The organism is Kitasatospora sp. NPDC053308 (assembly GCF_055585785.1).
Map to the genome: position 1 here is coordinate 890776 of NZ_JBVJJY010000001.1, position 110195 is coordinate 1000970.

General features: G+C 71.3%; 115 protein-coding genes, 3 tRNA genes and 1 pseudogene (1 of these 119 running past the window's edge). 101 read left to right on the plus strand and 18 right to left on the minus strand.

The window, feature by feature from the left end; translation table 11 throughout:
- Window positions 1-143: 143 nt before the first annotated feature.
- Window positions 144-2684 carry an ATP-binding protein gene (locus tag ACZ6Y7_RS04110; protein ID WP_465756277.1) on the plus strand — a complete coding sequence of 847 codons (2541 nt, stop codon included), beginning with the start codon at window positions 144-146 and terminating at the stop codon, window positions 2682-2684.
- Window positions 2677-3351, plus strand: a complete 675-nt coding sequence (locus tag ACZ6Y7_RS04115; RefSeq protein ID WP_465756278.1) for a response regulator — start codon at window positions 2677-2679, stop codon at window positions 3349-3351. The genes ACZ6Y7_RS04110 and ACZ6Y7_RS04115 overlap by 8 nt, the downstream gene beginning before the upstream one ends.
- A gap of 335 nt (window positions 3352-3686) precedes the next feature.
- Here ACZ6Y7_RS04115 and ACZ6Y7_RS04120 read toward each other — a convergent pair whose 3' ends face one another.
- A complete protein-coding gene (locus tag ACZ6Y7_RS04120) occupies window positions 3687-4955 on the minus strand; it encodes an amidohydrolase family protein (protein ID WP_465756279.1) in 1269 nt (422 codons plus the stop codon).
- Window positions 4956-5215: 260 nt separating this feature from the next.
- Here ACZ6Y7_RS04120 and ACZ6Y7_RS04125 point away from each other — a divergent pair.
- The 8 genes from ACZ6Y7_RS04125 to ACZ6Y7_RS04160 all read left to right on the plus strand — a co-directional run bounded on the left by ACZ6Y7_RS04125 (window position 5216) and on the right by ACZ6Y7_RS04160 (window position 10023).
- A tRNA-Thr gene (locus tag ACZ6Y7_RS04125) sits at window positions 5216-5288 on the plus strand.
- 43 nt (window positions 5289-5331) lie between these two features.
- Window positions 5332-5404: transfer RNA gene (locus tag ACZ6Y7_RS04130), tRNA-Met, on the plus strand.
- 83 nt (window positions 5405-5487) lie between these two features.
- Window positions 5488-5652, plus strand: coding sequence for a 50S ribosomal protein L33 (gene rpmG, locus ACZ6Y7_RS04135; RefSeq protein WP_006604855.1), 165 nt, complete (start codon window positions 5488-5490; stop codon window positions 5650-5652).
- Between the two features lie 132 nt (window positions 5653-5784).
- Window positions 5785-6243: an FAS1-like dehydratase domain-containing protein gene (locus ACZ6Y7_RS04140; RefSeq protein WP_465756280.1), complete on the plus strand. Its 459-nt coding sequence runs from the start codon at window positions 5785-5787 to the stop codon at window positions 6241-6243.
- Between the two features lie 5 nt (window positions 6244-6248).
- Entirely contained in the window at window positions 6249-6671 is a 423-nt protein-coding gene (locus ACZ6Y7_RS04145) for a MaoC family dehydratase (protein WP_465756281.1), read from the plus strand.
- Between the two features lie 112 nt (window positions 6672-6783).
- Complete coding sequence (locus tag ACZ6Y7_RS04150) at window positions 6784-7350, plus strand: TetR/AcrR family transcriptional regulator (protein WP_465756282.1); 567 nt, start codon at window positions 6784-6786, stop codon at window positions 7348-7350.
- 118 nt (window positions 7351-7468) lie between these two features.
- Window positions 7469-8911, plus strand: a complete 1443-nt coding sequence (locus ACZ6Y7_RS04155) for an MFS transporter (RefSeq protein WP_465756283.1) — start codon at window positions 7469-7471, stop codon at window positions 8909-8911.
- A gap of 68 nt (window positions 8912-8979) precedes the next feature.
- Window positions 8980-10023, plus strand: coding sequence for a UDP-N-acetylmuramate dehydrogenase (locus ACZ6Y7_RS04160; protein WP_465756284.1), 1044 nt, complete (start codon window positions 8980-8982; stop codon window positions 10021-10023).
- Between the two features lie 72 nt (window positions 10024-10095).
- On the opposite strand, the gene ACZ6Y7_RS04165 is transcribed toward ACZ6Y7_RS04160, so the two are convergent.
- Both ACZ6Y7_RS04165 and ACZ6Y7_RS04170 read right to left on the minus strand, forming a co-directional pair.
- On the minus strand, window positions 10096-11175 hold the full coding sequence (locus ACZ6Y7_RS04165) for an adenosine deaminase (RefSeq protein ID WP_465756285.1): 1080 nt from the start codon (window positions 11173-11175) through the stop codon (window positions 10096-10098).
- A gap of 119 nt (window positions 11176-11294) precedes the next feature.
- A complete protein-coding gene (locus ACZ6Y7_RS04170) occupies window positions 11295-12542 on the minus strand; it encodes a pyridoxal phosphate-dependent aminotransferase (RefSeq protein ID WP_465756286.1) in 1248 nt (415 codons plus the stop codon).
- 284 nt (window positions 12543-12826) lie between these two features.
- Here ACZ6Y7_RS04170 and ACZ6Y7_RS04175 point away from each other — a divergent pair.
- The 16 genes from ACZ6Y7_RS04175 (at window position 12827) to ACZ6Y7_RS04250 (ending at window position 32119) form a co-directional block, all read left to right on the plus strand.
- A tRNA-Trp gene (locus ACZ6Y7_RS04175) sits at window positions 12827-12899 on the plus strand.
- A gap of 248 nt (window positions 12900-13147) precedes the next feature.
- Window positions 13148-13405: a preprotein translocase subunit SecE gene (secE, locus tag ACZ6Y7_RS04180; protein ID WP_402221267.1), complete on the plus strand. Its 258-nt coding sequence runs from the start codon at window positions 13148-13150 to the stop codon at window positions 13403-13405.
- 209 nt (window positions 13406-13614) lie between these two features.
- Complete coding sequence (gene nusG, locus ACZ6Y7_RS04185) at window positions 13615-14493, plus strand: transcription termination/antitermination protein NusG (protein WP_465756287.1); 879 nt, start codon at window positions 13615-13617, stop codon at window positions 14491-14493.
- A gap of 161 nt (window positions 14494-14654) precedes the next feature.
- Window positions 14655-15089, plus strand: a complete 435-nt coding sequence (gene rplK / locus ACZ6Y7_RS04190) for a 50S ribosomal protein L11 (RefSeq protein WP_224278191.1) — start codon at window positions 14655-14657, stop codon at window positions 15087-15089.
- 104 nt (window positions 15090-15193) lie between these two features.
- Window positions 15194-15916: a 50S ribosomal protein L1 gene (rplA, locus tag ACZ6Y7_RS04195; RefSeq protein ID WP_030290441.1), complete on the plus strand. Its 723-nt coding sequence runs from the start codon at window positions 15194-15196 to the stop codon at window positions 15914-15916.
- A gap of 183 nt (window positions 15917-16099) precedes the next feature.
- Window positions 16100-16882, plus strand: a complete 783-nt coding sequence (locus tag ACZ6Y7_RS04200; RefSeq protein WP_465756288.1) for a hypothetical protein — start codon at window positions 16100-16102, stop codon at window positions 16880-16882.
- A gap of 125 nt (window positions 16883-17007) precedes the next feature.
- Window positions 17008-17847 (plus strand): SCO4651 family lipoprotein, encoded by an 840-nt coding sequence (locus tag ACZ6Y7_RS04205; protein ID WP_465756289.1) that lies wholly within the window; start codon window positions 17008-17010, stop codon window positions 17845-17847.
- Between the two features lie 109 nt (window positions 17848-17956).
- The gene (locus ACZ6Y7_RS04210; protein WP_465756290.1) at window positions 17957-18835 is read left to right on the plus strand and encodes an SCO4651 family lipoprotein; all 879 of its coding nucleotides are present in this window, start codon (window positions 17957-17959) and stop codon (window positions 18833-18835) included.
- A gap of 395 nt (window positions 18836-19230) precedes the next feature.
- Window positions 19231-19794 (plus strand): 50S ribosomal protein L10, encoded by a 564-nt coding sequence (gene rplJ, locus ACZ6Y7_RS04215; protein WP_465756291.1) that lies wholly within the window; start codon window positions 19231-19233, stop codon window positions 19792-19794.
- A 112-nt stretch (window positions 19795-19906) separates the two neighbouring features.
- Window positions 19907-20293: a 50S ribosomal protein L7/L12 gene (gene rplL, locus ACZ6Y7_RS04220; protein ID WP_402221096.1), complete on the plus strand. Its 387-nt coding sequence runs from the start codon at window positions 19907-19909 to the stop codon at window positions 20291-20293.
- 696 nt (window positions 20294-20989) lie between these two features.
- Entirely contained in the window at window positions 20990-24466 is a 3477-nt protein-coding gene (gene rpoB, locus ACZ6Y7_RS04225) for a DNA-directed RNA polymerase subunit beta (protein ID WP_465756292.1), read from the plus strand.
- Between the two features lie 100 nt (window positions 24467-24566).
- Window positions 24567-28460, plus strand: a complete 3894-nt coding sequence (locus tag ACZ6Y7_RS04230; RefSeq protein WP_465756293.1) for a DNA-directed RNA polymerase subunit beta' — start codon at window positions 24567-24569, stop codon at window positions 28458-28460.
- A 219-nt stretch (window positions 28461-28679) separates the two neighbouring features.
- The gene (locus ACZ6Y7_RS04235) at window positions 28680-29354 is read left to right on the plus strand and encodes a DUF4097 family beta strand repeat-containing protein (RefSeq protein WP_465756294.1); all 675 of its coding nucleotides are present in this window, start codon (window positions 28680-28682) and stop codon (window positions 29352-29354) included.
- Between the two features lie 82 nt (window positions 29355-29436).
- Complete coding sequence (locus tag ACZ6Y7_RS04240) at window positions 29437-30621, plus strand: sensor histidine kinase (protein WP_465756295.1); 1185 nt, start codon at window positions 29437-29439, stop codon at window positions 30619-30621.
- Window positions 30618-31298: a response regulator gene (locus ACZ6Y7_RS04245; protein WP_465756296.1), complete on the plus strand. Its 681-nt coding sequence runs from the start codon at window positions 30618-30620 to the stop codon at window positions 31296-31298. The genes ACZ6Y7_RS04240 and ACZ6Y7_RS04245 overlap by 4 nt, the downstream gene beginning before the upstream one ends.
- Before the next feature lie 212 nt (window positions 31299-31510).
- Window positions 31511-32119 (plus strand): hypothetical protein, encoded by a 609-nt coding sequence (locus ACZ6Y7_RS04250; protein ID WP_465756297.1) that lies wholly within the window; start codon window positions 31511-31513, stop codon window positions 32117-32119.
- A gap of 17 nt (window positions 32120-32136) precedes the next feature.
- Here the strand turns inward: ACZ6Y7_RS04250 and ACZ6Y7_RS04255 are convergent.
- Window positions 32137-32412 (minus strand): annotated as a pseudogene (locus ACZ6Y7_RS04255) (DUF2201 family putative metallopeptidase); the annotation flags it as partial.
- 133 nt (window positions 32413-32545) lie between these two features.
- Here ACZ6Y7_RS04255 and ACZ6Y7_RS04260 point away from each other — a divergent pair.
- From ACZ6Y7_RS04260 to ACZ6Y7_RS04275, 4 genes are all read left to right on the plus strand, one after another.
- Window positions 32546-33286: an SIR2 family NAD-dependent protein deacylase gene (locus ACZ6Y7_RS04260; RefSeq protein ID WP_465756298.1), complete on the plus strand. Its 741-nt coding sequence runs from the start codon at window positions 32546-32548 to the stop codon at window positions 33284-33286.
- A gap of 134 nt (window positions 33287-33420) precedes the next feature.
- Window positions 33421-34632, plus strand: a complete 1212-nt coding sequence (locus ACZ6Y7_RS04265) for a cytochrome P450 (RefSeq protein ID WP_465756299.1) — start codon at window positions 33421-33423, stop codon at window positions 34630-34632.
- Between the two features lie 21 nt (window positions 34633-34653).
- The gene (locus tag ACZ6Y7_RS04270) at window positions 34654-35652 is read left to right on the plus strand and encodes an ADP-ribosylglycohydrolase family protein (RefSeq protein ID WP_465756300.1); all 999 of its coding nucleotides are present in this window, start codon (window positions 34654-34656) and stop codon (window positions 35650-35652) included.
- A gap of 37 nt (window positions 35653-35689) precedes the next feature.
- Window positions 35690-37012, plus strand: a complete 1323-nt coding sequence (locus tag ACZ6Y7_RS04275; protein WP_465756301.1) for a serpin family protein — start codon at window positions 35690-35692, stop codon at window positions 37010-37012.
- 6 nt (window positions 37013-37018) lie between these two features.
- On the opposite strand, the gene ACZ6Y7_RS04280 is transcribed toward ACZ6Y7_RS04275, so the two are convergent.
- Together ACZ6Y7_RS04280 and ACZ6Y7_RS04285 are read right to left on the minus strand one after the other, a co-directional pair.
- The gene (locus tag ACZ6Y7_RS04280) at window positions 37019-38131 is read right to left on the minus strand and encodes an ADP-ribosylglycohydrolase family protein (RefSeq protein ID WP_465756302.1); all 1113 of its coding nucleotides are present in this window, start codon (window positions 38129-38131) and stop codon (window positions 37019-37021) included.
- A 49-nt stretch (window positions 38132-38180) separates the two neighbouring features.
- Complete coding sequence (locus ACZ6Y7_RS04285) at window positions 38181-39452, minus strand: DUF2786 domain-containing protein (RefSeq protein ID WP_465756303.1); 1272 nt, start codon at window positions 39450-39452, stop codon at window positions 38181-38183.
- Window positions 39453-39928: 476 nt separating this feature from the next.
- Between ACZ6Y7_RS04285 and ACZ6Y7_RS04290 the strand changes: the two genes are divergently transcribed.
- The 7 genes from ACZ6Y7_RS04290 to ACZ6Y7_RS04320 all read left to right on the plus strand — a co-directional run bounded on the left by ACZ6Y7_RS04290 (window position 39929) and on the right by ACZ6Y7_RS04320 (window position 47041).
- Window positions 39929-40567 carry a DUF1707 and DUF4190 domain-containing protein gene (locus ACZ6Y7_RS04290; protein ID WP_465756304.1) on the plus strand — a complete coding sequence of 213 codons (639 nt, stop codon included), beginning with the start codon at window positions 39929-39931 and terminating at the stop codon, window positions 40565-40567.
- A gap of 419 nt (window positions 40568-40986) precedes the next feature.
- Window positions 40987-41358 carry a 30S ribosomal protein S12 gene (gene rpsL, locus ACZ6Y7_RS04295; RefSeq protein WP_014144289.1) on the plus strand — a complete coding sequence of 124 codons (372 nt, stop codon included), beginning with the start codon at window positions 40987-40989 and terminating at the stop codon, window positions 41356-41358.
- A gap of 2 nt (window positions 41359-41360) precedes the next feature.
- A complete protein-coding gene (rpsG, locus tag ACZ6Y7_RS04300; protein ID WP_030055803.1) occupies window positions 41361-41831 on the plus strand; it encodes a 30S ribosomal protein S7 in 471 nt (156 codons plus the stop codon).
- Window positions 41832-41870: 39 nt separating this feature from the next.
- Complete coding sequence (gene fusA, locus ACZ6Y7_RS04305; protein ID WP_465756305.1) at window positions 41871-43976, plus strand: elongation factor G; 2106 nt, start codon at window positions 41871-41873, stop codon at window positions 43974-43976.
- A gap of 218 nt (window positions 43977-44194) precedes the next feature.
- Window positions 44195-45388, plus strand: coding sequence for an elongation factor Tu (tuf, locus tag ACZ6Y7_RS04310; RefSeq protein ID WP_402221143.1), 1194 nt, complete (start codon window positions 44195-44197; stop codon window positions 45386-45388).
- Window positions 45389-45596: 208 nt separating this feature from the next.
- Complete coding sequence (locus tag ACZ6Y7_RS04315; RefSeq protein ID WP_465756306.1) at window positions 45597-46559, plus strand: glycosyltransferase family 2 protein; 963 nt, start codon at window positions 45597-45599, stop codon at window positions 46557-46559.
- Complete coding sequence (locus ACZ6Y7_RS04320) at window positions 46556-47041, plus strand: GtrA family protein (protein WP_465756307.1); 486 nt, start codon at window positions 46556-46558, stop codon at window positions 47039-47041. Before ACZ6Y7_RS04315 ends, ACZ6Y7_RS04320 begins: the two co-directional genes overlap by 4 nt.
- On the opposite strand, the gene ACZ6Y7_RS04325 is transcribed toward ACZ6Y7_RS04320, so the two are convergent.
- Window positions 47028-48599, minus strand: coding sequence for a DUF2142 domain-containing protein (locus ACZ6Y7_RS04325; protein ID WP_465756308.1), 1572 nt, complete (start codon window positions 48597-48599; stop codon window positions 47028-47030). The two genes, ACZ6Y7_RS04320 and ACZ6Y7_RS04325, sit on opposite strands and share 14 nt — an antisense overlap.
- A gap of 182 nt (window positions 48600-48781) precedes the next feature.
- Between ACZ6Y7_RS04325 and ACZ6Y7_RS04330 the strand changes: the two genes are divergently transcribed.
- Window positions 48782-49138, plus strand: coding sequence for a GtrA family protein (locus ACZ6Y7_RS04330; protein ID WP_465756309.1), 357 nt, complete (start codon window positions 48782-48784; stop codon window positions 49136-49138).
- Window positions 49139-49235: 97 nt separating this feature from the next.
- Here ACZ6Y7_RS04330 and rfbC read toward each other — a convergent pair whose 3' ends face one another.
- Complete coding sequence (gene rfbC, locus ACZ6Y7_RS04335) at window positions 49236-49835, minus strand: dTDP-4-dehydrorhamnose 3,5-epimerase (protein WP_465756310.1); 600 nt, start codon at window positions 49833-49835, stop codon at window positions 49236-49238.
- A complete protein-coding gene (rfbA, locus tag ACZ6Y7_RS04340; RefSeq protein WP_465756311.1) occupies window positions 49832-50707 on the minus strand; it encodes a glucose-1-phosphate thymidylyltransferase RfbA in 876 nt (291 codons plus the stop codon). The genes rfbC and rfbA overlap by 4 nt, the downstream gene beginning before the upstream one ends.
- A gap of 83 nt (window positions 50708-50790) precedes the next feature.
- On the opposite strand from rfbA, the gene rfbB reads away from it, so the two are divergent.
- The 6 genes from rfbB to ACZ6Y7_RS04370 all read left to right on the plus strand — a co-directional run bounded on the left by rfbB (window position 50791) and on the right by ACZ6Y7_RS04370 (window position 56139).
- Window positions 50791-51768 (plus strand): dTDP-glucose 4,6-dehydratase, encoded by a 978-nt coding sequence (rfbB, locus tag ACZ6Y7_RS04345; RefSeq protein ID WP_465756312.1) that lies wholly within the window; start codon window positions 50791-50793, stop codon window positions 51766-51768.
- Window positions 51765-52679 (plus strand): dTDP-4-dehydrorhamnose reductase, encoded by a 915-nt coding sequence (rfbD, locus tag ACZ6Y7_RS04350; protein WP_465756313.1) that lies wholly within the window; start codon window positions 51765-51767, stop codon window positions 52677-52679. The genes rfbB and rfbD overlap by 4 nt, the downstream gene beginning before the upstream one ends.
- Window positions 52676-53980 carry a hypothetical protein gene (locus ACZ6Y7_RS04355; protein WP_465756314.1) on the plus strand — a complete coding sequence of 435 codons (1305 nt, stop codon included), beginning with the start codon at window positions 52676-52678 and terminating at the stop codon, window positions 53978-53980. Before rfbD ends, ACZ6Y7_RS04355 begins: the two co-directional genes overlap by 4 nt.
- Before the next feature lie 91 nt (window positions 53981-54071).
- A complete protein-coding gene (locus ACZ6Y7_RS04360; protein ID WP_465756315.1) occupies window positions 54072-54464 on the plus strand; it encodes a DUF2304 family protein in 393 nt (130 codons plus the stop codon).
- On the plus strand, window positions 54461-55237 hold the full coding sequence (locus ACZ6Y7_RS04365) for a glycosyltransferase family 2 protein (protein WP_465756316.1): 777 nt from the start codon (window positions 54461-54463) through the stop codon (window positions 55235-55237). Before ACZ6Y7_RS04360 ends, ACZ6Y7_RS04365 begins: the two co-directional genes overlap by 4 nt.
- 8 nt (window positions 55238-55245) lie before the next feature.
- Window positions 55246-56139, plus strand: coding sequence for a glycosyltransferase family 2 protein (locus tag ACZ6Y7_RS04370; protein WP_465756317.1), 894 nt, complete (start codon window positions 55246-55248; stop codon window positions 56137-56139).
- Window positions 56140-56222: 83 nt separating this feature from the next.
- On the opposite strand, the gene ACZ6Y7_RS04375 is transcribed toward ACZ6Y7_RS04370, so the two are convergent.
- Complete coding sequence (locus ACZ6Y7_RS04375; RefSeq protein ID WP_465756318.1) at window positions 56223-57437, minus strand: acyltransferase family protein; 1215 nt, start codon at window positions 57435-57437, stop codon at window positions 56223-56225.
- Window positions 57438-57973: 536 nt separating this feature from the next.
- Between ACZ6Y7_RS04375 and ACZ6Y7_RS04380 the strand changes: the two genes are divergently transcribed.
- From ACZ6Y7_RS04380 to glmM, 37 genes are all read left to right on the plus strand, one after another.
- Window positions 57974-59587 (plus strand): phospholipid carrier-dependent glycosyltransferase, encoded by a 1614-nt coding sequence (locus ACZ6Y7_RS04380; RefSeq protein ID WP_465756319.1) that lies wholly within the window; start codon window positions 57974-57976, stop codon window positions 59585-59587.
- Between the two features lie 395 nt (window positions 59588-59982).
- Entirely contained in the window at window positions 59983-60291 is a 309-nt protein-coding gene (rpsJ, locus tag ACZ6Y7_RS04385; RefSeq protein ID WP_012785157.1) for a 30S ribosomal protein S10, read from the plus strand.
- A gap of 14 nt (window positions 60292-60305) precedes the next feature.
- The gene (gene rplC, locus ACZ6Y7_RS04390) at window positions 60306-60953 is read left to right on the plus strand and encodes a 50S ribosomal protein L3 (protein WP_153460994.1); all 648 of its coding nucleotides are present in this window, start codon (window positions 60306-60308) and stop codon (window positions 60951-60953) included.
- Between the two features lie 4 nt (window positions 60954-60957).
- Window positions 60958-61635, plus strand: a complete 678-nt coding sequence (gene rplD / locus ACZ6Y7_RS04395) for a 50S ribosomal protein L4 (RefSeq protein WP_402221186.1) — start codon at window positions 60958-60960, stop codon at window positions 61633-61635.
- On the plus strand, window positions 61635-61952 hold the full coding sequence (gene rplW, locus ACZ6Y7_RS04400) for a 50S ribosomal protein L23 (RefSeq protein ID WP_030280768.1): 318 nt from the start codon (window positions 61635-61637) through the stop codon (window positions 61950-61952). The genes rplD and rplW overlap by 1 nt, the downstream gene beginning before the upstream one ends.
- A gap of 46 nt (window positions 61953-61998) precedes the next feature.
- On the plus strand, window positions 61999-62835 hold the full coding sequence (rplB, locus tag ACZ6Y7_RS04405; protein ID WP_030232466.1) for a 50S ribosomal protein L2: 837 nt from the start codon (window positions 61999-62001) through the stop codon (window positions 62833-62835).
- A gap of 11 nt (window positions 62836-62846) precedes the next feature.
- A complete protein-coding gene (gene rpsS, locus ACZ6Y7_RS04410) occupies window positions 62847-63128 on the plus strand; it encodes a 30S ribosomal protein S19 (RefSeq protein ID WP_030280772.1) in 282 nt (93 codons plus the stop codon).
- Window positions 63129-63186: 58 nt separating this feature from the next.
- Window positions 63187-63534 (plus strand): 50S ribosomal protein L22, encoded by a 348-nt coding sequence (gene rplV, locus ACZ6Y7_RS04415; RefSeq protein ID WP_030280773.1) that lies wholly within the window; start codon window positions 63187-63189, stop codon window positions 63532-63534.
- On the plus strand, window positions 63534-64358 hold the full coding sequence (rpsC, locus tag ACZ6Y7_RS04420; RefSeq protein ID WP_030263494.1) for a 30S ribosomal protein S3: 825 nt from the start codon (window positions 63534-63536) through the stop codon (window positions 64356-64358). The genes rplV and rpsC overlap by 1 nt, the downstream gene beginning before the upstream one ends.
- Before the next feature lie 5 nt (window positions 64359-64363).
- Window positions 64364-64783 carry a 50S ribosomal protein L16 gene (rplP, locus tag ACZ6Y7_RS04425; RefSeq protein WP_030300385.1) on the plus strand — a complete coding sequence of 140 codons (420 nt, stop codon included), beginning with the start codon at window positions 64364-64366 and terminating at the stop codon, window positions 64781-64783.
- A complete protein-coding gene (rpmC, locus tag ACZ6Y7_RS04430; protein ID WP_030232478.1) occupies window positions 64783-65007 on the plus strand; it encodes a 50S ribosomal protein L29 in 225 nt (74 codons plus the stop codon). The genes rplP and rpmC overlap by 1 nt, the downstream gene beginning before the upstream one ends.
- On the plus strand, window positions 65007-65279 hold the full coding sequence (rpsQ, locus tag ACZ6Y7_RS04435) for a 30S ribosomal protein S17 (RefSeq protein ID WP_030280777.1): 273 nt from the start codon (window positions 65007-65009) through the stop codon (window positions 65277-65279). The genes rpmC and rpsQ overlap by 1 nt, the downstream gene beginning before the upstream one ends.
- Before the next feature lie 102 nt (window positions 65280-65381).
- Entirely contained in the window at window positions 65382-65753 is a 372-nt protein-coding gene (rplN, locus tag ACZ6Y7_RS04440) for a 50S ribosomal protein L14 (protein WP_030232481.1), read from the plus strand.
- Window positions 65754-65768: 15 nt separating this feature from the next.
- Window positions 65769-66080 carry a 50S ribosomal protein L24 gene (gene rplX / locus ACZ6Y7_RS04445; RefSeq protein WP_100892787.1) on the plus strand — a complete coding sequence of 104 codons (312 nt, stop codon included), beginning with the start codon at window positions 65769-65771 and terminating at the stop codon, window positions 66078-66080.
- Entirely contained in the window at window positions 66080-66649 is a 570-nt protein-coding gene (gene rplE, locus ACZ6Y7_RS04450; RefSeq protein ID WP_465756320.1) for a 50S ribosomal protein L5, read from the plus strand. Before rplX ends, rplE begins: the two co-directional genes overlap by 1 nt.
- Window positions 66650-66653: 4 nt before the next feature.
- Complete coding sequence (locus ACZ6Y7_RS04455) at window positions 66654-66839, plus strand: type Z 30S ribosomal protein S14 (RefSeq protein WP_030055830.1); 186 nt, start codon at window positions 66654-66656, stop codon at window positions 66837-66839.
- A 266-nt stretch (window positions 66840-67105) separates the two neighbouring features.
- Window positions 67106-67513, plus strand: coding sequence for a 30S ribosomal protein S8 (rpsH, locus tag ACZ6Y7_RS04460; protein WP_207810340.1), 408 nt, complete (start codon window positions 67106-67108; stop codon window positions 67511-67513).
- Window positions 67514-67535: 22 nt separating this feature from the next.
- Window positions 67536-68075, plus strand: coding sequence for a 50S ribosomal protein L6 (gene rplF / locus ACZ6Y7_RS04465; protein ID WP_465520929.1), 540 nt, complete (start codon window positions 67536-67538; stop codon window positions 68073-68075).
- Window positions 68076-68078: 3 nt separating this feature from the next.
- The gene (gene rplR, locus ACZ6Y7_RS04470) at window positions 68079-68462 is read left to right on the plus strand and encodes a 50S ribosomal protein L18 (protein ID WP_030280785.1); all 384 of its coding nucleotides are present in this window, start codon (window positions 68079-68081) and stop codon (window positions 68460-68462) included.
- A gap of 48 nt (window positions 68463-68510) precedes the next feature.
- Entirely contained in the window at window positions 68511-69131 is a 621-nt protein-coding gene (rpsE, locus tag ACZ6Y7_RS04475; RefSeq protein WP_402221202.1) for a 30S ribosomal protein S5, read from the plus strand.
- Window positions 69131-69313, plus strand: a complete 183-nt coding sequence (gene rpmD, locus ACZ6Y7_RS04480) for a 50S ribosomal protein L30 (RefSeq protein WP_030055835.1) — start codon at window positions 69131-69133, stop codon at window positions 69311-69313. The genes rpsE and rpmD overlap by 1 nt, the downstream gene beginning before the upstream one ends.
- A gap of 2 nt (window positions 69314-69315) precedes the next feature.
- Window positions 69316-69768: a 50S ribosomal protein L15 gene (gene rplO / locus ACZ6Y7_RS04485; RefSeq protein WP_392899695.1), complete on the plus strand. Its 453-nt coding sequence runs from the start codon at window positions 69316-69318 to the stop codon at window positions 69766-69768.
- A 323-nt stretch (window positions 69769-70091) separates the two neighbouring features.
- Entirely contained in the window at window positions 70092-71402 is a 1311-nt protein-coding gene (secY, locus tag ACZ6Y7_RS04490) for a preprotein translocase subunit SecY (RefSeq protein WP_350519915.1), read from the plus strand.
- Entirely contained in the window at window positions 71402-72055 is a 654-nt protein-coding gene (locus ACZ6Y7_RS04495) for an adenylate kinase (RefSeq protein ID WP_465756321.1), read from the plus strand. The genes secY and ACZ6Y7_RS04495 overlap by 1 nt, the downstream gene beginning before the upstream one ends.
- Before the next feature lie 116 nt (window positions 72056-72171).
- Window positions 72172-73011 (plus strand): type I methionyl aminopeptidase, encoded by an 840-nt coding sequence (gene map / locus ACZ6Y7_RS04500; protein ID WP_465756322.1) that lies wholly within the window; start codon window positions 72172-72174, stop codon window positions 73009-73011.
- Window positions 73012-73152: 141 nt separating this feature from the next.
- The gene (gene mscL, locus ACZ6Y7_RS04505; RefSeq protein ID WP_465756323.1) at window positions 73153-73578 is read left to right on the plus strand and encodes a large conductance mechanosensitive channel protein MscL; all 426 of its coding nucleotides are present in this window, start codon (window positions 73153-73155) and stop codon (window positions 73576-73578) included.
- A 169-nt stretch (window positions 73579-73747) separates the two neighbouring features.
- The gene (infA, locus tag ACZ6Y7_RS04510) at window positions 73748-73969 is read left to right on the plus strand and encodes a translation initiation factor IF-1 (RefSeq protein ID WP_003956442.1); all 222 of its coding nucleotides are present in this window, start codon (window positions 73748-73750) and stop codon (window positions 73967-73969) included.
- A 57-nt stretch (window positions 73970-74026) separates the two neighbouring features.
- Complete coding sequence (gene rpmJ / locus ACZ6Y7_RS04515) at window positions 74027-74140, plus strand: 50S ribosomal protein L36 (RefSeq protein WP_003956441.1); 114 nt, start codon at window positions 74027-74029, stop codon at window positions 74138-74140.
- A 171-nt stretch (window positions 74141-74311) separates the two neighbouring features.
- Window positions 74312-74692: a 30S ribosomal protein S13 gene (gene rpsM, locus ACZ6Y7_RS04520; protein ID WP_097237495.1), complete on the plus strand. Its 381-nt coding sequence runs from the start codon at window positions 74312-74314 to the stop codon at window positions 74690-74692.
- Between the two features lie 72 nt (window positions 74693-74764).
- Window positions 74765-75172 carry a 30S ribosomal protein S11 gene (gene rpsK / locus ACZ6Y7_RS04525; RefSeq protein ID WP_014136257.1) on the plus strand — a complete coding sequence of 136 codons (408 nt, stop codon included), beginning with the start codon at window positions 74765-74767 and terminating at the stop codon, window positions 75170-75172.
- Between the two features lie 145 nt (window positions 75173-75317).
- Window positions 75318-76340, plus strand: coding sequence for a DNA-directed RNA polymerase subunit alpha (locus ACZ6Y7_RS04530; RefSeq protein WP_030055844.1), 1023 nt, complete (start codon window positions 75318-75320; stop codon window positions 76338-76340).
- Window positions 76341-76467: 127 nt separating this feature from the next.
- The gene (gene rplQ / locus ACZ6Y7_RS04535) at window positions 76468-76947 is read left to right on the plus strand and encodes a 50S ribosomal protein L17 (protein ID WP_465756324.1); all 480 of its coding nucleotides are present in this window, start codon (window positions 76468-76470) and stop codon (window positions 76945-76947) included.
- An 87-nt stretch (window positions 76948-77034) separates the two neighbouring features.
- On the plus strand, window positions 77035-77949 hold the full coding sequence (gene truA / locus ACZ6Y7_RS04540; protein ID WP_465756325.1) for a tRNA pseudouridine(38-40) synthase TruA: 915 nt from the start codon (window positions 77035-77037) through the stop codon (window positions 77947-77949).
- Window positions 77950-77990: 41 nt separating this feature from the next.
- On the plus strand, window positions 77991-79649 hold the full coding sequence (locus tag ACZ6Y7_RS04545) for an ABC-F family ATP-binding cassette domain-containing protein (RefSeq protein WP_465756326.1): 1659 nt from the start codon (window positions 77991-77993) through the stop codon (window positions 79647-79649).
- A gap of 232 nt (window positions 79650-79881) precedes the next feature.
- Entirely contained in the window at window positions 79882-80325 is a 444-nt protein-coding gene (rplM, locus tag ACZ6Y7_RS04550) for a 50S ribosomal protein L13 (protein ID WP_035848207.1), read from the plus strand.
- A gap of 45 nt (window positions 80326-80370) precedes the next feature.
- The gene (gene rpsI, locus ACZ6Y7_RS04555) at window positions 80371-80874 is read left to right on the plus strand and encodes a 30S ribosomal protein S9 (RefSeq protein ID WP_465756327.1); all 504 of its coding nucleotides are present in this window, start codon (window positions 80371-80373) and stop codon (window positions 80872-80874) included.
- A 166-nt stretch (window positions 80875-81040) separates the two neighbouring features.
- Window positions 81041-82405: a phosphoglucosamine mutase gene (gene glmM, locus ACZ6Y7_RS04560; RefSeq protein ID WP_465756328.1), complete on the plus strand. Its 1365-nt coding sequence runs from the start codon at window positions 81041-81043 to the stop codon at window positions 82403-82405.
- Between the two features lie 103 nt (window positions 82406-82508).
- On the opposite strand, the gene coaA is transcribed toward glmM, so the two are convergent.
- Window positions 82509-83504 (minus strand): type I pantothenate kinase, encoded by a 996-nt coding sequence (coaA, locus tag ACZ6Y7_RS04565; RefSeq protein ID WP_465756329.1) that lies wholly within the window; start codon window positions 83502-83504, stop codon window positions 82509-82511.
- Between the two features lie 99 nt (window positions 83505-83603).
- On the opposite strand from coaA, the gene glmS reads away from it, so the two are divergent.
- Window positions 83604-85460, plus strand: coding sequence for a glutamine--fructose-6-phosphate transaminase (isomerizing) (gene glmS / locus ACZ6Y7_RS04570; protein WP_402221226.1), 1857 nt, complete (start codon window positions 83604-83606; stop codon window positions 85458-85460).
- 33 nt (window positions 85461-85493) lie between these two features.
- On the opposite strand, the gene ACZ6Y7_RS04575 is transcribed toward glmS, so the two are convergent.
- The gene (locus tag ACZ6Y7_RS04575; RefSeq protein ID WP_465756330.1) at window positions 85494-86051 is read right to left on the minus strand and encodes a Uma2 family endonuclease; all 558 of its coding nucleotides are present in this window, start codon (window positions 86049-86051) and stop codon (window positions 85494-85496) included.
- Between the two features lie 170 nt (window positions 86052-86221).
- Here ACZ6Y7_RS04575 and ACZ6Y7_RS04580 point away from each other — a divergent pair, with 170 nt between their 5' ends.
- From ACZ6Y7_RS04580 to ACZ6Y7_RS04600, 5 genes are all read left to right on the plus strand, one after another.
- Window positions 86222-87697 carry an NAD(P)H-hydrate dehydratase gene (locus ACZ6Y7_RS04580; protein WP_465756331.1) on the plus strand — a complete coding sequence of 492 codons (1476 nt, stop codon included), beginning with the start codon at window positions 86222-86224 and terminating at the stop codon, window positions 87695-87697.
- A gap of 140 nt (window positions 87698-87837) precedes the next feature.
- Complete coding sequence (gene alr / locus ACZ6Y7_RS04585) at window positions 87838-89037, plus strand: alanine racemase (RefSeq protein WP_465756332.1); 1200 nt, start codon at window positions 87838-87840, stop codon at window positions 89035-89037.
- Window positions 89034-90320, plus strand: coding sequence for an alpha/beta fold hydrolase (locus tag ACZ6Y7_RS04590; protein WP_465756333.1), 1287 nt, complete (start codon window positions 89034-89036; stop codon window positions 90318-90320). Before alr ends, ACZ6Y7_RS04590 begins: the two co-directional genes overlap by 4 nt.
- A gap of 109 nt (window positions 90321-90429) precedes the next feature.
- Window positions 90430-90924 carry a tRNA (adenosine(37)-N6)-threonylcarbamoyltransferase complex ATPase subunit type 1 TsaE gene (gene tsaE / locus ACZ6Y7_RS04595; RefSeq protein ID WP_465756334.1) on the plus strand — a complete coding sequence of 165 codons (495 nt, stop codon included), beginning with the start codon at window positions 90430-90432 and terminating at the stop codon, window positions 90922-90924.
- A gap of 171 nt (window positions 90925-91095) precedes the next feature.
- Window positions 91096-91290 (plus strand): hypothetical protein, encoded by a 195-nt coding sequence (locus ACZ6Y7_RS04600; protein ID WP_465756335.1) that lies wholly within the window; start codon window positions 91096-91098, stop codon window positions 91288-91290.
- 31 nt (window positions 91291-91321) lie between these two features.
- Here ACZ6Y7_RS04600 and ACZ6Y7_RS04605 read toward each other — a convergent pair whose 3' ends face one another.
- Entirely contained in the window at window positions 91322-91897 is a 576-nt protein-coding gene (locus ACZ6Y7_RS04605) for a hypothetical protein (protein ID WP_465756336.1), read from the minus strand.
- A gap of 144 nt (window positions 91898-92041) precedes the next feature.
- Between ACZ6Y7_RS04605 and tsaB the strand changes: the two genes are divergently transcribed.
- Genes tsaB through ACZ6Y7_RS04630 form a run of 5 tightly spaced genes read left to right on the plus strand, consistent with a single transcriptional unit; the run spans window position 92042 to window position 95573 of the window.
- Complete coding sequence (gene tsaB, locus ACZ6Y7_RS04610) at window positions 92042-92698, plus strand: tRNA (adenosine(37)-N6)-threonylcarbamoyltransferase complex dimerization subunit type 1 TsaB (protein ID WP_465756337.1); 657 nt, start codon at window positions 92042-92044, stop codon at window positions 92696-92698.
- A gap of 23 nt (window positions 92699-92721) precedes the next feature.
- A complete protein-coding gene (gene rimI, locus ACZ6Y7_RS04615; protein WP_465756475.1) occupies window positions 92722-93210 on the plus strand; it encodes a ribosomal protein S18-alanine N-acetyltransferase in 489 nt (162 codons plus the stop codon).
- Window positions 93203-94309 carry a tRNA (adenosine(37)-N6)-threonylcarbamoyltransferase complex transferase subunit TsaD gene (tsaD, locus tag ACZ6Y7_RS04620; protein ID WP_465756338.1) on the plus strand — a complete coding sequence of 369 codons (1107 nt, stop codon included), beginning with the start codon at window positions 93203-93205 and terminating at the stop codon, window positions 94307-94309. The genes rimI and tsaD overlap by 8 nt, the downstream gene beginning before the upstream one ends.
- Window positions 94306-94626 carry a hypothetical protein gene (locus tag ACZ6Y7_RS04625; RefSeq protein WP_465756339.1) on the plus strand — a complete coding sequence of 107 codons (321 nt, stop codon included), beginning with the start codon at window positions 94306-94308 and terminating at the stop codon, window positions 94624-94626. The genes tsaD and ACZ6Y7_RS04625 overlap by 4 nt, the downstream gene beginning before the upstream one ends.
- A gap of 38 nt (window positions 94627-94664) precedes the next feature.
- On the plus strand, window positions 94665-95573 hold the full coding sequence (locus ACZ6Y7_RS04630; protein ID WP_465756340.1) for a polysaccharide deacetylase family protein: 909 nt from the start codon (window positions 94665-94667) through the stop codon (window positions 95571-95573).
- 20 nt (window positions 95574-95593) lie between these two features.
- On the opposite strand, the gene ACZ6Y7_RS04635 is transcribed toward ACZ6Y7_RS04630, so the two are convergent.
- A complete protein-coding gene (locus ACZ6Y7_RS04635; protein ID WP_465756341.1) occupies window positions 95594-96769 on the minus strand; it encodes a THUMP-like domain-containing protein in 1176 nt (391 codons plus the stop codon).
- A 34-nt stretch (window positions 96770-96803) separates the two neighbouring features.
- Complete coding sequence (locus ACZ6Y7_RS04640; RefSeq protein WP_465756342.1) at window positions 96804-97115, minus strand: hypothetical protein; 312 nt, start codon at window positions 97113-97115, stop codon at window positions 96804-96806.
- Between the two features lie 249 nt (window positions 97116-97364).
- Here ACZ6Y7_RS04640 and groES point away from each other — a divergent pair, with 249 nt between their 5' ends.
- The 3 genes from groES (at window position 97365) to ACZ6Y7_RS04655 (ending at window position 100593) form a co-directional block, all read left to right on the plus strand.
- The gene (groES, locus tag ACZ6Y7_RS04645) at window positions 97365-97670 is read left to right on the plus strand and encodes a co-chaperone GroES (protein WP_014136232.1); all 306 of its coding nucleotides are present in this window, start codon (window positions 97365-97367) and stop codon (window positions 97668-97670) included.
- Window positions 97671-97786: 116 nt separating this feature from the next.
- Entirely contained in the window at window positions 97787-99418 is a 1632-nt protein-coding gene (gene groL / locus ACZ6Y7_RS04650) for a chaperonin GroEL (protein ID WP_465756343.1), read from the plus strand.
- Between the two features lie 176 nt (window positions 99419-99594).
- A complete protein-coding gene (locus ACZ6Y7_RS04655) occupies window positions 99595-100593 on the plus strand; it encodes a LysR family transcriptional regulator (protein WP_465756344.1) in 999 nt (332 codons plus the stop codon).
- Window positions 100594-100692: 99 nt separating this feature from the next.
- Here ACZ6Y7_RS04655 and ACZ6Y7_RS04660 read toward each other — a convergent pair whose 3' ends face one another.
- On the minus strand, window positions 100693-101019 hold the full coding sequence (locus tag ACZ6Y7_RS04660; RefSeq protein ID WP_030055868.1) for a WhiB family transcriptional regulator: 327 nt from the start codon (window positions 101017-101019) through the stop codon (window positions 100693-100695).
- Window positions 101020-101582: 563 nt separating this feature from the next.
- Here ACZ6Y7_RS04660 and ACZ6Y7_RS04665 point away from each other — a divergent pair.
- The 4 genes from ACZ6Y7_RS04665 (at window position 101583) to ACZ6Y7_RS04680 (ending at window position 106364) form a co-directional block, all read left to right on the plus strand.
- The gene (locus ACZ6Y7_RS04665; RefSeq protein ID WP_014136228.1) at window positions 101583-102194 is read left to right on the plus strand and encodes a response regulator transcription factor; all 612 of its coding nucleotides are present in this window, start codon (window positions 101583-101585) and stop codon (window positions 102192-102194) included.
- 332 nt (window positions 102195-102526) lie between these two features.
- Complete coding sequence (shbA, locus tag ACZ6Y7_RS04670; RefSeq protein WP_465756345.1) at window positions 102527-103270, plus strand: RNA polymerase sigma factor ShbA; 744 nt, start codon at window positions 102527-102529, stop codon at window positions 103268-103270.
- 290 nt (window positions 103271-103560) lie between these two features.
- The gene (gene guaB, locus ACZ6Y7_RS04675; protein WP_465756346.1) at window positions 103561-105063 is read left to right on the plus strand and encodes an IMP dehydrogenase; all 1503 of its coding nucleotides are present in this window, start codon (window positions 103561-103563) and stop codon (window positions 105061-105063) included.
- Window positions 105064-105236: 173 nt separating this feature from the next.
- Entirely contained in the window at window positions 105237-106364 is a 1128-nt protein-coding gene (locus ACZ6Y7_RS04680; RefSeq protein WP_465756347.1) for a GuaB3 family IMP dehydrogenase-related protein, read from the plus strand.
- Between the two features lie 355 nt (window positions 106365-106719).
- On the opposite strand, the gene ACZ6Y7_RS04685 is transcribed toward ACZ6Y7_RS04680, so the two are convergent.
- Complete coding sequence (locus ACZ6Y7_RS04685) at window positions 106720-107280, minus strand: hypothetical protein (protein ID WP_465756348.1); 561 nt, start codon at window positions 107278-107280, stop codon at window positions 106720-106722.
- 251 nt (window positions 107281-107531) lie between these two features.
- On the opposite strand from ACZ6Y7_RS04685, the gene ACZ6Y7_RS04690 reads away from it, so the two are divergent.
- A complete protein-coding gene (locus ACZ6Y7_RS04690) occupies window positions 107532-109379 on the plus strand; it encodes a serine/threonine-protein kinase (protein WP_465756349.1) in 1848 nt (615 codons plus the stop codon).
- A gap of 1 nt (window position 109380) precedes the next feature.
- Here ACZ6Y7_RS04690 and ACZ6Y7_RS04695 read toward each other — a convergent pair whose 3' ends face one another.
- Window positions 109381-109890: an SHOCT domain-containing protein gene (locus tag ACZ6Y7_RS04695; protein WP_465756350.1), complete on the minus strand. Its 510-nt coding sequence runs from the start codon at window positions 109888-109890 to the stop codon at window positions 109381-109383.
- Window positions 109891-109946: 56 nt separating this feature from the next.
- Between ACZ6Y7_RS04695 and ACZ6Y7_RS04700 the strand changes: the two genes are divergently transcribed.
- Window positions 109947-110195, plus strand: partial view of a serine/threonine-protein kinase gene (locus tag ACZ6Y7_RS04700; RefSeq protein WP_465756351.1) — the 5' end (the start) only. Its footprint extends 828 nt past the window's final position; 249 of the gene's 1077 nt are visible here — the first part of the coding sequence; its start codon is at window positions 109947-109949; the stop codon falls past the right edge of the window.

Below are 110195 nucleotides of genomic sequence, written 5' to 3' on the forward strand. Positions count from 1 at the left end.
TCTAGGGCAGGGGGAAGAGAAAGAAACCAAGCCACACCCCCCCCCCCCCCCCCCCCCCCCCCCCCCCCGGGCCCGGCCCCGACCCGTGTCCGCGCGCGCCGCCTCCCGGGGGCGCACCACTCCCGATGGAAAGAACAGTGCCCATGGCCCGCGACCTCACCCCCGGCACCGTGCACCGCCGCGGCCGGCTGAGGGTGTACCTCGGCTCCGCGCCGGGCGTCGGCAAGACCTACCGGATGCTGGACGAGGCCCGGCGCAGACGGGAACGCGGCGCCGACGTCGTGGTCGGGTACATCGAGTGCCACGGCCGGCGCCACACCGAGGACATGCTGGCCGGCCTGGAGGTCCTGCCGCGGGCCCGCCGCTCCTACCGGGACGTTGAGTTCGAGGAGATGGACCTCGACGCGGTGCTCGCCCGCCGCCCGTCCGTCGTCCTGGTCGACGAACTGGCGCACACCAACATCCCCGGCGGCCGGAACGCCAAGCGCTGGCAGGACGTCGAGGAACTGCTCGCCGCCGGGATCGACGTCATCACCACCGTCAACGTCCAGCACCTGGAATCGCTGAACGACGTCGTCCGGAAGATCACCGGCATCCCCCAGCGCGAGACCGTCCCGGACGAGGTGGTCCGCCGGGCCGACCAGATCGAACTCGTCGACATGGCCCCGCAGGCACTGCGCCGGCGGATGGCCCACGGAAACGTCTACAAGGCGGAGAAGGTGGACGCCGCGCTCTCCAACTACTTCCGGGTGGGCAACCTCACCGCCCTGCGCGAGCTCGCCCTGCTGTGGGTCGCCGGGCGGGTCGACGAGGGGCTGCGCGACTACCGGGCCAGCCACAAGATCGACCGGGTCTGGGAGACCCGGGAACGCGTCGTGGTCGCCCTCACCGGCGGCCCCGAGGGCGAGACCCTGATCCGCCGCGCCGCCCGGATCGCCGACCGCACGGCCGGCGGCGAGCTGCTGGCCGTGCACGTCTCCCGCAGCGACGGCCTGGCCGGCGCCTCCTCCGGCGCGCTCGCCCAGCAACGGCAGCTGGTCGAGACCCTCGGCGGCAGCTACCACGTGGTCGTCGGCGACGACGTCCCCACCGCGCTGCTCGCCTTCGCCCGCGCCCACGACGCCACCCAGCTGGTGCTCGGCACCAGCCGCCGCGGCCGGATCAACCGCTTCCTGACCGGCCCCGGCACCGGGCAGACCACCGTGGACGCCTCCGAGGACATCGACGTCCACATGGTCACCCACGAGTTCACCGGCCGCGGCCGGCTGCCCGCGCTCGGCCGCCGCCACTCCCGGCGCCGCACCGTCCTCGGCTACGCGGCCGGCCTCGCCCTGCCCTGGCTGCTCACCGCCGCGCTCTCCCAGGCGCACCACCGGATCAACCTCACCACCGACGCGCTGATCTTCCAGCTCGGCGTGGTCATCGTCGCCCTGCTCGGCGGCGCGATGTCCGCCCTGGTGGCCGCGCTGGTCGCCTCGGTGCTGCTGAACTACTACTTCATCCCGCCGATCCACAGCCTGACCATCGGCGAGACCAACAACATCGTCGCCCTGGTGGTCTTCGCCGCCATCGCGTTGGCCGTCTCCACCGTGGTCGACCACGCCGGCCGGCTCACCACCCGGGCCGCCCGCGCCACCGCCGAGGCGGAGACCCTCTCCACCCTGGCCGGCAGCGTGCTGCGCGGCGCCGACGCGCTGCCCGCCCTGCTGGAGAAATCCCGGACGGCCTTCGGCATGGGGGCCGTCGCGCTGCTCTCCCGCACCGACGGCGAGGTGCTCGCGCACAGCGAGGGCGAGCACCAGGACGACGGCCCGCAGGAGACCACCGAGGTGCCGGTCGGCCCGGACGCCGTCCTGGTGCTCACCGGCCGCCGGCTGCCCGCCGCCGACCAGCGCGTGCTCACCGCCTTCGCCGCCCACGTCGCCGCCGCCCTGGAACGCGACCGGCTGGCCGTGGTCGCCGCCGAGGTCGAGCCGATCAAGGCCGCCGACCGGATGCGCACCGCCCTGCTCGCCGCCGTCAGCCACGACCTGCGCACCCCGCTCGCCGCCGCCCGCGCCTCGGTCGGCTCGCTGCGCAGCCCCGACGTCGAGTTCTCGCCCGAGGACCAGGCCGAACTCCTCGCCACCGCCGACGAATCCCTGGTCAAGCTCACCCGACTGGTCGACAACCTGCTCGACATGAGCCGCCTCCAGGCCGGCGTCCTCACCCTGCACCTCACCGAGACCCACCTGGACGAGATCCTGCCCCGGGCGCTCGACAGCCTCCCCGACCCGTACGCACCGGTCCAGCCGCTCGACCTGGACACCGCCCCGGCGGTGCTCGCCGACCCCCCGCTGCTGGAACGCGTGCTCGCCAACGTCATCACCAACGCGCTGCGCCACAACGCCCCCGGCGCACCCGTCCTGGTCACCGCCAGCCACCACGCCGAGCAGGTCGAGATCCGGGTGGTCGACCGCGGACCGGGCATCGCCCCCGAGGACCGCGACCGGGTCTTCCTGCCCTTCCAGCGCCTCGGCGACACCGACAACACCACCGGCGTCGGCCTCGGCCTCGCGCTCTCCCGCGGCCTCGCCGAGGCCATGGGCGGCAGCCTGGAGGTCGAGGACACCCCCGGCGGCGGCACCACGATGCTGCTCACCCTGCCCGCCGCGACCCGGGAGGAGCCTCCGGCGCATGAGTGAAATCCTGATCGTCGACGACGAACCGGCCCTACTGCGCACCCTGCGGATCAACCTCAGCGCCCGGCACTACGCCGTCCGCACCGCCGCCAGCGGCGGAGAGGCGCTCGACCGCGCCGCGCACGCGCTGCCGGACGCCGTCCTGCTCGACCTCGGCCTGCCGGACCTCGACGGCATGGACGTGCTGCGCGGTCTGCGCACCCACAGCGCGATGCCGATCATCGTGCTCTCCGGCCGGAGCGACGCCGCCGACAAGGTCGGCGCCCTGGACGCGGGCGCCGACGACTACCTCACCAAACCGTTCCTGATGGACGAACTGCTGGCCCGGCTGCGCGCGGTGCTGCGCCGACCGCTGGGCGGTGTCCCGCCGGCCCGGCCGGTGATCGGCGACCACACCGTGGACCTCGCCGCCACCGTGGTGAGCGGGCCCGCCGGCGCCGTACGGCTCACCCCGACCGAGTGGCGGATCCTCACCCTGCTGCTCGCCAACCCCGGCCGGCTGGTGCCCGGACGGCAGATCCTGCGCGAGGTGTGGGGACCGGCCCAGGAGGGCCGCGGCAACTACCTGCGGGTCTACCTCGCCGGGCTGCGCCGCAAGCTGGAGCGCGACCCGGCCCGGCCGCGGCACCTGATCACCGAGCCGGGGATCGGGTACCGCTACGTGCCGTAGCCCCGGGCGGCGGTGCGTCAACGGGCCGTCAAGAGCCGGGCCGGAGGCGACAGGAGGGCGTCAAGGTCGGCGGGGCGCGGTGTTCCGTGGGCGTAGCGTCGGTAGCGAACCGAGCGGGCCCTGCTCCGTGTGGGGGAGGTCAGGGGCCGCTCACGCCGCCGTCGAACGGCGGCCGGCAGGTGGGGGAGGGGCGCGCGGCCCTGTGCCGCGCGCCCCCTTTGTCCGTCTCGTTCCGCCTGCGCGCCTTCGCCGGTGCGCCCCGTCGTCCCCGCGCCCGTCGTCCCCGCGCCCCGTCGTCCCCGCGCCCCGTCGTCCGTGCGGCCGGGCGGTATGGCTCAGTCCTCCGCGCTCCCGGACTGCCGGGGCAGCGCCAGCGCCACGGTGTCCGCGAACTCCCGTACCGCGCTGGTCCGGCTGACCACCCGGCCGCTGTGCACCACCAGCCGGCTGTGCCCGCCCGCGAGCGCGCCGGCCAGGCTGTCGCCGCGCACCGCCAGCAGCTCCGCCGGGAACCCGGCGTCCACCCGGACCGGCGGCAGCCCGAGCGCGGCCCGGGCCTGGTTGGCGACCGCGTCGTACGCCGCCTCCGGGTCCAACTCGCCGCCCGCCGCCAGCAGGTACGCGGACTCCAGCGGATCGGCCCGGCCGACCGGATTGGACGGGTCGCGCAGCGCCCCGCTGCCCGCCGCCAGCGGCACCCGGGCCGCCGCCAACTCCCTGAGCAGGCCCGGTCGCAGGCCCTCCGCCCGGCCCTCCAGGCCGGCGCAGCCGCCGTTCTGCGGCAGGCAGACCACCCGCACCCCGCTGGTCGCCAGCACCGTCGACGCGCCCCGGGCCAGCGCGCCGCACGGCCCGAGCGTCACACGCGGCCGCAGTGGCGCCAAGGCGCCTGCCAGCCGGGCGAGTTGGGGTGCGTCGGCGGCGGTGGTGTGCAGGTCCACCGGGCAGTCCGCCTCCCGGGCGGCCTCCAGCAGCAGCTGGACGTACCCCGCCGGGTCCGGGTCCAGCTCCGGGCAGCCGCCCGCCGCCGTGGCGCCCAGCTTGAGCGCCTCGCGCAGTTGCGCCCGGCCGTCCGCGCCGGCCCGGCCGGTGAGCAGCCGGGGCATCGCCACCGCCTGCAGCTCGGCCAGCCCGCGCAGCGCCTGCCGGGCGGTGAGCACCGCCTCCAGCCGGCGCAGCCCGTGCACGTCGCCGATCCGGACGTGGGTGCGCTGGGCGGTGGCGCCGTAGCCGAGCGAGGTGAGCGCGGCTTCGGTGACCCGGCGGGTGAGGTCGCTCTGGGTGTCCGGCGGCGGGGCGGGCAGGGCGGCGGAGAAGGCGGTGTCGTAGTGGGCGTGGGCCTCGGCGGGGGCCGGGAGCAGCAGGTAGCCCTTGAGGTCGATCCTGGCGCCGGTGGTGACGGTCGGTGCGCCGGGCAGGGCGGGCAGCGGGCCGAGGCTGCCGACGGTGCCGACGGCCTGGATCCGGTCGCCGCTGATCCGGACGTCCACCACCCGCCCGTCGGCCAGTCGGGCACCGGTGAGCAGCAGAACCGGGCCGTGCCCGAGCGGGTTGGCCGCCGGGCCGGGGCCGTGGTGCGGCCCGTCGGCGGCTGGGCTGTCCATCGCCGGCCCCCTCTCGCGCCGCCCGTGCGGTCGGCCAGTCGATCCCGATCAACCCGGTCAATGAGCGTCGAGCCTATGGCGCGCGGGGGCGGGGTGCCGGGAGGCGGGCAATAGTCGTATCGGGTCGGGCCGCACGGCTCGCGGGCCGATCGAACGCCCTGCCTTGGATCGCTCGTCCGTGCACCTCGCCCACCTGCGGTCTTCGCCGCGGGATACGGATTTCACCTCCGGGCGCGAAACGTGTAATCTCTTCCTCGTTCGCCCCTATAGCTCAGTCGGTAGAGCGTCTCCATGGTAAGGAGAAGGTCTGCGGTTCGATTCCGCATGGGGGCTCTGGTGAGAAACGGTCAGCTCCGGCTGTGCCGCGGATCACTGTGGCGGTGTAGCTCAGTTGGTAGAGCAAGCGGCTCATAATCGCTGTGTCACCGGTTCAAGTCCGGTCACCGCTACCCCGCGTAGTCGGTCGGGAGATCGCACTCCCGGTCGGCTACTCTTGTTGTGTTCTTATTCGTTGTCCAAGGAAGGCACTCCCGTGGCTGCCACCGACGTCCGCCCGAAGATCACGCTGGCCTGCGTGGAGTGCAAGGAGCGGAACTACATCACCAAGAAGAACCGGCGTAACGACCCGGACCGTCTTGAGATGAAGAAGCACTGCCCCCGCTGCAACTCGCACACCGCGCACCGCGAGACCCGCTGACCCCCTCGCAGGGCATCGGGCCTGTGTGAAATCAGGTCTTCGACTCCGGGCCGCATCCCTCACGAGGGGTGTGGCCCGGAGTCTTTTTCATATCCGTCCGCTTCGTATCCATCCGTGTTCCGAGGAGCTGCCATGGCACTCGACCCCTCCTTCATCGGGCGCAGTTACCCGCCCACCGAGCCGTACGAGGTCGGCCGGGAGAAGATCCGCGAGTTCGCGATCGCGATCGGCGACGCCAACCCGGCGTACACCGACGCGGAGGCGGCGAAGGCGCTGGGCCACCCGGACGTGATCGCCCCGCCGACCTTCCCGTTCGTGATCACCTACCGCGCGGCCGGCCAGGTCGTCGAGGACCCGGAGCTGGGGCTGGACTTCAGCCGGGTCGTGCACGGTGACCAGAAGTTCGCCTACACCCGCCCGGTGCGGGCCGGCGACCGGCTCTCGGTCGAGGTGACCATCGACAACATCAAGTCGCTGGCGGGTAACGACGTGCTCACCGTGCGCGGCGAGGTGACGGACGCGACCGGCGAGCACGTGGTGACGTCGGTCATGACCCTGGTGGCCCGGGCCGCCGACGAGGCGGGGGAGTGAGCGCGATGGCGATCAGCTACGACGAGGTCGAGGTCGGCACCGAGCTGCCGGCGCAGTCCTTCCCGGTGACCCGCGACACACTGGTGCGCTACGCGGGCGCCTCGGGCGACTTCAACCCGATCCACTGGAACGAGAAGTTCGCCCTGGAGGTCGGCCTGCCGGACGTCATCGCGCACGGCATGTTCACCATGGCCGAGGCCGTCCGGGTGGTCACCGACTGGGTCGGCGACCCGGCCGCGGTGGTCGAGTACGGGGTGCGGTTCACCCGCCCGGTGCCGGTGCCGAACGACGGGGTCGGCGCGGTGATCGAGGTCTCCGCCAAGGTCGCCAAGAAGCTGGACGACCACAAGGTGCAGGTCGACCTGCTGGCGACCACGGGCGGCCAGAAGGTCCTCGGGATGTCCCGGGCGGTCGTCCGGCTCGGCTGAGCCGCCGCTGCCCGGCCGGTTCGCCGGCCCGCCGCGACCGGGGCCGCCCAGGCGGAACCCGGCCGCGGTCGCGGGCCTTGCCTGGATAGTGATTGACCACTAACTTGGAAGCATGGCGAGGTCGAGCATGCGGATGAGTGCGGAGGAGCGGCGCGAGAGCGTCGTCCGCGCGGCGATGATCGAGTTCGCCCGGGGTGGCTACCGGGGCACCTCGACCGAGGCGATCGCCCGCCGGGTGGGCGTCTCGCAGCCGTACCTGTTCCGGCTGTTCCCCGGCAAGCAGGCGATCTTCGAGGCCGCCGCCGAGCGCTGCGTCGAGGAGACCTGGCGGGTCTTCGACGAGGCCTCGGCCGGGCTGACCGGCGAGGCGGCCGCCCGGGCGATGTCCGAGGCGTACCTGGGGCTGGTCGAGGACCGCGACCAGCTGATGATGCAGATGCAGCTGTACGTCTCGGTGTTCGCGGCCAGGGCGGCCGGCGAGGAGGGGATCGGGGAGGGTGCCCGGCGGCTGTGGGAGGGCCTGTTCGACCGGGTCAGGATGAGGATCGGCGGCGACATGAAGGACGCCACGCAGTTCTTCGCGCACGGGATGCTGATCAACACCCTGGTGGCCCTGGGCTATCCGCCGGACCACCGGATCTGGAGCGGCTTCGAGAACACGTGCGACAAGGCCGAGTAGTCGGGCCGCGCGGTGGCGCCGCGCGGCCCCTTTTCGGCCCCAGAAAGTTATTGAGCAATAACTACCTCAGCCGTCCGATGCACCGGACGAGCAGGACCGAGAGGAACTGGGGAATGCCATGACGGAGAAACCGGCCTTCGGCAGGACCGCGATCTGGACCCTGGTGATCGTCAGCGCGGCCAGTTTCATGGCCGCCCTGGACAACCTGGTGGTCACCACCGCACTGCCGTCGATCCGCGAGGAACTCGGCGGAGGGCTGTCCGACCTCGAATGGACGGTCAGCGCCTACACCCTGAGCTTCGCCGTACTGCTGATGTTCGGCGCGGCCCTCGGCGACCGCTTCGGCCGCCGCAGGATCTTCCTGATCGGCCTGGCGGTCTTCACCGCCGGCTCCGCGGCGGCCGCCCTCTCCCCGGAGATCGGCGAGCTGATCGCCGCCCGCGCCGTCCAGGGCGTCGGTGCCGCGGTGATGATGCCGCTCACCCTCACCCTGCTGACCGCCGCCGTGCCCGAGGCCAGGCGCGGGCTCGCCTTCGGCATCTGGTCGGGCGTCAGCGGCCTGGCCGTCGCCGCCGGGCCGCTGATCGGCGGCTCGCTGACCGAGCACTTCTCCTGGCAGTGGATCTTCTGGGTGAACGTCCCGGTCGGCCTCGCCCTGCTGCCGGCGGCGTTCCTGCGCCTGCGCGAGAGCCGGGGCGCCGACCGGGCCCTGGACGTCCCCGGGACGGTCCTGGTCAGCCTGGGGATGTTCGGGGTGGTGCTCGGCCTGATCCGCGGCAACCCGGACGGCTGGACCAGCCCGCTGGTGCTCGGCGCCCTGATCGCCGGAGTCGGCCTGCTGGCCGCCTTCGTCCGGTACGAGCAGCGGGTGGCCGCCCACCCGGTGCTGCCGATGCGGCTGTTCCGCAGCCGCGCCTTCTCCGCCGTGAACGCCGCCAGTCTGCTGATGTACCTCGGGATGTTCGGCTCGATCTTCCTGATCAGCCAGTACCTCCAGGGCGTCGGCGGCTACAGCCCGCAGGAGGCCGGCGTCCGGATGCTGCCGTGGACCGCGATGCCCCTGCTGGTCTCGCCGATCGCGGGCATCGTCTCCGACCGGATCGGCGGCCGGCCGATCGTGGCCGCGGGGCTGGCGCTGCAGGCCCTCGGCCTGGGGCTGTTCGCCCTGGTCGTGGACGGCGGCTCGGGGTTCGACTACCCGGCCCAGATCCCCGCGATCGTGATCTGCGGGATCGGCATGTCGCTCTACTTCGGCCCCACCGCCCAGCTGGTGATGGCGAGCGTCCGGCCGCAGGAGCAGGGCATCGCGTCCGGCGCCAACAACGCGCTGCGCGAGGTCGGCGGGGCGCTCGGGGTCGCCACGCTCTCGGCGGTCTTCTCGGCCCAGGGCGGCTACCAGTCGGCGGGGGCCTTCACGGACGGGTTGGTGCCCGCGCTGTACGTCGGCGCGCTGGCCGTCGCGGCCGGGGCGGTCGCCGCGGTGCTCATCCCGCGGCGGCGCAAGGCCGCGGCCGCGGCGGAGCGGCCGGCGGCGGACCGGGCCGAAGCCGCCCAGGTGTGAGCCGGTGCGCGGCGGGTGCGGGGGAAGGGCGGCCGGGGGGCCGTCCTTCCCCCCGTACGCTGGGGGGCGTGCTGGTAGAAAACGACGCCCCCCTCGCCCCGCTGACCACGCTCCGGCTCGGCGGCCCGGCCCGCCGCCTGGTGACCGCCCACACCGACGACGAGGTGATCGCCGCCGTCCGTGAGGCCGACGCGGCCGGCGAGCCGCTGCTGGTCCTCGGCGGCGGCTCCAACCTGGTGATCGGCGACGCAGGCTTCCCCGGCACCGTGCTGCGGATCGCCACCGCCGGCTTCGCCCTGGACGGCACCGTGCTGGAGCTGGCCGCCGGCGAGGTGTGGTCGGAGGCGGTCACCCGGGTGGTGCGCGAGCACGGCCTGGCCGGCATCGAGTTCCTGGCCGGCATCCCCGGTTCGGCCGGTGCCACCCCGGTGCAGAACGTCGGCGCGTACGGCCAGGAGGTCGCCCAGACGATCACCGAGGTGGTCGCCTACGACCGCGCGGCCGGCGAGGTGGTCACCCTCGCGAACGCCGAGTGCGCGTTCTCCTACCGGCACAGCCGCTTCAAGGCCGAGCCGGACCGCTACGTGGTGCTGCGGGTCCGGTTCGCGCTGGCGGACCACGGCGGGCTCTCCAGCCCGGTCAAGTACGCCGAGGTGGCCAAGCACTTCGGCGTCGGGCAGGACGAGCGGGTGCCGCTGGCCGAGGCCTACGAGGCGGTGCTGGGCCTGCGGGCCGGCAAGGGGATGGTGCTCGACCCGGCCGACCACGACACCTGGTCGGCGGGCTCCTTCTTCACCAACCCGGTGCTCACCGCCGCGCAGTACGAGTCCTTCCGCACCCGCCCGGGCACCGAGAACGCCCCCGCCTACCCGGCCCCGGACGGCGGCACCAAGACCTCGGCGGCCTGGCTGATCGACAAGGCCGGCTTCGGCAAGGGCTACGGCAGCGGCCCGGCGACCCTCTCCACCAAGCACACCCTGGCGCTCACCAACCGCGGCTCGGCCACCGCCGAGGACCTGCTGGCCCTGGCCCGGGAGATCCGGGACGGGGTCCGCGAGGCCTTCGGGGTGGAGCTGGTGAACGAGCCGGTGATGGTGGGCGTCGCGCTCTAGCCGCGTCCCGGCCGCGGTTCGGTCGCGGTTCTCGTCGCGGCTCGGAGCTCGGGAGCGCAGGGGTCCAGCAGCTCAGGGGCTCGTGCCCGCCGCGGCGTCGACGGGCGCCTCCGCGGGGGCGTGCCCGTCCGCCAGCCAGGCGTCGATGTCCGCCATCAGCTCCTTGCGGACCGCCTCCGGCGCGACCGAGCCGCGCACCGACTGCCGTGCCAGCTCGGCGAGTTCGGCGTCGCTGAAGCCCAGGACGTCCCGGGCCAGGTCGTACTGGGCGGCCAGTCGGCTGCCGAACAGCAGCGGGTCGTCCGCGCCGAGCGCCAGCGGCACTCCGGCGTCGAAGAGCTTGCGCAGCGGGACCTCCTCGGGGTTCTCGTAGACGCCGAGCGAGACGTTGGAGGACGGGCACACCTCGCAGGTGATCTGTCGCGCCGCCAGCCGTTCCATCAGCCGCGGGTCCTCGGCGGCCCGCACGCCGTGGCCGATCCGCCCGGCGTCCAGGTCGTCCAGGCAGTCCCGGACGGACTCCGGGCCGGCCAGCTCGCCGCCGTGCGGGGCGGCCAGCAGCCCGCCCCTGCGGGCGATCGCGAAGGCCCGGTCGAAGTCGCGGGCGAGGCCGCGGCGTTCGTCGTTGGACAGGCCGAAGCCGACCACCCCGTGGTCGGCGTAGCGGACGGCCAGCCGGGCCAGCGTCCGGGCGTCCATCGGGGACTTCATCCGGTTGGCGGCGACCAGCACCCGGATGCCCACCCCGGTCGCCCCGGCGGCCTGCTCCACGGCGTCCAGGATCAGCTCCAGTGCGGGGATCAGCCCGCCGAGCCGGGGCGCGTACGAGGTCGGGTCGACCTGGATCTCCAGCCAGCGGGAGCCGTCGAGGCGCTCGTCCTGCGCGGTCTCCAGGACCAGCCGGCGGATGTCCTCCTCGTCCCGCAGCACCGAGCGGGCGGTGTCGTACAGGCGCTGGAAGCGGAACCAGCCCCGCTCGTCGGTGGCCCGCAGCTTCGGGGGCTCGCCGGAGCTGAGCGCCTCCGGCAGCCGGACGCCGTGCTTGTCGGCCAGCTCCAGCAGCGTGGCGGGCCGCATCGAGCCGGTGAAGTGGAGGTGCAGGTGGGCCTTCGGGAGGCCCCGGACGTCTCGCGGGATCAACAGGCGTTCCATTCACCGATACTGCCGTATGAGGCCCCCAAACGGGAACCGCCCTCTTTTCGTCCCCCGAAGGGGTGAAAGAGGGCGGCGTGCCGGGTGAATCCCGTATGTCGACTTGACGTCGCGTGACGTCAGTCGCGGGCCTCGCCGAGCAGCTTCTGGATCCGGCTGACGCCCTCGACCAGGTCGGCGTCGCCGAGCGCGTAGGAGAGCCGCAGGTAGCCGGGGGTGCCGAAGGCCTCGCCCGGGACGACCGCGACCTCGGCCTCGTCCAGGATCAGGGCGGCGAGCTCGCCGGAGGTCTGCGGGCGCTTGCCGCGGATCTCCTTGCCCAGCAGGCCCTTCACCGACGGGTAGGCGTAGAAGGCGCCCTCGGGCTCGGGGCAGATGACGCCCTCGATCTCGTTGAGCATCCGCACGATGGTCTTGCGGCGGCGGTCGAAGGCCTCGCGCATCTCGGCGACGGCGTCCAGGTCGCCGGCGACGGCGGCCAGGGCGGCGCGCTGGGCGACGTTGGAGACGTTCGAGGTGGCGTGCGACTGCAGGTTGGTCGCGGCCTTGATGACGTCCTTGGGGCCGATCACCCAGCCCACCCGCCAGCCGGTCATCGCGTAGGTCTTGGCGACGCCGTTGACCACGATGCACTTGTCGGCCAGCTCGGGCAGCAGGGCCGGCAGCGAGGTGAAGGAGGCGTCGCCGTACACCAGGTGCTCGTAGATCTCGTCGGTGAGCACCCACAGGCCGTGCTCCAGCGCCCAGCGGCCGATCGCCTCGGCCTCCGCCTCGGTGTACACCGCGCCGGTCGGGTTGGACGGCGAGACGAACAGCACCACCTTGGTGTTCTCGGTGCGGGCCGCCTCCAGCTGCTCGACCGAGACCTTGTAGCCGGTGGTCTCGTCGGACACGACCTCCACCGGGACGCCGCCGGCCAGCTGGACCGACTCCGGGTAGGTGGTCCAGTACGGGGCCGGGATGATGACCTCGTCGCCCGGGTCCAGGATCGCCGCGAAGGCCTCGTAGATCGCCTGCTTGCCGCCGTTGGTGACCAGCACCTGGGAGGCGTCCACCTCGTAGCCGGAGTCGCGCAGCGTCTTGGCGGCGATCGCGGCCTTCAGCTCGGGCAGGCCACCCGCCGGGGTGTAACGGTGGTTCTTCGGGTCGCGGCAGGCCTCGACGGCCGCCTCGACGATGTAGTCCGGCGTCGGGAAGTCGGGCTCGCCGGCGCCGAAGCCGATGACCGGGCGGCCGGCGGCCTTGAGGGCCTTGGCCTTGGCGTCCACGGCGAGGGTCGCGGACTCGGCGATCGCGCCGATCCGGGCGGACACCCGGCGGTCGGCGGGGCGGATGGACTGGTCGGGCTGCGGGGTGGAAGCGCTCATGCCTGCATCGTCGCAGAACCGGGACGGACCGGGCATCGGGGTTCCAGTATCCGTACGGGCCCGTCCGCATCCCGGCGCCCGGCGATCCGCCGGTGGGCGCGCCCGCGGACCGCACATCCGCCGGGCGGCCGGTCGTCCCGGAAGAAGAGGTTCGACCAAACACCCCTCGAGCACGTACACTCGCTGCTCGACGGCCCGCCGAAAAGACCGGAGCTTTCACCGCCTGTGCAGACAGCGGGGGGAGATGCGGTAGGTTGGTCGACACCGGAGCCGCGAGGCACCGTAGGGCAATAGCTCAATTGGTAGAGCACCGGTCTCCAAAACCGGCGGTTGGGGGTTCGAGTCCCTCTTGCCCTGCTGCTAGATCCGTTCCAGCCCGTTCGCTCCACAGAGCGAGCGGGCTTGATGCGGAGATGGCACCGATCAGCACCGCTACGCCGGCTGGTCGTGCCCCACCGGGTGCGCGGCGAAGTTCGGCAGGACCCGGATTCAGGTGAGGACGAGTGACGGAGACCACGGGCTCCACCGCAACGCCTGAGAGCGGCAACCCCGAGGGTGCCGACGGCGCTGCCGAGACCACGCCTGTCGAGGGCGAGGAGAAGGCGCTGTCGCGCCGCGACCGCAAGCGGGCCAACCGCTCCGGTGACAAGAAGTCGGGCAAGCGGGCCAAGAAGGGCCTGTTCGCCCGCATGGGGCTGTTCTACCGCCAGATCATCGCCGAACTGCGCAAGGTCGTCTGGCCCACCCGGAGCGAGCTCACCAACTACACCACCGTCGTGGTCGTGTTCGTCGTGGTCGTGATGGCCTTCGTGGCCGGTCTGGACTACGGCTTCTCCAAGCTGAGCCTCTGGATCTTCGGCTGACGCAGCCGACCACCTTCGAAACAGCCTCCCGACCCGGGCCGACCTTCGGCCCGGGTCGAGCTGTCGGTGGCGGACGTACGCGCCGTTACCGTGGACTCGGTACTGTTGAAGTCTCCGAGACCTCACCAGGCGCCCGCGTCAGCGGCAGCGTGCCCGGTCCGGTTTCGGAGCGCGCCACCTTCACCATCTCCAGGAAAGAAGCAGCCACCGTGTCTGAGTCCCCCCTGTACGACGCCGACGAGACCGTCCGCGAGGCGGATGTCGCCGCCGAGCTGGACGCGGCCGAGCTGGCTGACGACACCGAGTCCGCCGAGCAGATCGTCGACGCCGCGGACAGCGACGAGGACGAGGTCGAGGCGTACGACGAGGCCGAGGCCGGCGAGCCCGCCGAGGAGTCCGCGCTGCACGTGGAGGGCGACGAGGTCGAGGCCGCCGCCGAGGAGACCGAGGCCGAGGAGGCCGCCGCCGAGGAGGCCGAAGAGGTCGACCCGGTCGCCAAGTTCCGCGAGGACCTGCGCTTCATGCCGGGCGAGTGGTACGTCATCCACACCTACGCCGGCTACGAGAACCGGGTGAAGCAGAACCTGGAGCAGCGCGCCGTCTCGCTGAACGTCGAGGAGTACATCTTCCAGGCCGAGGTGCCGCAGGAGGAGGTCGTCCAGATCAAGAACGGCGACCGCAAGACCATCCGCCAGAACAAGCTCCCCGGCTACGTCCTGGTCCGCATGGACCTCACCCCGGAGTCCTGGGGCGTCGTGCGCAACACCCCGGGTGTCACCGGCTTCGTCGGCAACGCCTACGACCCGTACCCGCTGACCCTGGACGAGGTCGTCAAGATGCTCGCCCCCGACGTCGAGCGCCAGGCCGCCAAGGAGGCCGGCAAGGCCTCGCCGGTCCGCCCGGTCGAGGTCCAGGTGCTGGACTTCGAGGTCGGCGACTCGGTCACCGTCACCGACGGCCCGTTCGCGACCCTGCAGGCGACCATCAACGAGATCAACCCCGACTCGAAGAAGGTCAAGGGCCTGGTCGAGATCTTCGGCCGGGAGACCCCGGTCGAGCTCTCCTTCGACCAGATCCAGAAGAACTGACACCGTCTTCGGATCCGGGGCGGGGCTGAGGCCCCGCCCCGGATCCGTTTTGGTCCAGCGGCGCGAACGCGTTAGCCTGGTCCGATGTGTGTGCTGGCGGCCGGGTGTCGCCCCGGTTCCGCACGCACCAGCAATCACCTCTCGGAAGGACCCGGAGAGACATGCCTCCCAAGAAGAAGAAGGTCACGGGGCTTATCAAGCTCCAGATCAACGCCGGTGCGGCCAACCCGGCGCCGCCGGTCGGCCCCGCGCTGGGTCAGCACGGCGTCAACATCATGGAGTTCTGCAAGGCCTACAACGCTGCGACCGAGTCGCAGCGCGGCATGATCGTGCCGGTGGAGATCACGGTCTACGAGGACCGTTCCTTCACCTTCATCACGAAGACGCCGCCGGCCGCGCGCCTCATCCTGAAGGCCGCCGGTATCGAGAAGGGCTCCAGCGAGCCGCACAAGACCAAGGTCGCGAAGCTCACCAGCGCCCAGGTCCGCGAGATCGCCACCACCAAGATGCCCGACCTGAACGCCAACGACCTGGACGCGGCGGAGAAGATCATCGCCGGCACCGCCCGGTCGATGGGCATCACGGTCGAGGGCTGATCAGCCCCCGTCCCACCTGGGACATACCGGCTCAGCCGTTCCCGTGGTAGGGCCTGCGCAGGCCCGTTGACTACCACAACTCCAATCACCATTCAGGAGCAGCAGTGAAGCGCAGCAAGGCTCTGAAGGCCGCGGACGCCAAGGTCGACCGCGAGCGCCTCTACGCCCCCCTCGAGGCCGTCCGCCTCGCCAAGGCGACCAGCACCACCAAGTTCGACGGCACCGTCGAGGTCGCCATGCGTCTGGGTGTCGACCCGCGCAAGGCCGACCAGATGGTCCGCAGCACCGTGATCCTCCCGCACGGCACCGGTAAGACCGCTCGGGTCCTGGTCTTCGCGACCGGCGAGCGTGCCGAGGCCGCGCGTGCTGCGGGTGCCGACATCGTCGGTGCCGACGAGCTGATCGACGAGGTCGCGAAGGGCAAGCTGGACTTCGACGCCGTCGTCGCCACCCCGGACCTCATGGGCAAGGTCGGCCGCCTCGGCCGCGTGCTCGGTCCCCGTGGTCTGATGCCGAACCCGAAGACCGGCACCGTGACCCCGGACGTCGCCAAGGCTGTCAACGACATCAAGGGCGGCAAGATCGAGTTCCGCGTCGACAAGCACTCGAACCTGCACTTCATCATCGGTAAGGCCTCCTTCACCGACGAGCAGCTGGTCGAGAACTACGCCGCCGCGCTGGACGAGGTGCTCCGCGCCAAGCCGTCCGCCGCCAAGGGCCGCTACATCAAGAAGACCGCGTTCTCGACCACCATGGGCCCCGGCATCCAGGTGGACCCGAACCGCACCCGCAACCTCCTCGTCGAGGAGGACCCGGCCGCGGTCTGAGCCCCCGTGCTCTAGAGCAGTCCGTCCGACGGGCCCGTACCCCCTTCACCGGGGGTGCGGGCCCGTCGTCGTTCCCGTTCCCGTTGCCGGATCGGAACCGGCCCGGATGGGAACGGATGACCGAGTGGTCGTACGCTCGGGCGGTCAGCCCACCCGGAGAACCCGTGACCGCCGGAGCGCACCGTGCTGCCCACCTCCCGCTCCGCCGCCGTGGCGGCGGTCCTGCTGGTGCTCGCCGCCGGCACCGGCTGCAGCCTGCTGGCCGCCCCGGACACCCGCACCCCCGGCACCCCCGCCCCGGTGCCGCCCAAGCAGGTGGTGCTCAAGGCCGCGCAGGCGCTGGACGACGCGGGCGGCTCCCGGATCGAGGTGGTCCGGGAGGGCCCGGAGGGCCGCCGCACCGCGAGCGGCACGCTGGTCTGGGGTGCCGCGGACGAGGCCGCGCTGACCGTCACCGACGAGGCGGGCACCGGGCGGCTGACGCTGAAGGACGGCGCGATCGAGCTCGCGTACCAGGGGGGCGCGACCGAGCACGCCGACCGGTCCACCGCCGAGTCGCTGGACCCGCGGGCCGCCTCCGGGCCGGACGGCTACGCGGGCGGCTGGACGACCGCGCTGGTCACCAGCCCCGGCAGCCGCGCCTACGCCGTCGCCCAGAACGTCCCGCTGGTGTCGCTGGGCGGCGAGGAGCTGGACGGCACGACCGCCGCGCACTACCAGGGCTCCGCAGCGGTGGACGGGTTCTTCGGCGCGGACCAGGAACTGACCCCGCAGCGGCGCGCCGCCACGGTCGACTGGTACCGCGGGCGCGGGGTGACGGCGATCGCGTTCGACGTCTGGGTCGGGCCGGGCGAGCGCTTGCTGAGGCTGCGTGAGACGGTCCGCGGGAGCGCCGGAACCACCGTGACCACGACGGACGTCCCCTCCGTCGGAACGGCGGCCGCGACGCCCGCCGCGGACGGCTGACGGCGGGCCCGCACCCGCCGTGAGGCCACCGCGGCGATCCGTTAGAGTCCGCCCTGGAAAGATCCGGGAGGAGTCGGGGAGCCGGCTGTTCCACGGATCGCATCGGATCTCACGGGGGGTACTCCATGCGCGCTGTCCGGCTCGCCTCGGTGGTCGTGACGACGGCCGTCCTGCTCGGTGCGGCCACCGCCTGCAGCAGCGGGGCCAAGAGCGGCAACGACGCCAAGGGGGGCGACGCCAAGGGCGGCGACCCGATCGCGGCGGCGCTGACCGGGGACCCGAAGGCGGCCCTGGCCGCCGCCGCGCTGGTGATGCAGAAGGCCGGCAACGGCAAGGTCGGCATGGTCGCCCCGGACGACGCCAAGGGCGGCGGCACCGGGGACGCGGACTGGAAGGACCCGGCGAAGGTCTCCGTGGACCTGGTCGGCGACATGGGGGGCAAGAAGCTCAAGATCCGGGTGATCGGCCCGGACGCCTACCTCGGCGGTGACGACGCGGCGCCGGCCCTGGGCGGCAAGCACTGGGTCAAGATGCCCGCCGGGAACGAGAGCGGCGACGGCTTCCGGGCGATCGGCCAGATGCTGAACCCGGTCGTCGTGCTCACCGTCGCGGCCCAGAGCGGCAAGCTCTCCAAGGTCGGCCAGGAGGACAAGGGCGGCGTGCAGACCACCCACCTGCGCGCGGTCGAGGACACCTCGGCGCTGGTGGCCGGGATGTCGGCGCTCCCCGAGGCCCAGCGCAAGGCCGTCCAGAAGACGCTGGAGGAGGACGGCAAGACCCTCACCTTCGACTTCTGGCTGAACGGCAAGCAGGAACTCGTCCAGTACCAGGAGTACGGCGACACGAACGGCGAGAAGCAGGCCGTCACGGTCACGTACTCGGACCTCGGCAAGGCGGCCGCGATCACCGCCCCCGCCGCCACCGACCTGGGCAACGAGGCCGACCTGCTCAAGCTGCTCGGCTGACCGCCCGACCCGCCGGACCCGCCCGGCGCGGCCCGACCGGGGGGCCGCCACCGGGCGGGCACGGACGGGTGGCATGGTGGCCGGGGAGCACACGAGGAAGGGAACGGACGTGGCGGGACGGCAGCGGTTGGCGGCAGTGGCCGTCGTCGCCCTGCTGGCGAGCGGGCTGAGCGGCTGCGGCGGGGGAGCGGACGCCCCGGCCACGACCTCCGGCAGCCCGACCCCGACCAGCGCCCCGCCCACCAGCGCCTCGCCGACCGGGCCGGCCAAGCCGACCGACCGTTCCCCGCACGGCGTGCTGCTCTCCGCCCAGCTGGCCATGCAGACCGCGCGCCGGGCCAAGGTCAGCTACCGGCTCGGCGCGGACGCCGGATCCGGCCCGCTGTTCTGGCAGCCCAAGACGGCGCTGCAGATCAAGCGCTCCACCCCGGCCGAGGCCGAGCAGCTGATCGTCGTGGACACCGTCGGCTACCAGGGCGGTGACGCCGCCACCGCGGCCCGCAACGGCGGCCGGCACTGGGAGCGGTTCACCGTCCCGCCGGACCGGGAGGGCCGCAAGGAGGTGCCGTACGCCGGGCTGATCGACCTACTGAACCCGGTCGAGGCGCTCGCCGCCGCCACCGCCGACGGGGTGGACGCCGCCTTCGTCGGCGAGGAGAAGTACGAGGACTCGACCGTCGAGCACTACCGGGTCACCACCACCGCCGAGAGGTACGCGGCCGCCCAGACCCAGCTGAGCCAGGCCCGCCGGGACGGCCTGCGGGCCGCGCTCGCGCCCGGCGGCTCGCTCTCGCTCACCCTGGACCTCTGGCTCAACGACAAGGACCAGCTGGTCCGGCTGCAGCGCACCGGCAACGGGGACGGCGGCCGGACGGACGACTCGGTGCTCTACACCGACCTCGCCGGGGCCCTGCTCTCCGCCCAGGCGCCGGCCGAGACGGACACCGCGGACACCGGCGTGCGGACGGTCTCCCCACTGGCCCGTTGAGCCCCGCCGGCCCGCTGAGCCACACTGGCCCGCTGAGCCCCGCCGGCCCGGCCCGGGTTGCTCCGTCCGAGGGCGATTTGCACCTTGCGAACGCCTCCGGCTACGCTGTCCGAAGCCAAAGACCGCTGGTTGTCGCCGGGCGCCCGTGAGGGAGCCGGTGGCCGAAGGATCTGCGATTCGTCGCAGGCAGCCCGCGCAGGTGTGTCTGGAGCTTCGACTTCCGGGTTCGCGTTCACGCGAGGGCCCGTCGAGGTCGTCACGAGCCCCGTGCGCCTGCGCACCGGGGCTCATTGCATTTGCGCAGGAGCTTTCCTTCCCTCCATCCGGTCCGCGGCGGAATTGGTCGACTTTCGTGGTCGGCCTGACTTCGACATCACGGAAGGAGGCGTAAGCCTATGGCCAGGCCCGACAAGGCTGCCGCCGTCGCCGAGATCACGGACAAGTTCCGTGGCTCCAACGCGGCGCTGCTGACCGAGTACCGCGGTCTCTCGGTGAAGCAGGTCAAGAACCTGCGTCGCTCGCTCGGCGAGAACGCCGAGTACGCCGTGGTGAAGAACACGCTGACCAAGATCGCGGCCAATGAGGTCGGGATCACCGAGCTGGACGACCTCTTCAACGGTCCGACGGCTGTCGCCTTCGTCACCGGTGACCCGGTGGAGTCGGCGAAGGCTCTGCGTGACTTCGCCAAGGAGAACCCCGCTCTCGTCATCAAGGGCGGTGTCCTTGACGGTAAGGCGCTGTCCGCCGACGAGATCAAGAAGCTCGCGGACCTCGAGTCCCGCGAGGTGCTGCTCGCCAAGCTGGCGGGTGCCCTGAAGGCCAAGCAGTCCCAGGCTGCCGCGCTCTTCCAGGCCCTGCCGTCGAAGCTCGTCCGCACTGTGGACGCGCTGCGCGACAAGGTCGAGCAGGGCGGTGCCGGTACGCCGGCTCCCGCCGCCGAGGACGCTGCCGCCGAGTAGTAGCACCATGCCCCTCCGGGGCGTGGCGGCAGGCTAACCCCTCGCCGCGGGCCCGTGCCCGCCCAACCCGTACATACGGCACCACCTGCCGATTTAGTGGAAGGACGCCATCATGGCGAAGCTGACCCAGGACGAGCTGCTCGCGCAGTTCGAGGAGCTCACCCTCATCGAGCTCGCTGCCTTCGTGAAGGCCTTCGAGGAGAAGTTCGACGTCACCGCTGCCGCCCCGGTCGCCGTGGCCGCCGTTGCCGGCGGTGCCGGTGGCGCCGAGGCCGCTGTCGAGGAGCAGGACGAGTTCGACGTCATCCTCGAGTCGGCCGGCGACAAGAAGATCCAGGTCATCAAGGAGGTGCGCACCCTGACCTCCCTCGGCCTGAAGGAGGCCAAGGACCTCGTTGACACCGCTGGTGCCAAGGTCCTGGAGAAGGTTGCCAAGGACGTTGCCGAGAAGGCCAAGGCTGCCCTCGAGGGCGCCGGCGCCAAGGTCACCGTCAAGTGATCTCACGCCCCCTCCGAGGGGGCGTACGGCCGGGCCGATCACCCTTGCGGGTGGTCGGCCCGGCCTTTTCGCGTTCCCGGGCGCGGGCCGCTTCCCGCCCCGTTCCGCGGTGGCGCCCGGCGCCGTCCAGCGGTGTGGCCGATCGCTCACTCGGCACTGTCGGTGGCGAGGGGTATGGTGATCACCGTGGTCGGGGTGGCCTCCCACCACGGGATCTGTAACGCCGGGGGCGTCCGGACCGATGAACAGGGCGAGGTCCGCCCCGCAGGCGGGCCCTTGACGAACCCGGCGCGGCGCGCGATTCTCAAGGCGCGAGTCCGCCCGGTTGGTCCGCTGCTGGATGCATAACCAGCGGCTCCGGCGGGAAATGACTCCACGTGAGTTAGAGCAGTACCCGGTGGGCGTCCGCGTCCGCCGGCTACCGGGAGGAGTCTCCGATTCGGTCTCCGAATCAGAGCTGGACAGCAGTGTGGCCTTTGGCTACACTGTCCCTTTGCGCTGCCTGTTAGCTGCTCCGTGACTCGTCGCCCGGAGTTTGCGTTGCCCTGAAGGGGTCTGGCACCGCCTCCGCAAAGCGGCTCTGACCTGGGGTTTCGACTCCGGCAGAGGCCGATGGCGAGGGAGGCGGGACCAAGCCCAAGCAGGCCCGGCTGGTACGCGCGTAGTGAGCTCCGAGCCCTCGGAAGGACCCCCCTCTTGGCCGCGCCGCGCAACGCCTCGAACAATTCCGCCGCATCCACCGCCCCGCTCCGCGTCTCCTTCGCGAAGATCAAGGAGCCCCTCGAGGTACCGAACCTCCTGGCCCTGCAGACCGAGAGCTTTGACTGGCTGCTCGGCAACGCGGCCTGGAAGGCCCGGGTCGAGGAGGCGCTGGAGTCTGGTCTGGACGTCCCCACCAAGTCCGGTCTGGAGGAGATCTTCGAGGAGATCTCGCCGATCGAGGACTTCAGCGGGTCGATGTCCCTGACCTTCCGCGACCACCGTTTCGAGCCGCCGAAGAACTCCATTGACGAGTGCAAGGACCGCGACTTCACGTACGCGGCCCCGCTCTTCGTCACGGCCGAGTTCACCAACAACGAGACCGGTGAGATCAAGTCTCAGACGGTCTTCATGGGCGACTTCCCGCTCATGACCCACAAGGGCACGTTCGTGATCAACGGCACCGAGCGTGTCGTCGTGTCGCAGCTGGTCCGCTCCCCGGGTGTGTACTTCGACTCCACCCTGGACAAGGTGTCCGACAAGGACATCTACTCCTGCAAGGTCATCCCCTCGCGTGGTGCCTGGCTGGAGATGGAGATCGACAAGCGCGACATGGTCGGCGTCCGCATCGACCGCAAGCGCAAGCAGTCCGTCACCGTGCTGCTGAAGGCCCTCGGCTGGACCAACGAGATGATCCTCGAGGAGTTCGGCGAGTACGAGTCCATGCGCAACACCCTGGAGAAGGACCACACCCAGGGCCAGGACGACGCGCTGCTGGACATCTACCGCAAGCTGCGTCCGGGCGAGCCGCCGACGCGCGAGGCCGCGCAGACGCTGCTGGAGAACCTGTACTTCAACCCGAAGCGCTACGACCTGGCCAAGGTCGGCCGCTACAAGGTCAACCGCAAGCTGGGCAACGCCGAGTCGCTGGACTCCGGCGTGCTCACCGAGCCCGACATCATCGGTGCGATCAAGTACCTGGTGAAGCTGCACGCGGGCGAGACCGAGTGGCGTGACGGCGAGGGCCGCGACATCGTGGTCGAGGTCGACGACATCGACCACTTCGGCAACCGCCGCCTGCGCAACGTCGGCGAACTCATCCAGAACCAGGTCCGTACGGGTCTCGCCCGCATGGAGCGCGTCGTGCGCGAGCGCATGACCACCCAGGACGTCGAGGCGATCACGCCGCAGACCCTGATCAACATCCGGCCGGTCGTCGCCTCCATCAAGGAGTTCTTCGGCACCAGCCAGCTGTCGCAGTTCATGGACCAGACGAACCCGCTGTCGGGCCTGACCCACAAGCGCCGTCTGTCCGCCCTCGGCCCCGGCGGTCTCTCCCGTGAGCGCGCCGGCTTCGAGGTCCGTGACGTGCACCCCTCGCACTACGGCCGCATGTGTCCGATCGAGACCCCCGAAGGCCCGAACATCGGTCTGATCGGCTCGCTGGCCTCGTACGGCCGGGTCAACGCGTTCGGCTTCATCGAGACGCCGTACCGCAAGGTCGTCGACGGTGTGGTCACCGAGCAGGTCGACTACCTGACCGCCGACGAGGAGGACCGCTACGTCATCGCCCAGGCGAACGCGCCGCTGACCGCGGACCTGCACTTCGCCGAGCCGCGCGTCCTGGTCCGCCGCCGTGGTGGCGAGATCGACTACATCCCGGGCTCCGAGATCGACTACATGGACGTCTCGCCGCGCCAGATGGTGTCGGTCGCGACCGCCATGATCCCGTTCCTCGAGCACGACGACGCCAACCGCGCGCTCATGGGCTCGAACATGATGCGCCAGGCGGTGCCGCTGCTGAAGAGCGAGGCTCCGCTGGTCGGTACCGGCATGGAGTACCGCTGCGCCGTCGACGCCGCCGACGTCATCACCGCCGAGAAGGCCGGTGTCGTCCAGGAGGTCTCGGCCGACTACGTCACCGTGGCCAACGACGACGGCACGTACACCACGTACCGCGCCGCCAAGTTCACCCGCTCCAACCAGGGCACCTCCTTCAACCAGAAGGTGCTCGTGGACGAGGGCGCCCGGGTCGAGGCCGGCCAGGTCCTGGCCGACGGCCCGTGCACCGACGAGGGCGAGATGGCCCTCGGCAAGAACCTGCTCGTGGCGTTCATGTCGTGGGAGGGCCACAACTACGAGGACGCGATCATCCTGTCGCAGCGCCTCGTGCAGGACGACGTCCTCTCCTCGATCCACATCGAGGAGCACGAGGTCGACGCCCGTGACACCAAGCTCGGCCCCGAGGAGATCACCCGGGACATCCCGAACGTCTCCGAGGAGGTCCTCGCCGACCTCGACGAGCGCGGCATCATCCGCATCGGCGCCGACGTCGTCACCGGCGACATCCTGGTCGGCAAGGTCACCCCGAAGGGTGAGACCGAGCTGACCCCGGAGGAGCGCCTGCTCCGCGCGATCTTCGGTGAGAAGGCGCGCGAGGTCCGCGACACCTCGCTGAAGGTGCCGCACGGTGAGTCCGGCAAGGTCATCGGCGTCCGCGTCTTCGACCGCGAGGAGGGCGACGAGCTTCCCCCGGGTGTCAACCAGCTGGTCCGCGTCTACGTGGCCCAGAAGCGCAAGATCACCAACGGTGACAAGCTCGCCGGCCGTCACGGCAACAAGGGCGTCATCTCCAAGATCCTGCCGGTCGAGGACATGCCGTTCCTGGAGGACGGCACCCCGGTCGACATCATCCTCAACCCGCTGGGTGTCCCGTCCCGAATGAACCCGGGACAGGTCCTGGAGATCCACCTCGGGTGGCTCGCCAAGCAGGGCTGGGACGTCTCCGGCCTCGCCGACGAGTGGGCCAAGCGCCTCCAGGCGATCGGCGCCGACCGGGTCGAGGGCGGCACCAACCTCGCCACCCCGGTCTTCGACGGCGCCCGCGAGGACGAGATCACCGGTCTGCTGGACAACACCACCCTCACCCGTGACGGTGAGCGCCTGGTGAACTCCACCGGCAAGGCCCGGCTGTTCGACGGCCGCTCCGGCGAGCCGTTCCCGATGCCGATCTCGGTCGGCTACATGTACATCCTCAAGCTGCACCACCTGGTCGACGACAAGCTGCACGCCCGTTCGACCGGTCCGTACTCGATGATCACCCAGCAGCCGCTCGGTGGTAAGGCGCAGTTCGGTGGTCAGCGCTTCGGTGAGATGGAGGTGTGGGCCCTGGAGGCGTACGGCGCGGCCTACGCCCTGCAGGAACTGCTCACCATCAAGTCCGACGACGTCCTCGGCCGGGTCAAGGTCTACGAGGCCATCGTCAAGGGCGAGAACATCCCCGAGCCCGGCATTCCCGAGTCCTTCAAGGTCCTCATCAAGGAAATGCAGTCGCTCTGCCTCAACGTGGAGGTGCTGTCCTCGGACGGCCAGTCCATCGAGATGCGGGACTCCGACGAGGACGTGTTCCGCGCCGCCGAGGAGCTCGGCATCGACCTGTCCCGGCGCGAGCCCAGCAGCGTCGAAGAGGTCTGACGGAGGTTGGGCCGGCCGCACGACCGCGGCCGGCCCGCCCCCAGGCCCCCCTCAGACCACATGAACGACTCTCGACTTACGAAAGAGGGCTTGACGACCAGTGCTTGACGTCAACTTCTTCGACGAGCTCCGCATCGGCCTGGCCACCGCCGACGACATCCGCCAGTGGTCGCACGGCGAGGTCAAGAAGCCGGAGACCATCAACTACCGCACCCTGAAGCCGGAAAAGGACGGGCTCTTCTGCGAGAAGATCTTCGGCCCCACCCGGGACTGGGAGTGCTACTGCGGCAAGTACAAGCGCGTCCGCTTCAAGGGCATCATCTGTGAGCGCTGCGGCGTCGAGGTGACCCGCGCCAAGGTGCGCCGCGAGCGGATGGGCCACATCGAGCTGGCCGCCCCGGTCACCCACATCTGGTACTTCAAGGGCGTGCCGTCCCGCCTGGGCTACCTGCTGGACCTCGCGCCGAAGGACCTCGAGAAGGTCATCTACTTCGCCGCCTACATGATCACCTGGGTCGACGACGAGCGCCGCCAGCGCGACCTGCCATCCCTGGAGGCGCACGTCTCGGTCGAGCGCCAGCAGATCGAGAACCGCCGCGACGCCGACCTCGAAGCCCGCGCCAAGAAGGCCGAGACCGACCTGGCCGAGCTGGAGGCCGAGGGCGCCAAGGCCGACGTGCGCCGCAAGGTGCGCGAGGGCGCCGAGCGCGAGATGAAGCAGCTGCGCGACCGCGCGCAGCGCGAGCTCGACCGCCTCGACGAGGTGTGGGCCCGCTTCAAGAACCTCAAGGTCCAGGACCTCGAGGGCGACGAGCTGCTCTACCGCGAGCTGCGCGACCGCTTCGGCACCTACTTCTCCGGCTCGATGGGCGCGGCGGCCCTCAAGGACCGCCTGGAGAACTTCGACCTGGCGGAGGAGTCCGAGCGTCTCCGCGAGATCATCCGCACCGGCAAGGGCCAGAAGAAGACCCGTGCGCTGAAGCGCCTCAAGGTCGTCTCCGCGTTCCTGCAGACCACCAACAAGCCCAACGGCATGGTGCTGGACTGCGTCCCGGTCATCCCGCCGGACCTGCGTCCGATGGTGCAGCTGGACGGTGGCCGCTTCGCGACCTCCGACCTGAACGACCTGTACCGCCGCGTGATCAACCGCAACAACCGCCTGAAGCGCCTGCTCGACCTCGGTGCCCCCGAGATCATCGTGAACAACGAGAAGCGCATGCTCCAGGAGGCCGTCGACGCGCTGTTCGACAACGGCCGCCGCGGCCGTCCGGTCACCGGCCCGGGCAACCGCCCGCTGAAGTCCCTCAGCGACATGCTGAAGGGCAAGCAGGGTCGTTTCCGCCAGAACCTGCTCGGCAAGCGAGTCGACTACTCGGCCCGTTCGGTCATCGTCGTCGGCCCGCAGCTCAAGCTGCACCAGTGCGGTCTGCCGAAGGCCATGGCGCTGGAGCTCTTCAAGCCGTTCGTGATGAAGCGCCTGGTCGACCTGAACCACGCGCAGAACATCAAGTCGGCCAAGCGCATGGTCGAGCGTGCCCGCCCGGTCGTGTGGGACGTGCTCGAAGAGGTCATCGCCGAGCACCCCGTCCTGCTGAACCGTGCGCCCACCCTGCACCGCCTCGGCATCCAGGCCTTCGAGCCGCAGCTGGTCGAGGGCAAGGCCATCCAGATCCACCCGCTCGTCTGCACCGCGTTCAACGCGGACTTCGACGGTGACCAGATGGCCGTCCACCTGCCGCTCTCCGCGGAGGCGCAGGCCGAGGCCCGCATCCTGATGCTGTCCTCGAACAACATCCTGAAGCCGGCCGACGGTCGCCCCGTCACCATGCCGACCCAGGACATGGTGCTCGGTCTGTTCTTCCTGACCTCGGACCGCGAGAACGTGAAGGGCGCCGGTCGCACCTTCTCGTCGACCGCCGAGGCGATCATGGCCTTCGACGCCCGCGACCTGGACGTCCAGGCCCCGATCGAGCTGCGCCTGCCGGCCGGCACCGTGCCGCCGCGCGGCTGGACCGCCCCGGTGGACGAGGACGGTCAGCCGACCTGGTACGAGGGCGAGCCCTTCCGCCTGACCACCACCCTGGGCCGCGCGCTCTTCAACGAGCTGCTGCCCGAGGACTACCCGTTCGTCGACTACGAGGTGGGCAAGAAGCAGCTCTCCGCGATCGTCAACGACCTGGCGGAGCGCTACCCCAAGGTCGTCGTCGCGGCGACCCTGGACAACCTGAAGGCGGCCGGCTTCCACTGGTCGACCCGCTCGGGTGTCACCGTCTCGATCTCGGACGTCATCGTCCCGCCGAGCAAGCCCCAGATCCTGGAGGGCTTCGAGGCGAAGGCGGAGAAGGTCCAGAAGCAGTACGAGCGCGGTCTGATCACCAACGACGAGCGCAAGCAGGAGCTCGTCGGCATCTGGACCCAGGCGACCAACGAGGTCGCGGACGCCATGGCCGCGAACTTCCCGAAGACGAACCCCATCTTCATGATGGTCGACTCGGGTGCTCGTGGAAACATGATGCAGATGCGCCAGATCGCCGGTATGCGTGGTCTGGTGTCGAACGCCAAGAACGAGACCATCCCGCGACCCATCAAGGCGTCGTTCCGTGAGGGTCTCACCGTGCTGGAGTACTTCATCTCCACCCACGGTGCCCGTAAGGGTCTGGCCGACACCGCCCTCCGTACCGCCGACTCCGGTTACCTCACCCGTCGTCTGGTCGACGTCTCCCAGGACGTCATCATCCGCGAGGAGGACTGCGGCACCGAGCGCGGCCTGAAGCTGGCGATCGGCTCCGTGGGCGCGGACGGCGTGCTGCGCAAGGCCGACGACGTCGAGACCAGCGTGTACGCCCGCATGCTCGCCGAGGACATCACCGTCGACGGCAAGCTGCTGGCCACCGCGAACACCGACCTCGGTGACGTGCTGATCGACGAGCTGATCCGCCACGGCATCGCCGAGGTCAAGACCCGCTCGATCCTGACCTGTGAGTCGGCCGTCGGCACCTGCGCCATGTGCTACGGGCGCTCGCTGGCCACCGGCAAGCTGGTCGACATCGGTGAGGCGGTCGGCATCATCGCCGCCCAGTCCATCGGTGAGCCCGGTACCCAGCTGACGATGCGTACCTTCCACACCGGTGGTGTGGCCGGTGACGACATCACCCAGGGTCTGCCGCGTGTCGTCGAGCTCTTCGAGGCCCGTACCCCCAAGGGTGTGGCCCCGATCTCGGAGGCCACCGGCCGGGCGCGGATCGAGGACACCGAGAAGACCCGCAAGATCGTCATCACCCCGGACGACGGCAGCGACGAGATCGCCTACCCGGTCTCCAAGCGCGTCAAGCTGCTGGTGAGCGAGGGCGAGCAGGTCGAGGTCGGCCAGAAGCTGACCATGGGTGCCACCAACCCGCACGACGTCCTGCGCATCATGGGCCAGCGTGCCGTCCAGGTCCACCTGGTCGCCGAGGTCCAGAAGGTCTACAACTCGCAGGGTGTGTCGATCCACGACAAGCACATCGAGATCATCATCCGGCAGATGCTCCGCCGCGTGACGATCATCGAGTCGGGCGACGCCGAGCTGCTCCCGGGCGAGCTCGTCGAGCGCGGCCGCTTCGAGCAGGAGAACCGTCGTGTGGTCGCCGAGGGCGGTCACCCCGCCTCCGGCCGTCCGCAGCTGATGGGTATCACCAAGGCCTCGCTGGCCACCGAGTCCTGGCTGTCGGCCGCCTCCTTCCAGGAGACGACCCGGGTCCTCACCGACGCGGCGATCCACGCCAAGTCGGACCCGCTGCTGGGCCTCAAGGAGAACGTCATCCTCGGTAAGCTCATCCCGGCCGGTACGGGTCTGCCCCGCTACCGCAACATCCGGGTCGAGCCGACTGAGGAGGCCAAGGCCGCGATGTACTCGGCCGTCGGCTACGACGACTACGACCTGTCGCCCTTCGGCGCCGGCTCCGGCCAGGCGGTCCCGCTGGACGACTACGACTACGGCCCGTACACCGGCTGAGTCACCTCTCCGGCCGGCGACGGCCGCTGAGCGCAGGGCGGTCACCCCTCACGGGGTGGCCGCCCTGCGGCGTTCCCGGGGCCGGGCGGGGAGGGCGCGCCGTACGACTCCCCCGCGCGGGGGAGGGGCGGGAACCGCTCCGGGGAGGGAGGTGCCGCGCGGGGCGGCCGCGGGAGGGTTCTCGGTGTCGGGATGTCGGGGCTTTCGAAGGGGCCGGGAATGAAGCGGGTGCTGGGCGCGGTGGCGATCACGGCGGGGGTGCTGGTCGGGATGTCGGCCTGTCTGCCGATCGGGGACGACTCCGAGCACCGGACGGTCGGCTACGGGGTCGCCGAGCCGGTCAAGGAGCTGGTGGTCGAGGGGGAGAACGGCGGCGTGGAGGTGACCGGCGACGGCGACACCGTCCAGGTGGTCGAGCGGCAGAACTACCGGGGGGACGCGCCGAAGAGCACGCACGAGGTGAAGGACGGCGTGCTCCGGCTGACGTACGACTGCGACCACTGCGGCATCGGGTACACCGTGCGGGTGCCGGCCGGGACCACGGTGCGGGTGAAGGAGACCAACGGCGGCATCAAGCTGACCGGGCTGGCCGGCGAGACGGTGGCCGAGGTGACCAACGGCGGGGTGGAGGCGAGCGGGCTGACCTCCCCGAAGGCGAAGCTGACCGCGGTGAACGGCGGGGTCAGGGCCGACTTCGCCGCCGCGCCGTCGACGCTGGAGGCGAGGACGACCAGCGGCGGGGTGTCCGTGAGCGTGCCACGCGGCGAGGTGTACGCGGTGGACGCGCACGCGTCGCACGGCGGGGTGGACGTCGAGGTCCCCTCGCAGCCGGGGGCGGCGCACCGCATCAGCGCGCGGGCGGAGTCCGGCGGTGTGACGGTCAGCGGTGCCTGACCGCGCCGTACCGGAGGTCCTGCCGGTAGGGCATGATCTTCTCCGCGGGGGCGGGGCCCCCGGTTACGGGGGAGGGACCGGGGTGGAGCGAGCGACGCGCCGGCGGATCCGGGCGGACGGGTGGAACCCGTACCTGCTGGACTCGCTGCTGGCGGCGGTGTCCGTCGGAGTCGCGGTGTGGGCGGTCTACAACGACGACGCCCGCTGGCCGGCCTGGGTCTACCTGCTGGCGGCGGCCACCGCGGCGCCGCTGCCGTGGCGGCGCAGGGCGCCCCTGACGGTGCTGGCGCTGTACAGCGCGGCCGAGATCGCGCTGTCGGTGCTGGCGCACTCGGCGAACGCCCAGGTGCCGCTGGCCGGCGTCATCGCCCTCTACACGGTCGCGGAGCGGTGCTCGGACCGGGTGCGCTGGTCGGTGCTGGCGGTCACCGTCATCGGCAACGTGATCGGGACGCACTCGCCGAACGGCATGGTGTTCAGCGTGCTCACCTCGGTCGGTGCGTACGTCTTCGGCTCGTTGGTGCGCGCCCAGCGGCAGCTGGCCCGGGTGCAGGCGGAGCGGGCCCGGGAGGCCGGTGAACGGGCGGCGAGCGACGCCGCGCGGGCGGTCGCGGAGGAGCGCGCCCGGATCGCCCGGGAGATGCACGACATCCTGGCGCACGCCGTCTCGCTGATGGTGATCCAGGCCGAGGCCGGGCCCGTGGTGGTGCGCAGCGATCCGGACCGGGCGATCCGCGCGTTCGACACCATCGCCGACGCCGGCCGTGACGCGATGGTCCAACTGCGGCGGGTGCTCGGGGTGTTGAAGGACCCGGAGGCGGGCCGGGAGCTGGCGCCGCAGCCCAGGCTGGCCGAACTCGCCGACGTGGCGGAGCGGGTGCGCGGGGCGGGCCTGCGGGTGGACCTCGAACTCCCGCAGGACGGGGGCGGGCTGCCGGCCGACGTGGAGGCGGCGGCGTACCGGATCGTGCAGGAGGCGCTGACCAACACGGTCAAGCACTCCGGGGCCGACCGGGCGGCGATCCGGGTGCGGCGGGCCGGGGAGGTGCTGGAGGTGATGGTCTCCGACAACGGCGACGGGGTGGCGCCGAAGGCCGATCGTACGGTGGTCGGCTGGTCCGGCGGGCGCGGCCTGGTCGGCATCCGGGAGCGGGCGGCGGCCTGCGGCGGGCGGGCCGAGGCCGGTCCGGGCCCGCAGGGCAGGGGTTTTCTGGTGAGCGCCCGGCTGCCGCTGGGCGCGGGCACGGTGGAGGGGGAGGGCGGATGACGCCGATCCGGGTGGTCGTCGCGGACGACCAGGAGCTGGTCCGGGCCGGGTTCGGGATGATCCTGGACGCGCAGCCGGACATCGAGGTGGTGGCCGAGGCGTCCGACGGCGCCGAGGCGGTCGAGGCGGTCCGCGCGCACGGGCCGGACGTCCTGCTGCTGGACGTCCGGATGCCGGTGATGGACGGGCTGGAGGCGGCCCGCCGGGTGTGCGCGGAGTTCCCGGCGACGAAGGTGATCATGCTGACCACCTTCGACATCGACGACTACGTCTTCGACGCGCTGTACGCGGGCGCCAGCGGCTTCCTGCTCAAGGACGTCCGGCGGGACGACCTGGCGCACGGGGTGCGGATGGTCGCCTCGGGCGAGGCGCTGCTCGCCCCCTCGGTGACCAGGCGGCTGATCGGTGAGTTCGCCGCCCGTCGGCCGGGGGCTCCCGAGCGGGCGGTGCGGCCGCCCTCCAGGCTGCTGGAGCAGCTCACCCTGCGCGAGCAGGAGACGCTGCGGCTGATCGCGCGCGGGCTGTCCAACGCGGAGATCGCGGCCGAGCTGGTGGTGAGCGAGCACACGGTGAAGACGCACGTCAGCAATGTGCTGAGCAAGCTCGGGCTGCGGGACCGGGTGCACGCGGTGGTGTTCGCGTACGAGGCGGGGGCGGTGGTGGCGGGGGAGTCCTGACCGGTGCCCGGAGGGCCCGGGCGGTGCCCGGAGTCCTGGCCGGTGGCCGGTCCTCGGAGCCCTGGCCGGTGCGGGCGTCCTGGCCGGCCCGCGCGGGATCCCTCCCGCGGGGGAGGCGGCGAGTTCGCCGGTGCGGGCGATCCGGGACGAGGGGTGCGGAAGCCAGGCTGTGCGGTGTCGGAACGGACCACGGACACCACAGGAGACCGCAGATGAACGCCCCGCAGCTCAGCCGCCTCACCCCGTACGCCGTCGTCGGCGCGCCCGCCCTGATGGCGCTCTACGGCGGCATCCGCCTGGTGCCGGGCTCCCGCGAGCCGGGCCTCGGCTGGACGGCCGGCCACGCCGCGATGCTCGCCGGACTGCTGCTGTTCGCCCCGGTCTTCGTGGCCCTGCGCCGGCGGCTCGCACCGGGCGGCGCGGCCGGGCGGATCGCGGCCGGGGCGGCGCTGGGGACGGCGTTCGCGGGGCTGCTCTGCTCGCTGGCGCAGATCGGCATCGACCTGGTGGTCGGCGTGGCGGCGGCGGACAAGGCCGAGCAGTCGCGGCTGTTCGACCGGGTGCAGGAGGTCCCGGGCGTGCTGCCGGTCGTCTACCAGGTCGGGCCGCTGCTGTTCTACGTCGGCCTGCTGGCGCTGGTGACGGCCGCCGCGCTGGGCCGCTCCCGGGCGCTGAGCCGGTGGAGCCCGGTGCTGGTGCTGCTGGGCACCGTCGCCGCGGGCGCCGACCTGGCCTTCGTCCCGCTCGCCGCCGCCTGCTACCTGGCCGCGCTGGCGCCGCTGGCCCGTCCGGCCGCCGCGCCGCGGCCGGTGCTGGTCTGACCTCCGGGTGCCGCCGGTCAGCTCATCCGGAAGACCGGCCCGCGCGGGGTGAAGGGCAGCGCGGCGCCGCGGGGGACGAGGAAGGCGTGCTCGCGGCGCAGCCGCAGCACGTCGCACTCGCCGTCGGTGATGACCAGGACGGGCGCACCGGGCGGGAAGTCCTCGGCCCGCTCCAGCAGGTCGATGCCCGGCTGGAGGACGGTGCCGCCGCGCCCGTGCACCCGGACCCGCCCGGCGATGTCGTCGACCGGGAGGTACCCGGCGTCGTGCGGGGCGGCGTCGCAGTGCGGGCGAGACGCCGACTGCTCCCTGCACGGGGCTCCTTCGCGGTACGGCGGGCGACCGGCCCAGTGTGCGGGGCGAGTTGACCCGGCGCATCCGGATTTTCGGTGGCCGAGAGGGAGCGGCGCCCGTACCGTCCCGGACATGAACGCGAAGCGCCCCCTGATCGCCGTGCTCACCGGCGCGGGCATCTCGACCGACTCCGGCATCCCCGACTACCGCGGCCCGAACGGCCTGTGGCGGAAGGACCCGTCGGCGGAGGAGCTGGTCACCATCGGGCCGTACCGCGAGGACCCGGAGATCCGCCGGCGGGCCTGGCGGATGCGCCTGGAGACGGGCGCGCGGGGCGCCGAGCTGAACGCCGGTCACCGGGCGCTGGTCGACCTGGAACGCTCCGGGCTGCCGCTGCGGGTGCTCACGCAGAACATCGACGGGCTGCACCAGAAGGCCGGGCTGACCGCCCGGAAGGTGCTCGAACTGCACGGCAACGTGCGGGAGACGCAGTGCCTGCGCTGCCGGGTGGTCGGTTCGATGGCCGAGGCGCTGGACCGGGTCGGGACGGGGGAGCCGGATCCGGCCTGCCGGGAGTGCGGGGGGATCCTCAAGCCGCGCATCGTGATGTTCGGCGAGAACCTGGACCCGGAGGTGCTCGGGCAGGCCGACGCGATCGCCCGGGCCTGCGACGTCTTCATCGCGGTCGGCACCAGCCTGCAGGTGTTCCCGGTGGCGGCGCTGCCGTACGCCGCGGTGGAGGCCGGGGCGGAGCTGATCATCGTCAACGGCGAGGAGACGCCGTACGACGTGGCCGCGACCGAGGTGATCCGGGAGCCGATCTCGCAGGCGCTGCCCGCGCTGGTGCGCCGGCTGGTGCTGGAGCGGGGCTGAGCCGGCTGAGCCCGGCAGGGCGGTCGGCCGGTCCGGCGGCTCCGGTGGGCGGCCGGGAGGGTCTATTGCCGGACGTACCGCGTGCGTACGATGATCCTTCCGGCTCCCCCCGCACGGCCAGGAGTGATCGACCGATGACGACGGCGAAGTTCGACCCCTGGTCGGCGGCGTTCGTGGCCCACCCGTACGACGCGTACGCCGAGCTGCGCGACCACGCGCCGGTCAGCTACTTCGAGCCGACGAACCAGTGGCTCGTCGCCCGCCACGAGGACGTCAGCGCGCTGCTGCGCGACCGCCGGCTCGGCCGCACCTACACCCACCGCTTCAGTCACGCGGAGTTCGGCCGCCCCGAACCCGACCCCGCGCACGAGCCCTTCCACACCCTCAACGACCACGGACTGCTCGACCTGGAGGCGCCCGACCACACCCGGATCCGCCGGCTGGTCTCCAAGGCCTTCACCCCGCGCATGGTCGAGGGCCTGCGCCCGACCGTACGGCGGCTGGCCGGCGAACTGGTCGACGAGCTGCTCACGGCCGGCGGCGGCGACCTGATCGCCACCGTCGCCGAACCGCTGCCGGTCGCCGTGATCGCCGAGATGCTCGGCGTCCCGGCGGGTGACCGGCACCTGCTGCGGCCGTGGTCCGCCGACATCACCGGGATGTTCGAGCTCAACCCGACCGAGGAGGCCGCCCGCCGGGCCGTCACCGCGAGCACCGAGTTCTCCGACTACCTGCGCGCGCTGATCCGCGAGCGCCGGACGGCCCCGGGCGACGACCTGATCAGCGCGCTCATCCAGGCCCAGGAGGGCTCCGACGCGCTCAGCGAGCAGGAGATGGTCTCCACCTGCGTCCTGCTGCTCAACGCCGGCCACGAGGCGACCGTCAACACCACCGGCAACGGCTGGTGGGCGCTGTTCCGCCACCCCGCGGAACTCGCCCGGCTGCGCGCCTCGGTGGACGGGCTGCTGCCCACCGCGATCGAGGAACTGATGCGCTGGGACACACCGCTGCAGATGTTCGAGCGCTGGGTCCTGGAGGACATCGAGGTCCGCGGCGTGACCATCCCGCGCGGCGCCGAGATCGCCCTGCTCTTCGGCTCCGCCAACCGCGACCCCGAGCGCTTCGCCGACCCCGACCGGCTCGACCTCGCCCGCGCCGACAACCCGCACAGCACCTTCGGCGCCGGAATCCACTTCTGCCTGGGCGCTCCGCTCGCCAGACTGGAGCTCACCGAGTCCTACGGCACCCTGCTGCGCCGGGCCCCGGGCCTGCGGCTGGTCCGCGAGCCCGAGTGGAACCCGGGCTACGTGATCCGCGGGCTCAAGGAACTGCTGGTCGAGGTCTGACGGAGACGAGGGGGAGCGGCCGTGGGCAAGGCGACGGGGGCGCTGCTGGGGCTGGCGATCGGGGACGCGATCGGTCGGCCGACCGAGTTCCAGGACGTCGAGCGGATCGCCGCCGACCATCCTGACTGGCGGCGACTCCCTTTGCCGGAAAGGGCGTTGGTCACCGATGACACCCAGATGACGCTCGCCCTCGCCCGCGGCCTGCGCACCGCCCTGGCGCACGGCCCGCTGACGCCGCTGCGCCTGGTGCGGCCCGTCCGCGAGGAGTTCGTCGACTGGTGGCGCTCCCCGGAGAACAGCCGCGCCCCCGGCATGACCTGTCTGCGCGCCTGCGAGCGGCTCAGCCGCGAGGAGTACGGCTGGCCGCAGGCCAGTGACGTCGGCTCCAAGGGCTGCGGCGCGAACATGCGGGTCGCCCCGGTCGGACTGGTCCGCGAGCTGGACGCCCGGCAGCTGTCCGGCGCCGCCCAGCTGCAGTCCGCGCTCACCCACGGCCACCCCACCGCGCTCGCCGCCAGTGACCTCACCGCGTACGCCGTCCGCCGGCTCGCCGAGGGCCTGCCGCCCGCCGACCTGCCCCCGGCGCTGCGGGCGTACGCGCTGGCGGGCCGGGAGCGGTACGACGCGTTCTGGCTCGGCGACCTCGCCGACCGCTGGTTCGGACCCTCGCCGCAGGCCGTCCTCGCCCGGGGCTGGGACGACTGCCTGGACGTGCTCGACCGGCTGGACACCGCGCTCGCCGCACCCGACGTCGAGGCCGACCCCTGCCTGGCCACCGGCGAGGGCTGGATCGCCGAGGAGGCCCTCGGCACCGGCCTGCTCTGCTTCCTGCTGCTGCCCGACGACCCGGTGGCCGCCGTCCGCCGGGCCGCCTACTCCAGCGGGGACTCCGACTCCCTCGCCTGCCTGACCGGCGCCTTCGCGGGCGCCCACCACGGCGAGGCGGCCTGGCCGGCCGAGTGGGTGGAGCGGATCGAGTACCGGGACGAGCTGCTGGAGCTCGGGGCGCTCTGGGACTGAGACGGAACCCGGGGGCGCGGTGGCGCGTCGAAGGGCCATGACGAACCGCAGCACCGGAACCCGTCGGACCTCCCGTCGCCCGGCGGCGCTGCTCCTCGCCGCCGCGCTCGCGGCACCGCTGATCGCCGGGTGCGGCGGCAACGGCGCCGCCGCGACCGGCACGGAGGTGAGGGCCTCCGCGCCGGCTGGCCGGCCCGCGGTTGACCCGGCCCGGCTGGCCGCCACCGCGCGGGCCACCGACGCCTTCGGCCTGGACCTCCTGCACGCCCTCACCGCGACCCCGGACGCCGCCGGGCACAACCTCGTGGTCTCGCCGTCCGGTCTGGCCACCGTGCTCGCGATGCTGGTGCCCGGCGCCCGGGGCGCGACCGCCGACGAACTCGCCAGGGCCCTGCACACGGACCTCGACCCGAAGCAGTACGCCCTTGCCGCCGGCGCGCTGAACCGCCCGCTGCCGACCACCGACGGGCTCACCCTGCGCCAGGCCGACGAGGTCTGGACGCAGCAGGGCTTCCGGGTGAAGCCCGACTACCTGGCCACCCTCGCCGCCGCCTTCGACGCCGGAGTGCACACCACCGACTTCGCGAAGGATCCGGAGGGCAGCCGCAAGGCGGTCAACGCGGCCGTGGAGAAGGCCACCGACGGACGGATCAAGGACCTCTTCGCCCCGAAGGCGATCAACCCGGACACCCGGCTCGTGCTCACCGACGCGCTCTACCTCAAGGCGAAGTGGGCCTCCGCGTTCAAGCCCTCGCACACCGAGGACCGCCCGTTCCACACGCCCGACGGGACCACCCCGAACGTCTCCACGATGGGCCAGACCGGCGAGTTCCCGTACGCCGAGGGCTCCGGCGGGATCGCCGGGGAGCCCTGGCAGGCCGTCGAACTCCCCTACGCGGGCGGCAACCTGGCGATGGACCTGATCGTCCCCGCGCAGGGCGGCTTCGCCGCCTTCACCAAGGGCCTGGACCAGCCGCAGCTCGACCGGATCCTCGGCGCCCTCAGCACGCAGCCCGTCGACCTGCAGCTGCCGCGCTTCCACCTCGACACGTCCGGGGAGCTCACGCCGGCGTTGCGCTCGCTCGGCGTCCACGCGGCCTTCGACAACGCCGACCTCGGAGGCATCGCCGAGGAGCCGCTCGCCGTCAGCACGGTGGTGCAGAAGGCCACCGTGCAGGTCGACGAGGACGGTACGGTCGCGGCCGCCGGCAGCGGCGTCGGGGTCGGCGCCGCGGCGGTGCCGGCCCCGCAGCAGACCGCTCGGCTGCACATCGACCGGCCGTTCCTGTTCCTGATCCGGGACACCTCCGACGGGCGGCCGCTGTTCCTCGGCCAGGTCACCGATCCGCGGGCGCGGTAGCGGGGCTCACCAGGCCGGGTAGCGTCCGCCGAGCCCGGGGTGGAGCGGGTCGCGGCTGCCGAACAGCACCAGCAGGTCGTCCGCGACCTGCCGCAGTTCCGCCCGCCCCTCGACCGCCCCGGCCCACTCGGCGGGCAGCGCCGAGGCGCCGTACGCGGCCCCGACCAGGTTGCCGCAGACCGCCCCGGTCGAGTCGCTGTCCCCGGAGTGGTTCACCGACAGCAGCAGAGCGGCGCGCACCGGGTCCGGGTCGAGGGTGGCCGCCAGCAGCGAGTGCACCGCGATGGCCAGGCACTCCTCGGCGGTCCAGCCGAGCCCGACCCGCTCCACGGTCTCCGCCGAGGGCTCGGACTCCTGGGCCAGCCGCACCGCCCGGGCCAGCGCCTGCACGGTCTCCTTGGACTGCGGCAGCTCGCGGATCTGCTCCACCGTCTCGCCGACCGCCGCCCACGGCTCCGTCCCGTTCACCAGCCGCTCGACCAGCGCCGCGAAGGCACCCGCCGCGAGGTAGCCGGTCGGGTGCCCGTGGGTGAGCTGGGCGCACTGCACGGCCAGCCCGAAGGCCTGCTCGACGCCGAGCCGGGCCAGCCCGAACGGCGCCGAGCGCATCACCGTGCCGCAGCCCTTGGAGCCGGGGTTGATCGGCCCGGGCCGCCCGATCACGGACGGCGCCTCGAAGACCGGGTGCTCGGACACCCCGCTCAGGCAGGCGTTGCCCGGCGCCCGCCGCGCGTACAGGAACGGCTGCCGCAGCAGCCAGCCGTCGTACGGGCGGGGCTGCGGCTCGGCGTCCGGTGCCGGCTGGTACTGGGTCAGCAGCCAGCGCCGGTAGGCGCCGTGGACGGCCTCCGGCACCGAACCGCCGCCGCCCGTCCAGCCGCGGACGAAACCGCGGATCAGGCCCTCGGCGGTGAACAGCGTCATCTGGGTGTCGTCGGTGACCTCGACCGGCCCGGGGCCGGCCGGCAGCGCGGTCACGCCCGCCGGGCCGTGCCGGTCCTGGATCTGGTGGAGCTGCTGGAACTCCACCGGCCAGCCCAGCGCGTCGCCGATCGCTCCGCCGAGCAGCGCTCCGCGCACCCGGTCCCGGTACCCCGACTCGGCCGCCGGCTCCGTCACGTCGCATCCCCCTTGGTTCGTGGCGGGATACGTTCTATCAGGTCGGGCGCTACCTGCGGATCTCCCCGGCGCGTCCGTGCAGCGCGGCCCGGTCGGCGGCCGCGCGCCCGGCCGCCCAGCCCTCGCCGTCGCTGACCCGCACCCGCTGCGAGACCAGCTTCGGGAACAGCCGGCCGACCTCCTCGTCCACCGCCTCCGAGCGGGCGGCGAGCGCGGGCAGCAGCCGCTCGTCGGGCAGCAGCTGCTCCTCGGTGCCGTCCTCGCGCAGGTGCCGGCCGGCCGCGGCGGCGCTGGTGGTGCGCTCGGTGGCGGCGGTCAGCCGCTCGCGGATCCGCGCCGCGTACGCGACCAGGAAGGACTGCCGGAACGCCTTGCTGCGCGAATCCCGGCCGGAGCCCGCCTTGTTCAGCGCGTGGGTGGCCTGCACCAGCAGCGAGGTGTAGAGCAGCTCGACACCGTCCAGGTCGCCGTCGAAGCCGACCACCGTGCAGAAGCCGAACTCCTTGGCCCACACCACCCGGCACCGGTTGGCCGCCGCGACCGCGTCCAGCAGCATCGTCTTGGGGCCCTCGTACGGGTTGTCCACCCCGATCCGCAGCGCTGCCGGGGCGTCCCGGTCGGCGCCGGCGGCGGCCAGCAGCGCCTCGTCGATGCTGTGCTGGGCGATGAGCTGCTGGGCCTTGGCGGTCAGCGCCTCGGCCTCCTCCGGGTACTCGGTGGACTCGGCCTTGGCGAGCAGCGCCCGGATCCGGGCCAGCATCCGCGGCTCGCCCGTCCCCGGCGGGGACTGCTGCGCGCGCACCGACCGCCCGGGGGCCGGGCCGACCGGGGCGATCGGGGGCAGTCGCCCCCAGGTGCGCAGCAGCTCCAGGACGGCGGTCGCCAGCGCGAAGCGGTCCAGCCGGTGGCGCTGGGCGAAGGCACCGAGGTACTGCTCGTCACCGGGCCACCAGACCTCGGTCTCCAGCTCGCGCAGCTGCTCGCGCCAGCGCCGGTCGAGCGCCGCCGCCGGGTGACGCCGGTCCTCCGCGGCGATCAGGTCCACCGCGAGCGCCAGGTGGACGGGCTTCAGCCCGCGCCGCACCACCCGCACCAGGTCGGCCGGGCGCCAGCCGGCGGACCAGCAGCGGCCGACGGCGGTGTCCGCGTACCCCAGCAGGGCCCGGCTGACCGCGGGCCACTGCGCGGGCGTGGCGGCCAGCAGCGAGGCCCCGGTGTCCAGGGCGAGGTCCAGCCCCTCCTCCGGAGCCGTCAGCACCGACCGCACCGCCTGCTCCAGCAGCGGCCCGGCGTCCCCGCTCTGCTGCGCGCGCTTGCCCACGGTGTGTCCCTGCTCTCCTCGACGGCCCGGATCCTCCTGCCCATGATGCCGGAGCCGGCGGGCGCGGCCGGGGCGTCCGGGGCGGGACGGCGCCGCCCGGCCCCGCACCGACGGCTCCGGCTCCGCGCTCGACGGTCGTGGCCGGGATCTCCGGGGCGCGCTCCAGCGGCCGGGTGGGCGCCCACCGCACTGCGAGCACGGCGTCCGTCCGGAACGCCGGGCCGTCCACGCCGAACAGGTCGGGCGTCTGCAGCCCGAGGACCATCCCGGTCCCAGTCCCGGTCGCCCTGCCCGACCGGGCCGTCGCCCGAGGTGAGGACCCCCTGAGCGGGTCCGCCGAACGGGTGAGGCGCCCGCCCGGGCCCCCGCCGGCGGATACCGGGCCGATTTTGGCAACTACTCAGTTCCCCTGTTCGTCCTGCACTATGAGGAGCAGTGAGGGCGCGCGGGGGTGCCGAGGTACCGGGAGGTGGCGGATGGCCGTTCAACCGTGGGGCGAACCCGGTCCCGGCTATCCGCACGGCCCGGGCCGGAACCCGGGGTACGGCCCCGGCCAGCAGGGCTATGGGCACGGGCACGGCCAGCAGGGCTACGGGCACCGGCCGGTCGTCGGCTGGCAGCCTCCGCAGGCCCCCGCGCCGTCCCCGCAGGCCGCGATGCGGGCGGGCCACGCGGACCGCGACCGCACGCTGGACGTGCTGAAGGCCGCGTTCGCCGAGGGGCGCCTCTCCGCCCAGGAGTACGAGCAGCGCCACGAGGCGGTGGCCGCGGCGCAGACCTACGGCCAGCTGGCCGCGCTGGTGGCGGACCTGCCGGCCGGCCCGATGGTGGCGCCCGCCCCGCTCGCGGCGCCGCTGCCGGCCACCTTCCTGGCCGTCCCGCCGCCGCCCCCGCAGGCCCGTCCCACCAACGTGCTGGCGATCGTCTCCATGATCTGCGGACTGTCCGGCTTCCTGGCGCTGCCGGCGCTGCCCGCGGTGATCACCGGCCACATCGCCCGGGCGCAGATCCGCGAACGCAACATGGACGGTGACTGGGCGGCCGTCCTCGGTCTGGTCCTCGGCTACATGGGCACCGCCTTCTGGGCCCTGCTGTTCGTCCTGGGCCTCGCCTGACGCCCGCCCGGGCGCGCACGCCCCGGTGGCGGCCGGCGGGGGACTGTGGTAGAGCGGGGTGAAGACGCCCGGACACCGGACGGACACGTACGGGACACCCGCGTGACCCCCGGCCGAAGGCGGCGACCTGCGGCGTTGCATTTGTTTTGACCGCGCCCCATGCGCTAGGTACGCTCTGACCTTGTGCCTGGGGTGTCCCCGGGTCCTTGTGCGTGCATGCACACCGGTCGCCGCGCCGAGCCGGAGCGCCCCCGGGCGCGCCGCGCGTAGAGCGCCGTCGCTGTACATCAGCTCATGGGATTCCGTGTCGTAACAAGCCCAACACACCCGACCGCGTGGGTCGACCACGGGGTTGTGTGCGAGGGAAGACACCGCAGGTTAGTTCCACCAAGCCTTGGCACACAGAAAACGGAGAAACGGTGCCTACGATCCAGCAGCTGGTCCGAAAGGGCCGGCAGGACAAGGTCGAGAAGAACAAGACTCCCGCGCTGAAGGGCTCCCCGCAGCGTCGTGGGGTCTGCACGCGTGTGTACACGACCACCCCGAAGAAGCCGAACTCGGCGCTTCGTAAGGTCGCCCGTGTGCGCCTCACCAGCGGGATCGAGGTCACCGCTTACATCCCGGGCGAGGGCCACAACCTGCAGGAGCACTCCATCGTGCTGGTGCGCGGTGGTCGTGTGAAGGACCTTCCTGGTGTCCGCTACAAGATCATCCGCGGTTCGCTCGACACCCAGGGTGTCAAGAACCGCAAGCAGGCCCGCAGCCGCTACGGCGCCAAGAAGGAGAAGTAAGAATGCCTCGTAAGGGCCCCGCCCCGAAGCGCCCGGTCATCATCGACCCGGTTTACGGCTCCCCGGTCGTCACCCAGCTGGTCAACAAGATCCTGCTGCACGGCAAGCGCTCCACCGCCGAGCGGATCGTCTACGGCGCCCTCGAGGGCGTCCGCGAGAAGACCGGCTCGGACCCGGTCGTCACGCTGAAGCGCGCGCTGGAGAACGTCAAGCCGGCCCTCGAGGTCAAGTCCCGCCGTGTCGGTGGCGCGACCTACCAGGTTCCGGTCGAGGTCCGTCCGGGCCGCGCCAGCACCCTGGCGCTGCGCTGGATGGTCGGTTACTCCCGCGCCCGTCGCGAGAAGACCATGACCGAGCGCCTGATGAACGAGATCCTCGACGCCAGCAACGGCCTGGGCGCTTCCGTGAAGCGTCGCGAGGACACCCACAAGATGGCCGAGTCCAACAAGGCCTTCGCGCACTACCGCTGGTAGTCCGTACCCCGTCACTAGACAGAGAGAGAACGAGCCACCATGGCTGCAACCTCCCTTGACCTCGCCAGGGTCCGCAACATCGGGATCATGGCGCACATCGACGCGGGCAAGACCACCACCACCGAGCGGATCCTGTTCTACACCGGTGTCTCGTACAAGATCGGTGAGGTCCACGATGGCGCTGCCACCATGGACTGGATGGAGCAGGAGCAGGAGCGCGGCATCACGATCACGTCGGCCGCGACGACCTGTCACTGGACGGTCGACGGCGTCGACAACACGATCAACATCATCGACACCCCGGGGCACGTCGACTTCACCGTCGAGGTGGAGCGTTCGCTGCGCGTCCTCGACGGTGCCGTGACGGTGTTCGACGGTGTCGCCGGTGTCGAGCCCCAGTCCGAGACCGTGTGGCGGCAGGCTGACCGCTACGGCGTCCCGCGCATCTGCTTCATCAACAAGCTGGACCGCACGGGCGCGAACTTCTTCTTCTGCGTCCAGACCATCGTGGACCGCCTCGGCGCCACCCCGCTGGTCATGCAGCTGCCGATCGGTGCCGAGTCGGACTTCCAGGGCGTCGTCGACCTGGTCCGCATGAAGGCGCTGGTCTGGTCCGCCGAGGCCGCCAAGGGCGAGATGTACGACGTCGTCGACATCCCGGCCGAGCTGCAGGAGCAGGCTGACGAGTACCGCGAGCAGCTGATCGACACCGTCTCGAACGTCAGCGACGAGATCATGGAGCTCGCCCTGGAGGGCGAGGAGATCCCGGTCGAGCTGCTGCAGGACGCGATCCGCAAGGGCACCCTGAACTCGGACTTCACCCCGATCTTCTGCGGTACCGCCTTCAAGAACAAGGGCGTTCAGCCCCTGCTCGACGCGGTCGTGAAGTACCTGCCGTCGCCGCTGGACATCGAGTCCATCGAGGGCACCAAGCCGAACGACCCGGACACCAAGATCAACCGCAAGGCCTCGGACGACGAGCCGCTGGCCGCGCTGGCGTTCAAGATCATGTCCGACCCGCACCTGGGCAAGCTCACCTTCGTCCGGATCTACTCCGGTCGCCTGGAGTCCGGCACCTCCGTGCTGAACGCCGTGAAGGGCAAGAAGGAGCGCATCGGCAAGATCTACCGCATGCACGCGAACAAGCGTGAGGAGATCGAGTCGGTGGGCGCCGGCGACATCGTCGCCGTCATGGGCCTGAAGCAGACCACCACCGGTGAGACGCTGGCCGACGAGAAGAACCCGGTCATCCTGGAGTCCATGGACTTCCCGGCCCCGGTCATCCGCGTCGCCATCGAGCCCAAGTCCAAGGGTGACCAGGAGAAGCTGGGTGTCGCCATCCAGCGTCTCGCCGAGGAGGACCCGTCCTTCCAGGTCAACACGGACGAGGAGACCGGCCAGACCATCATCGCGGGCATGGGCGAGCTGCACCTCGAGGTGCTGGTCGACCGCATGAAGCGCGAGTTCAAGGTCGAGGCCAACGTCGGCAAGCCGCAGGTCGCGTACCGCGAGACCATCCGCGCGGCCGTCGAGCGGATCGACTACACCCACAAGAAGCAGACCGGTGGTTCCGGTCAGTTCGCCAAGGTGCAGATCGCGATCGAGCCGCTCGAGAAGGCCGAGGGCTACGAGTTCGTCAACCTGGTCACCGGTGGCCGCGTGCCGCGGGAGTACATCCCGTCGGTCGACGCCGGTTGCCAGGAGGCCATGGAGTTCGGTGTTCTCGCCGGCTACCCGCTGCAGGGTGTCCGCGTGAAGCTGCTCGACGGCCAGTCGCACGACGTCGACTCCTCCGAGCTCGCGTTCAAGATCGCCGGTTCGATGGCCTTCAAGGAAGGCGCGAAGAAGGCCAAGCCGGTCCTTCTCGAGCCGATGATGGCCGTCGAGGTCACCACGCCCGAGGACTACATGGGCGACGTGATCGGCGACATCAACTCTCGCCGTGGCCAGATCCGGTCCATGGACGAGCGTCACGGTGCCCGCGTCGTCACGGCGCTGGTGCCCCTCTCCGAGATGTTCGGCTACGTCGGTGACCTGCGCAGCAAGACCTCTGGTCGCGCCAGCTACTCGATGCAGTTCGACTCGTACGCCGAGGTCCCCAAGGCCGTGGCTGAGGAGATCATCGCCAAGTCCAAGGGCGAGTAGGTCCGGCTCTGCCGGCCTCGGAACCAGTCCGACATCCGGGATGATTCCGACCCCTTAGGCTATTAGGAGGCGACCCGGGAGGAACCGTACGGATCCTCCCGGGGCCTCCGGCCCCCACCCGCGGGACGGTGCGAGGTGCTTCCGGCACCACGGACCAAGCCCGATCAAGACCAACTGACGTCAGCACGGCGTACAGGAACTGTCCTCAGGAGGACTCAGTGGCGAAGGCGAAGTTCGAGCGGACGAAGCCCCACGTCAACATCGGCACCATCGGTCACATCGACCACGGCAAGACCACGCTGACTGCGGCCATCACCAAGGTGCTGCACGACGCGTACCCGGACCTGAACCCCTTCACGCCGTTCGACCAGATCGACAAGGCCCCGGAGGAGCGTCAGCGCGGTATCACCATCTCGATCGCGCACGTCGAGTACCAGACCGAGGACCGTCACTACGCGCACGTCGACTGCCCGGGTCACGCTGACTACATCAAGAACATGATCACCGGTGCCGCCCAGATGGACGGCGCCATCCTGGTGGTCGCCGCCACCGACGGCCCGATGCCGCAGACCAAGGAGCACGTCCTCCTGGCCCGCCAGGTCGGCGTTCCGTACATCGTCGTCGCCCTGAACAAGGCCGACATGGTGGACGACGAGGAGATCCTGGAGCTCGTCGAGCTCGAGGTCCGTGAGCTGCTCTCCGAGTACGAGTTCCCGGGCGACGACCTGCCGGTCGTCCGCGTCTCCGCGCTGAAGGCCCTCGAGGGCGACGCCGAGTGGGGCGAGAAGCTCCTCGGCCTGATGAAGGCCGTCGACGAGAACATCCCCACCCCGGCCCGCGCCGTGGACCAGCCGTTCCTGATGCCGATCGAGGACGTCTTCACGATCACCGGTCGTGGCACCGTCGTCACCGGTCGTATCGAGCGCGGCATCCTCAAGGTCAACGAGACCGTCGACATCATCGGCATCAAGAACGAGAAGACCACCACCACGGTCACCGGTATCGAGATGTTCCGCAAGCTGCTCGACGAGGGCCAGGCCGGTGAGAACGTCGGTCTGCTGCTCCGTGGCATCAAGCGCGAGGACGTCGAGCGCGGCCAGGTCATCATCAAGCCGGGTTCGGTCACGCCGCACACCGACTTCGAGGCCCAGGCCTACATCCTGTCGAAGGACGAGGGTGGCCGCCACACCCCGTTCTTCAACAACTACCGCCCGCAGTTCTACTTCCGCACCACGGACGTGACCGGCGTCGTGACCCTCCCCGAGGGCACCGAGATGGTCATGCCGGGCGACAACACCGCCATGTCGGTTCAGCTGATCCAGCCGATCGCCATGGAGGAGGGCCTGAAGTTCGCCATCCGTGAGGGTGGCCGCACCGTCGGCGCCGGCCAGGTCACCAAGATCGTCAAGTAATCTGACGCTCTGACCTGCCTGCCCCGTACAGGCTGAGTCCGAAGGGCCCCGCGCACCGCACGGTGCGCGGGGCCCTTCGGCGTTCGTCCGGCCACCGGTTCACGAGGTCTTCAGGGGAGCGCGCTTCCCTTCACGGACCGCTCATCGCCGACTGTTATGGTCGGGCCACCAACAAGCTCCCGCCGTCGCGGAAAGTGGGACCCAACGCATGTCAACGGCACCGCTGTTGTCGGTCGTGATGCCGATCTACAACGAGCAGGAGGCGCTCCCGCTGACCGTCGAGCGGCTGCGGCCGATCCTCGACGGCCTCGACGTCGACTACGAGGTGGTCGGCGTCGACGACGGCAGCACCGACGCGACCCCGGTGCTGATGCAGAAGATCCGCCAGGACTGGCCGGAGTTCCGGATCGTCCGCTTCGCCCGCAACTCCGGGCACCAGGCCGCGCTCACGGCCGGCATCCACCGGGCCTTCGGCGACTACGTGGTCTCCATCGACGCCGACCTGCAGGATCCGCCGGAGAAGATCCCCGAGATGCTGGAGCTCGCCCGCGAGCGGCGCCTCGACATCGTGTACGGCGTCCGCGGCGACCGCGGCACCGACACGTCCTTCAAGCGGCACACCGCCGGGGCGTACTACTGGCTGATGCGCAAGCTGGTCGGCCAGCGGATGCCCAACCAGGCCGGCGACTACCGGCTGCTCAGCCGGGCCGCGGTGGACGCGCTGAAGGCGATGCCCGAGCACCAGCCGGTCTACCGGCTGCTGGTGCCGTGGCTGGGCTTCCCCAGCGGCGAGGTGGTCTACGTGCGCGAGGAGCGGGTCGCCGGCAGCACCCACTACCCGCTGTCCAAGATGGTCCGGCTGGCGCTGGACAGCGTCACCAACTTCTCCGCGGCCCCGCTGCGACTGGCCACCTGGCTCGGCCTGTTCAGCTTCCTGGTCTGCATCGCGCTGGCGCTCTACACCACGGTCGCGTACGCGCTGGGCTCCACCGTGCCCGGGTGGTCCTCGCTGTTCATAGGGATGCTGTTCATCGGCGCCGTCCAACTGGTCTGTGTCGGACTGCTCGGCGAGTACGTCGGCCGGATCTACTCCGCGGTCCAGGCGCGGCCCGCCTACTTCATCGGCTACGACTCGGCCGAGGAGCCCGATCGGTACGGTAACGGCGAGTGAACGAGATCCTCTCCACCGACCGGGACGGGCACGGCGGGCACGGCGGGCACGGCGGCCGGCCCGAGCACGGGGCGACCGCCGCCGGGCCGCGACCGATCCGGCGGCAGCTGCCGTCCTTCCTGGTCATCGGGGTGCTGAGCACCCTCTTCTACCTGGCGCTGTTCGTCCTGCTGCGGCTGGTCGCCTCCTCGCAGGTGGCCAACCTGGTCGCGCTGGCCGTCAGCGCGGTGGCCAACACCGCGGCCAACCGCCGCTTCACCTTCGGCATCACGGGCTCGGACGGCGCGGTGCGCCACCAGCTCCAGGGCGCGGTCGCGTTCCTGATCGGGCTCGGCCTGAGCAGCGGTGTCCTCGCGCTGCTCGACGTGGCCGTACCGCACGCGTCCCGGGTGGTCGAGGTGACCGGGCTGGTGGTGGCCAACGGCCTCGCCACCGTGGCCCGGTTCGTCCTCCTCAAACTGTGGGTCTTCAGGAAGCGCTGACGGCCGAGAGCGGCCGCTCCTGCGCGCCCCCGGCCCGGCGGCCGGTACTCGTCCACGCCCAGTACCCGAGCACCGCGCAGCCGGCCACCGCGGTCAGCAGCGCCGTCGCCGAGCCCGCGGGCGGGTGCCAGGTGCCGGCCAGCGGGTTGAGCGGGGTGTACGTCACCGATCCGCCGAGGCCGGACTGCCAGCGGATCATCGTGTACGCCAGGAACGCCAGCTGCAGCGGCAGCACCAGCAGCGCGATCGTCCGCACCAGCGAGGCCGACCGGGCCCCGTCGAGGCTGCCGCGCCGACCGAGGATGAACGCGGCGATCAGGGGAACGCCGACTGCCACCGGCAGCATGTAGCGGCCCTGGCCGGCGAAGCCGACCTTGTGCGCGGCGAGCGCGTCGGAGAGCGTGATCACCGCGAACGGGGCGAGGAAGAAGGCGAGCACCCGCCAGCGGTCGCTCCAGGCGCCGAAGGCGAGCGCGGGCAGCACCAGGCAGCCGACGGCCAGGTACCAGAGGTAGTACGCGGTGCCGGGCAGGTGCACGTCCAGCCAGGACGGCACACCGACCAGCTCGGTGAAGTAGTCCGGCCAGCGCATGACCACCTCGTGCCGGATGGCGTTGGACACCGTGATGCCGGGCGGCACCTGGACGGCCATCATCTCCGAGGCCTTCATGACCACGGTCCACAGCGCTCCCGCGGCGCCGGTGACCAGCAGGGCGGCCGCCGCCCACCAGGCGGGCCGGAAGCGGATCAGTTCCTTCAGCCGTGCCCGTGTCGCCGGGACCAGCATGATCCCGAGGATCGCCGTGCACCACAGCGGTCCGAGCGCGCGCACCGTCATCAGCACCGAACCGGCGATCCCGATCTGCACCATGGCCGCGCGCCGCAGTGGCTGCTCCGGGTCCAGCATGGTCGGGAGGAGGGCCGCGACGAGGGCCACCCCGGCCGCGATCTCGACGCCGTTGGGGTTGATCGAGCCCGCCAGGTGGAGGGTGATCGGGGTCACCGCGACCAGGACGCCGGCCGCGGCGAGTCGGTGCCTGGTCCAGGCGACGGTGGCGTGCGCGGCGGAGGCGAGCAGTGCCGACACCAGGCCGGCGCTGATCAGGCGGCCCAGGGTGAGTCCGACCCAGTTCGGCCAGATGGCCATCGGCCAGCCCACGAGCGCGTAGTAGACGGGGTTGTACCGGCCGGCCCTGGTCGCCACTCGTTCGATCTTCTGGTCGCCACCCGGCGGCACGGCGCAGGTCACGGGTTCGGAGGGGTTGAACCACCAGCAGTTGTCGCGGACGATCGAGGCCGGCACGTGCTGGAACGCCCCGGTGCCGCCGCCGGCGGCCTCGGGCTTGGGCGCGAACTCCCCTCGGGCCACCCCGACCGCGCGGATGATGTGTTCCCGTTCGTCCGGGCTCGCATCGTAGGGGGAGGCCAGGACCCATCCTGCGCAGACGAGGAAGAACCCGATGAACGCGGTCCACCAGGTGCGTCGGAACAGCAGACGCCCCGGACGGGTGAAGCTGCCGTCGGATCTCTTGGCGGGGGGGACGGACGGTGCGTTCACCGCGGGAGAGTAAGAGGACACGCGACCAACATATCCGGTGCGAGGAGCCTTCCCCCGGTGACCAGTATGCCGAGGCCTCTCCCGCCCCTTACGATTCCCCCGTGACTTCACTGGATTTGCCCGCGGAAGCGTCTGAGACCTCCGCGAAGAGCCGCATTGCCGGACTTTTGCGCCATAGCGCCGTGCGGTTCCTGGCCAGCGGCGTCACCAGCACCGTGATCGACATGGGGACGCTGTACGTGCTGCACGGCGTGCTGCGTCTGCCGCTGGCCCTGTCCACGCTCTCCGGAGTGCTGGCCGGATTCACGGTCAACTTCCTGCTCAACCGGATCTGGGCGTTCGGCAGCTCGTCTCCGGTCGGCGGGCAGACCGTGCGCTACATGCTGCTCGCGTCCGCGAACTGGATCAGCACCGTCCTCCTGGTGGGCGGGCTCGTCAGGCTCGGACTGTTCTACCTGCTGGCCCGGGCCATCCCCCTGGTGATCCTCTCGATCGTGAACTACTTCGGCTACAAGTACTGGGTCTTCAAGGACAAGTGACCGCTACGGCGTGACCGACCCGGCGTGACCGGAACGACGAAGGCCCGGCCGGATCCCTCCGGCCGGGCCTTCGCGCGCGTGCGTGGAACCCCCGGTGCTACCGGGTGCGCAGGCTCTCGGTGAACGCCTTGCAGGTCTCGTACGTCGGCAGCAGGCCGGAGGAGACCGCCTCCGCCAGCGAGGGCGCGGCCTCGTCCCGGGCCGACAGCAGCGGCTGGTCGGCCGGCCACTCGATGCCCAGGTCGGGGTCGAGCGGGTGGACCGAGTGCTCGCCGGTCGGGTTGTACGTCTCGGAGCAGAGGTACGAGAGCGTGGCGTCGTCGGTCAGCGCGCAGAAGCCGTGGCCCAGGCCCTCCGGGATGTAGACCGCGCGGCGCTCCACGTCGTCGAGCCGCACGCCCTCCCAGCGGCCGAAGGTCGGCGAGCCGACCCGCAGGTCGACGATGACGTCGAGCACGGCGCCGCGCACGCAGGTCACGTACTTGGCCTGGCCGGGCGGCACGTCGGCGAAGTGGATGCCGCGGACCACGCCGCGCGAGGAGACCGAGAGGTTGGCCTGGGCCAGCCGCAGCGGGTGGCCGACGACCTCGGCCAGCCGGTCGAAGCGGTACCACTCGGTGAACAGGCCGCGCGGGTCGCCGTGCAGCTGAGGGGTGATCTCGATCAGGCCCTCGATGCCCAGTTCCTGGAACTTCACTTGGCGTCCTCCTCGTCCAGCAGGGCCAGCAGGTACTGTCCGTAGCCGCTCTTCAGCAGTGGCTCGGCGAGCTCGCGCAGCTGCTCGGAGCTGATCAGGCCGGCCCGCCAGACGGCCTCCTCGATGCAGCCGATCTTGAAGCCCTGGCGCTCCTCGATGACCCGGACGAACTCCGAGGCCTGCACCATCGAGACGAAGGTGCCGGTGTCCAGCCAGGCGGTGCCGCGGTCCAGGATCGTGACGTTCAGTTCGCCCTTGCGCAGGTAGGCGTCGTTGACCGCGGTGATCTCCAGCTCGCCGCGCGCGCTGGGCTGCAGGCCGCGGGCGATCTCCACGACCCGGTTGTCGTAGAAGTACAGGCCGGGGACGGCGTAGCGGGACTTGGGCTTCTCGGGCTTCTCCTCGATGGAGATCGCCTGGCCGTTCTCGTCGAACTCGACCACGCCGTACGCCGTCGGGTCGGCCACCGGGTACGCGAAGACCCGGCCGCCGGGGGAGTCGGTGTGCTCCGCGAGGCGGGTGCCGAGGCCGCTGCCGTGGAAGATGTTGTCGCCGAGGATGAGGGCGACCGACTCGTCACCGATGAAGTCCGCGCCGAGCACGAAGGCCTGGGCGATGCCCTCGGGCTTCTCCTGGACGGTGTACTGCAGCTTGAGGCCGAGCTGCGAGCCGTCGCCCAGCAGGCGCTCGAACTGCTCGCGGTCGGCGGGGGTGGTGATGATCAGGATCTCGCTGATGCCCGCCATCACCAGGGTGGACAGCGGGTAGTAGATCATCGGCTTGTCGAAGACCGGGAGCAGCTGCTTCGAGACCGCCCGGGTGAGCGGCCACAGACGCGAGCCGGTCCCACCGGCCAGGAGGATTCCACGCATGCGAGCAGCTTAAGTGAGGGCCGTCTGCGGTCCGTCCCGGGCCGTGCGAGGGGGCCGATCGGCGACGGTAGACTACGCGCATTATGCGCATCCTCGTTACCGGCGGCGCCGGATTCATCGGTTCGGAGTTCGTCCGTCAGCTCCTCGGAGCGGACGAGAGCGCCCGGATCACCGTCTTCGACAAGCTCACCTACTCGGGCGTCCTGGAGAACCTGGCCCCGGTGGCCGGCCACCCGGGCTACACCTTCGTCCAGGGCGACATCTGCGACGCGGACGCCGTGGACCAGGTCATGCCGGGCCACGACGTGGTGGTGCACTTCGCCGCCGAGTCGCACGTGGACCGCTCGATCGCCGGCGCGGGCCCGTTCGTCGTGACCAACGTGCTCGGCACCCAGGTCCTGCTGGACGCCGCCCGCAAGCACGGCGTCGGCCGCTTCGTCCACGTCTCCACCGACGAGGTCTACGGCTCGATCAGCGAGGGCTCCTGGACGGAGACCTGGCCGCTGGCCCCCAACTCCCCGTACTCGGCCTCCAAGGCCGGCTCCGACCTGCTGGCGCTGGCGTACCACCGCACGCACGGCATGGACGTCGTGGTGACCCGCTGCTCCAACAACTACGGGCACTACCAGTTCCCGGAGAAGGTCATCCCGCTGTTCACCACCAACCTGATCGACGGCAGGAAGGTGCCGCTGTACGGCAACGGCGGCAACGTCCGCGACTGGCTGCACGTCTCGGACCACTGCCGGGGCATCGAGCTGGTCATGCGCGGCGGCCGGGCCGGTGAGGTCTACAACATCGGCGGCGGCACCGAGGTCACCAACAAGGAGCTGACCGGCCTGCTGCTGGAGGCCGCGGGCGCCGGCTGGGAGATGGTCGAGTACGTCGAGGACCGCAAGGGCCACGACCTGCGCTACTCCCTGGACATCAGCAAGATCCGCGAGGAGCTCGGCTACGAGCCGCAGGTCTCCTTCCCGGACGGCCTCGCCGCGACCATCACCTGGTACCGCGAGAACCGCGCCTGGTGGGAGCCGCTGAAGCAGAAGGCGGCCCTGGCCAAGTGACCGCGAACGCCGCCGGCCGGGTCCGCTGGCTGGTCACCGGCGCGGCCGGGATGCTCGGCCGGGACCTGCTGCAGGTCCTGGCCGGCGACCCGACCGCCGAGGTCACCGCGCTGCGCCGGGCCGACCTCGACATCACCGACGCCGCGGCCGTCCAGGCCGCCGTCGAGGGCCACGACCTCGTGGTCAACTGCGCCGCGTGGACGGACGTCGACGGCGCCGAGACCGAGGAGGACGCCGCCACCGCCGTCAACGGCACCGGCGTGCGCCACCTGGCCGCGGCCTGCGCCAAGACCGGCGCCCGGCTGCTGCACGTCTCCACCGACTACGTGCTGCCGGGCGACGCCACCGAGCCCTGCCCGGAGGACGCCCCGACCGCGCCGGTCAACGCCTACGGCCGCAGCAAGCTGGTGGGGGAGCGGGCCGTCACCGAACTGCTCCCCGAACACGGCTACGTCGTGCGCACCGCCTGGCTGTACGGCGAGCACGGCCCGAACTTCGTGGCCACCATGCTCAAGCTGGCCGCCCAGCGCGACACCCTCGACGTGGTCGACGACCAGCACGGTCAGCCGACCTGGTCGTACGCCCTGGCCGTCCGCCTGGTCGAGCTCGGCCGGGCCGCACTCGACGGATCGGCCCCGGCCGGGATCTACCACGGCACCGCGAGCGGCCGGACCACCTGGTTCGGGCTGGCCCGCGAGACCTACGCGCTGAGCGGGCTGGACCCGGAGCGGATCCGCCCGACCACCTCGGAGGCGTTCGTCCGCCCGGCCGTGCGCCCCGCCTTCAGCGTGCTCGGCCACGACCGCTGGGCCGCCGCCGGCCTGGCGCCGCTCGCCGAGTGGCGGACCATGCTGGCCGAGGCCCTGGAGCGCCCGGAGTTCCGGGCGCTGCGCACCGCGGCGGAGCGGTGACCGGCGTGCTCGGCCGACTGACGCGCGCGCTGCCGCCGGGACTGCTGGCGGTCGGCGTCGGCACGGTCACCCTCGGCGGCGCCTCGTACGTGCACCTCGGGGTGGCCGGGCACGCGCTCGACCGCCAGGCGATCGCCGACGTCAACGTCCTGTGGACGATCGCCATGGCGTTCGCGCTCGGGCTGTTCTTCCCGGTCGAGCAGGAGCTGACCCGGGTGATCGCCGCCCGCACCGCCCGGGGCGAGGGCGCGGCCCCGGTGCTGCGCAAGGCGACCGTGCTGACCGGCGGACTGCTGCTGGCGGTCCTCACCGGACTGGGCGTGTTCTCCCGGCCGCTCGCCGACACGTTCTTCCACGGCGACCGGAGCCTGGTGGTGGCCCTGGCCGCCGCCTTCGTCGGCCCGGCCGCCTGCTACCTGACCCGCGGGGTGCTGGCCGGCCTCGGGCACTTCGGCGCGTACGGCTTCCAGCTCGGCCTGGACGGCTTCCTGCGGATGGCGTTCTCGGTCGGCCTGCTGCTGGCGGGCGTGCACTCGGCGCTCGCGTACAGCCTGGTCCTGGCCGTCTCCCCGGTGCTGGCGATGCTGGTGAGCCTGCCGCGGACGCTGCGGATCGCCCGGCCGGGGCCGGCCATCGGCTGGCGTGAGCTGTACAGCGGCCTGGGCATGCTCACCGCCTCGTTCCTGCTCGCCCAGTTCGTCGCCAACGCCGCCGTGCTCAGCATCCAGGTGCTGGCGCCCTCGCAGGCCGTGCTGGTCGGCGCGATCACCGGCGCGATGGTGCTCAGCCGGGTCCCGCTGTTCGTCTTCGGCGCGCTGCAGGCCTCGCTGATGTCGGGGCTGTCGACGGCCGTGGCGACCGGCGACCGGGCCGGCTTCCGCAAGCTCCTCACCAAGACCTGCGGCGTGGTGACGGCCCTCGGCGTCCTCGGCGGAGTGCCCGCCGTGGTCCTCGGGCCATGGATGATTCACGTCGCGTTCAACGCGGACCGGCATGCTCTCGGTCCGGTGGACTTCCTCTGGCTGTCGGTGGGCACCCTCGCCTACCTGCTCGCCACGGTGGTCGGCCAGGCGGTCATCGCCCGCGGCCACCACCGCCGGCAGCTGCTCGGCTGGGTGCTCGGCACCGCCGCGCTGCTGCTGATCACCTGCCTGCCGGGCGCCCCGGCGACCCGCGTGGAGGCCGCGTACACCGTCGGTCCGCTCGTGGTGCTCGCGGTCATGTTGCTGGCGCTGCGCGGCGACGGTAGCGTGCGCGGCGCCGAGCCCGATGTTCCGCGCGTCACGGTTTCCGCGGGTTGATCCCAGTGCCTCCGCTGCTCCCCTGGCGACGTGCCGTCGTTTCCGCATCTCTACTATTTCCTTCACCCACGCGAGAAAGGCGAGATCCAACGTGCAGCTGAGTGTGCTGACTTCGATCACCGGCGTGCTGGTGCTCGTGTGGATCCTTGAGCTGCTGCGTCGTCAGCAACTCCGGGAGAAGTACGCGGCGCTCTGGCTCGGCATCGGTCTGGTGGTCGCGCCGCTGGGATTCTTCCCGCGGCTCCTGGACTCGACCGCACGGCGTCTGGGCGTGGCCTCCGGCGTGAGCCTCGTGCTGTTCGCCGGGTTCGTACTGGTGCTGCTGGTCTGTGTGCACCTCAGCTGGGAGACCAGCCGCCTCGAGGCGGAGACCCGCACCCTGGCCGAGGACGTCGCGATGATGCGCGCCCACCTCGCCGAGCACCACGACTTCCCGATTGCGCGCACGGGCAACAGCGCGATTGACCCCGAGGTGAAGGCATGATCGACGACAAGCGGGTACTGATCATCCTGCCCGCCTGGAACGAGGCCGAGGGTCTGCCGAAGATCCTCCGCGAGATCCAGCAGAAGCTGCCCGGCGTGGACACCCTGGTCGTCGACGACGGCTCGACGGACAGCACCGCCGCCGTCGCCGCCGCCTACGGCTCCAAGGTCGCGCAGCTGCCGTACAACCTGGGTGTCGGCGGCGCGATGCGCTTCGGCTACCGCTACGCGCACCTGCACGACTACGACGTGGCGATCCAGTGCGACGCGGACGGCCAGCACGACCCGGCCTACGTGCCCGCGCTGCTGGAGCAGCTCCGCACCGCGGACCTGGTCATCGGCGCCCGCTTCGCCGGCGAGGGCTCGTACAAGGTGCGCGGCCCGCGCGCCTGGGCGATGAAGCTGCTCTCGGTGGTGCTGTCGCGGGTCGCCAAGACCCGGCTCACCGACACCACCTCGGGCTTCAAGGCCTGCAACAAGCCGATGATCGAGTTCTTCTCGCACTGGTACCCGGTCGAGTACCTGGGCGACACCATCGAGAGCATGGTCGGCGCCGCCCGCTGCGGGTTCGTCATCCGCCAGGTCCCGGTCGCGATGCGCGAGCGGACCACCGGCACGCCGTCCGCCTCCCCGATCAAGGCGACGATCTACCTGGCCCGGGCAGGCCTGGTGCTGCTGCTCGCCCTCATCCGCCGGATGCCGGCGAACGTGAAGGCCATCGAGCCCGCCACCCGCGCCGCCGCCCGTCGGCCCGAGCTCATCGGCAAGGTCTAGGTCTGTAGATGTCCCGATTCGAGATCCTGATGCCGTACTACGGCGACGTCCGACTCATGCAGGACGCCGTCCGCAGTGTGTTGGCCCAGGACGGGGACGACTGGCGCCTGACGGTCGTCGACGACGGCAAGGAACCGGACGTACCGGGCTGGTTCGAGTCCCTCGCCGACCCGCGGGTCCGGTACTTCCGCAACGAGAACAACCTCGGCGTCAGCGGCAACTTCAACCGCTGCGTCCAGCTCGCCGAGTACGACTACCTCGTGCTCATGGGGTGCGACGACCTGATGCACCCCAACTACCTCCGGGTGGTCCGGGAGGCCCTCAGGCGCTTCCCCGACGCGGGCATGGTGCAGCCCGGTGTGCAGGTCATCGGCGCTGACGGGCAGCCCACGAGCAGCCTCGCGGACACCGTCAAGCGCAAGCTGTACGCACCGAAGAACCCCGGCCCGGTCCTGATGTCCGGCGAGCCGCTCGCGATGAGCCTGATGCGGGGCGACTGGCTGTACTTCCCGTCCATCTGCTGGCGGACGAAGGACATCCAGCAGACCAGCTTCCGGGCCGATCTGGGGGTCATCCAGGACCTCGCGGTGGTCGTCGACCTGCTGCTCGCGGACGTCTCGCTGGCGGTGATGACCGAGGTGTGCTTCAGCTACCGGCGGCACGCCGTCAGCGAGTCCTCGGTGACGGCCTTCACCGGCAAGCGGTTCGAGGAAGCCCGCCGCTTCTTCCGGGAGACGGGCGACCGGTTGGACGCCCACGGCTGGCGCCGCGCGGGAGCCATCTCCCGCCGCTACGTCTCGTCCCGGCTGCACGCGATAAGCATGATTCCTGCGGCCGGCCGCAAGGCGGGCCTGCAGGGGGTCGGGGCGATGCTGAGCCACGTGGCCGGCCGCCGGGCCTGATCCGGCGTCCGCACCCTCCCCGCCCCCGAGACGAACCGGGCCCGGTACGCAGTGCGCGTACCGGGCCCGGTGCTTTCGGTGGTTCAGGAGGCCGCCGGGGAGAGCGGCCGATCCGCCGGGACGGCCTCCGGGCGCTCCAGGCCCCGCGGCGGCTTGCGCAGCCCCAGGTCCTTCAGCTTGAGCGCGGGCTTCTCGACGGTGTGCCAGGAGCAGAACGCGGCGACCACCGAGAGCGCCACCGAGGCCGCCGTGTACGCCCAGTAGCCGTGCTTGCCGACGCCCCACAGCGCCAGGCACTGCTGGATCGGGAAGGCGTAGATGTACACCCCGTAGGAGAGGTCCACCTTGGTGCCGACCTTGGTCAGCGGACCGGGCATCCGGCAGGCCAGCCAGACCAGCAGGTAGGCGAAGGCCGGCAGCCCGAGCACCGTGAAGCCGCCGAACCGGGCGGAGCCGAGGAAGACGGCGGCGGCCAGCACACCGGCCACGTCGTTGACCGGCAGGCGGTCCTTGTACAGCTCCGCGAGTGCGCCGAGGCCGAACATGAAGGTCAGGGGTAGGAACATGTCCAGGCTGATCGAGCCCAGGAACGGCAGCTGCCAGCCGGTCAGGCCGGTCGGCGCGTACTCGGGGGCCCGCAGCAGGTGGAAGGCCGAGGCGAGGTGGACCATGTACGCGTACAGCCCGAGGACCATCAGGGTGACGGCCCAGCGCGCCCGCCGCAGCACGCCGACCGCGGCCAGCGAGACCACCAGCAGGTAGCAGAGGACCTCGTACGCCAGCGACCAGACCGAGCCGTTGAAGGCCGTCGGGTGCGGCACGTGGTCGAGCAGCCCGGAGATGCCCCACTGGTACACCCCGATCGACCAGTTGGCCTCCAGGTACTCCAGCGGGCCCTGCGGGTGCGACCAGAAGCCGGCCAGCCGGCCCTGGTGGTACGCGACCACCGGCGCGACCACGAAGGCCGTGAGCAGCAGGCAGGCCCAGAGGCCGGGCAGGATGCGGATGGCCCGGTTCCAGAGGAAGCGCGCCGGGCTCAGCCGCATGCCGCTGCGGGTGATCAGCAGGCCGGAGAGCACGAAGAAGCCGCTCACCGCGATCGCGCCGACGTTGGTCTGGCCCCGGCTCTCCAGCAGCCCGAGGTCCGGCTTGCCCATCCCGAGCGGCATCGCGTGGGCGAAGATCACGGCGAGGGCGAGCACGAGCCGGAGCAGGCCGAAGCCGTTCTTCCGTCCGAGGGCCTGGGCCAAGGGCGGAGAGGCCGTCAGAACCGACCTCTTGCGTGCGGTGCGAGACATGGGCGGGAGGCTCCGGGGCCGTGGTGGTGTGGGCGTGGACGGACTGCGCGGAGCTCACCCTATCGGCCCGCCCGCGGGGCTCCACGGCCAGTCGACGGCCGGGCGGCCGCCCGGACGGTCCGCGGTGGCACGCCCTCGGGGGGCGGTTACGATGAGTCGCACGGAGAGTGTGATAAGGGGACCGGTCGTCATCCCGGACGGATTCGGATGCGTGTGCTGCCTTCGAACTCGGGAGTGAGTGCTTCGCGTTGATTGTTAGCGTGACCTTCACAACCGGCCCGCACGGCAGTCGGGGCCGGACCAACCAGGGGAAGAGTCGGAGTTCAGTGCGTAGTCCAGCAAAGGCCGTCGAGGCGAAGCCTGACGGCCTCGAGCAGACCAGACAGGGAACGACCGATGTGCGCGGGGGAGCGGACCCGGTTGTCCGGATCCAGGCATGGACCCTGCGAGCAGCCACCCACCGGAGGTTCTGGCCGGCCGTCCTGATCGGGGGCTACCTCGCTCAGTTGCTCTTCCGGCTCTACCTCGTGCGACACATGAGTTTCCCGTCGGTGCACGCGGACGAGGACTCCTACCTCGTCCTGGCCCGAGTGCTGGCGGGCTACGGGACCACCGAGATGCCGGTCGGCGTGGTGATTCCGGGCGGGTACCCGCTGCTGATCTCCCCGGCGATGCGCGTCACGGACGATCCGGTGCTGGCCTACCACCTGATCATGGGCATCAACGCGGTGCTCAACGCCTTGGTCTTCCCGCTGGTCTATGTGGTCCTGCGCCGTCTGGGCATGCGCCGGATGCTGTCGTACGGCTTCGCCTTCGCCGTCGCGCTGCTGCCCCCGGTGGTCTTCTACTCGCAGTTCGTGATGTCCGACGTCGTGCTGCCGGTCGTCGTGCTGTGCTGGCTGATCTGCATGCACGGGTGGCTCTCCGAGGGAAGCAGCACCAAGCGGCAGTACTGGTACGCGGTCGGCATGGCGGCCTCGGCGGCCTTCGCGATGGCCACGCACGACCGCGGTGGCGTCGTCGTCGCGTTGACCGGCCTGGTCCTGGTACTGGCGCTGGTCCTCCGCTGGGCGCCGTGGCGGACCGGCCTGGTCGGCCTGGCGGTGCTCGGCGCCGGCTTCGGTGCTGCCAAGGCGCTGGCGGCCTGGTTGCTCCACCAGTTCACGGTGCCGGACAGCACCGTCGGCACGCAGGCGATAGAAGGCTTCACCAACCCCGAGCTGCTGCCCCGGACGCTGACACGTGCCCTCGGCCAGGTCTGGTACCTGATCGTCTCCACGTGGGGCATGGCCGGTCTGGCGATCGCGATCTGCCTGTTCGGGCTGTTCAGCAAGCGGGTACCGAGGGCCTCCCGGGTGGTCGGCGCGGTGATGGTCTCGCTGATGTGCGGCATCGCGCTCGCCTCCTCCGCGGCGCTGCCGGACGACGGCCGGATCGACAACTGGGTGTACGCCCGGTACCTGTCCACGCTGGTCCCGCCGATGTTCGCCGTCGGTGTCGCGGTGCTGGCCAGACTGGGCCGCCGGCAGATCGCCTACGTCGCCCTGGGGGCGATCGGGATCGCGGGGTTCTGCTACGTGGAGGTGACCCAGTACGCGACCTGGCGGCTCTACAAGCAGGTCTTCATCGGCTGGGCGCTGCCTGACACCTCCTTCCTCACCGCCAACTGGAACGGCCTGCAGATGGCCCGGGCGACCGCCGCGGCCTTCGCGCTGCTGCTGGTGGTGTTCCTGTTCCGGATCGCCGCCGGGCGGAAGGTGCTCTGGGTGGTCGCCGTCTCGCTGTCCCTGTTCGCCGGCCTGGCGACGGCGACGATCACCGATCGGCTCTCCACGCCGCACGCCAACGACCGCAAGCCCGCGGCGACCGGCTTCACCAAGGAGGCGGGGATCAAGCGCGGCGACAACCTGGTGATCGCCTGGGACATGGGATGGGATCTGAGGATGGCGCAGACCTACGAGATCCTTCCCGGCCGCGTCTGGTACAAGGACCCGCGCTGGCAGGGCGTCCCGGCCCAGGCGACGGCGATCGTCACCCCGCTCGCCGCCGAGGGCAAGGCTCCGGAGTCGTACTGGCCGGACCATCCGCAGGAGTGGTACGTGGCCAAGGAGAGCAAGAAGAACGGCTGGATCCTCTGGCGCAAGCACTGAGCGGCCGAGGTACCCCGTCGGGGCCGGTGAGGAGCGCCTCACCGGCCCCGATTGGCATCCGGACTGCTCCATGTGGCAGTATGTCCAAGTTGCTCGGTTGAGTGCCGATGCTGCGCGCCTCCCGCCGGGAGGACCGGAAGCGAGTCCCATGTACTCGTCGTTCCCGTGATGGCCGTCAAGCGTGAGTTCTACGCCACGGCAGCTGCGGGGCGAAAGTACGGGAATCTTCCGGGAAGCGTGTGCGGGGCCTCGACCCGGCTCACCCCAACCCCGTAGTTCGAAACCGACGAGATTTTTCGCCGGTTTTTTGCAAGCGCGAGGGCGACACGCCCGAGCGCGGGGGTCGAAGGGGGAGTCGTGTGGCAACTAAGAGGACAAAGGACTACTGAGTAGCCATGGCGGGACAGAAGATCCGCATCCGGCTCAAGGCCTACGACCACGAGGTCATCGACTCCTCGGCGAAGAAGATCGTCGAGACGGTGATCCGTACTGGTGCGCAGGTCGCGGGCCCGGTGCCGCTGCCCACTGAGAAGAACGTGTACTGCGTCATCCGCTCGCCGCACAAGTACAAGGACTCGCGCGAGCACTTCGAGATGCGTACTCACAAGCGTCTGATCGACATCCTCGACCCCACGCCGAAGACGGTTGACTCGCTGATGCGTCTCGACCTGCCGGCCGGCGTCGACATCGAGATCAAGCTCTGAGAGGCGCACCGAAGATGGCTAAGCAGATTAAGGGCATCCTGGGCGAGAAGCTCGGCATGACCCAGGTCTGGGACGAGAACAACCGGGTCGTGCCGGTGACCGTCGTCAAGGCCGGGCCGAATGTCGTGACCCAGGTCCACACCGCCGACAGCCCGGCCGGCTACGACGCCGTCCAGATCGGCTTCGGCGAGATCGACCCCCGCAAGGTGAACAAGCCCCTCGCGGGTCACTTCGCCAAGGCCGGTGTCACCCCGCGCCGTCACCTGGTCGAGCTGCGTACCTCGGACGCCTCCGAGTACACCCTGGGCCAGGAGATCACCGCCGAGCTGTTCGAGGCGGGTGTCAAGGTCGACGTGACCGGCACCTCCAAGGGCAAGGGCTTCGCCGGTGTCATGAAGCGCCACAACTTCCGTGGTCTCGGCGCCGGTCACGGCACCCAGCGCAAGCACCGCTCGCCCGGTTCCATCGGTGGCTGCGCCACCCCGGGCCGTGTGTTCAAGGGCCTGCGCATGGCTGGTCGGATGGGCCACGAGCGTGTCACGACCCAGAACCTGACCGTGCACGCGGTCGACGCGGAGAAGGGTCTGCTGCTCATCAAGGGCGCCGTCCCGGGCCCGAACGGCGGCCTCGTCCTCGTCCGCACCGCGGCGAAGGGGCTGTGAGGAAATGAGCACCATTGACATCCTGTCGCCGGCTGGCGACAAGACCGGCAGCATCGAGCTGCCGGCCGAGATCTTCGACGCGAAGGTCAGCGTTCCGCTGATGCACCAGGTCGTCGTGGCGCAGCTCGCTGCGGCCCGTCAGGGCACCCACAAGACCAAGACTCGTGGCGAGGTCCGCGGTGGCGGCAAGAAGCCGTACCGCCAGAAGGGCACCGGCCGCGCCCGTCAGGGCTCGACCCGTGCGCCGCAGTTCGCCGGCGGTGGCGTCGTGCACGGTCCCGTGCCGCGCGACTACTCGCAGCGGACCCCGAAGAAGATGATCGCCGCCGCTCTGCGCGGTGCGCTCACCGACCGGGCCCGCCACAACCGCATTCACGTCGTCACCGGCGTGACCGCGACCGAGGCGCCGTCGACCAAGGCCGCCAAGAGCCTGTTCGGCAAGATCACCGAGCGCAAGAACGTCCTCCTGGTCGTCGAGCGCGACGACGAGCTGGGCCTCAAGTCCGCTCGCAACCTGCCGCACGTGCACATCCTGGACGCCGGTCAGCTGAACACCTACGACGTGCTCGTCTCCGACGATGTGGTCTTCACCCAGGCCGCCTTCGAGCGTTTCGTGGCCGGTCCGGCCGCGTCCGCCAAGGCCGTTGCCGCTGAGGGCGAGCTCGAAGGGAGCGCCGCCTGATGAGCGACGTTACGAGCAAGACGTTCACGGACCCCCGTGACGTCCTGGTGAAGCCGGTCATCTCCGAGAAGAGCTACAGCCTTCTCGACGAGAACAAGTACACGTTCATCGTGTCGCCGGGCGCCAACAAGACCCAGATCAAGCAGGCCGTCGAGGCGGTCTTCTCGGTCAAGGTCGAGGCTGTCAACACGATCAACCGTCAGGGCAAGCGCAAGCGCTCCAAGACGGGCTTTGGCAAGCGCAAGGACACCAAGCGCGCCATCGTGACGCTGGCCGAGGGCAACCGCATCGACATCTTCGGTGGTCCGGTCTCCTGAACAGGGAGATCGTGATCGTCGATTAGGACGAGGACGAGAGAGCCAAATGGGCATCCGCAAGTACAAGCCGACTACGCCGGGCCGTCGTGGCTCCAGCGTGGCCGACTTCGTAGAAATCACGCGGTCCACTCCGGAGAAGTCGCTGGTTCGCCCGCTGCACAGCAAGGGCGGCCGTAACAACGCCGGTCGTGTCACCGCTCGCCACCAGGGTGGCGGTCACAAGCGCGCCTACCGCGTGATCGACTTCCGTCGTCACGACAAGGACGGCGTGCCGGCCAAGGTCGCGCACATCGAGTACGACCCGAACCGCACCGCGCGCATCGCGCTCCTGCACTACGCGGACGGCGAGAAGCGCTACATCATCGCGCCGCGCGGCATCGCGCAGGGTGACCGGATCGAGAACGGCGCTGGCGCCGACATCAAGCCGGGCAACAACCTGCCGCTGCGCAACATCCCGGTCGGTACCACCATCCACGCGGTGGAGCTGCGTCCCGGCGGCGGTGCCAAGCTGGCCCGCTCGGCCGGCTCCGGCATCCAGCTGCTGGCGCGTGAGGGCAAGATGGCGCACCTGCGCATGCCCTCCGGTGAGATCCGCCTGGTGGACGCGCGCTGCCGCGCCACCGTCGGCGAGGTCGGCAACGCCGAGCAGTCGAACATCAACTGGGGCAAGGCCGGCCGCATGCGCTGGAAGGGCGTCCGCCCGACCGTGCGTGGTGTCGCCATGAACCCGATCGACCACCCGCACGGTGGTGGTGAGGGTAAGACCTCCGGTGGTCGCCACCCGGTCTCGCCGTGGGGTAAGCCCGAGGGCCGTACCCGTCGCCCGAACAAGGCGTCGGACAAGCTCATCGTGCGCCGCCGCAAGACCAACAAGAAGCGCTAGGAGCAGGTCAGATGCCGCGCAGTCTCAAGAAGGGCCCCTTCATCGACGGCCACCTCATCAAGAAGGTGGACGCTCAGAACGAGGCGGGTACCCAGAACGTCATCAAGACCTGGTCCCGTCGTTCCGTGATCTCCCCGAGCATGCTCGGTCACACGATCGCGGTCCACGATGGCCGCAAGCACGTCCCGGTGTTCGTCACCGAGTCGATGGTCGGCCACAAGCTCGGCGAGTTCGCTCCGACCCGCACCTTCCGTGGCCACGTGAAGGAAGACCGGAAGTCGAAGCGTCGCTAAGCGTCTGAGCTTGACGCGCCACAACGACTCAATGACTTACTCCATTAAGGGGACAACCATGGAAGCCAGGGCTCAGGCGCGGTACATCCGCGTGACGCCCATGAAGGCCCGCCGCGTGGTGGACCTCATCCGTGGCATGAATGCCACGGAGGCCCAGGCCGTCCTGCGTTTCGCTCCGCAGGCCGCCACCGTGCCGGTCGGCAAGGTGCTCGACAGCGCCATCGCCAACGCCGCGCACAACTACAACCACTCCAACGTGGACGACCTCTACATCTCCGAGGCGTACGTTGACGAGGGCCCGACCCTGAAGCGGTTCCGTCCGCGCGCCCAGGGCCGCGCCTACCGGATCCGCAAGCGGACCAGCCACATCACCGTGGTCGTCAGCAGCAAGGAAGGGACCCGGTAATGGGCCAGAAGGTTAACCCGCACGGGTTCCGCCTCGGCATCAGCACGGACTTCAAGTCCCGCTGGTACGCCGACAAGCTGTACAAGGACTACGTCAAGGAAGACGTCGCCATTCGTCGCATGATGACGAAGGGCATGGAGCGCGCCGGCATCTCCAAGGTCGAGATCGAGCGCACCCGCGACCGCGTCCGCGTCGACATCCACACCGCCCGCCCCGGCATCGTCATCGGTCGCCGTGGCACCGAGGCCGACCGCATCCGCGGCGACCTCGAGAAGCTGACCGGCAAGCAGGTCCAGCTGAACATCCTCGAGGTCAAGAACCCCGAGCTGGACGCCCAGCTCGTGGCTCAGGGCGTCGCGGAGCAGCTGTCCTCCCGCGTCTCCTTCCGCCGTGCCATGCGCAAGTCGATGCAGGGCACCATGAAGTCCGGCGCCAAGGGCATCAAGGTCCAGTGCTCCGGTCGTCTCGGCGGCGCCGAGATGAGCCGTTCGGAGTTCTACCGCGAGGGTCGCGTGCCGCTGCACACCCTCCGTGCGAACGTCGACTACGGCTTCTTCGAGGCCAAGACCACCTTCGGCCGCATCGGCGTGAAGGTCTGGATCTACAAGGGCGACGTCAAGAACATCGCCGAGGTCCGCGCTGAGAACGCCGCTGCCCGCTCGGGCAACCGCCCGGCCCGTCCCGAGGGCGGTCGTCCCGCCCGCGGTGGCGAGCGTCGTGGTGGCGAGCGCGGTGGCCGCGGCCGTCGTCCCGCCGCTGCCGAGGCCCCCGCGGCCCCGGCCGCCGAGGCTCCGGCTGCCGAGAACACCGGAACGGAGGCCTGACCGCAATGCTGATCCCCCGTCGGGTCAAGCACCGCAAGCAGCACCACCCGAAGCGCCGTGGCGCCTCCAAGGGTGGCACCGAGCTGGCGTTCGGCCAGTTCGGCATCCAGGCCGTGACCCCGGCCTACGTGACGAACCGTCAGATCGAGTCCGCTCGTATCGCGATCACCCGTCACATCCGCCGTGGCGGCAAGGTCTGGATCAACATCTACCCGGACCGCCCGCTCACCAAGAAGCCGGCCGAGACCCGCATGGGTTCCGGTAAGGGTTCGCCGGAGTGGTGGATCGCGAACGTGCACCCGGGTCGGGTCATGTTCGAGCTGTCGTACCCGAACGAGAAGGTTGCTCGCGAGGCGCTCACCCGCGCCGCGCACAAGCTGCCGATGAAGTGCCGGATCGTCCGGCGCGAGGACGGTGAGAGCTGATGTCGGCCGCTACCAAGGCTGCTGAGCTTCGCTCGCTGGACAACGAGGGTCTCGTTGCGAAGCTCCGCGAGGCCAAGGAGGAGCTGTTCAACCTCCGCTTCCAGGCGGCGACCGGGCAGCTCGACAACCACGGACGGCTCAAGCTCGTCCGGAAGGACATCGCGCGGATCTACACCCTGATGCGCGAGCGCGAGCTGGGCATCGAGACGGTGGAGAACGCCTGATGACTGAGAACACCAACGAGACGCGCGGTTTCCGCAAGACCCGTGAGGGTCTCGTCGTCAGCGACAAGATGGACAAGACCGTCGTCGTCGCCGTCGAGGACCGCGTCAAGCACGCTCTGTACGGCAAGGTCATCCGCCGTACGAACAAGCTGAAGGCGCACGACGAGCAGAACGCGTGCGGCGTGGGCGACCGGGTCCTCCTCGCGGAGACCCGCCCGCTGTCCGCGACGAAGCGCTGGCGCGTCGTCGAGATCCTCGAGAAGGCCAAGTAACGAAGCCGATGAGGTACGGCCGTATGTGCACCGGGTCCGTTCAGGACGCCGGTGTGAGCAGCGGCCGGCCCGTCGACTCTCGTTGACGATCAGGAGAAAGCTGTGATCCAGCAGGAGTCGCGACTGCGTGTTGCCGACAACACTGGTGCCAAGGAGATCCTTTGCATCCGTGTTCTCGGTGGCTCCGGTCGCCGCTACGCCGGAATCGGGGACGTCATCGTCGCGACCGTCAAGGACGCGATCCCCGGTGGCTCGGTGAAGAAGGGTGACGTCGTCAAGTGCGTCGTCGTCCGCACCGTCAAGGAGCGTCGTCGTCCGGATGGCTCGTACATCCGCTTCGACGAGAACGCCGCGGTCGTTCTGAAGAACACCGAGGGTGACCCCCGTGGTACCCGCATCTTCGGCCCCGTGGGCCGCGAGCTGCGCGACAAGAAGTTCATGAAGATCATCTCGCTGGCGCCGGAGGTGCTCTGACCCATGGCGAACAGCATGAAGATCAAGAAGGGTGACCTGGTTCAGGTCATCACCGGCAAGGACAAGGGCAAGCAGGGCAAGGTCATCCAGGCCCTGCCGGCTGAGAACAAGGTCCTGGTCGAGGGTGTGAACCGGGTCAAGAAGCACACCAAGCCGGGTCCGGGCACCCAGGGTGGCATCGTCACCGTCGAGGCCCCGGTTCACGTCTCCAACGTCCAGCTGGTCGTGGAGAAGGACGGCAAGAAGGTCGTCACCCGCGTTGGCTACCGCTTCGACGACGAGGGCAACAAGATCCGCGTTGCCAAGCGAACCGGTGAGGACATCTGATGTCTGAGACGACTGTTGAGAAGGTGGCCCCCCGCCTCAAGGAGCGTTACAACTCCGAGATCAAGGGCCAGCTGCAGGAGCAGTTCAAGTACGAGAACGTCATGCTGATCCCCGGCCTGGTCAAGGTCGTGGTCAACATGGGTGTCGGCGAGGCTGCCCGTGACAGCAAGCTGATCGAGGGTGCCATCAAGGACCTGACCGCGATCACCGGTCAGAAGCCGGCCGTCACCAAGGCCCGCAAGTCCATCGCGCAGTTCAAGCTGCGCGAGGGTCAGCCGATCGGCACCCACGTCACCCTCCGTGGTGACCGCATGTGGGAGTTCCTGGACCGTCTGGTGTCGCTGGCCCTGCCGCGCATCCGTGACTTCCGTGGTCTCTCCCCGAAGCAGTTCGACGGCCGTGGCAACTACACCTTCGGTCTGACCGAGCAGGTTATGTTCCACGAGATCGACCAGGACAAGGTCGACCGTCAGCGCGGTATGGACATCACCGTCGTGACCACCGCTCAGACCGACGACGAGGGCCGGGCGCTCCTGCGCGCTCTGGGCTTCCCGTTCAAGGAGGCGTGAGCCAATGGCGAAGAAGTCCCTCATCGCGAAGTCCGAGCGCAAGCCGAAGTTCGGCGTCCGGGCCTACACCCGGTGCCAGCGCTGCGGCCGTCCGCACTCGGTGTACCGCAAGTTCGGCCTGTGCCGTGTCTGCCTCCGTGAGATGGCGCACCGCGGCGAGCTGCCGGGCGTGACCAAGAGCTCCTGGTAATCCCGGAGCTTTAGGTACGCAGCGACGCAGAGGTGCCCGATCCCACACGGCCCGTTTTTGGGCTGCCGTACGGATTCCCGTAAGGTAGTGGGGTCGGGCCCCCTGCCACGGCTTCCCCATGGACGTCCGTGGCCCTCCTACGGAGGGCTCGCACCCAGTCTTACTACGTCGCAGGTCCCCTGCGCTTGTGCCCCTGCCGAACTCGCGAGAGTGCGGAAGGGGGACCTGGCGCGGAGAAACCACGGCGAGAGAGGCCTGAGGCCATCATGACCATGACCGACCCCATCGCAGACATGCTCACGCGTCTGCGTAACGCGAACTCGGCGTACCACGACTCTGTCGCGATGCCGTCGAGCAAGATCAAGGCGCACGTCGCCGAGATCCTGCAGCAGGAGGGTTACATCTCCTCCTACAAGGTTGAGGAGCCCGCTGAGGGCGAGGTCGGCAAGAAGCTGACCATCGAGCTCAAGTTCGGCCCCAACCGTGAGCGCTCCATCGCCGGCATCAAGCGCATCAGCAAGCCGGGTCTGCGCGTTTACGCAAAGTCCACCAACCTGCCGAAGGTTCTCGGCGGCCTGGGCGTGGCGATCATCTCCACGTCGTCCGGCCTCCTGACCGACAAGCAGGCCGCCAAGAAGGGCGTAGGCGGAGAAGTCCTCGCCTACGTCTGGTAATTCGGGAAACGGAGGTACAGCAATGTCGCGCATTGGACGGCTGCCCATCCAGGTCCCCGCTGGCGTGGACGTCACCATCGATGGCCAGGCGGTCTCGGTGAAGGGCCCGAAGGGCACCCTCACCCACGTCGTCGCCGAGCCGATCGAGATCGGCAAGGGCGAGGACGGCACCGTGCTCGTCACCCGCCCCAACGACGAGCGTCGCTCGAAGGCCCTCCACGGCCTGACCCGCACGCTGGTGGCGAACATGATCACCGGCGTGACCGCGGGCTACCGCAAGTCGCTGGAGATCAGCGGTGTTGGTTACCGTGTGAACGCGAAGGGCTCCGACATGGAGTTCTCGCTCGGTTACAGCCACCCGATCCTGGTCACCGCGCCCGAGGGTATTTCCTTCGTCGTCGAGTCCCCCACCAAGTTCCACGTGGACGGCATCGACAAGCAGAAGGTCGGCGAGGTCGCCGCGAACATCCGCAAGCTGCGCAAGCCCGACCCGTACAAGGCCAAGGGCGTCAAGTACGCGGGCGAGGTCATCCGCCGCAAGGTCGGAAAGAGTGGTAAGTAAGCGATGAGTGTCTCTGTCAAGATCGGCAAGGGCAACGCCTACAAGAGCGCCGCTCGCAAGCGCCGCGCGATCCGCGTTCGCAAGCGCGTCGTCGGCACCGAGGTGCGTCCGCGCCTCGTCGTGACGCGTTCGAACCGTCACATGGTCGCCCAGGTCATCGACGACGCCAAGGGTCACACCCTGGCGTCGGCGTCCACCCTCGACGTGTCCATCAAGGGCGCCGAGGGCGACAAGACCGAGCTGGCCAAGAAGGTCGGGAGCCTGGTCGCCGAGCGCGCCAAGGCCGCCGGCATCGAGTCGGTCGTCTTCGACCGCGCGGGCAACCGGTACGCCGGCCGCATCGCCGCCCTGGCGGACGCGGCTCGCGAGGCCGGGCTCGACTTCTAAGCCGCTCGTCGACTCTGTCGACGGACGTAAACGAGAGAGGTAATTCCAATGGCTGGACCCCAGCGCCGCGAAGGCGGCGCCGGTCGCGGCACGGGTGGCGAGCGGCGCGACCGTAAGCGTGACGGTCAGGGCAACGCCCCGGCTGTCGAGAAGACCGCTTACGTCGAGCGCGTCGTCGCGATCAACCGTGTCGCCAAGGTTGTCAAGGGTGGCCGTCGCTTCAGCTTCACCGCGCTCGTCGTGGTGGGCGATGGCGAGGGCACCGTCGGTGTCGGTTACGGCAAGGCGAAGGAGGTTCCGGCCGCCATCGCCAAGGGTGTTGAGGAGGCCAAGAAGAACTTCTTCCGCGTCCCCCGCATCCAGGGCACCATCCCCCACCCGGTTCAGGGTGAGAAGGCCGCCGGCGTCGTGCTGCTGAAGCCCGCCGCCCCCGGTACCGGTGTTATCGCCGGTGGTCCGGTGCGTGCCGTCCTGGAGTGCGCCGGCATCCACGACATCCTGTCGAAGTCGCTCGGCTCGGACAACGCGATCAACATCGTGCACGCCACCGTGGCTGCTCTGAAGGGCCTCGTGCGCCCCGAGGAGATCGCCGCCCGTCGTGGCCTGCCGCTGGAGGACGTGGCCCCCGCCGCTCTGCTGCGGGCGCGTGCTGCTGGGGTGAGCGCCTGATGGCTCGCCTGAAGATCACGCAGACCAAGTCGTACATCGGCAGCAAGCAGAACCACCGTGACACCCTGCGTTCGCTCGGCCTGAAGCGCATGCACGACGTCGTGGTGAAGGAGGACCGTCCCGAGATCCGCGGGATGGCCCACACGGTCCGTCACCTGGTGACGGTTGAGGAGGTGGACTGATCATGGGCGACAACCCGATCAAGATCCACAACCTGCGTCCCGCCCCGGGTGCCAAGACCGACAAGATCCGCGTGGGTCGTGGTGAGGGCTCCAAGGGTAAGACCGCTGGTCGTGGTACCAAGGGCACCAAGGCCCGCTACCAGGTTCCGCAGCGCTTCGAGGGTGGCCAGATGCCGCTCCACATGCGCCTGCCGAAGCTGAAGGGCTTCAAGAACCCGTTCAAGATCACGTTCCAGGTCGTCAACCTCGACAAGCTGGCCGAGCTCTACCCGCAGGGTGGCGAGGTCACGGTCGAGGACCTGGTCGCGAAGGGCGCGGTTCGCAAGAACTCCCTCGTCAAGGTGCTCGGCACCGGCGAGATCTCGGTCGCCCTGCAGGTGACGGTGGACGCCGTCTCCGGCTCGGCCGCCGAGAAGATCAAGGCCGCCGGCGGTACGGTCACCGAGCTCGTCTGAGCCCGCTGACACCCGGCTTCGAGCCCCGCACCTCCTCCGGGAGGTGCGGGGCTCGCGCCATGTCCGGCCGGCCGCGGACCGAGAACAGGCCGGAACGGCCCTCGTTCTTTTGTGTGGCAAAACCGGGCATCCCGTACCCCGTGAGTGGGGGAGGGGCGGTACGCGCTTCTTCGGAGTGGCCGCGCACTGTTAGAGTCCGTGGAGTTCCCTTGTAGGCTGCGCGTAGGCTCGCCTGTGCCGTCTGTACGGGGGCCCGAACCGCAAACTCCCCAATTCAGGACCGACCCTCCCGCCGACGACGCGCGGGAGGCGCAGGAGGCACCGTGCTCAGTGCGTTCGCGCGGGCGTTCCAGACGCCCGACCTGCGCAAGAAGCTGCTGTTCACGCTGGGCATCATGGTGCTGTTCCGGCTGGGCTCGCACATTCCGATCCCGGGCGTGAGCTTCACGGCCGTGAACGAGTGCGTGAAGGAGACCAAGAACAGCGGCCTCTTCGGGCTCGTCAACCTGTTCAGCGGTGGCGCGCTCCTCCAGTTGACGATCTTCGCCCTCGGGATCATGCCGTACATCACGGCGAGCATCATCCTCCAGCTCCTCACGGTCGTGATCCCGCGACTGGAGATGCTGAAGAAGGAGGGCCAGGCCGGCCAGGCCAAGATCACCCAGTACACCCGCTACCTGACCATCGCGCTCGCCGTGCTCCAGGGCACCGGCATCGTGGCGACGGCCTCCAGCGGTGCGCTGTTCTCCGGCTGCCCGCTGGCCAACCAGATCGTCCCGGACACCGGCGTGTTCCGGATCGCGGTGATGGTCCTCACCATGACGGCCGGCACCACGGTCATCATGTGGCTGGGCGAGCTGATCACCGACCGCGGCATCGGCAACGGCATGTCGCTGCTGATCTTCACCTCGATCGCGGCGCAGTTCCCGTCCTCGATGTGGGCGATCAAGCAGTCCGGCACCATCGGCGACGGCTGGGTCGAGTTCCTCTCCGTGGTCGCGGTCGGCATCGTCGTCGTGATGCTGGTCATCTTCGTCGAGCAGGCCCAGCGCCGGATCCCGGTGCAGTACGCGAAGCGGATGATCGGCCGCCGGGCGTTCGGCGGCACCTCGACCTACATCCCGCTCAAGGTGAACCAGGCGGGTGTCATCCCGGTCATCTTCGCCTCGTCGCTGCTGTACATCCCCGCCCTGGTGGTCCAGCTGACCAACAGCCAGGCGGGTTGGGCCACGTGGATCCGGACGAACTTCGTCAAGGGCGATCACCCGATCTACATGGCCACCTACTTCCTGCTGATCGTCTTCTTCGCGTTCTTCTACGTCGCCATCTCCTTCAACCCCGAAGAAGTTGCCGACAACATGAAGAAGTATGGTGGCTTCATCCCGGGCATCCGGGCCGGCCGACCGACGGCCGAGTACCTGAACTACGTGCTGACCCGAATCACGTGGCCGGGTTCGCTCTACCTGGGCCTGATCGCGTTGATCCCGATGATCGCCCTGGTCGCCTTCGGACAGCAGACCAACTTCCCGTTCGGCGGCACCAGCGTGCTCATCGTCGTCGGCGTCGGACTCGAAACTGTGAAGCAGATCGAGAGCCAGCTCCAGCAGCGCAATTACGAAGGGTTCCTCCGCTGATGCGTATCGTCCTCGTTGGTCCTCCCGGGGCCGGGAAGGGTACTCAGGCGCACCTGCTCGCCAAGACCCTGTCCATTCCCCACATCTCCACCGGAGACCTCTTCCGCGCCAACATCGGCCAGGGCACCCCGCTGGGGCTCGAGGCCAAGGGCTACATGGACGCGGGCCGTCTGGTACCGGACGAGGTCACCATCGGGATGGCCAAGGACCGCATGCTCCAGGAGGACGCCGCGGACGGCTTCCTGCTCGACGGCTTCCCCCGCAACCTGGGTCAGGCCGAGGCGCTGGACGAGTTCCTCGCCGAGCAGGGCATCAAGCTGGACGGCGTGCTGGACCTGGAGGTCCCCGAGGACGAGGTCGTCCGCCGGATCGCCGGCCGTCGCCTGTGCCGCAAGAACGGCAGCCACGTGTTCCACGTCGCGTACAACCCGCCGAAGGTCGAGGGCGTCTGCGACGAGTGCGGCGGCGAGCTGTACCAGCGCTCGGACGACACCGAGGAGGCCGTGCGCACGCGGCTGGAGGTCTACCACACGGAGACCGAGCCGATCATCGGGTACTACAAGGAGCAGGGTCTCCTGGTGACCATCCCGGCCCTCGGCAAGGTGGAAGAGGTCACCGTCCGCGCGATCGAGGCGCTGAAGCAGGACAGCTGAGTCTCTCGGCGAACGTACGACGGTACGGCCGGGTCGCCCGCCCAGCGGGCGGCCCGGCCGTTTCGGCGTCGTACGGTGGTAGGCAGTGGTAATCCGGACTTGGAAGGCGTGACCAGATGGTGGAGATCAAGACCCCCGAGCAGATCGCGAAGATGCGAGCGGCCGGGCTGGTCGTCGCCGAGGCCCTCAAGGCCTGCCGGGCGGCGGTCGCGCCGGGGGTGACCACCCAGGAGCTCAACGACGTCGCGGACAAGGTCATCACCGATCACGGCGCGACCTCGAACTTCCGGGCCCACCACGGCGGCCTGTGGTTCCCGGGCGTGATCTGCGCCTCGGTGAACAACGAGGTCGTGCACGGCATCCCGGGCGAGCGGGTGCTGCAGGAGGGCGACCTCATCTCGATCGACTGCGGCGCCATCCTGGACGGCTGGCACGGCGACGCGGCGATCACCGTGGCGGTCGGCGAGGTCCGCCCCGAGGTCGAGATGCTGAGCCGGGTGACCGAGGGCTCGATGTGGGCCGGCATCGCCCAGATGAAGAAGAACAACCGGCTGGTCGACGTCTCCAAGGCGATCGAGGGCTACATCCGCCGCCAGCCGCTGCCGCCCAAGGGCAAGTGGGGCATCACCGAGGGCTACGGCGGCCACGGCATCGGCACCGCGATGCACATGGAGCCGCACGTGCTGAACTACGTCGAGCGCGGCCGCGGCAAGGGTCCGAAGCTGGTGCCCGGCACCGTCCTGGCGATCGAGCCGATGGTCTCGCTCGGCACCCCGCACACCACCGTGCTGGAGGACGACTGGACGGTCGTCACCAACGACGGCACCTGGGCCTCGCACTGGGAGCACTCGGTGGCCGTGACCGAGGAGGGCCCGCTCGTGCTGACCGCCTTCGACGGCGGCAAGGCCGAACTGGCGAAGCTGGGCATCACCGCAGCTCCGGACCCGCTCGCGTAGTCGCGCGGGCCGTCGGCGGCCGTCGCTGACGGGGGATCAGGGCCCTGGAGGTTTGGACCTCCAGGGCTTTTGTCCTATTTTTATCGGCTGACGGGGGCCGCTGTGGCCTGACCGGTTCACGAGCGATGCAGGAGAGAGCGCGTGCTCAAGGGATTCCGCGACTTCATGATGCGCGGCAACGTGGTCGACATGGCCGTCGGTGTGGTCATCGGCGCCGCGTTCACCGCGGTCGTGACCGGCTTCGTGTCGGCCTTCCTCACACCGCTGGTGGGCGTGGTGGTCGGCGCGGCCGGCGACTTCAGCGCGTACAAGGCGCACCTCGCCGGGGTCACCTTCCCCTACGGCCAGTTCCTCAACGTCCTGATCGCCTTCGTCATGACGGCCGCGGTGCTCTACTTCTGCGTGGTGCTGCCGATCACCAAGGCCACCGAGCGCTACCTGCCGAAGAAGCCGAAGGCCCCGAAGCGTCCCTGCCCGGAGTGCCTCACCGAGATCCCCGAGGAGGCGCGCCGCTGCTCGGCCTGCACCTCGCACGTCGAGCCGCTCAGGGTCGCCGCCCCGCGCTGACCGGGCGACCCCGGTTTTGGTGCATCCCACGCGCTGGCGTAGGATGGACCGTCGGCTCACTCGTAGCGTGCTTCAGCACGCCCTCTTCCCCTCGGGGGCGGGGTGAACCCAGGTTCGCACGAGCGTTCCGCATACGGTAGCCGGTCCCGGAAGGTGGATCTCGCAGTTCATGGCTAAGAAGCAAGGCGCCATTGAGATCGAGGGCACCGTGATCGAGTCTCTTCCGAACGCGATGTTCAAGGTCGAGCTGCAGAACGGTCACAAGGTCCTCGCGCACATCAGTGGCAAGATGCGCATGCACTACATCCGCATCCTGCCGGACGACCGGGTCGTCGTGGAGCTCAGCCCCTACGACCTCACGCGCGGCCGGATCGTCTACCGCTACAAGTAAAGTCACACCACCGCCTCACGGCGGTGGCGTCAGATCTAGACCCGGAGAACCTGAAGCATGAAGGTCAAGCCGAGCGTCAAGAAGATCTGCGACAAGTGCAAGGTGATCCGCCGTCACGGCCGGGTCATGGTGATCTGCGACAACCTGCGCCACAAGCAGCGCCAGGGCTGATCTCTCCCCAGCATTTCTCGTAGTACTTCGCGCGACGCGAAAACGTCATGAGCGGGCTACCCGATCCGTTCCGTACGGACTGCCGCCCCCGGTCAGAGGCCGGGGCTCCCTCACCGTGAGGTGTCGGAGTAGGTAGCACGCAAGACCTCTGAAGAATCACAGGAGCCATGAATGGCACGCCTCGCCGGCGTTGATCTCCCCCGTGAGAAGCGGATCGAGATCGCCCTCACCTACGTGTACGGCATCGGCCGTACCCGCGCCCAGCAGACCCTCGCCGAGACCGGCGTCAACCCGGATGTCCGCGTTCGCGACATCTCCGAGGAAGACCTGGTCAAGCTGAGCCAGTACATCGACGCCAACTACACGGTCGAGGGTGACCTCCGCCGTGAGGTGGCCGCCGACATCCGCCGCAAGGTCGAGATCGGCTGCTACGAGGGTCTGCGTCACCGCCGTGGCCTGCCGGTCCGCGGCCAGCGCACCCACACCAACGCGCGTACCCGCAAGGGCCCGCGTCGCGCGATCGCCGGCAAGAAGAAGCCGGGCAAGAAGTAGTCCGTCCCGTCACCGGACATCCCTCCGGCCCGCGGGTCAGCGGACCGACCACCTCAGTAGGAGAACAGACTTATGCCCCCCAAGGGTCGTCAGGCTGCCGGCGCGAAGAAGATCCGCCGCAAGGAAAAGAAGAACGTCGCTCACGGCCACGCGCACATCAAGAGCACGTTCAACAACACCATCGTTTCGATCACCGACCCGTCGGGCAACGTGATCTCCTGGGCCTCCGCCGGCCACGTCGGCTTCAAGGGCTCGCGCAAGTCCACCCCGTTCGCCGCGCAGATGGCCGCCGAGGCCGCTGCCCGCCGCGCGCAGGAGCACGGCATGCGCAAGGTCGACGTCTTCGTGAAGGGTCCGGGCTCCGGCCGCGAGACCGCGATCCGTTCGCTCCAGGCCACCGGCCTCGAGGTCGGCTCGATCCAGGACGTCACCCCCACCCCGCACAACGGCTGCCGTCCGCCGAAGCGCCGCCGCGTCTGACCCGATCGTCCCTTCGGGGGCGACCCGGTCACGCTGGGTACTGCTGTAAACCTCGTACGGGGTCCCGTTTCCTGCGGGACCCCGTACGCTTGGTCCTGTCGGCATCAAATAGTGGGTGCCGAAGACAACTGGAGGAACACCCCTCATGCTTATCGCTCAGCGTCCCTCGCTGACCGAAGAGGTCGTCGACGAGTTCCGCTCGCGGTTCGTGATCGAGCCGCTGGAGCCGGGCTTCGGCTACACCCTCGGCAACTCCCTGCGCCGCACGCTCCTGTCGTCGATCCCGGGTGCCGCTGTCACCAGCATCCGCATCGACGGCGTCCTGCACGAGTTCACCACCGTGCCGGGCGTCAAGGAGGACGTCACCGACCTCATCCTCAACATCAAGCAGCTGGTCGTCTCCTCGGAGCACGACGAGCCTGTCGTGATGTACCTGCGCAAGCAGGGCCCGGGTGTCGTCACCGCCGCCGACATCGCCCCGCCGGCGGGTGTCGAGGTGCACAACCCCGAGCTGGTCCTCGCCACCCTGAACGGCAAGGGCAAGCTGGAGATGGAGCTGACCGTCGAGCGCGGTCGCGGCTACGTCTCCGCCGTCCAGAACAAGGCCTCCGGCCAGGAGATCGGCCGCATCCCGGTCGACTCGATCTACAGCCCCGTGCTGAAGGTCACCTACAAGGTCGAGGCCACCCGTGTCGAGCAGCGGACCGACTTCGACAAGCTGATCGTCGACGTCGAGACCAAGCCCGCCATGCGTCCGCGCGACGCCATGGCCTCGGCCGGCAAGACCCTGGTGGAGCTGTTCGGCCTCGCCCGCGAGCTGAACATCGACGCCGAGGGCATCGACATGGGCCCGTCCCCGACGGACGCCGCCCTGGCCGCCGACCTGGCGCTGCCGATCGAGGAGCTGGAGCTCACCGTCCGCTCCTACAACTGCCTCAAGCGTGAGGGCATCCACACCGTGGGTGAGCTCGTCGCCCGCTCCGAGGCCGACCTGCTCGACATCCGCAACTTCGGTGCGAAGTCGATCGACGAGGTCAAGGCGAAGCTGGCCGGCATGGGCCTGGCCCTCAAGGACAGCCCGCCCGGGTTCGACCCGACCGCCGCCGCCGACGCCTTCGGCGCCGACGACCTGGACGACGCGGGTTACGCGGAGACCGAGCAGTACTGAGAGACTTGACCGCGGGGGCGGTTCCCCGGAACCGCCCCCGCTGTCGTGAAAGTCGTGCGGGCACAGTGCCCGTACGCCCGCTGCGGTACCTGGTACGGCCGCAGTCGGAGATTCGAGGAGTAATTCCATGCCGCGTCCCACCAAGGGTGCCCGCCTCGGCGGCGGCCCGCACCACGAGCCGCTGCTGCTCGCCGGTCTGTGCCGGGAGCTGTTCCAGTACGGCCGCATCACCACGACCGAGGCCAAGGCCCGTCGGATGCGCCCGCTGGCGGAGAAGCTGATCACCAAGGCGAAGAAGGGCGACCTGCACAACCGTCGCCTGGTGCGCAAGACCATCACCGACGTGTCGGTGCTGCACACCCTCTTCACCGAGATCGCGCCGCGCTACGAGAACCGCCCGGGTGGCTACACCCGCATCACCAAGATCGGTCCCCGTCGTGGCGACAACGCCCCGATGGCCGTGATCGAGCTGGTCGAGGCGCTGACCGTCGCGCAGACCGCCGTGGGTGAGGCCGAGGCCGCCACCAAGCGGGCCGTCAAGGAGGCCGACGAGGCCGCTGCCGTCGAGACCAAGGCCGACGAGGCCGAGGCCGCCGAGCAGGCCTGACACCTCTAGGTGTTGCGCGGGCCCGCTCTCCCAGCGATGGGGGAGCGGGCCCGTTCCTGTCTTCGAGGACCCGGGAGAAGAGAAGCAGTGGTCAACGATTGCGCCGAGCAGCCGCCGGTGAAGGACGGTCCGGCCGACGGGTACGTGCGGGTCCGGCTCGACCTCGCCTACCAGGGCGCCGGGTTCTCCGGCTGGGCCCGCCAGAAGGGCGGCCGCCGGACGGTCCAGGAGGAGATCGAGACCGCGCTGCAGATCGTCACCCGCAGCCCGGAGCCGTTCCCGCTGACCGTGGCCGGCCGCACCGACGCCGGGGTGCACGCGCGCGGCCAGGTCGCGCACGTCGACCTGCCCGCCGAGCTGTGGGAGGCGCACCGGGAGAAGCTGCTGCGCCGGCTGGCCGGCCGGCTCCCCGGGGACGTCCGTATCTACCGGGTCGGCGAGGCGCCGGCCGGCTTCGACGCCCGCTTCTCGGCGATCTGGCGCCGGTACGCCTACCGGGTCGCCGACCACCCGGGCGGGGTGGACCCTCTGCTGCGCGGCCACGTGCTGTGGCACGACCGCCCGCTGGACCTGGACCGGATGAACGCCGCCGCGAAGCTGCTGCTCGGCGAGCACGACTTCGCCGCGTACTGCAAGAAGCGCGAGGGCGCCACCACCATCCGAACCCTGCTGGAACTGCACTGGGACCGCGTCCCGGTGGACCCGTACGCGGCCCAGGAGGGCTCGCTCGCGGTCGCCACCGTCCGGGCCGACGCCTTCTGCCACAACATGGTCCGGGCGCTGGTCGGCGCGATGCTGCTGGTCGGCGACGGGCACCGGCCGGTGGAGTTCCCCGGCGAGGTGCTGGCGGGCGGGGTGCGCAACTCGGCCGTCAACGTGATCCGGCCGTACGGGCTCACGCTGGAGGAGGTCGGCTACCCGCCGGACGACCAGCTGGCCGAGCGCAACCGGGCGGCCCGGCGGATGCGCACCCTCCCGGGGCAGCCGGTGGCCGCCGGATAATCGGTTTTGGCCCGGCGCGTCCGCTTGGGACAATCCCTCCCATGGGACACGTCGAGATTTCGCACCTGGAGTACTACCTGCCGGACGGGCGGGTGCTGTTCGACGACGCGTCCTTCCGGGTCGGCGAGGGCGCCGCGGTGGCCCTGGTCGGCGCGAACGGCGCCGGCAAGACCACCCTGCTGCGGATGATCGCGGGGGACCTCCAGCCGCACGGCGGTTCGGTGACGATCAGCGGCGGGCTCGGCGTGATGCGCCAGTTCGTCGGCACCACCGGCCGGGAGGACCAGCAGTCCTCCCCGGGCGCGCTGCCCTCCGACGCCTCGGTGCGCGACCTGCTGGTCTCGGTCGCCCCCGAGCGGATCGCGGTGGCCGCCCGCGCGGTGGACGCCGCCGAGCTGGCGATGATCGCCCAGGACGACGAGAAGACGCAGATGGCGTACGCCCAGGCGCTCTCCGACTGGGCCGACGTCGGCGGCTACGACTACGAGACCGACTGGGACGTCTGCACCATGGCGGCCCTCGGGATGCCCTTCGACAAGGCCCAGTGGCGCGGCCTGAACACCCTCTCCGGCGGCGAGCAGAAGCGGCTGGTGCTGGAGGCGCTGCTGCGCGGCCCCGAGGAGGTGCTCCTGCTCGACGAGCCCGACAACTACCTGGACGTCCCGGCCAAGCGCTGGCTGGAGGACGCCATCAAGGCCACCCCGAAGACCGTCCTGTTCATCTCGCACGACCGCGAGCTGCTTTCCAGGACGGCCGACAAGATCATCAGCGTCGAGTCCGGCGGGGCCGGCAGCAGCGTCTGGGTGCACGGCGGCGGCTTCGACACCTTCCACGAGGCCCGAAAGGCCCGCTTCGAGCGCTTCGAGGAGCTGCGCCGGCGCTGGGACGAGGAGCACGCCAAGCTGAAGAAGCTGGTCGTCACCCTGCGCCAGGCCGCCGCCGTCAGCCACGAGATGGCCTCCCGCTACTCCGCCGCCCAGACCCGGCTGAAGAAGTTCGAGGACGCCGGTCCGCCGGAGGCGCCGCCGCGCGAGCAGAGCATCACCATGCGGCTCAAGGGCGGGCGCACCGGGGTGCGCGCGTTCACCCTGGAGCGGCTGGAGCTCACCGGCCTGATGCAGCCCTTCGACCTGGAGGTCTTCTACGGCGAGCGGGTCGCCGTGCTGGGCGCCAACGGCGCCGGCAAGTCGCACCTGCTGCGGCTGCTGGCGGGCGACGAGACGGTCGAGCACACCGGTGAGTGGAAGCTCGGCGCCCGGGTCGTACCCGGCCACTTCCGGCAGACCCACGCCCACCCGGAGCTGTTCGGCCGGACGGTCCGCTCGATCATCGAGGAGGAGCACGCGCTCAGCCGCGGCGCCGCGATGGGCGCGCTGCGCCGGTACGAGCTGGACCGCCAGGAGGAGCAGAAGTTCGAGTCGCTGTCCGGCGGGCAGCAGGCCCGGCTGATGATCCTCAAGCTCGAACTCTCCGGTGTGACGGCCCTGTTGCTCGACGAGCCGACCGACAACCTGGACCTGGAGAGCGCCGAGGCGCTGCAGGCCGGGCTGGAGGCCTTCGACGGCACCGTGCTGTGCGTCACCCACGACCGCTGGTTCGCCAGGACCTTCGACCGTTTCCTGGTGTTCGGCGCGGACGGCCGGGTGTACGAGTCGCCCGAGCCGGTCTGGGACGTCACCCGGGTGGAGCGCGAACGCTGAGTGACGACGGGGGCGGGTCCGGGGCGCTTTTGACCCCTCCGGGCCTGGCCGGTAACCTGGACGCTTGATGTGCGTATTGGCTCGCTCTATCTCACGTGAGAGGTCGGTACGCCGGAGACATCAGGTCGGTGACCAGCGGTCCCCCTTGAATTGCGTCCAAGGGTGGCCGGGCTGCTCCTCCGACCGGGTGCTCCTGTCAGGACCCACTCACTGAAAAGCGAAGGCTACGACCGTGCGTACGTACAGCCCCAAGCCCGGCGACGTCCAGCGTCAGTGGCACGTCATCGACGCGACCGACGTCGTGCTCGGCCGCCTGGCCTCCCAGGCCGCCAACCTCCTCCGGGGCAAGCACAAGGCGATCTACGCGCCGCACGTTGACACTGGTGACTTCGTCATCATCATCAACGCCGACAAGGTGCACCTGTCCGGCAACAAGAAGACCCAGAAGCTGGCCTACCGCCACTCGGGCTTCCCGGGCGGTCTGCGCTCGGTGCGCTACGACGACCTCCTGGACAAGAACCCGGAGAAGGCCGTCGAGAAGGCCATCAAGGGCATGATCCCCAAGAACAGCCTGGGCCGTCAGATGCTCTCGAAGCTGAAGGTCTACTCGGGCGACCAGCACCCGCACGCTGCCCAGCAGCCGGTGCCGTTCGAGATCACCCAGGTCGCGCAGTAATTCGGCCACCAAGCCCCCCATCACTGAAAAGAGCTGAGGAACACCGTGGCCGAGACCACTGAAACCCTTGAGGTCGACTTCGACGAGAACGTCGTCGAGGGCGAGTACACCTCCGAGGAGAGCTACACCTCCGAGTCGCTGGCCGGCCGCTTCGGCGAGGCCGTCCCCGGCGCCGGTCTGGGCCGTCGCAAGGAGGCGATCGCCCGCGTGCGCATCGTCCCCGGCACCGGCCAGTGGAAGATCAACGGTCGCACCCTCGAGGACTACTTCCCGAACAAGGTGCACCAGCAGACCGTGAACGAGCCCTTCAAGCTCCTGGAGCTGGACGGCCGTTACGACGTCATCGCCCGCATCAGCGGCGGCGGCGTCTCCGGCCAGGCCTACGCGCTGCGCCTCGGCGTCGCCCGTGCCCTGAACGAGGCCGACGTGGACAACAACCGCGGCGCGCTGAAGAAGGCCGGCTTCCTGACCCGTGACGCCCGCGCCGTCGAGCGCAAGAAGGCCGGTCTGAAGAAGGCCCGCAAGGCGCCGCAGTACAGCAAGCGCTAATCGCGTCCCCCGGGGGGTGCGTTCCGCCCTGGCGGCGCACCCCCTGGATGCGCGAAACCGTCGCCCCGGAGTACCCCGTGTACTCCGGGGCGACGTGTTCCCCGGCTACTGTGCGGCGGCCGGGATCATCGGTGGGTTCCGAGCAGTGGTGATGGAGGACGGGACAGTGGGACGACTCTTCGGTACGGACGGCGTGCGCGGCGTGGCCAACGAGGGACTGACGGCGGAGCTCGCGCTCGGCCTGTCGGTCGCGGCGGCGCACGTGCTGGGCGAGGCGGGCGCCTTCGACGGCCACCGGCCGGTCGCGGTGGTCGGCCGTGACCCGCGCGCCTCGGGCGAGTTCCTGGAGGCCGCCGTCATCGCCGGTCTGGCCAGTGCCGGGGTCGACGTCCTGCGCGTCGGCGTCCTGCCCACCCCCGCCGTGGCGTACCTCACCGGCGCGCTCGGTGCCGACTTCGGCGTGATGCTGTCCGCCAGCCACAACGCCATGCCGGACAACGGCATCAAGTTCCTCGCCCGCGGCGGCCACAAGCTGGACGACCGGATCGAGGACGCGATCGAGGCCCACTACCGCAAGCACACGCTGGGCGAGGAGGACTGGAACCGTCCGACCGGCGCCGCCGTCGGCCGGGTCCGCGAGTACACCGAGGGCTTCGACAAGTACGTCGCCCACCTGATCGGCGTGCTGCCCAACCGTCTGGACGGCATCAAGGTCGTCATCGACGGTGCCCACGGCGCGGCCGCCTACGTCGCCCCCGAGGCCTTCGCCCGGGCCGGCGCCGAGGTCGTCCACACCCTGGGGGCCGAGCCCACCGGCCTGAACATCAACGACGGCGTCGGCTCCACCCACCTGGACCGGCTGCGCGCCGCGATGAAGGAGCACAAGGCCGACTTCGGCATCGCCCTGGACGGCGACGCCGACCGCTGCCTGGCCGCCGACGCCGACGGCAACGAGGTGGACGGCGACCAGATCATCGCCATCCTCGCGGTCGCCATGAAGGAGGCCGGTACCCTGCGCGGCAACACTGCGGTGGCCACCGTGATGTCCAACCTCGGCTTCAAGCTGGCGATGGAGCGCGAGGGCATCGAGCTCGTGGAGACCGCGGTCGGCGACCGCTACGTGCTGGAGGCCATGAAGGAGCACGGCTTCGCGCTGGGCGGCGAGCAGTCCGGCCACGTGATCCTGCTCGACCACGCCACCACCGGCGACGGCACCCTCACCGGCCTGATGCTGGGCGCCCGCCTGGCCGCGACCAAGCAGCCGCTGGCCGACCTGGCCGCGGTGATGACCCGGCTGCCGCAGGTCCTGATCAACGTCAAGGGCGTCGACAAGTCCCGGGTGAGGACCAGCACCGAGCTGGCCGCCGCCGTCGCCGGGGCCGAGGCCGAGCTGGGCTCCACCGGCCGGGTGCTGCTGCGCCCGTCGGGCACCGAGCCGCTCGTGCGGGTGATGGTCGAGGCCGCCGACCCGGCGCAGGCCGAGGCGGTCGCGCAGCGGCTCTCCGAGGCCGTGCGCACCCACCTGGGCTGAGCCCGCGGAAGCACGCAGGGGCCCCCGCCGGTGTCGGCGGGGGCCCTGCGTCGTGGTGCGCTCGCGGGCCGCGGCGGTCCGCTGTCGGCCCGCTGTCGTCCCGTCAGAGCTTGCGCAGCAGCGCCCGGCGGACCTTGTGGTCCGCGCCCTTCTGCAGGATCAGGGTGGCCCGGCCGCGGGTCGGCAGCACGTTCTCCAGCAGGTTGGGCTTGTTGATGGTGCGCCAGACCTGGCGGCCGTACTCCATCGCCTCCTCCTCCGGCACCTCGGTGAAGCGGCGGAAGTAGGAGTTCGGGTCCTGGAAGGCGGTCTGCCGCAGCTTGCGGAAGCGGTCCAGGTACCAGTGCTCGATGTCGTCGGTCCGGGCGTCGACGTAGATCGAGAAGTCGAAGTAGTCGGCCACCGCGAGGCGGGTGCGGCCGTCGGTGCCGGGCAGGGCCGGCTGGAGCACGTTCAGGCCCTCGACGATCAGGATGTCCGGGCGCTCCACGGTCAGCCGCTCGCCCGGGACGATGTCGTACACCAGGTGGGAGTAGACCGGGGCGCTGACGCGCTCCTTGCCCGCCTTCACGTCCGCGACGAAGCGCATCAGCGCCCGGCGGTCGTACGACTCGGGGAAGCCCTTGCGGGCCATCAGGCCGCGGCGGCGCAGCTCGGCGTTGGGCAGCAGGAAGCCGTCGGTGGTGACCAGTTCGACCCGGGGGTGCTCCGGCCAGCGGGCGAGCAGCGCCTGCAGCAGGCGCGCGGTGGTGGACTTGCCGACGGCCACCGAGCCGGCCACGCCGATGATGAACGGCGTCCGGGTGCGCTCGGTGTCCGGGGTGTCCAGGAAGGTGCCCAGGGCACCGCGCAGGTCGTGCGTGGCGTGGATGTACAGGTTCAGCAGCCGGGACAGCGGCAGGTAGACGTCACGGACCTCGTCCAGGTCGAGGGCGGTGCCGAGACCGCGCAGCCGCTCCACCTCCTCGGCGGTCAGCGGCAGCGGCGTACGCTCGCGCAGCGCGCTCCACTCGGCCCGGCTGAGGTCCACGTAGGGGGACGGTGACGGGCCGGGCGTGGTGGCGCCCCGCGTACAGAGTTCGGTCAGCACATGCTCCATTGTGAGCCGTAGCGGCGTTCACGGTGGTTGTGGTGTCGGTCACGCAGCGTTCGCGTGAAGCGGGAAAACGGCCACAGAACCGCCCTTATGCTGGCACGCATGTGCGGAATTGTTGGATACGTGGGCGCGCAGTCCGCCCTCGACGTAGTTATCGCAGGCCTGCAGCGCCTGGAGTACCGGGGTTACGACTCGGCCGGTGTCGCGGTGCAGGTTCAGGACTCCGACGGGCAGTGGAGCCTGTCGACCGACAAGCGGGCCGGGAAGCTCGCCAACCTGGAGAAGTCGCTCGCCGAGAACCCTCTGCCCGGCGGCACCACCGGCATCGGCCACACCCGCTGGGCCACCCACGGCGGTCCGACGGACGCCAATGCCCACCCGCACCTGGACGACGACCTGCGGGTCGCCGTGGTGCACAACGGCATCATCGAGAACTTCGCCCAGCTGCGCGCCGAGATCGCCGAGCGCGGCCACACCCTCCGGTCCGAGACCGACACCGAGGTCGTCGCCCACCTGCTGGGCGAGTCCTACCAGGGCGACCTCGCCGAGGCCATGCGGGTGGTCTGCCGTCAGCTGGAGGGCGCCTTCACCCTCGTCGCCGTGCACGCCGACGCGCCGGACGTCGTCGTGGGCGCCCGCCGCAACTCGCCGCTGGTCGTCGGCCGCGGCGAGGGCGAGAACTTCCTCGCCTCGGACGTCGCCGCCTTCATCGCGCACACCCGCGAGGCGATCGAGCTGGGCCAGGACCAGGTCGTCGAGCTGCGCCGCGAGGGCGTGACCGTCACCAACTTCGACGGCACCCCGGCCGACGTGCGCGAGTACCACGTCGACTGGGACGCCTCGGCCGCCGAGAAGGGCGGCTACGACTACTTCATGCTCAAGGAGATCGCCGAGCAGCCGAAGGCCGTCGCCGACACCCTGCTCGGCCGGATCGGCACCGACGGCCGGCTGACCCTCGACGAGCTGCGCATCTCGGACGCCGACCTGCGCTCGGTGGACAAGGTCGTCATCGTCGCCTGCGGCACCGCCTTCCACGCCGGCATGATCGCCAAGTACGCGATCGAGCACTGGACCCGCATCCCCTGCGAGGTCGAGGTCGCGTCCGAGTTCCGCTACCGCGACCCGATCATGGGCCCGGGCACGCTCGTCATCGCCATCTCGCAGTCCGGCGAGACCATGGACACCCTGATGGCCCTGCGGCACGCCCGCGAGCAGGGCGCCAAGGTGCTGGCGATCTGCAACACCAACGGCTCCACCATCCCGCGCGAGTCGGACGCCGTGCTGTACACGCACGCCGGTCCGGAGGTCGCGGTCGCGTCCACCAAGGCGTTCCTCACCCAGCTGGTGGCCTGCTACCTGGTCGCGCTGTACCTGGGCCAGGTGCGCGGCACCAAGTGGGGCGACGAGATCTTCGCCGTCATCAAGGAGCTCGGCGACGCGCCGAAGCAGGTCGAGCAGGTCCTGGAGACCATGGAGCCGGTGCGCGAGCTGGCCCGCTCGCTGGCCGACGCCCGCTCGGTGCTGTTCCTCGGCCGCCACGTGGGCTTCCCGGTGGCCCTGGAGGGCGCGCTCAAGCTCAAGGAGCTGGCGTACATGCACGCCGAGGGCTTCGCGGCGGGCGAGCTCAAGCACGGCCCGATCGCGCTGATCGAGGAGGGGCTGCCGGTCGTGGTGGTCGTTCCCTCGCCGCGCGGGCGGTCCATCCTGCACGACAAGATCGTCTCCAACATCCAGGAGATCCGGGCCCGTGGCGCCCGCACGATCGTGATCGCCGAGGAGGGCGACGAGGCGGTCGTGCCGTACGCGGACCACCTGATCCGCATCCCGGTCACCCCGACCCTGCTCCAGCCGCTGGTCTCCACCGTCCCGCTGCAGGTCTTCGCCTGCGAGCTGGCCACGGCCAAGGGCCACGAGGTCGACCAGCCGCGCAACCTGGCGAAGTCGGTCACCGTCGAGTAGCGGCTCCCACGGCGTCCCTGCGGTGGCTGCGTCCTACCGCAGGGGCGCCGTGTCGAGCGTGAAGGAGAACGGGGCGGGCAGGTCGATCGACTTGCCGAAGGGGACCTCGTTACGGGCGAGGTAGTCGTCCCCCTTCGGCTCGGTGAACAGCGTGACCATGCCCTTGCTGCGGTCGACCAGCAGGAAGCAGGGGATGCCGGCGGAGGCGTAGCCCCGGCGCTTCTGCTCGCGGTCCTTGGTCGGGTTGGTGGACGTGACCTCGAAGACCAGAAGCACACCGGACGGGTCCGCCCAGGAACCGGCGTTCAGGAAGTGGCCGACGGGGGCGATGGTGCCGTCGGGAATGAAGCGTCCGGTCGGCACGACCAGGCCCTTGGTCCCGTAAAGGTCGAACTCGGCCTCGACCTTGCGCATGAACTGCCGGTTGAGCAGCGCGAACGCGGACTCGTGTTCTCCGTCCGGCGGTGGCGTCACGACGATGTCCCCTTCGATGAGCTCGGCCTTGAAACCCGGCGGCGTGTCCAGCTTCAGGAATGCCTGGAGGACTTCCTCCGGGCTGACGGGGCGCTCGACTGCAGGCATGGCGACCATGGCCCTTCTCCCTCCTGTGGGTCCGTGCCGGGCCACAAGGTAGGCGTACGGACCGACACCGGCGGGGGATCGAAGTGGTTGTCACTCGAAAGTGTGCCGCAGGCCCGACTCCCGTGGGGCGGTGACGCGGGCTAGCGTCGGCGGTAGCCGCGCCTGCCGAAGGAGTCCCCATGCGTCATGCACACCCTGTGGAAACCGTCCGGGCCGCCGAGGCCGCGCTCATGGCGCGGCTGCCGGAGGGCACCTTGATGCAGCGGGCGGCCGCGGGGCTGGCGGCCACGTGCGCGCGGCTGCTGACGGGCCGCCGGGGCCGGGTCTACGGCAGCCGGGTGGTGGTGCTGGCGGGCAGCGGGGACAACGGGGGTGACGCGCTGTACGCCGGGGCCGCGCTGGCCCGGCGCGGGGCTCGGGTGACGGCGGTGCTGCTGGCGCCGGAGCGGGCGCACGAGGGCGGCCTGGCCGCGCTGCACGCGTCCGGCGGGCGGATGACGGCGGAGCAGGACGTCGGCCTGGCCGACTTCTCGCGCGCGGACCTGGTGCTGGACGGGATCGTCGGCATCGGCGGCCGGGGCGGCCTGCGTCCCGGGGCGCAGCCGTACGCGCGGGCCGAGCGGCGCGGGGTGGTGGTCGCGGTGGACCTGCCCAGCGGGGTGGACGCCGACACCGGGGAGGTGCCGGGCGTGGCGCTGCGCGCGGACGTCACGGTCTGCTTCGGCACCTACAAGCCCGGTCTGCTGGTCGACCCGGGGGCCTCGTACGCGGGCGCCGTGCAGCTGGTCGGCATCGGGCTGCAGCCGCCGGAGGCGCAGGTGACGGCCCTGCAGCACGCGGACGTGGCGGCGCTGCTGCCGCTGCCGGGCGCGGAGAGCGACAAGTACCGGCGCGGCGTGGTCGGGGTGGCGGCCGGCTCGGCGACGTACCCGGGGGCGGCGCTGCTGGCGGTCGCCGGGGCGCTGCGGGGCGGCGCGGGCGCCGTCCGGTACGTGGGCACCGCGGCCGAGGAGGTGGTGCGGCGCTTCCCCGAGGCGCTGGTCACCGAGGGCGGGCCGGCCGGTGCCGGGCGGGTGCAGGCGTGGGTGGTCGGGCCGGGGGGCGGCGAGGGGGCGCGGCAGGCGCTGACCGAGGCGCTGGCGAGCGACGTCCCGGTGCTGGTGGACGCGGACGGGCTGACCGAGTTGGGCCGGCTGGGCCCGGCGGCGCTGGCCGGCCGGACGGCGCCGACCCTGCTCACCCCGCACACCGGCGAGGCCGCCCGGCTGCTCGCCGGCGCCGAGGGCACCCCGCCGCCGGCCGCCGACGACCTGGCCGCGGCCCGGCTGACCACCGCCCGCCGCCTGGCGGCCGCCTACCGCGCCACCGTGCTGCTGAAGGGCTCCACCACCGTGGTCGCCGATCCGGGCGGAGCCGTCCGGGTGAACCCGACCGGCACCTCCTGGCTGGCCACGGCGGGCAGCGGCGACGTCCTGGCCGGGCTGTCCGGCTCGCTGCTGGCGGCGGGTCTGCCGCCGCTGGACGCCGCCTCGGTGGCCGCCTACCTGCACGGTCTGGCGGGCCGCGAGGCGGCCGGAACGCCCGGCGCGCCGGTGACGGCACTCGCGGTGGCCGAGGCGCTGCCCGCCGTCTGGCGGGCCGTCCGGGAGGGCTGACCGGCGGAACCGAACGCTCCGTCCGCGGCGTCCGAGGAGGGTACGACGAGCGCCCGGCCGACCACCGCCCGCCGGCCGTCGGCCGCCGCACCGACGGGCCGTTCGGCGAGGACTCCGGGACGTCTGGGAGACTGACCCTGATGACAACTGCGAACACGACCGGCACAGCCACCCTGACCGACGGCGCACGGGCCGAGGCGACCATCGATCTCGCCGCCCTGCGCGGCAACCTCGCGGCGCTGCGCGAGCGCGTCGGCAGCACGGCGGTGATGCTCGCGGTCAAGGCGGACGCCTATGGCCACGGCGCGGTCGAGTGCGCCCGCGAGGCGGTCGCGAACGGGGTCGGCTGGCTCGGCTGCGCGACGCCCGACGAGGCGCTGGCGCTGCGGGCCGCGGGCATCGGCCCGGAGCGGGCCCGCATCCTGTGCTGGCTGTGGACGCCCGGCGGGCCGTGGCGCGAGGCGCTCCGGGCCGGCCTGGACATCTCGGTCAGCGGCCAGTGGGCGCTGGACGAGCTGCTGCCGGCCGTCCGCGAGACCGGCATCCCCGCGCGCGTGCACCTGAAGGCCGACACCGGCCTCGGCCGCAACGGCTGCCAGCCGCACGACTGGCCGCAACTCGTGGCCGCCGCCCGGCGCGCCGAGGTCGAGGGGCTGCTCACGGTGGTCGGCGTCTGGTCGCACTTCGCGGCCGCCGACGAGCCGGGCCACCCCTCGATCCGCGCCCAGCTGGACTCCTACCGCAGCGCGCTGGCCGTGGCCGAGGCGGCCGGGCTGCGCCCCGAGGTGCGGCACCTGGCGAACTCGCCGGCCACGCTGCTGCTGCCGGAGTCGCACTTCGACCTGGTCCGCACCGGGCTGGCCGCGTACGGGCTGTCGCCGGTGCCCGAGGTGGGCTCGCCGGCCGACTTCGGGCTGCGCCCGGTGATGGCGCTGACCGCGCGGCTGGCGCTGGTCAAGGAGGTCCCCGGCGGGCACGGCGTCAGCTACGGCCACCACTACACGACTCCCGGACCGACCACCCTGGGCCTCGTCCCGGTCGGCTACGGCGACGGCGTCCCCCGGCACGCCAGCGGCACCGGACCGGTGCAGATCGGCGGCAAGTGGCGCACGGTGGCCGGCCGGGTGGCGATGGACCAGTTCGTCGTGGACCTCGGCGGGGACACCCCGGGGATCGGCGACGAGGCGCTGCTGTTCGGCAACGGCGAGCGCGGCGAGCCGACCGCCGAGGACTGGGCCCGCGCCTGCGGCACCATCTCGTACGAGATCGTCACCCGGATCGGCGCCCGGGTGCCCCGCCGCTACCTCGGCGGCAGCCACCCCTGGGTGCCGTCGGCATGACCGAGACGCCGGCCGGGGACGGAGCGGTCGCGGCGGTCGCCAAGGCGGCCGGCGCGGCCACCGGGGTGAGCCGGGCGGGCGTGATCGGGATCTCGGTCGGTGTGCTGGCGGCCGGCGCGGCCGCGGGGGTGGCGATCGAGCGGCTGACGGTCGGCCGCGCGATGCGCCGCCGGGCCAGGGCCGAGCTGGACGCCGGTGCCCCGTACGGCTCGCTGCGCGGGCGCCCGCGCACGGTGACCGCACCGGACGGCACCGAGCTGTACGTGGAGCTGGACGGCACCGGCTGGGACTCGCCGGACGGCGCCGGGGACGGCCCCGGGCCGGACGGGCGGGCGGGCGGCGCCGAACCGCTGACGGTGGTGTTCTGCCACGGCTACTGCCTCAACCAGGACAGCTGGCACTTCCAGCGGGCCGCGCTGCGCGAGGGCATGCGGCTGGTCTTCTGGGACCAGCGCAGCCACGGCCGCTCGGAGCGCTCCCGTACGTACCTGGCGGGCGAGCCGGCCAGCATCGACCAGCTGGGCGGCGACCTCAAGGCCGTGATCGACGCCGTCGCGCCGACCGGACCGCTGGTGCTGGTGGGCCACTCGATGGGCGGCATGACGGTGATGGCGCTGGCCGACCAGGCCCCGGAGCTGTTCCGGGAGCGCGTCGCCGGGGTCGCCCTGATCGGCACGCTCGCGGGTGACTGGAACCAGGTCGACCTCGGACTGCCGACGGCCGGCGCGAAGCTGTTCAAGAGGCTCGCGCCCGGTGTGGTGAAGCTGCTGGGCCGCCAGGTGGACCTGGTGGAGGCGACCAGGCGGCTGGGCTCGGACGTGACGGCCGTCTTCTACCGGAAGTTCTCCTTCGGGGGCCGGGACGTCGACCCGGGCGTGGTGCGCTTCGCCGAGCAGCTGCTGGACGCCACTCCGATCGACGTGGTCGCGGAGTTCTACCCGGTGTTCGGGGCGCACGAGAAGTACGAGGCGCTGGCCGCGCTGCGCGGTCTGCCGGCGCTGGTGCTGGCCGGGACGAAGGACCTGCTGACGCCCTCGGCGCACAGCGAGGCGATGGTCGCGCGGTTGCCGGGCGCCGAGCTGGTGCTGGCCGAGGGGGCCGGGCACCTGGTGATGCTGGAGCGGCCGGAGCCGGTCGACCGCGAGCTGGCCCTGCTGCTGCGCCGGGCCGCCGAGTTCGCCGGGGCCGCGCCGCTGCCCGCGGCCGTCCTCGACCTGGCCCGGGACCGGGAGGCCGAGTCGGCCGTGCCGCCGTCCGCCGAGTCGGCCGTCGACCCCGTCTGACGGCCCGCCCCGACACCCGCCCGCCGCACCGGGGTGCGGCGATGTGGCACGGTAGCGGTGGCGGCCGGTGGTCGGCGCGCCGGTACGGACCGAAGGGCAAGAATCGCGCATGGGCTCGCACGCCACTCTCACCGTCCCCACCCCGGACCGGATGGGCCGGCTCGGCCGGGAGCTGGCCGCGCTGCTGCGGCCGGGTGACCTGGTGCTGCTCTCCGGCGAGCTGGGGGCCGGGAAGACCACGCTGACCCGCGGCCTGGGGGAGGGCCTGCAGGTCCGCGGGGCGGTGACCTCGCCGACCTTCGTGATCGCGCGGGTGCACCCCTCGCTGGTCGGCGGCCCGGCACTGGTGCACGTGGACGCGTACCGGCTGGGCGGGGACCTGGACGAGATGGAGGACCTCGACCTGGACGTCTCGCTGCCGGAGTCGGTGATCGTGGTCGAGTGGGGCGAGGGCAAGGTCGAGCGGCTGTCCGAGGACCGGCTGGAGGTCCGGATCGAGCGGGCCCTGGGCGACACCGCCGGGGACGACCACGACCCCCGCCAGGTGGTGCTGACCGGCATCGGCCCGCGCTGGGCGGACGTGGAGCTGGCGAAGCTGGCGTAGCCGCGCAGCCGCGCAGCCGCGTAGCCGGGTAGCCGCGTGTCCGCGCGGCCCTCCGGCCGCGCGGCGGGTCGCGCCGACTTGCCGACGGACTGTCGGCAAGATGTTGCGGGCCGGGTGCCGGGCGTGGTGGGATGGGTGCTGCGGTTAGGTCTGCCTAACTAGGGAGGCGCCATGTCGAGCACCACCCCCGCCCCGGAGCGCGCCGTCCGCGCCGCCGGGGCCGGAGAGTCCACCCACCCCGCTCCGGGGGAGCCGATGCGGGCGCTGCTGGCCGCCTGCGCGGCCGCCGAGGCGGTGTCCACGCCGCCCGGACCCGCCCCCAGGCAGGCCGACGAGCCCGAGGCGCGCACGCCCCGGGCCGCGTGAGGCGCCCGCTCTTCGTGGTGTCGGGTGCGCCCTAGGCGACCACGACGACCTTGGTGCCGTTCGGCGCGAAGTCCCAGAGCAGCTGGCCCTCGGCGCGGCCGCTGCGGATGCCGCCGGTCTTGGCCTTCGGGTCGGCGGTCGGGGTCGTGCCGTCCACCGCCGCGCTGAAGCCGAACACCACGCCGCTCTGCTGGGCGAAGCGCACCACGTGCTCGATCTGCCGGCCGTCCGTGCCCGTGGTGGTCGGCGTGCGGCTGGTCACCGCGTAGCTGCCCGGGGCCGGCTCGACCGTCCCCGGGGTGACCGGGAAGGCGGCCGCGACCTGCGGGTTCTTCTTCGGGTCGACCAGCCAGACGTAGTGCCCGCTCACCGAGTAGACGACCCGTGTGCCGGAGCCCGAGGTGGCCGGCAGCGGGGGGACGGTCGGGGTGGCCGAGGCGGTCGGCGCCGGCGCGGTGGCCGTACCGGCCGCGGTGGTGGTGGCGGTGGGCTTGGCACCGCCGGCCCGGTCCTGGGCACCGTTGGCCTGGAAGGCCAGCAGGCTCACCACCGCCAGGGCCCCCAGGGTCAGCCCCGTGACCACCACTCCAGGACCCGTCTTCGCCACGTGCGCTCCCGCTGCCGTCCCTTTTTCGTACGGGCTTATCGTGCCAGGTCCGTCCGTCCGGTTCGCAGCGCCTCGGATGTGTGTTCCCGGCCTGCACACCTTGCCGATCGGCCGGTCGGCCCAACGTCGGTCTAACCTTGACCCGTGCTGCTGCTCGCGTTCGACACCGCTACCCCCGCCGTCACCGCCGCCGTCCACGACGGCACCGCCGTCCTGGCCGAGACCCATCAGGTCGACGCCCGGCGCCACGGCGAACTGCTGCTGCCCGCGATCGACCGCGTCCTGCGGACGGCCGGGGTGGACAAGCACCGGCTGACCGGGATCGCGGTCGGCGTCGGCCCGGGGCCGTACACCGGCCTGCGGGTCGGCCTGGTGACCGCCGCCGCGCTCGGCCACGCCCTCGGGCTGCCGGTGTACGGGGTCTGCACCCTGGACGCGATCGCCTTCCAGGCCCGCGCCGAGGGCCTGGCCGGGCAGCCGTTCACGGTCGCGACCGACGCGCGCCGCAAGGAGGTCTACTGGGCCTCCTACGACGCCGAGGGCCGCCGCAGCGAGGGCCCCGGCGTGGACCGACCGGCCGAGCTGGCCGCGCGGCCGCGTGCCGTCGGCGCCGGTGCGCTGCTCTACCCCGACGCCTTCCCGGACGCGCACGGCCCCGAGCACGTGTCGGCCGGCGCCCTGGCGGGCTTCGCCGCCGCCGAGCTGGCGGCCGGGCGCGAGCTGCTGCCGAACGTCCCGCTGTACCTGCGCCGCCCGGACGCCCAGGTCCCGGCCGGCTACAAGGCGGTGCTCCCGGCGTGAACCACGGCACCACCCTGCGCCCGATGCGCTGGTGGGACATCGCGCCGGTGATGGAACTGGAGCAGCGGCTCTTCCCCGAGGACGCCTGGTCAACCGGGATGTTCTGGTCCGAGCTGGCCGAGGCCCACCCCGGCGGCACCCGCCACTACACCGTCGCCACCGCCGCCGACGGCGCGATCGTCGGCTACGCCGGGCTGATGGCGATCGCCGGCGAGGGCGACGTCCAGACCATCGCCGTCGACGAGCGCCACCAGGGCGCCGGCCTCGGCACGGCGCTGCTCACCGACCTGATCCGGGAGTCCGCCCGGCGCGGCTGCGCCGAACTGCTGCTGGAGGTGCGGGTGGACAACCCGCGCGCCCAGCGGCTGTACGAGCGCCACGGCTTCGCACCGGTGGGCATCCGGCGCGGCTACTACCAGCCCGCCAACGTCGACGCGCTGGTGATGCGCCTCGACCACCCCAGCACTGACAGCACCGACCCGAAGGACATTGAGGACACCCGCCATGGCTGACGAACCGCTCGTCCTCGGCATCGAGACCTCCTGCGACGAGACCGGCGTCGGCATCGTGCGCGGCACCACGCTGCTGGCCGACGCGGTCGCCTCCAGCGTGAACGACCACGCCCGCTTCGGCGGCGTCGTCCCGGAGATCGCCAGCCGCGCCCACCTGGAGGCGATGGTCCCGACCATCCAGCGCGCGCTGGACACCGCCGGGGTCAAGGCGACCGACCTGGACGGCATCGCGGTCACCGCGGGCCCGGGCCTGGCCGGCGCGCTGCTGGTCGGCGTCAGCGCCGCCAAGGCGTACGCCTGGGCGCTGGACAAGCCGCTGTACGGGGTCAACCACCTCGCCTCGCACATCTGCGTCGACCAGCTGGAGCACGGCCGGCTGCCCTCGCCGACGATGGCCCTGCTGGTCTCCGGCGGGCACTCCTCGCTGCTGCTCAGCGAGGACATCACCACCGACGTCCGCCCGCTCGGCGCGACCATCGACGACGCGGCCGGCGAGGCCTTCGACAAGGTCGCCCGGGTGCTCGGCCTGGGCTTCCCCGGCGGCCCGGTGGTGGACCGGACGGCCCGCGAGGGCGACCCGAAGGCGATCGCCTTCCCGCGCGGCCTGTCCGGCCGGAACGACCCCGAGTACGACTTCTCCTTCTCCGGCCTGAAGACCGCCGTCGCCCGCTGGGTGGAGGCCAAGCGCCGGGCCGGCGAGGAGGTGCCGATCGCCGACGTGGCGGCGTCCTTCCAGGAGGCGGTCACCGACGTGCTCACCCGCAAGGCCGTCAAGGCGTGCAAGGACAACGGCGTCGACCACCTGATGATCGGCGGCGGCGTGGCGGCCAACTCGCGGCTGCGCGAGATGGCCCAGCAGCGCTGCGACCGGGCCGGCATCCGGCTGCGGGTGCCGCGGCCGGGCCTGTGCACCGACAACGGCGCGATGGTCGCCGCGCTGGGCGCCGAGATGGTGTGGCGCGACCGCGCTCCGTCCTCCCTGGACCTCTCCGCCGACTCCTCGCTGCCGGTGACCGACGTCCACGTGCCGGCCGGGGGCATCGGGCACGGGGACCTCCACGGCCGGGCCTACGACGCCCTCGGCGGCGGCGCCGCGTGACCGTCGCCGCGATGTGGGAGGCCCGGGCGGCGGCCGGCCGCGGGGCCGAACTCGCCGCCTGGGTCCGGGAATCGGTGCTGCCGGCGGTGCGCGGTGCGGCCGGGCTGGAGCGCGCCGAGCTGCTCTCCGCGCCGGGCGAGCGGGTGCTGCTGATCACCTGGTGGAGCGGCGAGCCGGTGCCGGTCGCGGACCCGCCGGCCGAGCTGCTCGGCCGCCCGGTGCACCGCTGGTCCTTCACCAGCGAGCACGTCGAACAGGCCCCGCCCGTCGAACAGGCCTTCACCGGGAACCGGGACCCCGGCCGTTACCGTGCATAGCTGAGACGAAGCTGGACGGGAACCGGGAGCGCGGTGCGGTGAGCAGGAACGGGCTGAGCAGGACCAGGACGTACGCGGCGGGGGCGCTGGCCTTGCTGGCCTTCGCCACCGCGTGCGGCGACGACGGCGGCGGTGCCGCGCCGGCGGCCGGCACGTCGGCGCCGGCCGCGTCCAAGCCCGGCGGAGCCGCGCCCGCGCCGACCGGCTCCGCCACCGCCGGGGCCACCGCTCCGGCCGGCGCCGACGCGGCGGCCTGGGCGAAGTGGAACCTCACCCCGCTCGCACCCGCCCCGGCACCGCCCGCCGACAAGCCCGTCAAGCTCCAGCGGACCGGGCCGGTGCCGGTGTTCAGCGACGTGAAGACGAGCGACAAGGTCGTCTTCATCACCATCGACGACGGCGCCGAGAAGGACCCGAAGTTCGTCGAGATGCTGACCGACCTCAAGGTGCCGATCTCGATGTTCCTGACGAAGGACATCGTCAAGAACGACTACGGCTACTTCAAGCCGCTCCAGGCCCTGGGCAACCACATCCAGAACCACACCGTCACCCACCCGGTGATGAGCAAGCTCCCGGCCGACAAGCAGAAGTCCGAGATCTGCGACGACCAGGCCGCGCTCACCCAGCAGTACGGCACCGCCCCGCTGCTGTTCCGCCCGCCGTTCGGCGACGGCGCCAACACCCCGACGCTCAACACCTCGGTGCAGGAGTGCGGGCCGCGCGCGATCGTGCTGTGGCGCGAGTCGATGCAGATCCACGACATGCAGTACCAGGCGGCGGACAAGAAGCTGAAGCCCGGCGACATCATCCTGGCGCACTTCCGCGGCCCCAAGGAGCTCAAGGGCGCCACGATGACCCAGATGTTCGGCGACCTGCTGACCCGGATCCAGGAGCAGGGCTTCTCGGTGGCCCGGCTGGAGGACTACATCCAGGCCCCGGCCTCGTAGAGCGGCGCTCCCGACCGCCGTCAGGACGCCCGGACCGGCTGCCCCAGCATCATCAGCGGGCCGTGGTCGGTGCGGCTGAGGATGACCGTGACGGTGTTCGGCCCGGAGGGCTTGAGCTGGCGGCGCAGCTCCTCCGGGGTGATCGCCATCCCGCGCTTCTTGATCACCACGGTGCCGACCGCGCGCTCGCGCAGCAGTGCCTTCAGCTTCTTGATGTGGAAGGGCAGCACGTCGGTGAGCTCGAAGGCGTGCGCGTACGGGGTGGCGACCAGCTCGTCGGAGGTCAGGTAGGCGATCTTCGGGTCGATCAGCCGGCCGCCGACCTGCTCGGCGACCTCGGCCACCAGGTGGGCCCGGATCACCGCGCCGTCCGGTTCGTACAGGTAGCGGCCGACCGGGCCGGCCGGCGGGTCGGGCAGGTCGCCGCCGGTCAGGCTGGCGGCCTGGGGCAGCAGGGTGGCGCGGTGCGGGCGGGCGGCCGCGGTGCCGAACCAGAGCACCGCCTCCTTGACGTCGCCGTGGTCGGAGACCCACTCGGCCTCGGCGTCCTCCGGGACGGCCTCGTGCGGGATGCCCGGAGCGACCTTCAGCGCCCCGATCGGGGTCCGCCGGCCCGCCTCGATCGCCCAGGACAGCGGCGGGGCGTACGCCTCCGGGTCGAACACCCGGCCGCGCGAGGTCCGCCGGGCCGGGTCGGTGAACACCGCGTCGTAGCCGGCGACGTCCACCTCGGCGACGTCCGCGCAGCGCACCTCGACCAGTTCGGCCAGGCCCAGCGCGGCGGCGTTCGCGGCGGTGGCGGCGCACGCCGCCGGATCCTTGTCGACGGCCAGCACCTCGATGCCCGCCCGGGCCAGCGCCAGGACGTCCCCGCCGATGCCGCAGCACAGGTCCGCCAGCCGCCGCACGCCCAGTTCGGCGAAGCGCCGCGCCCGCCACTCGGCCACGCTGCGCCGGGTGGACTGCTCGACCCCGTTCGGCGTGAAGTACATCAGGTCCGCGTCCGCCCCGAACTTCGCCCGAGCCCGCTGCCGCAGCCGTGCCTGCCCGAAGGCCGCCGAGACCAGCTCCGCCGGGTGCTCCCGCCGCAGCCGGGTGGCCAGCGCCAGTTCCTCCTCGGGGGCGAACTCGCGCAGCTCGGCGAGCAGGGCCTGGCCCTCGGGGGCCAGCAGGGGTTGGAGGTTCTCGGTGTCCACGGGGCCATTCTCGCGGGTCGGCGCGAGGGCGCACTCACCGGAAGGCCCCCAGGCAGAGCAGCACGGGGATCATGAAGGGGGAGATCCCGGCGGCGATCGGCAGCAGCTGGTAGCCGGCCCGCTGACCGCCCACGACGACGGCGAGGGGGGTGCCCCAGCCGATGACCGCGAAGGAGAGCGCGGCCCACAGGAAGCAGCCGCCGGAATCGGAACCGGCGGCCTCGGCCACCGCTCCGCCGAGCCGGAAGGCGATGAACGGCAGGGCGGCCAGCAGCGGCAGGAGCAGGAGGGCGAGCACGGCGTCCTGCGCGCCGGACGGGCCCAGCCGTACCGGGGTGTCGGTCATGGCACGAGTGTGCGCAGGGCGCGCTCGGTCGCACATGAGTACGGCTACTCATCCGCGGTCCGGGACTGCCCGGGCGCGCCGTTGGCACTCTGGTTGACTGAGTGCTAACACGGGCCTATGGTCGTCCTTGGCACTCCCCACCGGGGGAGTGCTAACGCGAAGAAGCGTGTCTGACCCCCGCGACGGCAGGCTCGCAGGCTCGCCCCTACCCGTTAGAAAACCCCGTAATCTCCGAAGGGGAGCTCGGACGTGACCACCAGCAGCAAGGTTGCCATCAAGCCGCTTGAGGACCGCATCGTGGTCCAGCCGCTCGACGCCGAGACGACCACGGCCTCCGGCCTGGTCATCCCGGACACCGCCAAGGAGAAGCCCCAGGAGGGCGTCGTCCTGGCCGTCGGCCCGGGCCGCTTCGAGGACGGCCAGCGTCTGCCGCTCGACGTCGCCGTCGGTGACATCGTCCTGTACTCGAAGTACGGCGGCACCGAGGTGAAGTACCAGGGCGAGGAGTACCTGGTTCTCTCCGCCCGCGACGTCCTCGCGATCATCGAGAAGTAAGACGTCCCGACCCGCCCCGGATCCGTGTCCTTCGTGACAGTGGCCCGGGGCGCGGTTGTCGGCTCACGTTGTTCAGCGGTCGGTGGGCCGGCCGCAGCCCCGAGGGAATAGGGAACATGGCGAAGATCCTGCAGTTCGACGAGGACGCCCGCCGCTCGCTGGAGCGCGGTGTCAACAAGCTGGCCGACACCGTCAAGGTGACCATCGGCCCCAAGGGCCGCAACGTCGTCATCGACAAGAAGTTCGGCGCCCCGACCATCACCAACGACGGTGTCACCATCGCCCGTGAGGTCGAGCTGGACGACCCGTACGAGAACCTTGGTGCGCAGCTCGTCAAGGAGGTCGCCACCAAGACCAACGACGTCGCGGGTGACGGCACCACCACCGCCACCGTGCTGGCCCAGGCCCTGGTCAACGAGGGTCTGCGCAACGTCGCCGCCGGTGCCGGCCCGGCCGCCCTGAAGAAGGGCATCGACAAGGCCGTCGCCGCCGTCTCCGAGCACCTGCTGTCCGCCGCCCGCGAGATCGAGGGCAAGGACGACGTCGCCGCCGTCGCGTCCCTCTCCGCGCAGGACACCCAGGTCGGCGAGCTGATCGCCGAGGCGATCGACAAGGTCGGCAAGGACGGTGTCATCACCGTCGAGGAGTCGAACACCTTCGGCGTGGAGCTGGACTTCACCGAGGGCATGCAGTTCGACAAGGGCTACCTGTCGCCGTACTTCGTCACCGACGCGGAGCGGCAGGAGGCGGTCCTGGAGGACCCGTACATCCTGATCAACCAGGGCAAGATCTCCTCCATCCAGGAGCTGCTGCCGCTGCTGGAGAAGATCCTGCAGGGCGGTGCCTCCAAGCCGCTGCTGATCATCGCCGAGGACGTCGACGGCGAGGCGCTGTCGACCCTGGTCGTGAACAAGATCCGCGGCACCTTCAACGCCGTCGCCGTCAAGGCCCCGGGCTTCGGCGACCGCCGCAAGGCGATCCTCGGCGACCTGGCCACCCTGACCGGCGGCACGGTCATCTCCGAGGAGGTCGGCCTCAAGCTCGACCAGGTTGGCCTGGACGTGCTGGGCACCGCCCGCCGCGTGACCATCACCAAGGACGAGACGACCGTCGTCGACGGTGCCGGTGACGCCGAGGCCGTGGCCGGCCGCGTCGCCCAGATCAAGGCCGAGATCGCCGCCACCGACTCCGACTGGGACCGCGAGAAGCTGCAGGAGCGCCTGGCCAAGCTGGCCGGCGGCGTCTGCGTCATCAAGGTCGGCGCCGCCACCGAGGTGGAGCTGAAGGAGCGCAAGCACCGCCTGGAGGACGCCATCTCGGCGACCCGCGCCGCGGTCGAGGAGGGCATCGTCGCCGGTGGTGGCGCCTCCCTGGTCCACGCCGCCAAGGTGCTGAACGACGGCCTGGGCCTGTCGGGTGACGAGGCCACCGGTGTCGCCGTGGTCCGCAAGGCGCTGCACGAGCCGCTGCGCTGGATCGCCCAGAACGCCGGCCTGGAGGGCTACGTCATCACCTCCAAGGTCGCCGAGCTGGAGATCGGCCAGGGCTACAACGCCGCCACCGGCGAGTACGGCGACCTGGTGAAGGCCGGCGTCATCGACCCGGTCAAGGTCACCCGCTCCGCCCTGGAGAACGCCGCCTCGATCGCCTCCCTGCTGCTCACCACCGAGACCCTCGTGGTGGAGAAGAAGGAGGAGGAGGCCGACAACGGTCACGGCCACTCCCACGGTCACGGCCACTCCCACTGAGGCCCGAGCCACTGACCGGAGGCCCGGTCCGCGCCCCGCGAGGGGAGGCGGGCCGGGCCTCCGGCTGTTGTCCGGCCGCCGCCGGGCCGGCCGGGCTCGTGGCGCGGGCGCTGCTCTTGACGGTTCAACTATCAGGAGAATTTTGCCGAGAGCAAAGATTGCCTTATAACTGAGGCATGATCGAGGCCCGCCACCTGCGCGTCCTGCGTGCCGTCGCCCGCACCGGCTCCTTCTCCGCCGCCGCCCGCGAGCTGGGGTGCACCCAGCCCGCCATCAGCCAGCAGATGAAGGCGCTGGAGAAGTCGGTGGACACCCCGCTGGTGGTCCGCGCGGGCCGCGGGATGCAGCTCAGCGAGGCCGGGCGGGTCCTGCTCAAGCATGCCACCGGGATCCTGGCCGGGCTCTCCGCCGCCGAGGAGGAGGTGGCCGCGATCGCCGGGCTGCGGGCCGGACGGGTGCGGTTGGTGTCCTTCCCGACCGCGAGTTCCACCCTGGTGCCGCCCGCCGTCGCCCGGCTGCGGGACGGCCATCCGGGGGTGCGCGTGTCGCTGGTCGAGGCGGAGCCGCCGGAGTCGCTGGCGATGCTGCGCGGCGGCGAGTGCGAGATCGCGCTGGCCTTCCGCTATCCGCACTCCGACGGTGCCGCCGCACTGCCGGTGCCCGCCCACGGCACCCCGCGCGAGGCGCGGGCCGAGGCCAACCTGGAGGCCCAGCAGCTGACGGCCGGTACCGACTGGTCCGATCTGGTGGTCACCCCGTTGCTGGACGACCCGCTGGTGGGCCTGCTGCCCGCCGCCCACCCGCTGGCCGGGCGGGGCGGGGCGGTGGAGCTGGCCGAGCTGGCGGGGGAGCAGTGGATCGCCGGCTGTCCGCAGTGCCGGGGGCACCTGGTGGAACTGTGCGCGGGTGCCGGGTTCGAGCCCCGGATCGACTTCGCGACGGACGACTACCCGGCGGTGGTCGGCCTGGTGGCGGCTGGGCTCGGAGTGGCGGTGCTGCCCCGGCTGGCGCTGCAGTCGGTGCGTCCTGACGGTGTGTCGACGGTGCCGGTGCGGACGGCGTCGGGGGCGCCGGCGGTGCGCCAGGTGGTCGCGCTGACCCTGTCGGACCTGGCCGAGGTGCCGGCCGTCGCCCTGATGCTGGAGCGGCTGGCGGGGGCGGCGGCCGCCCGCTGACGGCGGGGTACGGGGGGAGGGCGGATCCCCCGGACCGACCGCGAGCGCCCTGAGGCGCCGCGAAGAAACGTTTCTTCACGGCGCGCCGCGGAGGCGGGTCTAGTGCTGCGCGACCGCCGGCGGGGTCAGCGGGACCTCCACCAGCCGGTGCCGCGAGCGGCCCAGCATCTCCTCGCGCTCGTCCTCGGTCATCCCGCCCCAGACGCCGTACGGCTCGCGGACCGCCAGTGCGTGCGCCGCGCACTCGGCGATCACCGGGCAGCGCATGCACACCTCCTTGGCGCTGGCCTCGCGCGAGCTGCGCGCGGCCCCGCGTTCGCCCTCGGGGTGGAAGAAGAGCGAGCTGTCCACGCCGCGGCAGGCTGCGGAGAGCTGCCAGTCCCAGAGGTCCGCGTTGGGACCGGGGAGGCGGGAGAAATCTGCCATGGCTCATTCCCTTCAGAGGCCGTCGGCCGTCGGCCGGGCGCTCGGCGGGCTGCTGCCGAGCGATACGGCGGGGCTTCGATGCGCTGGTGTGGACACCTGGAAATATGACTTAAGGCAACTCCATGGACAAGTCACCCACACACCGGCACAACAGTCAATGACCATACGAAAGCTATAAAAACGGGCAAAGTGGGCAATGGTCTCCGGCGGGTGCGGACGTGGCAATCGGGTGGCCGACGGGCGCGCGGACACCCCGAAACGGTGTGCGGGTGGTGCGCCGACCGCGCGCGAGCTGCGCAAAAGTGCGGCGTGTGCACCGCGATGCGGCTGATCCGTAATGGGTTGGCCACGTACAGTGGTGGAGATGGCCCTGAAGGCCGTAACTCATTCGAGTGACGGTCGTTGGAAGTGCGGAGGCGGTTAGCGGGCGCCGGACGTCGGGAACGATCGCGGGCAAGTTGGGGCGATCAGCACGGAGTCTGTCGCCGATCGGCCGTGTCGGAGAGGTTCGTACCAGCCAGGAGGCTCAACGTGACGCGGATCAGCTGCGGAGGACGACGGTCATGACTTCCGTTCTCGTTTGCGACGATTCCCCGCTCGCCCGCGAGGCGCTTCGCCGCGCGGTCGCGACCGTACCCGGTGTGGACCGGGTCACCACCGCGACGAACGGGGAGGAGGTCCTCCGCCGCTGGGTGGCCGACCGCTCCGATCTCGTTCTGATGGACGTCCGGATGCCCGGCCTCGGCGGGGTCGAGACGGTCCGGCGGCTGCTGTCCGCCGACCCGGGCGCGCGGATCATCATGCTCACCGTCGCCGAGGACCTCGACGGGGTCGCGCTCGCGGTGGCCGCGGGTGCCCGCGGGTACCTGCACAAGGACGCCTCGCGCGCCGAACTGCGGGCCACCGTGACCCAGGCCCTCGCCGACCCGACCTGGCGGCTCGCCCCGCGCCGGCTGCGCAGCCCCGACATGGGCGCGGCGCCCACCTTGACGGCGCGTGAGATCCAGGTGCTGGAGGGCATGAGCCACGGCCGCAGCAACGCCGAGATCGGGCGCGAGCTGTTCCTCTCCGAGGACACCGTCAAGACCCACGCCCGACGGCTGTTCAAGAAGCTCGGGGCCTCCGACCGCGCGCACGCGGTGGCGCTGGGCTTCCGCTGGGGCCTGGTCCGCTGACCGCCGGCGGCGCCGCCGGGTGCGGCGCACCGCCGGTGCTCCCCGAAGCGGGCGTCGCACGGGCGTGTGACGTTACGGTCCCGAGGTTGCACCATGGAGGAGTGGAGCACCTCGGGGACCAGCGGACAGGCACTGCGGCGAACCACGCAGCCGCAGGACACTCGGCGGACGGCACGACGGACGGGACCACCGACGGCGGGGCGGGAGGCGGCACGGTGCAGGAGGGGCCGGTGGTGCGCGGCACGCCCCACGGTGCGGCAGCGCATAACGTTCCGGTGCACAACTCCGGACGCGGTGCCGCGTTTTCCCGCTCGACCAGGCACCATGGACCGATGCGCGACGACGTCGCCGGCGCAGCCGGCCAGGCGGACCCGGTGGAGGCCGAGCCCTCCGACCCGGGCCACGATCCGTCGTACGCCGATGCGGGTGGCCCCGGTGCACCGGAGGGTGCGGGCGGTTCGGGAGCCGCGGTCGGGCCGGTTCGTCCGCCGGTGATCGGTTCGGGCGGCTCGCCGTTGGTGGGCGAGCTGGTCGCGGCCGCGGTGCGCGGCGAGGGCCCGGCGATCGACGCGCTGCTCGCCTACGTCCACCCGCTGGCGCTGCGCTACTGCCGCGCCAAGCTGGTCCGGCTGCCGGGCGGGGCCCGGCACCACGTGGACGACGTCGCGCAGGAGGTCTGCGTCGCGGTGCTGTGCGCGCTGCCCCGGTACAAGGACCAGGGGCGGCCGTTCGAGGCCTTCGTGTACGGGATCGCGGCGCACAAGATCGCCGATCTGCAGCGGGCCGCGATGCGCGGGCCCGGCTCGACCGTCGTCCCGCAGGACGACCTGCCGGAGGTGCCGGACGAGGCGCTCGGTCCGGAGGAGCAGGCGCTGCTGAGCAGCGACGCGGCCTGGGCCAAGGAGCTGCTGTCCAACCTGCCGGCCCGTCAGCGCGAGCTGGTGCTGCTGCGGGTGGCCGCCGGGCTGTCGGCGGAGGAGACCGGCGAGGTGCTCGGGATGTCGCCGGGCGCCGTCCGGGTCGCCCAGCACCGGGCGCTCAGCCGACTGCGGGCGCTCGCGGAGGAGTCCTCCTGAGCCGCGCCCCTCGTCACGGGTCGCGGGGAGGTCTTCGGGGGTGCCGGGCGTGCGGAACGAGCCGCCGGGCGGGGGTGTTGTCAAGGGCACACGAGGACACATTCGCGGTGCCAGTACCATGGGGTATCGGCGCCTGGGCGGGTTGCCAAAGTTTCACGGGTGCGCGCGGGGTCCCCTTGGAGGATCCTCCCATTGCATCCGGCTTCGGTGGTCTGCGCGAGTGAGCGATGAACGCGCCCGCACCGTCAGGGCGTGAGCGGATAAGGCCGGCCACGGAAGGTACCCCCCAAATGTCTTACAACGCCGCAGGCGTACCCGAGAAGTTCGCCATGCTCGGGCTCACGTTCGATGACGTCCTGCTGCTGCCCGGGGCCTCCGAGGTGCTGCCGAACCAGGTGGACACCTCCTCGCGGGTCTCGCGGAACGTCCGTGTGAACATCCCGCTGCTCTCCGCGGCGATGGACAAGGTCACCGAGTCGCGGATGGCCATCGCGATGGCGCGCCAGGGCGGCGTCGGCGTGCTGCACCGCAACCTGTCGGTCGAGGACCAGGTCAACCAGGTCGACCTGGTGAAGCGCTCCGAGTCCGGCATGGTCAGCGACCCGATCACGGTCGGCCCCGACACCACGCTGGCCGAGGCCGACGCGCTGTGCGCCAAGTTCCGCATCTCCGGCGTGCCGATCGCCGACGAGTCCGGCAAGCTGCTCGGCATCGTCACCAACCGCGACATGGCCTTCGAGTCGGACCGCAGCCGTCAGGTCCGCGAGATCATGACCCCGATGCCGCTGATCACCGGCAAGGTCGGCATCTCCGGTGTGGACGCGATGGCGCTGCTGCGTCGCCACAAGATCGAGAAGCTGCCGCTGGTCGACGACGAGGGCCGGATCAAGGGCCTGATCACCGTCAAGGACTTCGTGAAGGCCGAGCAGTACCCGAACGCCGCCAAGGACGCCGAGGGCCGGCTGCTGGTCGGCGCCGCCGTCGGCGCCAGCGCCGAGGCGTTCGACCGGGCCCAGGCCCTGGTCGAGGCCGGCGTGGACTTCCTGGTGGTGGACACCTCGCACGGCCACAGCCACAACGCGCTGGCCTGGATCGCCAAGATCAAGTCGGCCGTCGGGGTCGACGTGGTCGGCGGCAACGTCGCCACCCGGGACGGCGCCCAGGCGCTGATCGACGCCGGCGTGGACGGCGTCAAGGTCGGCGTGGGCCCCGGCTCCATCTGCACCACCCGCGTGGTCGCCGGCATCGGCGTCCCGCAGATCACCGCCATCTACGAGGCCGCGGTGGCCTGCCAGGCGGCCGGCGTGCCGGTCATCGGCGACGGCGGCCTGCAGTACTCCGGCGACATCGGCAAGGCGCTGGCCGCCGGTGCCGACACCGTGATGCTCGGCTCGCTGCTGGCCGGCTGCGAGGAGTCCCCGGGCGAGCTGATGTTCATCAACGGCAAGCAGTTCAAGTCGTACCGCGGCATGGGCTCGCTGGGCGCCATGCAGTCCCGCGGCCAGGGCCGCTCGTACTCCAAGGACCGCTACTTCCAGGCCGAGGTCGCCTCGGACGACAAGCTCGTCCCCGAGGGCATCGAGGGCCAGGTGCCGTACCGCGGTCCGCTGTCGGCCGTGCTGCACCAGCTGGTCGGCGGTCTGCGCCAGACCATGGGCTACGTCGGCGCCGCCACCATCGGCGAGATGGAGAGCAAGGGCCGGTTCGTCCGGATCACCTCGGCGGGCCTCAAGGAGAGCCACCCGCACGACATCCAGATGACCGTCGAGGCGCCGAACTACTCGACGCGCTGAGCCGGGGGCCGATGGCCCGAGTGCCGAGGAGGGTCCGTCGCTGCGGGTGCAGGGGCGGGCCCTCCGGCGTGTCCGGGGGGCGGGCCGTCGGGGCGGTGCCCGCTCCGGTACGGGATACTGGGGGCGGCCGGGGTGACCCGGCGGGCATGAGCAACACAGCAGAAGGGCTCGAAGTGACTGAGATCGAGATCGGGCGAGGCAAGCGCGGCCGCCGGGCGTACGCCTTCGACGACATCGCCGTCGTCCCCAGCCGCCGTACCCGGGACCCGAAGGAGGTCTCGATCGCCTGGCAGATCGACGCCTACCGCTTCGAGCTGCCGTTCCTGGCCGCCCCGATGGACAGCGTGGTCTCGCCGCAGCAGGCCATCGCCATCGGCCGCCTCGGCGGCCTGGGCGTGCTGAACCTGGAAGGCCTGTGGACCCGCTACGAGGACCCGCAGCCGCTGCTGGACGAGATCGCCTCGATCACCGACGCGTCCACCGCGACCCGCCGCCTGCAGGAGATCTACGCGGCGCCGATCCGCGCCGAGCTGATCAAGCAGCGGATCCAGGAGGTCCGTGACTCCGGTGTCGTCACCGCCGCGGCGCTCTCGCCGCAGCGCACCGCCGAGTTCTCCAAGGCCGTGGTGGACGCCGGCGTCGACGTCTTCGTCATCCGCGGCACCACCGTCTCGGCCGAGCACGTCTCCAGCGCGGCCGAGCCGCTCAACCTCAAGCAGTTCATCTACGAGCTGGACGTCCCGGTGATCGTCGGCGGCTGCGCCACGTACACCGCGGCGCTGCACCTGATGCGGACCGGCGCGGCCGGCGTGCTGGTCGGCTTCGGCGGCGGTGCCGCCCACACCACCCGCAACGTGCTGGGCATCCAGGTGCCGATGGCGACCGCGGTGGCGGACGTGGCGGCTGCCCGCCGCGACTACATGGACGAGTCGGGCGGGCGCTACGTGCACGTGATCGCGGACGGTGGCGTCGGCTACAGCGGGGACATCCCGAAGGCCGTCGCCTGCGGTGCGGACGCGGTGATGATCGGTGCGGCGCTGGCCCGTGCGACGGATGCCCCGGGCAAGGGGTTCCACTGGGGCATGGAGGCCGTCCACGAGGAGCTGCCGCGCGGCAAGCGGGTGGACCTCGGGACCGTCGGCACCACCGAGGAGATCCTCACCGGGCCCTCGCACACGCCCGACGGGACCATGAACCTCTTCGGGGCGCTGCGGCGGGCGATGGCGACCACCGGGTACACGGAGCTCAAGGAGTTCCAGCGGGTCGAGGTGACGGTGAATCCGGCGCTCGACCACCGCTGAGGGTGGCTGGGGGCCCCTGCCGAGGTGATCGGTGGGGGCCTTTGGGCTTTTCGGGGGTGGCTCTCGGGAGGGTGGGGGCGGGGCGGCTCCGGGGGTGGCCGCTCCGAGGGGCTGGATGATTTTCAGACTGCCGACTCTGGCCCACGGGGGTTGGGCGCCGTTGGCAGTCTGAAAATCACCCGCAACGCCCCTCTCCGGGCCACCCCCTGCGCCGCCCCTTCCGCAGCGCGTCCCTCTCGCGGGGGTGGGTGAGGGGAGGTGGGGGTGGAGGGTGGTGGGGCGGGTGGAGGGCGGTGGCGGGGTGGGTGGGGTGGGTGGGGATTGCTGGGGGTGGTGGGGGTGGTGGGGGTGGGGGTCAGGTTCGGGTGGCGGTGCGGCGGGTGAGGAGGAAGCCGCCGACCAGGGCGATGGTGTAGAAGGCGGCGTCGAGGGGGCGGAGGTCGGCGCGCCAGGTGGTGAGGGTGTCGTGGAGGAGGGTGCGGGGGGTGGAGCCGAGGGCGTGGGCCAGGCGGAGGTGCTGGGTGAGCTGGCCGATGAGGAGGGCGGCGGGGGCCAGGAGGGCGGCGAGGAGGGGGAGTGCGCGGTTGCGGCCGCCGAGGAGGCCGAGGGGGAGGGCGATCAGGCCGGCTTGGGCGATGGCCAGCCAGCCGAGGCTGTCGGCGGCGCGTAGCGGGGCGCAGCCGTAGGCGAGGCCGCTGAGGAGGGTGGCGAGGACGGCGAGGGCGGTGGCGAGCGCGGTACGTCGGGGGCGGGGGGTGGTGCGGGGGGCGACGGGGTCGTAGCCGGGGACGGGGGCGCCGGGCATGCCGGGGGCGACGTAGCCCTCGGGGGTGGTGGGGGGCGGGGCGACGGAGTAGTGCTGGGCGGTGTGCGGCCGCGCCGATGGGCCGTCAGCGCCCGGTGCAGGTGCGGTCATGGGCGTCCGATCCCCCCGGAAAGACGATGAGCTGCCGAACGGTAGCAGTGATTCGGACGGATCTTGGCGAGTTTTCGATCACAGATCGGGCACGGAGCGCCGCACCGGTTCCGGTTCGTCCCAGGTTGGGACGGGGGGCGGGTGGTCGTGGGCCCCCGGGACAGGGGATGATGGAGGCTTGGGCGTTCGGGCCCGGCCGGTCCGACGCGCCGTCACCACGACCGCCAGCAGCACATGGGGGAACGTTCCGAATGACCCAGGCGCAGGGTTCCACCGGCCGCCTCCTGGCCGGCCGCTACCGCCTGAACGGCGTGCTCGGACGCGGCGGCATGGGCACCGTATGGCGCGCCGAGGACGAGATGCTGGGCCGCACCGTCGCGGTCAAGGAACTGCGGATGAACGCCAGCGTCGAGGAGGAGGAGAAGCACCGGCTGATCGTCCGGACGCTGCGCGAGGCCAAGGCGACCGCTCGGATCCGGCACAACTCGGCGGTCACCGTCTTCGACGTGGTCGACGAGGACGACCGGCCGTGGATCGTCATGGAGCTGGTCGAGTCCCGCTCGCTGGCCGACGTGATCCGCGAGGACGGGCCGCTCGCGCCCGGCCGGGCCGCCGAGATCGCCCTCGACGTGCTGGGCGTGCTGAGTGCCGCGCACGCGCTGGGCATCCTGCACCGGGACGTCAAGCCGTCCAACGTGCTGATCGGTGAGGACGGCCGGGTCGTGCTGACCGACTTCGGCATCGCGAGCGTGGAGGGCGACGCCTCGGTCACCTCCACCGGCATGCTGGTCGGCGCGCCCTCGTACATATCCCCGGAGCGGGCCCGCGGGCAGAAGCCCGGGCCGCCGGCCGACCTGTGGTCGCTGGGCGGCACGCTGTACGCGATGGTCGAGGGTCGGCCGCCGTACGACCGCGGTTCGGCGTTGGCCACGCTGACCGCGGTGATGACCGAGGACCTGGTCGCGCCGGCGAACGCCGGGCCGCTGCTGCCGGTGATCGAGGGCCTGCTGGCGAAGGACCCGGCCGAGCGGCTGGACGCCTCGCAGACCCGGTCGATGCTGAAGCGGGTGGTCGCGGAGGCCACCGCGAAGGCCGAGTCGACGACCGAGCACGCGGTGCCGGTGGCGGCGGCGGTCGAGCCGGAGTCCGTTCCGGTGGAGGACCGGAAGCGGTCGGTGGGCGGGCTGCTGGGGACGGTCCGGGTGGGCAGCCGGGCCAAGGACGAGGAGCCGCCGGCGGAGCCCGTCGCCGAGCCCGCCGCGCCGTCCGAGCCGATCCGGCCGGTGACCAGCGAGTGGACGATGGGGGCGACGCAGGCGGCCGGGGCGGACCCGCGGACGGGCCGGCGGCGACTGGCCATCGCCACCGTGGTCGTGGTGCTGCTGCTGATCGCGGGCGTGGTCGCGGTGGTCCAGGCCTTCGGGGGCGGGGACGGCGGCGCGAAGGGGAGCTCCGGTCAGAGTGCGGGCGCCGGCACGCCGGTGGCGGCGACGACGGAGCCGACGCCGAGCCAGGCGCCTGTGACGGAGCCGGCTCCGGCTCCGGCGGCGACGGCGACGGCGAGTCAGAGTGCGGCTCCGCCGGCCCCCGTGGCGCCGGCTCCGCCGGTGAGCACGCCCGCGGCGCCGGTGCAGACGCCGGCTCCCGCGTCCGCGGTGCCGGCCGGGTACCACGAGTACAAGGATCCGAGCGGGTTCTCGGTCGTGCTGCCGGACTGGCTGCAGCCGAGCGGTTCGGACGCCAACCGGCGGATCTTCAAGAACCCGGCGGACGGCAGCCAGCTGCGGATCGAGTGGACGACCTCGCCGGGGGACAGCGCCGTCGCGGACTGGCAGGAGTCCGAGCCCAATGTGCGGGGAGCGGTCACCAACTACCAGCGGCTGAACCTCTCGGCGATCACCTACCGGCAGTGGACCAACGCGGCGGACTGGGAGTGGACCAACGGCTCGCCCAAGATGCACTCGCTCAACCGCGGCTTCGTGACCGGGACTCCGGCCAAGTACGGCTACTCGATCTACTGGATCGTCCCGGACGCCGAGTGGGCCGCGCAGGCTCCGGTCCGGGACGTCGTCTTCACCAGCTTCCAGCCGGCGCCGTAGGTCAGCCGATCAGGCGCTGCTTGGCCCGGGTGAACTCCTCGTCGGTGAGCGCCCCGGAGGCGTGCAGGGCGGCCAGCCGCTCCAGATGGCCGATGAGTTGCTCGCCGTCGGCGGCCGGCTTCTGCGGGGCCGGCGCGGTGCGGGCGGCCCGGGCGGCCGCGCGGACCTGCTCGGCGAAGACGTCGGCTTTGACCACCTCCTCGAAGCGGTGCGAACCGGTCAGCGCGATGACGGTCAGCACATCTCCGTTGATCTTGCTGTGGGCCACGGTGGCGTCGGTGACGGCGGTGAGCGGAACCGGTATCGGCGGCTTCCCGTCCTTCAGGAAGAGCAACCGGTGGGTGGTGAGCACGAGCACCCCCTTGCGGAAGTGGTCCGGGTGGCGCCCGGGGGTGGAGGCGACCGGCTTCTCACCCTCGATGGCGGTCTCTTGGAGCGAGTGGACGGTTTCGGCTCGGGTGCTGTTTCCCGCCGCCTTGAGGGCGGGCTCGATCAGATCGGTCCATTCCATGGGACCGAGCGTAAGGGAGCCGCTCAGTAGGCTGCTCGTGAGCGAGAGGAACTGGCATGCGAGGCGGCCCCGGGCAGTTGATGGCGGGACGGTACCGGCTGACGGACCGTCCCGGACCGTGGCGCGCCCACGCGGTGGACGAGCGGACCGGGGAGACGGTGCTGCTGCGCGGCCTGGAGCTGCCCGCCCTGCTGACCGCCGGTCAGGATCCCGAGGACGCGGTGCCGGCCCAGGCGGACCGGCTGGTGAAGCGGGTGGCGGCGGTCGGCTCGGCCGCTCCGGCCGCGCACCCGCGGTTGCTGCGC

What these genes read in the sequence shown, in the direction of transcription:
- ACZ6Y7_RS04665 (WP_014136228.1), top strand. Translation starts at nt 101,583, where the DNA reads ATGACTTCCGTTCTCGTTTGCGACGATTCCCCGCTCGCCCGCGAGGCG.
- ACZ6Y7_RS04235 (WP_465756294.1), top strand. Translation starts at nt 28,680, where the DNA reads ATGAAGCGGGTGCTGGGCGCGGTGGCGATCACGGCGGGGGTGCTGGTC.
- ACZ6Y7_RS04590 (WP_465756333.1), top strand. Translation starts at nt 89,034, where the DNA reads ATGACCGAGACGCCGGCCGGGGACGGAGCGGTCGCGGCGGTCGCCAAG.
- rplX (WP_100892787.1), top strand. Translation starts at nt 65,769, where the DNA reads ATGAAGATCAAGAAGGGTGACCTGGTTCAGGTCATCACCGGCAAGGAC.
- rpsJ (WP_012785157.1), top strand. Translation starts at nt 59,983, where the DNA reads ATGGCGGGACAGAAGATCCGCATCCGGCTCAAGGCCTACGACCACGAG.
- ACZ6Y7_RS04545 (WP_465756326.1), top strand. Translation starts at nt 77,991, where the DNA reads ATGGGACACGTCGAGATTTCGCACCTGGAGTACTACCTGCCGGACGGG.
- ACZ6Y7_RS04660 (WP_030055868.1), bottom strand. Translation starts at nt 101,019, where the DNA reads ATGGCAGATTTCTCCCGCCTCCCCGGTCCCAACGCGGACCTCTGGGAC.
- ACZ6Y7_RS04495 (WP_465756321.1), top strand. Translation starts at nt 71,402, where the DNA reads ATGCGTATCGTCCTCGTTGGTCCTCCCGGGGCCGGGAAGGGTACTCAG.
- ACZ6Y7_RS04690 (WP_465756349.1), top strand. Translation starts at nt 107,532, where the DNA reads ATGACCCAGGCGCAGGGTTCCACCGGCCGCCTCCTGGCCGGCCGCTAC.
- ACZ6Y7_RS04140 (WP_465756280.1), top strand. Translation starts at nt 5,785, where the DNA reads ATGGCACTCGACCCCTCCTTCATCGGGCGCAGTTACCCGCCCACCGAG.
- rplQ (WP_465756324.1), top strand. Translation starts at nt 76,468, where the DNA reads ATGCCGCGTCCCACCAAGGGTGCCCGCCTCGGCGGCGGCCCGCACCAC.
- ACZ6Y7_RS04600 (WP_465756335.1), top strand. Translation starts at nt 91,096, where the DNA reads ATGTCGAGCACCACCCCCGCCCCGGAGCGCGCCGTCCGCGCCGCCGGG.
- rpmC (WP_030232478.1), top strand. Translation starts at nt 64,783, where the DNA reads ATGTCGGCCGCTACCAAGGCTGCTGAGCTTCGCTCGCTGGACAACGAG.
- ACZ6Y7_RS04145 (WP_465756281.1), top strand. Translation starts at nt 6,249, where the DNA reads ATGGCGATCAGCTACGACGAGGTCGAGGTCGGCACCGAGCTGCCGGCG.
- ACZ6Y7_RS04575 (WP_465756330.1), bottom strand. Translation starts at nt 86,051, where the DNA reads ATGGTCGCCATGCCTGCAGTCGAGCGCCCCGTCAGCCCGGAGGAAGTC.
- rplP (WP_030300385.1), top strand. Translation starts at nt 64,364, where the DNA reads ATGCTGATCCCCCGTCGGGTCAAGCACCGCAAGCAGCACCACCCGAAG.
- rpsE (WP_402221202.1), top strand. Translation starts at nt 68,511, where the DNA reads ATGGCTGGACCCCAGCGCCGCGAAGGCGGCGCCGGTCGCGGCACGGGT.
- rpmJ (WP_003956441.1), top strand. Translation starts at nt 74,027, where the DNA reads ATGAAGGTCAAGCCGAGCGTCAAGAAGATCTGCGACAAGTGCAAGGTG.
- ACZ6Y7_RS04655 (WP_465756344.1), top strand. Translation starts at nt 99,595, where the DNA reads ATGATCGAGGCCCGCCACCTGCGCGTCCTGCGTGCCGTCGCCCGCACC.
- rplB (WP_030232466.1), top strand. Translation starts at nt 61,999, where the DNA reads ATGGGCATCCGCAAGTACAAGCCGACTACGCCGGGCCGTCGTGGCTCC.
- ACZ6Y7_RS04685 (WP_465756348.1), bottom strand. Translation starts at nt 107,280, where the DNA reads ATGACCGCACCTGCACCGGGCGCTGACGGCCCATCGGCGCGGCCGCAC.
- rplE (WP_465756320.1), top strand. Translation starts at nt 66,080, where the DNA reads ATGTCTGAGACGACTGTTGAGAAGGTGGCCCCCCGCCTCAAGGAGCGT.
- rpsC (WP_030263494.1), top strand. Translation starts at nt 63,534, where the DNA reads ATGGGCCAGAAGGTTAACCCGCACGGGTTCCGCCTCGGCATCAGCACG.
- shbA (WP_465756345.1), top strand. Translation starts at nt 102,527, where the DNA reads ATGCGCGACGACGTCGCCGGCGCAGCCGGCCAGGCGGACCCGGTGGAG.
- ACZ6Y7_RS04150 (WP_465756282.1), top strand. Translation starts at nt 6,784, where the DNA reads ATGGCGAGGTCGAGCATGCGGATGAGTGCGGAGGAGCGGCGCGAGAGC.
- rpsK (WP_014136257.1), top strand. Translation starts at nt 74,765, where the DNA reads ATGCCCCCCAAGGGTCGTCAGGCTGCCGGCGCGAAGAAGATCCGCCGC.
- ACZ6Y7_RS04245 (WP_465756296.1), top strand. Translation starts at nt 30,618, where the DNA reads ATGACGCCGATCCGGGTGGTCGTCGCGGACGACCAGGAGCTGGTCCGG.
- infA (WP_003956442.1), top strand. Translation starts at nt 73,748, where the DNA reads ATGGCTAAGAAGCAAGGCGCCATTGAGATCGAGGGCACCGTGATCGAG.
- ACZ6Y7_RS04120 (WP_465756279.1), bottom strand. Translation starts at nt 4,955, where the DNA reads ATGGACAGCCCAGCCGCCGACGGGCCGCACCACGGCCCCGGCCCGGCG.
- ACZ6Y7_RS04580 (WP_465756331.1), top strand. Translation starts at nt 86,222, where the DNA reads ATGCGTCATGCACACCCTGTGGAAACCGTCCGGGCCGCCGAGGCCGCG.
- ACZ6Y7_RS04170 (WP_465756286.1), bottom strand. Translation starts at nt 12,542, where the DNA reads ATGAGCGCTTCCACCCCGCAGCCCGACCAGTCCATCCGCCCCGCCGAC.
- ACZ6Y7_RS04370 (WP_465756317.1), top strand. Translation starts at nt 55,246, where the DNA reads ATGTCCCGATTCGAGATCCTGATGCCGTACTACGGCGACGTCCGACTC.
- tsaD (WP_465756338.1), top strand. Translation starts at nt 93,203, where the DNA reads ATGGCTGACGAACCGCTCGTCCTCGGCATCGAGACCTCCTGCGACGAG.
- ACZ6Y7_RS04155 (WP_465756283.1), top strand. Translation starts at nt 7,469, where the DNA reads ATGACGGAGAAACCGGCCTTCGGCAGGACCGCGATCTGGACCCTGGTG.
- rplD (WP_402221186.1), top strand. Translation starts at nt 60,958, where the DNA reads ATGAGCACCATTGACATCCTGTCGCCGGCTGGCGACAAGACCGGCAGC.
- rpsS (WP_030280772.1), top strand. Translation starts at nt 62,847, where the DNA reads ATGCCGCGCAGTCTCAAGAAGGGCCCCTTCATCGACGGCCACCTCATC.
- ACZ6Y7_RS04165 (WP_465756285.1), bottom strand. Translation starts at nt 11,175, where the DNA reads ATGGAACGCCTGTTGATCCCGCGAGACGTCCGGGGCCTCCCGAAGGCC.
- ACZ6Y7_RS04205 (WP_465756289.1), top strand. Translation starts at nt 17,008, where the DNA reads ATGCGCGCTGTCCGGCTCGCCTCGGTGGTCGTGACGACGGCCGTCCTG.
- rpsG (WP_030055803.1), top strand. Translation starts at nt 41,361, where the DNA reads ATGCCTCGTAAGGGCCCCGCCCCGAAGCGCCCGGTCATCATCGACCCG.
- ACZ6Y7_RS04110 (WP_465756277.1), top strand. Translation starts at nt 144, where the DNA reads ATGGCCCGCGACCTCACCCCCGGCACCGTGCACCGCCGCGGCCGGCTG.
- groL (WP_465756343.1), top strand. Translation starts at nt 97,787, where the DNA reads ATGGCGAAGATCCTGCAGTTCGACGAGGACGCCCGCCGCTCGCTGGAG.
- rpsH (WP_207810340.1), top strand. Translation starts at nt 67,106, where the DNA reads ATGACCATGACCGACCCCATCGCAGACATGCTCACGCGTCTGCGTAAC.
- ACZ6Y7_RS04365 (WP_465756316.1), top strand. Translation starts at nt 54,461, where the DNA reads ATGATCGACGACAAGCGGGTACTGATCATCCTGCCCGCCTGGAACGAG.
- rimI (WP_465756475.1), top strand. Translation starts at nt 92,722, where the DNA reads ATGCGCTGGTGGGACATCGCGCCGGTGATGGAACTGGAGCAGCGGCTC.
- rplL (WP_402221096.1), top strand. Translation starts at nt 19,907, where the DNA reads ATGGCGAAGCTGACCCAGGACGAGCTGCTCGCGCAGTTCGAGGAGCTC.
- rplJ (WP_465756291.1), top strand. Translation starts at nt 19,231, where the DNA reads ATGGCCAGGCCCGACAAGGCTGCCGCCGTCGCCGAGATCACGGACAAG.
- glmS (WP_402221226.1), top strand. Translation starts at nt 83,604, where the DNA reads ATGTGCGGAATTGTTGGATACGTGGGCGCGCAGTCCGCCCTCGACGTA.
- map (WP_465756322.1), top strand. Translation starts at nt 72,172, where the DNA reads ATGGTGGAGATCAAGACCCCCGAGCAGATCGCGAAGATGCGAGCGGCC.
- rplV (WP_030280773.1), top strand. Translation starts at nt 63,187, where the DNA reads ATGGAAGCCAGGGCTCAGGCGCGGTACATCCGCGTGACGCCCATGAAG.
- rplO (WP_392899695.1), top strand. Translation starts at nt 69,316, where the DNA reads ATGGGCGACAACCCGATCAAGATCCACAACCTGCGTCCCGCCCCGGGT.
- ACZ6Y7_RS04275 (WP_465756301.1), top strand. Translation starts at nt 35,690, where the DNA reads ATGACGAACCGCAGCACCGGAACCCGTCGGACCTCCCGTCGCCCGGCG.
- coaA (WP_465756329.1), bottom strand. Translation starts at nt 83,504, where the DNA reads ATGGAGCATGTGCTGACCGAACTCTGTACGCGGGGCGCCACCACGCCC.
- rplW (WP_030280768.1), top strand. Translation starts at nt 61,635, where the DNA reads ATGAGCGACGTTACGAGCAAGACGTTCACGGACCCCCGTGACGTCCTG.
- fusA (WP_465756305.1), top strand. Translation starts at nt 41,871, where the DNA reads ATGGCTGCAACCTCCCTTGACCTCGCCAGGGTCCGCAACATCGGGATC.
- rplF (WP_465520929.1), top strand. Translation starts at nt 67,536, where the DNA reads ATGTCGCGCATTGGACGGCTGCCCATCCAGGTCCCCGCTGGCGTGGAC.
- ACZ6Y7_RS04455 (WP_030055830.1), top strand. Translation starts at nt 66,654, where the DNA reads ATGGCGAAGAAGTCCCTCATCGCGAAGTCCGAGCGCAAGCCGAAGTTC.
- rfbB (WP_465756312.1), top strand. Translation starts at nt 50,791, where the DNA reads ATGCGCATCCTCGTTACCGGCGGCGCCGGATTCATCGGTTCGGAGTTC.
- ACZ6Y7_RS04115 (WP_465756278.1), top strand. Translation starts at nt 2,677, where the DNA reads ATGAGTGAAATCCTGATCGTCGACGACGAACCGGCCCTACTGCGCACC.
- rplR (WP_030280785.1), top strand. Translation starts at nt 68,079, where the DNA reads ATGAGTGTCTCTGTCAAGATCGGCAAGGGCAACGCCTACAAGAGCGCC.
- ACZ6Y7_RS04265 (WP_465756299.1), top strand. Translation starts at nt 33,421, where the DNA reads ATGACGACGGCGAAGTTCGACCCCTGGTCGGCGGCGTTCGTGGCCCAC.
- ACZ6Y7_RS04695 (WP_465756350.1), bottom strand. Translation starts at nt 109,890, where the DNA reads ATGGAATGGACCGATCTGATCGAGCCCGCCCTCAAGGCGGCGGGAAAC.
- ACZ6Y7_RS04640 (WP_465756342.1), bottom strand. Translation starts at nt 97,115, where the DNA reads ATGACCGACACCCCGGTACGGCTGGGCCCGTCCGGCGCGCAGGACGCC.
- ACZ6Y7_RS04380 (WP_465756319.1), top strand. Translation starts at nt 57,974, where the DNA reads ATGAGTTTCCCGTCGGTGCACGCGGACGAGGACTCCTACCTCGTCCTG.
- rpmD (WP_030055835.1), top strand. Translation starts at nt 69,131, where the DNA reads ATGGCTCGCCTGAAGATCACGCAGACCAAGTCGTACATCGGCAGCAAG.
- alr (WP_465756332.1), top strand. Translation starts at nt 87,838, where the DNA reads ATGACAACTGCGAACACGACCGGCACAGCCACCCTGACCGACGGCGCA.
- ACZ6Y7_RS04530 (WP_030055844.1), top strand. Translation starts at nt 75,318, where the DNA reads ATGCTTATCGCTCAGCGTCCCTCGCTGACCGAAGAGGTCGTCGACGAG.
- rplK (WP_224278191.1), top strand. Translation starts at nt 14,655, where the DNA reads ATGCCTCCCAAGAAGAAGAAGGTCACGGGGCTTATCAAGCTCCAGATC.
- ACZ6Y7_RS04315 (WP_465756306.1), top strand. Translation starts at nt 45,597, where the DNA reads ATGTCAACGGCACCGCTGTTGTCGGTCGTGATGCCGATCTACAACGAG.
- ACZ6Y7_RS04250 (WP_465756297.1), top strand. Translation starts at nt 31,511, where the DNA reads ATGAACGCCCCGCAGCTCAGCCGCCTCACCCCGTACGCCGTCGTCGGC.
- guaB (WP_465756346.1), top strand. Translation starts at nt 103,561, where the DNA reads ATGTCTTACAACGCCGCAGGCGTACCCGAGAAGTTCGCCATGCTCGGG.
- ACZ6Y7_RS04260 (WP_465756298.1), top strand. Translation starts at nt 32,546, where the DNA reads ATGAACGCGAAGCGCCCCCTGATCGCCGTGCTCACCGGCGCGGGCATC.
- rfbA (WP_465756311.1), bottom strand. Translation starts at nt 50,707, where the DNA reads ATGCGTGGAATCCTCCTGGCCGGTGGGACCGGCTCGCGTCTGTGGCCG.
- ACZ6Y7_RS04290 (WP_465756304.1), top strand. Translation starts at nt 39,929, where the DNA reads ATGGCCGTTCAACCGTGGGGCGAACCCGGTCCCGGCTATCCGCACGGC.
- rpsQ (WP_030280777.1), top strand. Translation starts at nt 65,007, where the DNA reads ATGACTGAGAACACCAACGAGACGCGCGGTTTCCGCAAGACCCGTGAG.
- rplC (WP_153460994.1), top strand. Translation starts at nt 60,306, where the DNA reads ATGGCTAAGCAGATTAAGGGCATCCTGGGCGAGAAGCTCGGCATGACC.
- tsaE (WP_465756334.1), top strand. Translation starts at nt 90,430, where the DNA reads ATGGGCTCGCACGCCACTCTCACCGTCCCCACCCCGGACCGGATGGGC.
- rpsM (WP_097237495.1), top strand. Translation starts at nt 74,312, where the DNA reads ATGGCACGCCTCGCCGGCGTTGATCTCCCCCGTGAGAAGCGGATCGAG.
- ACZ6Y7_RS04375 (WP_465756318.1), bottom strand. Translation starts at nt 57,437, where the DNA reads ATGTCTCGCACCGCACGCAAGAGGTCGGTTCTGACGGCCTCTCCGCCC.